At 63.6% G+C, this 111,654-nt stretch carries 117 protein-coding genes, 1 tRNA gene and 2 riboswitches (1 of these 120 only partly in view); of the genes, 68 read left to right on the forward strand and 50 right to left on the reverse strand.

The features are described 5' to 3' along the window. Nucleotides 1-293: 293 nt before the first annotated feature. On the reverse strand, nt 294-944 hold the full coding sequence (locus A8V01_RS09210; protein ID WP_103095560.1) for a hypothetical protein: 651 nt from the start codon (nt 942-944) through the stop codon (nt 294-296). An 82-nt stretch (nt 945-1,026) separates the two neighbouring features. On the opposite strand from A8V01_RS09210, the gene trmFO reads away from it, so the two are divergent. After that, on the forward strand, nt 1,027-2,388 hold the full coding sequence (trmFO, locus tag A8V01_RS09215; RefSeq protein WP_103095561.1) for a methylenetetrahydrofolate--tRNA-(uracil(54)-C(5))-methyltransferase (FADH(2)-oxidizing) TrmFO: 1,362 nt from the start codon (nt 1,027-1,029) through the stop codon (nt 2,386-2,388). Nucleotides 2,389-2,394: 6 nt separating this feature from the next. Here the strand turns inward: trmFO and A8V01_RS09220 are convergent, their stop codons facing one another. From A8V01_RS09220 to A8V01_RS09240, 5 genes are all read right to left on the reverse strand, one after another. Further along, the gene (locus A8V01_RS09220) at nt 2,395-2,847 is read right to left on the reverse strand and encodes an EF-hand domain-containing protein (protein ID WP_103095562.1); all 453 of its coding nucleotides are present in this window, start codon (nt 2,845-2,847) and stop codon (nt 2,395-2,397) included. 68 nt (nt 2,848-2,915) lie between these two features. Continuing rightward, complete coding sequence (locus A8V01_RS09225) at nt 2,916-3,605, reverse strand: hypothetical protein (protein WP_103095563.1); 690 nt, start codon at nt 3,603-3,605, stop codon at nt 2,916-2,918. Nucleotides 3,606-3,775: 170 nt separating this feature from the next. Beyond that, the gene (locus A8V01_RS09230) at nt 3,776-5,152 is read right to left on the reverse strand and encodes a pyruvate dehydrogenase complex E1 component subunit beta (RefSeq protein ID WP_103095564.1); all 1,377 of its coding nucleotides are present in this window, start codon (nt 5,150-5,152) and stop codon (nt 3,776-3,778) included. 1 nt (nt 5,153) lies between these two features. Then, nucleotides 5,154-6,221: a pyruvate dehydrogenase (acetyl-transferring) E1 component subunit alpha gene (gene pdhA / locus A8V01_RS09235; RefSeq protein ID WP_103095565.1), complete on the reverse strand. Its 1,068-nt coding sequence runs from the start codon at nt 6,219-6,221 to the stop codon at nt 5,154-5,156. 173 nt (nt 6,222-6,394) lie between these two features. Next, the gene (locus A8V01_RS09240) at nt 6,395-6,706 is read right to left on the reverse strand and encodes an FtsB family cell division protein (protein ID WP_103095566.1); all 312 of its coding nucleotides are present in this window, start codon (nt 6,704-6,706) and stop codon (nt 6,395-6,397) included. Nucleotides 6,707-6,949: 243 nt separating this feature from the next. Between A8V01_RS09240 and A8V01_RS09245 the strand changes: the two genes are divergently transcribed. Together A8V01_RS09245 and A8V01_RS09250 are read left to right on the forward strand one after the other, a co-directional pair. Further along, nucleotides 6,950-8,833, forward strand: a complete 1,884-nt coding sequence (locus A8V01_RS09245) for an ABC-F family ATP-binding cassette domain-containing protein (protein ID WP_103095567.1) — start codon at nt 6,950-6,952, stop codon at nt 8,831-8,833. A gap of 10 nt (nt 8,834-8,843) precedes the next feature. Next, nucleotides 8,844-9,305, forward strand: a complete 462-nt coding sequence (locus tag A8V01_RS09250; RefSeq protein ID WP_103095568.1) for a GreA/GreB family elongation factor — start codon at nt 8,844-8,846, stop codon at nt 9,303-9,305. A gap of 50 nt (nt 9,306-9,355) precedes the next feature. Here the strand turns inward: A8V01_RS09250 and serB are convergent, their stop codons facing one another. Continuing rightward, nucleotides 9,356-10,237, reverse strand: coding sequence for a phosphoserine phosphatase SerB (gene serB / locus A8V01_RS09255; RefSeq protein WP_103095794.1), 882 nt, complete (start codon nt 10,235-10,237; stop codon nt 9,356-9,358). Here serB and miaA point away from each other — a divergent pair. From miaA to ilvC, 4 genes are all read left to right on the forward strand, one after another. After that, nucleotides 10,230-11,210 (forward strand): tRNA (adenosine(37)-N6)-dimethylallyltransferase MiaA, encoded by a 981-nt coding sequence (miaA, locus tag A8V01_RS09260; RefSeq protein ID WP_103095795.1) that lies wholly within the window; start codon nt 10,230-10,232, stop codon nt 11,208-11,210. The two genes, serB and miaA, sit on opposite strands and share 8 nt — an antisense overlap. Before the next feature lie 191 nt (nt 11,211-11,401). Further along, nucleotides 11,402-13,144 (forward strand): biosynthetic-type acetolactate synthase large subunit, encoded by a 1,743-nt coding sequence (gene ilvB / locus A8V01_RS09265; protein WP_103095796.1) that lies wholly within the window; start codon nt 11,402-11,404, stop codon nt 13,142-13,144. A 16-nt stretch (nt 13,145-13,160) separates the two neighbouring features. Beyond that, nucleotides 13,161-13,679, forward strand: a complete 519-nt coding sequence (gene ilvN, locus A8V01_RS09270; RefSeq protein ID WP_103095569.1) for an acetolactate synthase small subunit — start codon at nt 13,161-13,163, stop codon at nt 13,677-13,679. Between the two features lie 85 nt (nt 13,680-13,764). Continuing rightward, a complete protein-coding gene (gene ilvC, locus A8V01_RS09275) occupies nt 13,765-14,784 on the forward strand; it encodes a ketol-acid reductoisomerase (protein ID WP_103095570.1) in 1,020 nt (339 codons plus the stop codon). 79 nt (nt 14,785-14,863) lie between these two features. Here the strand turns inward: ilvC and A8V01_RS09280 are convergent, their stop codons facing one another. Next, a complete protein-coding gene (locus A8V01_RS09280) occupies nt 14,864-15,142 on the reverse strand; it encodes an HNH endonuclease family protein (RefSeq protein ID WP_103095571.1) in 279 nt (92 codons plus the stop codon). A gap of 111 nt (nt 15,143-15,253) precedes the next feature. Between A8V01_RS09280 and A8V01_RS09285 the strand changes: the two genes are divergently transcribed. Beyond that, nucleotides 15,254-16,768, forward strand: coding sequence for a TadA family conjugal transfer-associated ATPase (locus A8V01_RS09285; RefSeq protein WP_170065882.1), 1,515 nt, complete (start codon nt 15,254-15,256; stop codon nt 16,766-16,768). Nucleotides 16,769-16,837: 69 nt separating this feature from the next. Here A8V01_RS09285 and A8V01_RS09290 read toward each other — a convergent pair whose 3' ends face one another. The 3 genes from A8V01_RS09290 to A8V01_RS09300 form a co-directional block, all read right to left on the reverse strand. After that, a complete protein-coding gene (locus A8V01_RS09290) occupies nt 16,838-17,275 on the reverse strand; it encodes a hypothetical protein (protein WP_103095572.1) in 438 nt (145 codons plus the stop codon). Nucleotides 17,276-17,362: 87 nt separating this feature from the next. Beyond that, nucleotides 17,363-17,971 (reverse strand): YceI family protein, encoded by a 609-nt coding sequence (locus tag A8V01_RS09295; protein ID WP_103095573.1) that lies wholly within the window; start codon nt 17,969-17,971, stop codon nt 17,363-17,365. Nucleotides 17,972-18,097: 126 nt separating this feature from the next. Then, nucleotides 18,098-18,304 carry a hypothetical protein gene (locus tag A8V01_RS09300; protein WP_103095574.1) on the reverse strand — a complete coding sequence of 69 codons (207 nt, stop codon included), beginning with the start codon at nt 18,302-18,304 and terminating at the stop codon, nt 18,098-18,100. A gap of 95 nt (nt 18,305-18,399) precedes the next feature. Here A8V01_RS09300 and A8V01_RS09305 point away from each other — a divergent pair, with 95 nt between their 5' ends. From A8V01_RS09305 to A8V01_RS09315, 3 genes are all read left to right on the forward strand, one after another. Continuing rightward, on the forward strand, nt 18,400-19,308 hold the full coding sequence (locus A8V01_RS09305) for a DMT family transporter (protein ID WP_103095798.1): 909 nt from the start codon (nt 18,400-18,402) through the stop codon (nt 19,306-19,308). A gap of 73 nt (nt 19,309-19,381) precedes the next feature. Continuing rightward, nucleotides 19,382-19,513: an entericidin A/B family lipoprotein gene (locus tag A8V01_RS09310; protein ID WP_103095575.1), complete on the forward strand. Its 132-nt coding sequence runs from the start codon at nt 19,382-19,384 to the stop codon at nt 19,511-19,513. 132 nt (nt 19,514-19,645) lie between these two features. Then, nucleotides 19,646-19,777: an entericidin A/B family lipoprotein gene (locus A8V01_RS09315; protein WP_103095576.1), complete on the forward strand. Its 132-nt coding sequence runs from the start codon at nt 19,646-19,648 to the stop codon at nt 19,775-19,777. A gap of 5 nt (nt 19,778-19,782) precedes the next feature. Here A8V01_RS09315 and A8V01_RS09320 read toward each other — a convergent pair whose 3' ends face one another. The 13 genes from A8V01_RS09320 to A8V01_RS09375 form a co-directional block, all read right to left on the reverse strand. Beyond that, nucleotides 19,783-20,301, reverse strand: a complete 519-nt coding sequence (locus A8V01_RS09320; protein ID WP_103095577.1) for a CcdC protein domain-containing protein — start codon at nt 20,299-20,301, stop codon at nt 19,783-19,785. A 5-nt stretch (nt 20,302-20,306) separates the two neighbouring features. After that, the gene (gcvPB, locus tag A8V01_RS09325; protein WP_103095578.1) at nt 20,307-21,905 is read right to left on the reverse strand and encodes an aminomethyl-transferring glycine dehydrogenase subunit GcvPB; all 1,599 of its coding nucleotides are present in this window, start codon (nt 21,903-21,905) and stop codon (nt 20,307-20,309) included. Continuing rightward, nucleotides 21,902-23,272: an aminomethyl-transferring glycine dehydrogenase subunit GcvPA gene (gcvPA, locus tag A8V01_RS09330; protein WP_103095579.1), complete on the reverse strand. Its 1,371-nt coding sequence runs from the start codon at nt 23,270-23,272 to the stop codon at nt 21,902-21,904. Before gcvPA ends, gcvPB begins: the two co-directional genes overlap by 4 nt. A 126-nt stretch (nt 23,273-23,398) precedes the next feature. Further along, nucleotides 23,399-23,770, reverse strand: a complete 372-nt coding sequence (gene gcvH / locus A8V01_RS09335) for a glycine cleavage system protein GcvH (protein WP_103095580.1) — start codon at nt 23,768-23,770, stop codon at nt 23,399-23,401. A gap of 11 nt (nt 23,771-23,781) precedes the next feature. Next, nucleotides 23,782-24,936: a glycine cleavage system aminomethyltransferase GcvT gene (gene gcvT / locus A8V01_RS09340; protein WP_103095581.1), complete on the reverse strand. Its 1,155-nt coding sequence runs from the start codon at nt 24,934-24,936 to the stop codon at nt 23,782-23,784. 33 nt (nt 24,937-24,969) lie between these two features. Next, a riboswitch (glycine riboswitch) is annotated at nt 24,970-25,105 on the reverse strand. Nucleotide 25,106: 1 nt separating this feature from the next. Then, nucleotides 25,107-25,206, reverse strand: a riboswitch (glycine riboswitch). A 97-nt stretch (nt 25,207-25,303) separates the two neighbouring features. Then, nucleotides 25,304-25,963, reverse strand: coding sequence for an NAD(P)H-binding protein (locus tag A8V01_RS09345; protein ID WP_281256485.1), 660 nt, complete (start codon nt 25,961-25,963; stop codon nt 25,304-25,306). A 33-nt stretch (nt 25,964-25,996) separates the two neighbouring features. Next, entirely contained in the window at nt 25,997-27,169 is a 1,173-nt protein-coding gene (locus A8V01_RS09350; RefSeq protein ID WP_103095583.1) for a deoxyguanosinetriphosphate triphosphohydrolase, read from the reverse strand. Between the two features lie 48 nt (nt 27,170-27,217). Beyond that, nucleotides 27,218-27,535 (reverse strand): hypothetical protein, encoded by a 318-nt coding sequence (locus tag A8V01_RS09355; RefSeq protein WP_103095584.1) that lies wholly within the window; start codon nt 27,533-27,535, stop codon nt 27,218-27,220. A 259-nt stretch (nt 27,536-27,794) separates the two neighbouring features. After that, the gene (locus tag A8V01_RS28135) at nt 27,795-28,226 is read right to left on the reverse strand and encodes a hypothetical protein (protein ID WP_146037228.1); all 432 of its coding nucleotides are present in this window, start codon (nt 28,224-28,226) and stop codon (nt 27,795-27,797) included. After that, nucleotides 28,223-29,653 carry an NAD(P)(+) transhydrogenase (Re/Si-specific) subunit beta gene (locus A8V01_RS09360; protein ID WP_103095585.1) on the reverse strand — a complete coding sequence of 477 codons (1,431 nt, stop codon included), beginning with the start codon at nt 29,651-29,653 and terminating at the stop codon, nt 28,223-28,225. Before A8V01_RS09360 ends, A8V01_RS28135 begins: the two co-directional genes overlap by 4 nt. Further along, a complete protein-coding gene (locus A8V01_RS09365) occupies nt 29,653-29,937 on the reverse strand; it encodes an NAD(P) transhydrogenase subunit alpha part 2 (RefSeq protein ID WP_008829440.1) in 285 nt (94 codons plus the stop codon). The genes A8V01_RS09360 and A8V01_RS09365 overlap by 1 nt, the downstream gene beginning before the upstream one ends. Before the next feature lie 11 nt (nt 29,938-29,948). After that, nucleotides 29,949-31,094 (reverse strand): NAD(P) transhydrogenase subunit alpha, encoded by a 1,146-nt coding sequence (locus A8V01_RS09370; RefSeq protein WP_103095586.1) that lies wholly within the window; start codon nt 31,092-31,094, stop codon nt 29,949-29,951. 13 nt (nt 31,095-31,107) lie between these two features. After that, nucleotides 31,108-31,233, reverse strand: coding sequence for an aa3-type cytochrome c oxidase subunit IV (locus A8V01_RS09375; RefSeq protein WP_103095587.1), 126 nt, complete (start codon nt 31,231-31,233; stop codon nt 31,108-31,110). Between the two features lie 212 nt (nt 31,234-31,445). Here A8V01_RS09375 and A8V01_RS09380 point away from each other — a divergent pair, with 212 nt between their 5' ends. Both A8V01_RS09380 and A8V01_RS09385 read left to right on the forward strand, forming a co-directional pair. Beyond that, nucleotides 31,446-32,864, forward strand: a complete 1,419-nt coding sequence (locus A8V01_RS09380) for a sigma-54-dependent transcriptional regulator (RefSeq protein ID WP_103095588.1) — start codon at nt 31,446-31,448, stop codon at nt 32,862-32,864. A gap of 91 nt (nt 32,865-32,955) precedes the next feature. Continuing rightward, nucleotides 32,956-33,699 (forward strand): SDR family NAD(P)-dependent oxidoreductase, encoded by a 744-nt coding sequence (locus A8V01_RS09385; RefSeq protein WP_103095589.1) that lies wholly within the window; start codon nt 32,956-32,958, stop codon nt 33,697-33,699. A gap of 61 nt (nt 33,700-33,760) precedes the next feature. Here the strand turns inward: A8V01_RS09385 and A8V01_RS09390 are convergent, their stop codons facing one another. The 3 genes from A8V01_RS09390 to A8V01_RS09400 form a co-directional block, all read right to left on the reverse strand. Continuing rightward, nucleotides 33,761-34,117: a hypothetical protein gene (locus tag A8V01_RS09390; protein ID WP_103095590.1), complete on the reverse strand. Its 357-nt coding sequence runs from the start codon at nt 34,115-34,117 to the stop codon at nt 33,761-33,763. A gap of 224 nt (nt 34,118-34,341) precedes the next feature. Beyond that, the gene (folP, locus tag A8V01_RS09395) at nt 34,342-35,454 is read right to left on the reverse strand and encodes a dihydropteroate synthase (RefSeq protein WP_103095591.1); all 1,113 of its coding nucleotides are present in this window, start codon (nt 35,452-35,454) and stop codon (nt 34,342-34,344) included. A gap of 84 nt (nt 35,455-35,538) precedes the next feature. Then, a complete protein-coding gene (locus A8V01_RS09400) occupies nt 35,539-36,672 on the reverse strand; it encodes a site-specific DNA-methyltransferase (protein WP_103095592.1) in 1,134 nt (377 codons plus the stop codon). Nucleotides 36,673-36,974: 302 nt separating this feature from the next. Here A8V01_RS09400 and A8V01_RS09405 point away from each other — a divergent pair, with 302 nt between their 5' ends. Next, complete coding sequence (locus tag A8V01_RS09405; protein ID WP_103095593.1) at nt 36,975-37,178, forward strand: hypothetical protein; 204 nt, start codon at nt 36,975-36,977, stop codon at nt 37,176-37,178. Here the strand turns inward: A8V01_RS09405 and A8V01_RS09410 are convergent. Continuing rightward, nucleotides 37,175-37,807, reverse strand: a complete 633-nt coding sequence (locus A8V01_RS09410; RefSeq protein WP_103095594.1) for a ribonuclease HII — start codon at nt 37,805-37,807, stop codon at nt 37,175-37,177. The genes A8V01_RS09405 and A8V01_RS09410 overlap by 4 nt on opposite strands. Nucleotides 37,808-37,817: 10 nt before the next feature. Between A8V01_RS09410 and A8V01_RS09415 the strand changes: the two genes are divergently transcribed. From A8V01_RS09415 to A8V01_RS09445, 7 genes are all read left to right on the forward strand, one after another. Then, complete coding sequence (locus A8V01_RS09415; RefSeq protein ID WP_103095595.1) at nt 37,818-38,984, forward strand: PQQ-dependent sugar dehydrogenase; 1,167 nt, start codon at nt 37,818-37,820, stop codon at nt 38,982-38,984. Between the two features lie 74 nt (nt 38,985-39,058). Continuing rightward, nucleotides 39,059-39,589, forward strand: coding sequence for a GNAT family N-acetyltransferase (locus tag A8V01_RS09420; protein WP_103095596.1), 531 nt, complete (start codon nt 39,059-39,061; stop codon nt 39,587-39,589). Between the two features lie 67 nt (nt 39,590-39,656). Beyond that, a complete protein-coding gene (locus A8V01_RS09425; protein WP_103095597.1) occupies nt 39,657-40,217 on the forward strand; it encodes a DUF1285 domain-containing protein in 561 nt (186 codons plus the stop codon). Further along, the gene (locus tag A8V01_RS09430; RefSeq protein WP_103095598.1) at nt 40,214-40,834 is read left to right on the forward strand and encodes a CoA pyrophosphatase; all 621 of its coding nucleotides are present in this window, start codon (nt 40,214-40,216) and stop codon (nt 40,832-40,834) included. The genes A8V01_RS09425 and A8V01_RS09430 overlap by 4 nt, the downstream gene beginning before the upstream one ends. Next, complete coding sequence (locus A8V01_RS09435; protein WP_103095599.1) at nt 40,827-42,011, forward strand: CCA tRNA nucleotidyltransferase; 1,185 nt, start codon at nt 40,827-40,829, stop codon at nt 42,009-42,011. Before A8V01_RS09430 ends, A8V01_RS09435 begins: the two co-directional genes overlap by 8 nt. Continuing rightward, entirely contained in the window at nt 42,008-42,640 is a 633-nt protein-coding gene (locus A8V01_RS09440) for a retropepsin-like aspartic protease family protein (protein WP_103095600.1), read from the forward strand. Before A8V01_RS09435 ends, A8V01_RS09440 begins: the two co-directional genes overlap by 4 nt. A 43-nt stretch (nt 42,641-42,683) precedes the next feature. After that, nucleotides 42,684-43,328, forward strand: a complete 645-nt coding sequence (locus A8V01_RS09445) for a retropepsin-like aspartic protease family protein (protein ID WP_103095601.1) — start codon at nt 42,684-42,686, stop codon at nt 43,326-43,328. A 30-nt stretch (nt 43,329-43,358) separates the two neighbouring features. On the opposite strand, the gene parC is transcribed toward A8V01_RS09445, so the two are convergent. Beyond that, nucleotides 43,359-45,653, reverse strand: coding sequence for a DNA topoisomerase IV subunit A (parC, locus tag A8V01_RS09450; protein ID WP_103095602.1), 2,295 nt, complete (start codon nt 45,651-45,653; stop codon nt 43,359-43,361). Between the two features lie 110 nt (nt 45,654-45,763). On the opposite strand from parC, the gene A8V01_RS09455 reads away from it, so the two are divergent. Continuing rightward, a complete protein-coding gene (locus A8V01_RS09455; protein ID WP_103095603.1) occupies nt 45,764-46,621 on the forward strand; it encodes a DUF4349 domain-containing protein in 858 nt (285 codons plus the stop codon). Between the two features lie 10 nt (nt 46,622-46,631). Here the strand turns inward: A8V01_RS09455 and A8V01_RS09460 are convergent, their stop codons facing one another. Genes A8V01_RS09460 through A8V01_RS09470 form a run of 3 tightly spaced genes read right to left on the reverse strand, consistent with a single transcriptional unit; the run spans nt 46,632 to nt 49,106 of the window. Continuing rightward, complete coding sequence (locus A8V01_RS09460) at nt 46,632-46,964, reverse strand: 2Fe-2S iron-sulfur cluster-binding protein (RefSeq protein ID WP_103095604.1); 333 nt, start codon at nt 46,962-46,964, stop codon at nt 46,632-46,634. 1 nt (nt 46,965) lies between these two features. Beyond that, a complete protein-coding gene (locus A8V01_RS09465; RefSeq protein ID WP_103095605.1) occupies nt 46,966-48,054 on the reverse strand; it encodes a cysteine desulfurase family protein in 1,089 nt (362 codons plus the stop codon). Further along, nucleotides 48,051-49,106, reverse strand: a complete 1,056-nt coding sequence (locus A8V01_RS09470) for a cysteine desulfurase family protein (RefSeq protein ID WP_103095606.1) — start codon at nt 49,104-49,106, stop codon at nt 48,051-48,053. The genes A8V01_RS09465 and A8V01_RS09470 overlap by 4 nt, the downstream gene beginning before the upstream one ends. A 136-nt stretch (nt 49,107-49,242) precedes the next feature. Here A8V01_RS09470 and A8V01_RS09475 point away from each other — a divergent pair, with 136 nt between their 5' ends. Beyond that, nucleotides 49,243-49,899: an alpha/beta hydrolase gene (locus tag A8V01_RS09475; RefSeq protein WP_103095607.1), complete on the forward strand. Its 657-nt coding sequence runs from the start codon at nt 49,243-49,245 to the stop codon at nt 49,897-49,899. 39 nt (nt 49,900-49,938) lie between these two features. Here A8V01_RS09475 and A8V01_RS09480 read toward each other — a convergent pair whose 3' ends face one another. Further along, a complete protein-coding gene (locus A8V01_RS09480) occupies nt 49,939-50,151 on the reverse strand; it encodes a hypothetical protein (RefSeq protein WP_103095608.1) in 213 nt (70 codons plus the stop codon). Between the two features lie 103 nt (nt 50,152-50,254). Here A8V01_RS09480 and A8V01_RS09485 point away from each other — a divergent pair, with 103 nt between their 5' ends. Beyond that, complete coding sequence (locus A8V01_RS09485) at nt 50,255-52,051, forward strand: DUF885 domain-containing protein (protein WP_425437301.1); 1,797 nt, start codon at nt 50,255-50,257, stop codon at nt 52,049-52,051. 42 nt (nt 52,052-52,093) lie between these two features. Here the strand turns inward: A8V01_RS09485 and A8V01_RS09490 are convergent, their stop codons facing one another. Further along, nucleotides 52,094-52,447, reverse strand: a complete 354-nt coding sequence (locus A8V01_RS09490; protein ID WP_103095610.1) for a hypothetical protein — start codon at nt 52,445-52,447, stop codon at nt 52,094-52,096. A 259-nt stretch (nt 52,448-52,706) separates the two neighbouring features. On the opposite strand from A8V01_RS09490, the gene A8V01_RS09495 reads away from it, so the two are divergent. Then, nucleotides 52,707-53,828 (forward strand): MlaA family lipoprotein, encoded by a 1,122-nt coding sequence (locus tag A8V01_RS09495; RefSeq protein ID WP_103095611.1) that lies wholly within the window; start codon nt 52,707-52,709, stop codon nt 53,826-53,828. An 83-nt stretch (nt 53,829-53,911) separates the two neighbouring features. On the opposite strand, the gene A8V01_RS09500 is transcribed toward A8V01_RS09495, so the two are convergent. Continuing rightward, nucleotides 53,912-55,516, reverse strand: a complete 1,605-nt coding sequence (locus A8V01_RS09500; RefSeq protein ID WP_103095612.1) for a phosphoenolpyruvate carboxykinase — start codon at nt 55,514-55,516, stop codon at nt 53,912-53,914. Nucleotides 55,517-55,721: 205 nt separating this feature from the next. Here A8V01_RS09500 and A8V01_RS09505 point away from each other — a divergent pair, with 205 nt between their 5' ends. From A8V01_RS09505 to A8V01_RS09540, 8 genes are all read left to right on the forward strand, one after another. After that, the gene (locus tag A8V01_RS09505) at nt 55,722-56,528 is read left to right on the forward strand and encodes a response regulator transcription factor (protein ID WP_245892400.1); all 807 of its coding nucleotides are present in this window, start codon (nt 55,722-55,724) and stop codon (nt 56,526-56,528) included. Continuing rightward, on the forward strand, nt 56,521-58,095 hold the full coding sequence (locus A8V01_RS09510; RefSeq protein WP_103095613.1) for a sensor histidine kinase: 1,575 nt from the start codon (nt 56,521-56,523) through the stop codon (nt 58,093-58,095). Before A8V01_RS09505 ends, A8V01_RS09510 begins: the two co-directional genes overlap by 8 nt. Next, entirely contained in the window at nt 58,092-58,523 is a 432-nt protein-coding gene (locus A8V01_RS09515) for an HPr kinase/phosphorylase (RefSeq protein WP_103095614.1), read from the forward strand. The genes A8V01_RS09510 and A8V01_RS09515 overlap by 4 nt, the downstream gene beginning before the upstream one ends. Nucleotides 58,524-58,593: 70 nt before the next feature. Next, complete coding sequence (rapZ, locus tag A8V01_RS09520) at nt 58,594-59,511, forward strand: RNase adapter RapZ (RefSeq protein WP_103095615.1); 918 nt, start codon at nt 58,594-58,596, stop codon at nt 59,509-59,511. A 48-nt stretch (nt 59,512-59,559) separates the two neighbouring features. Further along, nucleotides 59,560-59,964, forward strand: a complete 405-nt coding sequence (locus A8V01_RS09525) for a PTS sugar transporter subunit IIA (protein ID WP_103095616.1) — start codon at nt 59,560-59,562, stop codon at nt 59,962-59,964. Then, the gene (locus tag A8V01_RS09530) at nt 59,961-60,239 is read left to right on the forward strand and encodes an HPr family phosphocarrier protein (protein WP_103095617.1); all 279 of its coding nucleotides are present in this window, start codon (nt 59,961-59,963) and stop codon (nt 60,237-60,239) included. The genes A8V01_RS09525 and A8V01_RS09530 overlap by 4 nt, the downstream gene beginning before the upstream one ends. Then, the gene (locus A8V01_RS09535) at nt 60,236-61,069 is read left to right on the forward strand and encodes a TrmH family RNA methyltransferase (RefSeq protein WP_245892401.1); all 834 of its coding nucleotides are present in this window, start codon (nt 60,236-60,238) and stop codon (nt 61,067-61,069) included. The genes A8V01_RS09530 and A8V01_RS09535 overlap by 4 nt, the downstream gene beginning before the upstream one ends. A 51-nt stretch (nt 61,070-61,120) precedes the next feature. Beyond that, nucleotides 61,121-61,546 carry an META domain-containing protein gene (locus A8V01_RS09540; protein WP_103095618.1) on the forward strand — a complete coding sequence of 142 codons (426 nt, stop codon included), beginning with the start codon at nt 61,121-61,123 and terminating at the stop codon, nt 61,544-61,546. Between the two features lie 22 nt (nt 61,547-61,568). Here A8V01_RS09540 and A8V01_RS09545 read toward each other — a convergent pair whose 3' ends face one another. From A8V01_RS09545 to recR, 3 genes are all read right to left on the reverse strand, one after another. After that, nucleotides 61,569-63,119 (reverse strand): DNA recombination protein RmuC, encoded by a 1,551-nt coding sequence (locus A8V01_RS09545; protein WP_103095619.1) that lies wholly within the window; start codon nt 63,117-63,119, stop codon nt 61,569-61,571. An 82-nt stretch (nt 63,120-63,201) separates the two neighbouring features. Then, nucleotides 63,202-63,771 (reverse strand): peptide deformylase, encoded by a 570-nt coding sequence (gene def, locus A8V01_RS09550; RefSeq protein ID WP_103095620.1) that lies wholly within the window; start codon nt 63,769-63,771, stop codon nt 63,202-63,204. Nucleotides 63,772-63,834: 63 nt separating this feature from the next. Next, entirely contained in the window at nt 63,835-64,431 is a 597-nt protein-coding gene (recR, locus tag A8V01_RS09555; protein WP_103095621.1) for a recombination mediator RecR, read from the reverse strand. A gap of 61 nt (nt 64,432-64,492) precedes the next feature. On the opposite strand from recR, the gene fmt reads away from it, so the two are divergent. After that, a complete protein-coding gene (gene fmt, locus A8V01_RS09560) occupies nt 64,493-65,401 on the forward strand; it encodes a methionyl-tRNA formyltransferase (RefSeq protein WP_103095622.1) in 909 nt (302 codons plus the stop codon). 2 nt (nt 65,402-65,403) lie between these two features. Here the strand turns inward: fmt and A8V01_RS09565 are convergent, their stop codons facing one another. Then, complete coding sequence (locus A8V01_RS09565) at nt 65,404-65,928, reverse strand: cupin domain-containing protein (RefSeq protein ID WP_103095801.1); 525 nt, start codon at nt 65,926-65,928, stop codon at nt 65,404-65,406. 96 nt (nt 65,929-66,024) lie between these two features. Here A8V01_RS09565 and truA point away from each other — a divergent pair, with 96 nt between their 5' ends. Continuing rightward, the gene (gene truA, locus A8V01_RS09570) at nt 66,025-66,771 is read left to right on the forward strand and encodes a tRNA pseudouridine(38-40) synthase TruA (RefSeq protein WP_103095623.1); all 747 of its coding nucleotides are present in this window, start codon (nt 66,025-66,027) and stop codon (nt 66,769-66,771) included. Nucleotides 66,772-66,828: 57 nt separating this feature from the next. On the opposite strand, the gene cobS is transcribed toward truA, so the two are convergent. Together cobS and A8V01_RS09580 are read right to left on the reverse strand one after the other, a co-directional pair. Further along, nucleotides 66,829-67,818, reverse strand: a complete 990-nt coding sequence (gene cobS, locus A8V01_RS09575; protein WP_103095624.1) for a cobaltochelatase subunit CobS — start codon at nt 67,816-67,818, stop codon at nt 66,829-66,831. A 63-nt stretch (nt 67,819-67,881) separates the two neighbouring features. Beyond that, complete coding sequence (locus tag A8V01_RS09580) at nt 67,882-68,580, reverse strand: winged helix-turn-helix transcriptional regulator (protein WP_103095802.1); 699 nt, start codon at nt 68,578-68,580, stop codon at nt 67,882-67,884. A gap of 102 nt (nt 68,581-68,682) precedes the next feature. Here A8V01_RS09580 and A8V01_RS09585 point away from each other — a divergent pair, with 102 nt between their 5' ends. The 8 genes from A8V01_RS09585 (at nt 68,683) to A8V01_RS09620 (ending at nt 73,329) form a co-directional block, all read left to right on the forward strand. Then, nucleotides 68,683-69,111, forward strand: a complete 429-nt coding sequence (locus tag A8V01_RS09585; protein WP_103095625.1) for a VOC family protein — start codon at nt 68,683-68,685, stop codon at nt 69,109-69,111. 26 nt (nt 69,112-69,137) lie between these two features. Further along, entirely contained in the window at nt 69,138-69,818 is a 681-nt protein-coding gene (locus A8V01_RS09590; RefSeq protein ID WP_103095626.1) for a glutathione S-transferase family protein, read from the forward strand. A 1-nt stretch (nt 69,819) separates the two neighbouring features. Then, nucleotides 69,820-70,191 carry a DUF1428 domain-containing protein gene (locus A8V01_RS09595; protein WP_103095627.1) on the forward strand — a complete coding sequence of 124 codons (372 nt, stop codon included), beginning with the start codon at nt 69,820-69,822 and terminating at the stop codon, nt 70,189-70,191. Nucleotides 70,192-70,194: 3 nt separating this feature from the next. Next, entirely contained in the window at nt 70,195-71,007 is an 813-nt protein-coding gene (locus A8V01_RS09600) for a VOC family protein (RefSeq protein ID WP_103095628.1), read from the forward strand. Nucleotides 71,008-71,091: 84 nt separating this feature from the next. Continuing rightward, entirely contained in the window at nt 71,092-71,718 is a 627-nt protein-coding gene (locus A8V01_RS09605; RefSeq protein ID WP_103095629.1) for a glutathione S-transferase family protein, read from the forward strand. Beyond that, nucleotides 71,715-72,218, forward strand: coding sequence for a VOC family protein (locus A8V01_RS09610; protein ID WP_103095630.1), 504 nt, complete (start codon nt 71,715-71,717; stop codon nt 72,216-72,218). Before A8V01_RS09605 ends, A8V01_RS09610 begins: the two co-directional genes overlap by 4 nt. Next, on the forward strand, nt 72,218-72,868 hold the full coding sequence (locus A8V01_RS09615; RefSeq protein ID WP_211294993.1) for a glutathione S-transferase family protein: 651 nt from the start codon (nt 72,218-72,220) through the stop codon (nt 72,866-72,868). Before A8V01_RS09610 ends, A8V01_RS09615 begins: the two co-directional genes overlap by 1 nt. 14 nt (nt 72,869-72,882) lie before the next feature. After that, entirely contained in the window at nt 72,883-73,329 is a 447-nt protein-coding gene (locus A8V01_RS09620; RefSeq protein ID WP_103095632.1) for an SRPBCC family protein, read from the forward strand. Nucleotides 73,330-73,344: 15 nt separating this feature from the next. On the opposite strand, the gene A8V01_RS09625 is transcribed toward A8V01_RS09620, so the two are convergent. Beyond that, complete coding sequence (locus A8V01_RS09625) at nt 73,345-73,935, reverse strand: J domain-containing protein (RefSeq protein WP_170065884.1); 591 nt, start codon at nt 73,933-73,935, stop codon at nt 73,345-73,347. Between the two features lie 40 nt (nt 73,936-73,975). Between A8V01_RS09625 and A8V01_RS09630 the strand changes: the two genes are divergently transcribed. The 9 genes from A8V01_RS09630 to A8V01_RS09670 all read left to right on the forward strand — a co-directional run bounded on the left by A8V01_RS09630 (nt 73,976) and on the right by A8V01_RS09670 (nt 82,445). Beyond that, on the forward strand, nt 73,976-74,248 hold the full coding sequence (locus A8V01_RS09630) for a BolA family protein (protein ID WP_103095633.1): 273 nt from the start codon (nt 73,976-73,978) through the stop codon (nt 74,246-74,248). A gap of 106 nt (nt 74,249-74,354) precedes the next feature. After that, complete coding sequence (gene hisG / locus A8V01_RS09635; RefSeq protein WP_103095634.1) at nt 74,355-75,008, forward strand: ATP phosphoribosyltransferase; 654 nt, start codon at nt 74,355-74,357, stop codon at nt 75,006-75,008. Then, entirely contained in the window at nt 75,008-76,297 is a 1,290-nt protein-coding gene (hisD, locus tag A8V01_RS09640) for a histidinol dehydrogenase (protein ID WP_103095635.1), read from the forward strand. The genes hisG and hisD overlap by 1 nt, the downstream gene beginning before the upstream one ends. Continuing rightward, nucleotides 76,294-76,737 (forward strand): transcription antitermination factor NusB, encoded by a 444-nt coding sequence (gene nusB / locus A8V01_RS09645; RefSeq protein WP_103095636.1) that lies wholly within the window; start codon nt 76,294-76,296, stop codon nt 76,735-76,737. Before hisD ends, nusB begins: the two co-directional genes overlap by 4 nt. 15 nt (nt 76,738-76,752) lie before the next feature. After that, the gene (gene thiL, locus A8V01_RS09650; protein WP_103095637.1) at nt 76,753-77,712 is read left to right on the forward strand and encodes a thiamine-phosphate kinase; all 960 of its coding nucleotides are present in this window, start codon (nt 76,753-76,755) and stop codon (nt 77,710-77,712) included. A 143-nt stretch (nt 77,713-77,855) separates the two neighbouring features. Then, nucleotides 77,856-79,949: a sodium-translocating pyrophosphatase gene (locus A8V01_RS09655; protein WP_103095638.1), complete on the forward strand. Its 2,094-nt coding sequence runs from the start codon at nt 77,856-77,858 to the stop codon at nt 79,947-79,949. A gap of 231 nt (nt 79,950-80,180) precedes the next feature. Next, nucleotides 80,181-81,272 carry a GNAT family N-acetyltransferase gene (locus A8V01_RS09660; protein WP_425437307.1) on the forward strand — a complete coding sequence of 364 codons (1,092 nt, stop codon included), beginning with the start codon at nt 80,181-80,183 and terminating at the stop codon, nt 81,270-81,272. Further along, nucleotides 81,269-82,129 carry a cupin domain-containing protein gene (locus A8V01_RS09665; RefSeq protein ID WP_103095640.1) on the forward strand — a complete coding sequence of 287 codons (861 nt, stop codon included), beginning with the start codon at nt 81,269-81,271 and terminating at the stop codon, nt 82,127-82,129. Before A8V01_RS09660 ends, A8V01_RS09665 begins: the two co-directional genes overlap by 4 nt. 97 nt (nt 82,130-82,226) lie before the next feature. Next, on the forward strand, nt 82,227-82,445 hold the full coding sequence (locus A8V01_RS09670) for a DUF2061 domain-containing protein (RefSeq protein ID WP_103095641.1): 219 nt from the start codon (nt 82,227-82,229) through the stop codon (nt 82,443-82,445). A 24-nt stretch (nt 82,446-82,469) separates the two neighbouring features. Here A8V01_RS09670 and uvrC read toward each other — a convergent pair whose 3' ends face one another. Further along, nucleotides 82,470-84,413, reverse strand: coding sequence for an excinuclease ABC subunit UvrC (uvrC, locus tag A8V01_RS09675; protein WP_103095642.1), 1,944 nt, complete (start codon nt 84,411-84,413; stop codon nt 82,470-82,472). A gap of 62 nt (nt 84,414-84,475) precedes the next feature. Then, complete coding sequence (locus A8V01_RS28560) at nt 84,476-87,601, reverse strand: TonB-dependent receptor domain-containing protein (protein WP_170065885.1); 3,126 nt, start codon at nt 87,599-87,601, stop codon at nt 84,476-84,478. Nucleotides 87,602-87,916: 315 nt separating this feature from the next. Between A8V01_RS28560 and infA the strand changes: the two genes are divergently transcribed. The 8 genes from infA to A8V01_RS09720 all read left to right on the forward strand — a co-directional run bounded on the left by infA (nt 87,917) and on the right by A8V01_RS09720 (nt 96,154). Continuing rightward, on the forward strand, nt 87,917-88,168 hold the full coding sequence (gene infA / locus A8V01_RS09685; protein WP_008832182.1) for a translation initiation factor IF-1: 252 nt from the start codon (nt 87,917-87,919) through the stop codon (nt 88,166-88,168). Nucleotides 88,169-88,181: 13 nt separating this feature from the next. Continuing rightward, on the forward strand, nt 88,182-88,784 hold the full coding sequence (locus A8V01_RS09690; protein ID WP_245892402.1) for a Maf family protein: 603 nt from the start codon (nt 88,182-88,184) through the stop codon (nt 88,782-88,784). Then, nucleotides 88,777-89,751, forward strand: a complete 975-nt coding sequence (locus A8V01_RS09695; RefSeq protein ID WP_103095643.1) for a ribonuclease E/G — start codon at nt 88,777-88,779, stop codon at nt 89,749-89,751. Before A8V01_RS09690 ends, A8V01_RS09695 begins: the two co-directional genes overlap by 8 nt. Continuing rightward, nucleotides 89,748-89,939 carry a DNA gyrase inhibitor YacG gene (locus A8V01_RS09700; RefSeq protein ID WP_103095644.1) on the forward strand — a complete coding sequence of 64 codons (192 nt, stop codon included), beginning with the start codon at nt 89,748-89,750 and terminating at the stop codon, nt 89,937-89,939. The genes A8V01_RS09695 and A8V01_RS09700 overlap by 4 nt, the downstream gene beginning before the upstream one ends. 99 nt (nt 89,940-90,038) lie before the next feature. Then, nucleotides 90,039-90,114: transfer RNA gene (locus A8V01_RS09705), tRNA-Phe, on the forward strand. 185 nt (nt 90,115-90,299) lie between these two features. Continuing rightward, nucleotides 90,300-91,526 (forward strand): efflux RND transporter periplasmic adaptor subunit, encoded by a 1,227-nt coding sequence (locus tag A8V01_RS09710; protein ID WP_103095645.1) that lies wholly within the window; start codon nt 90,300-90,302, stop codon nt 91,524-91,526. Nucleotides 91,527-91,532: 6 nt separating this feature from the next. Next, nucleotides 91,533-94,739 carry an efflux RND transporter permease subunit gene (locus A8V01_RS09715; protein WP_103095646.1) on the forward strand — a complete coding sequence of 1,069 codons (3,207 nt, stop codon included), beginning with the start codon at nt 91,533-91,535 and terminating at the stop codon, nt 94,737-94,739. Then, the gene (locus A8V01_RS09720) at nt 94,736-96,154 is read left to right on the forward strand and encodes an efflux transporter outer membrane subunit (protein ID WP_103095647.1); all 1,419 of its coding nucleotides are present in this window, start codon (nt 94,736-94,738) and stop codon (nt 96,152-96,154) included. Before A8V01_RS09715 ends, A8V01_RS09720 begins: the two co-directional genes overlap by 4 nt. On the opposite strand, the gene A8V01_RS09725 is transcribed toward A8V01_RS09720, so the two are convergent. The 3 genes from A8V01_RS09725 to A8V01_RS09735 all read right to left on the reverse strand — a co-directional run bounded on the left by A8V01_RS09725 (nt 96,145) and on the right by A8V01_RS09735 (nt 101,295). Beyond that, nucleotides 96,145-97,200, reverse strand: a complete 1,056-nt coding sequence (locus tag A8V01_RS09725; protein ID WP_103095648.1) for an NAD(P)H-dependent amine dehydrogenase family protein — start codon at nt 97,198-97,200, stop codon at nt 96,145-96,147. The genes A8V01_RS09720 and A8V01_RS09725 overlap by 10 nt on opposite strands. Before the next feature lie 91 nt (nt 97,201-97,291). Next, the gene (locus A8V01_RS09730; RefSeq protein WP_103095649.1) at nt 97,292-99,505 is read right to left on the reverse strand and encodes a TonB-dependent receptor; all 2,214 of its coding nucleotides are present in this window, start codon (nt 99,503-99,505) and stop codon (nt 97,292-97,294) included. Nucleotides 99,506-99,627: 122 nt separating this feature from the next. Then, entirely contained in the window at nt 99,628-101,295 is a 1,668-nt protein-coding gene (locus A8V01_RS09735; RefSeq protein WP_103095650.1) for an MFS transporter, read from the reverse strand. Nucleotides 101,296-101,534: 239 nt separating this feature from the next. On the opposite strand from A8V01_RS09735, the gene A8V01_RS09740 reads away from it, so the two are divergent. Continuing rightward, on the forward strand, nt 101,535-102,788 hold the full coding sequence (locus tag A8V01_RS09740) for an acetyl-CoA C-acetyltransferase (protein ID WP_103095651.1): 1,254 nt from the start codon (nt 101,535-101,537) through the stop codon (nt 102,786-102,788). 23 nt (nt 102,789-102,811) lie between these two features. Continuing rightward, nucleotides 102,812-103,300 (forward strand): MarR family winged helix-turn-helix transcriptional regulator, encoded by a 489-nt coding sequence (locus tag A8V01_RS09745; protein WP_103095652.1) that lies wholly within the window; start codon nt 102,812-102,814, stop codon nt 103,298-103,300. A gap of 107 nt (nt 103,301-103,407) precedes the next feature. Here A8V01_RS09745 and A8V01_RS09750 read toward each other — a convergent pair whose 3' ends face one another. Next, on the reverse strand, nt 103,408-103,719 hold the full coding sequence (locus A8V01_RS09750) for a hypothetical protein (RefSeq protein ID WP_103095653.1): 312 nt from the start codon (nt 103,717-103,719) through the stop codon (nt 103,408-103,410). Between the two features lie 59 nt (nt 103,720-103,778). Beyond that, nucleotides 103,779-104,039 carry a hypothetical protein gene (locus A8V01_RS28140; protein ID WP_146037229.1) on the reverse strand — a complete coding sequence of 87 codons (261 nt, stop codon included), beginning with the start codon at nt 104,037-104,039 and terminating at the stop codon, nt 103,779-103,781. Between the two features lie 15 nt (nt 104,040-104,054). Between A8V01_RS28140 and A8V01_RS09755 the strand changes: the two genes are divergently transcribed. The 5 genes from A8V01_RS09755 (at nt 104,055) to A8V01_RS09775 (ending at nt 109,889) form a co-directional block, all read left to right on the forward strand. Beyond that, the gene (locus tag A8V01_RS09755) at nt 104,055-105,284 is read left to right on the forward strand and encodes a CaiB/BaiF CoA transferase family protein (RefSeq protein WP_245892403.1); all 1,230 of its coding nucleotides are present in this window, start codon (nt 104,055-104,057) and stop codon (nt 105,282-105,284) included. Nucleotides 105,285-105,440: 156 nt separating this feature from the next. After that, nucleotides 105,441-105,731: a hypothetical protein gene (locus tag A8V01_RS09760; protein ID WP_103095654.1), complete on the forward strand. Its 291-nt coding sequence runs from the start codon at nt 105,441-105,443 to the stop codon at nt 105,729-105,731. A 21-nt stretch (nt 105,732-105,752) separates the two neighbouring features. Further along, on the forward strand, nt 105,753-107,252 hold the full coding sequence (locus A8V01_RS09765; protein WP_103095655.1) for a class I adenylate-forming enzyme family protein: 1,500 nt from the start codon (nt 105,753-105,755) through the stop codon (nt 107,250-107,252). Then, entirely contained in the window at nt 107,236-108,456 is a 1,221-nt protein-coding gene (locus tag A8V01_RS09770; protein ID WP_103095656.1) for a CoA transferase, read from the forward strand. The genes A8V01_RS09765 and A8V01_RS09770 overlap by 17 nt, the downstream gene beginning before the upstream one ends. After that, nucleotides 108,450-109,889 (forward strand): amidohydrolase family protein, encoded by a 1,440-nt coding sequence (locus A8V01_RS09775; RefSeq protein WP_103095657.1) that lies wholly within the window; start codon nt 108,450-108,452, stop codon nt 109,887-109,889. Before A8V01_RS09770 ends, A8V01_RS09775 begins: the two co-directional genes overlap by 7 nt. On the opposite strand, the gene A8V01_RS09780 is transcribed toward A8V01_RS09775, so the two are convergent. Next, entirely contained in the window at nt 109,824-110,969 is a 1,146-nt protein-coding gene (locus tag A8V01_RS09780) for an enoyl-CoA hydratase/isomerase family protein (RefSeq protein ID WP_245892404.1), read from the reverse strand. The two genes, A8V01_RS09775 and A8V01_RS09780, sit on opposite strands and share 66 nt — an antisense overlap. A gap of 133 nt (nt 110,970-111,102) precedes the next feature. On the opposite strand from A8V01_RS09780, the gene A8V01_RS09785 reads away from it, so the two are divergent. Beyond that, nucleotides 111,103-111,654, forward strand: partial view of a helix-turn-helix domain-containing protein gene (locus tag A8V01_RS09785; protein ID WP_103095658.1) — the 5' portion only. Its footprint extends 261 nt past the window's final position; 552 of the gene's 813 nt are visible here — the first part of the coding sequence; it begins with the start codon at nt 111,103-111,105; its stop codon lies beyond the right edge, outside the window.

A 111,654-nucleotide genomic window follows, 5' to 3' on the forward strand; every position in this document is an offset into this window, starting at 1 on the left:
TGGCATCTGCCTGATCCTGCGACATACGGCGGGACATCGGATGTCCTATCCCGGATGACCCATGGCCGCTCAAGACGCGAACCCTGACGTCGGTCATACGGGACGAGTTCGATGGAATGCTGTCGAGCCGGGCTGCCCGCTGCTACCCGGCCGCTCGCCTGAGCCTGCGGAACACAACCCCCCGCGTCCCTGCGTGGACGCTCCCGACGCCGACCCGATTTTACTTTCGGTCCTTCGCGTTATCCTCCCCCGGCGTAAAGGCCCGCACTCGCCAGCGGGCAAAGTCGTATGCGCTAGAAGCGCTCGTCGCGCATCCGCAACTCGCCGGTAACGCCCGTCGCCAGCACCAGATTGCCGAGATAGAACAAGGGCCAGGCCACCATGGCCAGCACTGCGCTGCCGCCTGCCGACGCGATCTCCAGCACCACGCCTGCAACGATCAGCGCAGCGCCGAGCCCCACGCGGGAACGAGGGAACGTGCTGATCCACGCCGATGCCGCCATGCCGCCAAGCGCAAGCCCCAGGAACAGGGGCACGCCCACGCCCGCACGGTCGGCCGCAAAGAAGCACAGCAGCGGCGTTCCAAGGGTCAGCGCCAGTGCTGCTACGCGCCTGCCGTTGTCCATCACTGACCGGCGATGCATCAGGAACATGGCAAGTCCGATCAGGAAGGCCACCAACATCGCGTTCAGCCCGATCACAGGCAGATCGTACCACAGCGCGGTTCCGACCGCCTCAAGCGCCAGCATTCCTGCCAGCGAACGGGTGTCGCTGCCCCGGTGGCGCAGCACCGCATAGACCGCCAGCAAGGCCAGCGGCGCGCCTTTCAGCACGATGAGATAGAGCCCCGGCAAAGTCCCGCCACGCAGCCAGACCCACGCAACGGCCAGTACAATGCTTGCCAGCAGCCAGGGGCGACGTTCGATCAGGGCGCGATGCGGCATGGGAACTCCTTGGGTCGAACCCGTGCCATGACAGATAGCGCAGGGGTTTTCCATCGCCGCCAGACAGTATAGTCGGCCTTCCATGACGACCCATCAGATCCACATCATTGGCGGCGGCCTCGCCGGAAGCGAAGCCGCATGGCAACTCGGCCGCCGCGGCTTCAAGGTGCGCCTTTCGGAAATGCGCGGAACCGGGCCTGACTGGGCAGGCGAACGCAGCCCGGCCCATCAGGGCGACGGCCTTGCCGAGCTGGTCTGTTCCAACTCCTTCCGCTCCGATGATCACGAAAAGAACGCGGTCGGCCTGCTTCACCACGAGATGCGTGCCTGCGATTCGCTGATCATGGGGGCCGCCGCCAAGGCGCAAGTGCCCGCCGGTACCGCGCTGGCGGTTGACCGCGAGATCTTCTCTGCCGAAGTCGAAGCGCGACTTTCCGCCCTTCCCAACGTCGAGATCGTGCGCGAACGGATTGATGCCCTGCCCACGGACGCTCCCGTCATAGTCGCCACCGGCCCGCTGACCGCAGAAGCGCTGGCAGGCTCGATCGGCAAGGCGACCGGGGCCGACAGCCTCGCCTTCTTCGACGCCATCGCCCCCATCGTCTACCGCGAAACGATCAACATGGACGTGTGCTGGATGGCTTCGCGCTGGGATAAGGGCGAGACGAAAGACTACATCAACTGCCCGATGACCAAGGAGCAGTATCTCACCTTCCACGCTGCCCTGTTGGCTGGCGAAAAAACCGCGTTCAAGGAGTGGGAGGAGAACACCCCCTATTTCGACGGCTGCATGCCGATCGAGGTCATGGCGGAGCGCGGCGTCGAAACCCTGCGCTTCGGCCCGATGAAGCCAGTGGGTCTCGACAATCCGCACTGGGCAACGCCGGAGCATCCCAACGGTCGCTGGCCCTATGCCGTCGTGCAGCTGCGGCAGGACAACAATCTCGGCACGATCTGGAACATGGTCGGCTTCCAGACCAAGCTCAAGCACGCCGAGCAGGTTCGCCTGTTCCGCACGATCCCGGGGCTTGAGAATGCGGAGTTCGCGCGCCTTGGCGGGCTGCATCGCAACACCTTCCTCAATTCGCCAGTCCTGCTGGATCGCACCCTGCGGCTCAAGACCGCGCCCAATGTGCGCTTCGCCGGGCAGATCACCGGCTGCGAAGGCTATGTTGAGAGTGCCGCGGTGGGTCTGATGGCCGGGCTCATGGCCTCGGCCGAGCTGGCCGGCCGCGAATGGCAGGCCCCGCCACGTACCACGGCGCTGGGCGCCCTGCTCTCGCACATCACCGGCGATGCAGAGGCGGAAACCTATCAGCCGATGAACGTGAACTTCGGCCTTTTCCCGCCGCTGCACGATGTTCGCAAGAAGCAGCGCAAGGAAGCCTACACCGCACGGGCGAAGGAAGAGATCACGCCCTGGCTGGACAGCGTCGCGATCTGAGGCCGGTCAACACGAACACTTCGCCCTGGGTTTGGGCGGCGGCGCGGTCTTGCGAAATTCCGCAGGCGTGAGAAAACCGTCCCGGTCGCCGTCCGAACCATCGAACTTGTCGACAGTGGCGACAGCCCATTCCTCGAACGTCAGCAGATTGTTGCCGTCCTTGTCGAGCTTGCGAAAGCCGTCGGCACGCGTGGAAAGCATTTCGGCACGCGAGATGCGGCCATCGCGGTCACGGTCGTAACGGCCGAAGCGGCGCTGTTCGCGGCTGAGTTCAGTGGCGTCGGGCAATTCGGGGCCGACCATGTCGCCCGCATCCGCGCTGGGCAAGGTCGCCGGTTCGGTTGCCATCGGCAATGGCGGCGGGGCGGCAGCCTCCACCTCGGCCCGGCCCTGCCACCAGAACAGGCTCAGCTCCATCAGTACGAGGACGGCGAAGCCGCCGAGCAGGAAACGATTCATCGCAAGGCACCCATGACCCGGCGATCCTAGAACCGACAGTGGCGGCTGCGGAAATTACAACTTTGCAATCAAAACCCCAGCAAGCCCAGGCGCATCGCCTTGAGCATGGCAGCGGGCGAAGTGGCGCCGGATTCGTCGCCCTTTTCAAGCCGACGGGCGGCAAGTCCGTGCAGCACCATGAGCGGACGCAGTGAACGTGACACGCGCGCCCCGCTGCTGGCGGCGGCCATTTCTCGCACCGTTTCGCGCTCGCTGGCGTGGCCAAGCCTCATCGCCAGATCGTTGAGCGCCCAGGCGCGGCCAAGCTTCAGCGCGGCTTGGCGCTCCTCACCTCGCCCAAGTGCGTCGGCTAGTGCGGCGAAGGCTTCGCCACGCCCGCGCGCCATCGTGTCCAGCGCGGTTTTAGGCAGCGGTGCGGCCCCCGTCATGGCTTCCCAGCCATCCACCAGCGCCACAAGGCCGCCGTGATGCCCCTTCCAGCTTTTCAGGAGCGCCAGCAGCGGCTCGCCATCGGGCCACTGATCAGCGGACTGGCCCAGGGATTCACGCCACCATGCCAGACGCAGCTGCGCCATCATCGGCTCACGCGAATGCCGCAGCAGATGGGCAAGGCGGGCATCGAGAGCCAGCAGCGCCAGCGTCTGTTCACGCGCGGCCTTGGGCGCATAGACCAGCGCCAGTCGCGAGATCGTAGGCAGCGACTGGACGAGGATATCCTCGTTCGATGCGGAAACGGGGGGAGTTTGGGAGTCGGTCACGCGGCTCTCCCTAGAGCATTTTCCAATCAGGTGTAATCACCTGACGGTTCGGAAAATGCGGCTCTCCCTAAAGGCGGTGGCAGGACGAGCTGGAACCCCAAACGCGACACGGGCGACAGTGCCAAAACACTGCCGCCCGCGCATCATCTCCAGGCGATCGGCCTTCGAGATTACTTGTAGGTGACCTTCTTTACCGCCGCGATGATGCGGTCAGCGTCGATGATCGCCAGCTTTTCGAGGTTCGCAGCATAAGGTAGCGGCACGTCTTCATTGCACACGCGCACGACCGGGGCATCGAGGTTGTCGAAGCCTTCCTCCATGCAGATGGCGATGATTTCCGACGCGATCGAGCAGACCGGGAAGCCTTCTTCGGCAACGACCATGCGGTTGGTCTTGGCAAGGCTGGCGAGCACCGTTTCTTTGTCAAGCGGACGCAGGGTACGAAGATCGATGACTTCGGCGTCGATACCCTCTTCAGCCAGCTTTTCAGCGGCTTCGAGGGCAAGGCCGACGCCGATCGAGTACGACACGATCGTCACGTCCTTGCCTTCGCGCATGATGCGGGCCTTGCCGATCGGCAGGACATGGTCGTCCAGTTCCGGCAGCTCGAACGACCGACCGTAGACCAGTTCGTTCTCAAGGAACACGACCGGATCTTCCGAACGGATTGCTGCCTTGAGCAGCCCCTTCGCGTCCGAAGCGTCGTAAGGCGCGATGACGACGAGGCCGGGGACGTTGGCGTACCACGGACCGTAGTTCTGCGAGTGCTGCGCGCCGACGCGCGAAGCCGCACCGTTGGGGCCACGGAACACGACCGGGCAGCGCATCTGGCCGCCGGACATGTAGTTGGTCTTGGCAGCCGAGTTGATGATGTGGTCGATCGCCTGCATGGCGAAGTTGAACGTCATGAACTCGATGACCGGACGCAAGCCGCCCATGGCGGCGCCGGTGCCGATGCCGGCGAAACCGTACTCGGTGATCGGCGTATCGATGACGCGGGTAGGACCGAACTCTTCGAGCAGCCCCTGGGTCACCTTGTAGGCGCCCTGATACTCGGCCACTTCCTCGCCCATCACGAAGACGCGGTCGTCGCGGCGCATTTCCTCGGCCATCGCATCGCGCAGGGCTTCGCGAACGGTCGAGGTCTTCATGTTGGTGCCACGGGGCAGTTCGGGGTCGCGCGCGGTCTTGAGGTCGCTGGCGAGGTTGGCCGTGCCGCTTTCGGCAGGCTTCTTCTCGTCCGACTTCGGAGCTTCTTCGGTCGTCTCGGCAGCCTTGGGTGCCTCGACGGCGGAGACGTCTTCGCCCTCGCCCGCCAGCATTGCAATCACGGTGCCGACCTTCACGCCTTCGGTGCCTTCGGCCACGAGAATCTTGCCGACGGTGCCTTCATCGATGGATTCGAATTCCATCGTAGCCTTGTCGGTTTCGATTTCAGCGAGGATGGTGCCCGAGGAAACCTCGTCGCCTTCCTTCACCAGCCACTTGGCCAGCTTACCCTCTTCCATGGTCGGCGAGAGAGCGGGCATCTTCAGTTCGATAGCCATCTCAGTAGCTCTCCACCAGGACGTCGGTATACAGTTCGGGCGCGCTCGGCTCCGGCGAGTTTTCGGCGAAGTCTGCGGACTCGGCGACTTGCGCGCGGATGCGCTTGTCGACTTCCTTGAGCGCTTCCTCGGTTACGCCCATGGCCAGCAATTCTGCCTTGGCGTGATCGATCGGATCGCGCTTTTCCCGCACGCCCTGCACTTCCTCACGGCTACGGTACTTCGCGGGGTCAGACATCGAGTGACCACGATAACGGTACGTGTTCAGTTCCATGAGGACCGGGCCATTGCCGGCGCGCACGTATTCCAGCGCCAGTTCGGCCGACTTGCGGACTTCGAGCACGTCCATGCCGTCCACCGACATACCGGGAATGCGGAACGCGGTGCCGCGGCGGTGGAAATGCGTTTCAGCCGAACCGCGCTTCACAGCGGTACCCATGGCGTAGCCGTTGTTCTCGATCACGAAGATGATCGGCAGCTTCCACAGAGCCGCCATGTTGAAGCTCTCGTAGACCTGGCCCTGGTTGGCCGCACCGTCACCGAAATAAGCCATCGCGACGCCGCCGTCTTCACGATACTTGTGCGCGAAGGCAAGACCCGCACCCAGCGAGACCTGCGCTCCGACGATGCCATGACCGCCGTAGAAGCGATGCTCCACGGAGAACATGTGCATCGAGCCGCCCTTGCCCTTCGAGATGCCGGCTTCACGACCGGTCAGCTCGGCCATGATGACCTTGGGGTCGATGCCGTAGGCAAGCATGTGGCCATGATCGCGGTAGCCGGTGATGACCGAGTCCTTGCTCCCATCGAGAGCAGACTGCAGACCCACTGCGACAGCTTCCTGACCGATATAGAGATGGCAGAAGCCACCGATCAGGCCAAGACCGTACAGCTGGCCCGCCTTTTCCTCGAAACGGCGGATGAGCAGCATCTGCTCATAGAAATGCAGAAGCTCTTCCTTGGAAGGCTTGTAGCGCTTGTCCGCGTCCAGGGCTTCCTGGAGGCTGTGCAGCGCGAAATCCTCTTCTACGGCAGCTGCTTCGGCTACCGGTGTCTTTGCTTTGGGCAACGGGTGCTCCCCATCGTTGGTGCGATCGTTTCAGTCAGGGCGGTATAGAAAGGACGCAGCCAAAGCGAAAGCGCCGAGGCTCGAAAACGGCCCTCGAACGTGGACTTTTTTGCAACGAGATTTGCAAAATATGGCACAGTGCACCTCTCCAAACGGAGAGAACGCGCAAATCCTCAGGGGAGTTGCATCACCATCTCGTCGGGACGTGCTACGTTGAGGTGACTGCGAACCAGTTCGCCGGCAAGATCGGGGTCCATATGCTTGGGATCGATCAGCGCGACGCGATTCTTGAGGCGGTCGCGGTCGCCCTTCAAGTCGACAAGCTGCTTTTCGCGCAGTTCGAGCAGTCGCTGGTTTTCACCCCAGGCCAGAACGCCGCTGGGTCCGGCAACACACCACAATGCCATCAGTACGAGCAGCGCAAGGGCAAGCCCCCGCACAAGACGTTCCTTGGCTATGTTAGTGTCCTGTCGCACGGTCCGCATGGGTTGCTTGAATCACAAGTGAATCGGGGTTGCAAGCGCAATCTCTAAAGGATTCCTGCGGTTTGCGACAGGTGGAGGAGAATTGCTCGAAACACTTCGGCAAAGTTTGATGTTGATAAGTTTTGCGGACGGTAAAACGCAACCTTTATGGCCTTGGGCAGTTCGCGCGCTGCAGCGTTCGACCAAGATTCCTTTCCTTACTCCATGTTCCGCTTTGCCTCCGAGCCTGCTAGGCGCCCTCCCATGTTGAGCATTCGCGATATCACCGTGCGCCTCGGCGGCCGCACCATCCTCGACGGCGCTTCAGCCACGCTGCCGCAAAACGGCAAGATTGGCCTGATCGGGCGTAACGGCGCGGGCAAGTCCACCCTGGTCAAGACGATCATCGGCGAGCTCGATCCCGACGGCGGCTCCGTCGAGATGCCACGTCGCGCGCGCCTGGGCTATATTGCGCAGGAAGCACCCAGCGGTCGGCGCACGCCGTTCGAGGCCGTGGTCGAGGCGGATACGGAGCGGACAGCCCTTCTCGCCGAAGCAGAGACCTGCACCGACCCTGATCGCCTCGGGGACGTGCATGAGCGGCTGATCGCGATCGATGCCTACACTGCCCCCGCCCGCGCTGCCCGCATCCTGGTCGGGCTCGGCTTCGACGAGGAAATGCAGAGCCGGCCGCTCGACAGCTTCTCCGGCGGCTGGAAGATGCGCGTGGCCCTGGCCGCGCTGCTGTTCTCCGAGCCTGACGTGATGCTGCTCGACGAACCGTCGAACCACCTCGACCTTGAAGCGACGCTGTGGCTTGAGAATTTCCTCAAGAGTTATCCGCGCACCCTGCTGGTGATCAGCCACGAACGTGATCTGCTGAACACTGTGGTCGACCACATCCTGCATCTGCAGCAGGGTAAGCTGACGCTTTATCCGGGCGACTACGACAGCTTCGAGCGCATCCGCGCCGAACGTGCAGCGCAGGCAGCAGCGGCAAGGGCCAATCAGGAAGCGCAGAAGAAGAAGCTGGCAGATTACGTTGCCCGCAACTCTGCCCGCGCATCGACGGCGAAGCAGGCGCAGTCACGCGCCAAGATGCTGGCCAAGATGCAACCGATCGCGGCCATGGCCGAAGACAGCTCGCTCAGCTTTGCGTTCCCCAGTCCTGACGAATTGCGCCCGCCGCTGATCACGCTGGACCTTGCCGCCGTGGGATACGAACCCGACAAGCCGATTCTCAAGCGGCTGAACCTGCGTATCGATCCGGAAGACCGCATCGCCCTGCTGGGCCGCAATGGCAACGGCAAGACCACGCTCGCCCGCCTGTTGGCACGGCAGCTGGAGCCCATGGAAGGCGCGATCAACTTCTCGCCCAAGATCCGGATCGGCTACTTCACGCAGTATCAGGTGGAGGAACTGCCCGCGGATTCGACCCCGCTCGAACTGATGACGCGGGCGATGGAGGGCAAGCCGCCCCTTGCAGTACGCGGACAGCTCGGTCGCTTCGGCTTCTCGGGTGATCGCGCCACGGCCGAAACACGCACCCTTTCGGGAGGTGAGCGCGCCCGCCTTGCCCTGGCACTGGTGACGCGCGACGCGCCGCACATGCTCATCCTCGACGAGCCGACCAACCACCTGGACGTCGATGCGCGCGAAGCACTTGTGCAGGCGCTGAATGACTTCGAGGGTGCGGTGATCCTCGTCAGTCATGACCGCCACATGGTCGAACTGGCGGCGGACCGACTGGTACTGGTCGATGGCGGCACGGCGGCCAACTACGATGGATCGATGGAAGATTACATCGACTTCGTGCTCGGCCGTAACCAGCCCAAGGCAGAAGTCGCCACCAAGGCTGGCGATGCCCCAGCCAAGAAGTCCGGTGCCATCGCGCGCGAAGAACTCAAGGCGCTGCGCAAACGGGTGACCGTTGCCGAAACGCGTATGAAACGGGCACAAGCCGAAGTGGATGCGCTCATCGATGCGCTGGCGGACCCCTCTGCCGCGAAGGGCGACCTCAAGGGGCTGGCGATCGGCGCGCTGGGCAAGCGCCACGGCACCGCCGCCGAAGCGCTCGAACAGGCCGAGATGGAATGGCTGGAAGTCCATGAAGAACTTGAAGCCCTGATGGGTCGGGGCGCTTCGTGAGGATCGGGGCATGAGCGTCGCGTTCCGTCGCGACGGGGACGAAGAGCACCTTGAGCCCAAGTTCGAGGTGCCGATCCCGCCGGGCCCGAACCTCGTCACCGTGCGAGGTCGCGAACTGATCCTCGAAAAAGTCTCGCAGCTGGAAGCGCAGGTCGCCGCGTTGACCGAAGAGACCGCGCTTACCGGGGCCAAACGCGATCTGCGCTATTGGCAGGCACGGCTCGACACCGCGCAAGTGCAGCCGATCCCCGAAGACAGCACTGTCCGCTTCGGCAGTCGCGTACGCTTCATGCTGGGCAACAAGTTGCGCGAAATCGTGATCGTCGGCCACGACGAAGCGGATCCGGCCCAAGACCGGCTGGCTTTCGTCGCTCCGCTGGCAAAAGCGCTGCTAGGTGCAGAGGTTGGCGATTTCGTGGATTTCAACGGACGTGAAGAGGCGATCGAAGTGCTGGAAATCGGCGCGCCCTGATTTCGGTTCGGAAACGAGCGGCGTACGCCGCTCTCCCGGCCAGAAGGAAATTATCGCACCCAGTCTTTCTCGGGAATGCCAAGCAAGCGCAGCACGCTGGTCAGATCACCGCGATCGATCCAGCCATTGGACGCTGCTCGTGCCTTGGGCTTGGCATGGTAGGCGATACCGTAAGTCGCCGTTTCCAGCATCGGGATATCATTCGCGCCGTCGCCGGTGGCCAAGCTCGCCACGCCCTCGCCCGCAGCCTCAAGTTCGGCCAGCAGCGTCGCTTTCTTCACTGACGAATCGACGATGCCGCCGACCAGTCCGCCCGTCAGCTTGCCGTCTGCCACTTCAAGACGGTTGCCTACGACATGCTCGAAACCCAACTGCGCCGCCACGGGATCGGCGAAGTGATGGAAGCCCCCGGTGACCAGAACCGTTCGGCAGCCCAGCTTCTTGAGCGTTTCCACCAGTACCTTGGCGCCGGGCATCGGCCGGATGCGGGTGGCGAGGCATTCGTCGATCGCGGTGGTAGACAACCCCTTGAGCAGCCCCACGCGTTCGCGAAGAGCTTGCTCGAAATCGAGTTCACCCTGCATGGCGCGTTCAGTAATTTCGGCGATCCGCTCTTTCAGGCCCGCGAAATCGCCCAGTTCATCGATGCACTCCTGCCCGATCATGGTCGAATCCATGTCGGAAATAAACACCCGCGGCACCACCGGCTCATCAGCGGTAACGAGGCCGTCCGTCTTACCGAAATGCGAATCCAGCGCCGAACGCAGGACCTGAACATCATCGTCGGGCGAATCGATCTGCATCGTTGCTCCGCAAAATTCGAGCATCGTGGCATCTGCGATCCGCACACCGCCAGCGGCCATTTGCTCTTTCGCGGCTTCGAGACTGGTCGAAAGATGGTCCGGTTCTGCTATCAGGCGAGCTATGAGCACTGCGAATTTCCTTGATGCACCATATGATATCTCAGCCGGAGACCGGCCGCCGCTGGCGCTCATCGCAGGGCCGACCGCCAGCGGCAAGAGCGATTGTGCCGTGGCGCTGGCGCAAGAGCTTGAACGTCGGGGGCGCCGGGCGGTGGTGGTCAATGCCGACAGTTCCCAAGTCTACGCCGACCTGACGATCCTCAGCGCCCGCCCTACCGAAGAAGATATGGGAGGCATCGAGCATCGGCTGTTCGGGGCCTGGGACGGTGCCCAGAGCTGCTCCGCCGCCGACTGGGCGCGCGCTGCAGCAAGCACGATTGCGGACATACATAATCATGACGCGGTGCCGATCCTCGTCGGTGGAACCGGGCTTTACATCCGCACCTTGCTTGACGGGATAGCCCCCGTCCCGCCCATCGATCCCACGGTCCGCGAGGGGGTCCGCACCCTGCCCGTCGCCGAGGCTTACGCAGCGCTCCAGCAAGAAGATCCCGAACGGGCATCGCGCTTGGCGCCTGCAGACACCACTCGCATCGCCAGAGCATTGGAAGTCATCCGATCCACCGGCCATGGACTTGCGTACTGGCAGCAGAAGACGAGCGGCGGGATCGGGGACGCAGTAGCCCTACACCCCGCGATCCTCCTGCCGGAACGCAAGTGGCTCTATGCACGTTGCAACCTGCGTTTCGAACGCATGATCCAGCGAGGGGCACTTGCCGAAGTTGAGGCTCTTGTGACCCGCGCACTCGATCCTGACTTGCCGGTGATGCGCGCTATCGGCGTGCCTGAACTGCGCGGCGCGATCCAGGGTGAATGCGATCTGGAAGCGGCCATTACCCGAGGCGCGCAGGCTACCCGCAACTACGCCAAGCGGCAATTCACATGGCTCAGGCACCAACCCCCGGCCCATTGGCCACGGCTTGAATTTGAAAATTACAACTCAACCGCCGTGAATGATATTTTATTGCGTTTTCCGGGTTGACCTCACATATCCACATGCCTAGAGGCCGATCCTACCTGCTGATGGAAGTTATGCAGGGAGGAGAGGAGACGACCCGGTGCGCCCAGACCGACGTGCCGGGTCGGATTCATTAAGGGGGCAGCCGGGACTGCCGGTGCTCCCACCGAACCGATTTACTAAGGCCTCACGTGGTCATCTTGAAGGAATGTGTTGTGACTGAAGAGCGCAGCGGCGCGAGCATCCTGGTCGAAAGCCTGGTCAAGCAGGGAGTCGAATTCGTATTCGGCTATCCCGGCGGCGCCGTGCTCCCGATCTACGATGCCCTTTTCGGTGACGAGCGACTTCGCCACATTCTTGTACGCCACGAAGCCGGTGCAGCCCATGCCGCTGAAGGTTATGCACGTTCGACCGGTAAGCCCGGTGTCGTGCTTGTCACCTCCGGCCCCGGTGCGACCAACGCAATCACCGGCATTGCCGACGCGTTCCTCGATTCGATTCCGCTGGTCATTATCACTGGCCAGGTTCCGACCGGGCTGATCGGATCGGACGCGTTCCAGGAAGCCGATACCGTCGGAATTTCGCGCCACTGCACCAAGCACAATTATTTGGTCAAGGATCCGGCTGACCTTGCCGCCATCGTTGATGAAGCGTTCCAGATTGCGACCACCGGCCGTCCCGGCCCGGTGCTGATCGACATCCCGAAAGATGTCCAGATCGCCATGGCGACGTGGAACGACGGTCCGATCCAACGCCATCAGCGCTACAATCCCCGCACCGAGGGTACCTCTGAAGAGATTACCCGTGCGGTCGAGATGCTGGCGAATGCCAAGGCTCCGGTCTTCTACACGGGTGGCGGCGTCATCAACGCGGGCCCGCGCGCAACCGCGCTGTTGCGCGAACTGCAGGCGAAGACCGGCGCACCGGTCACTTCGACACTGATGGGCCTTGGCGCGTTCCCGGCAGACCACGCCGACTGGCTTGGCATGCTTGGCATGCACGGCACGTTCGAAGCCAATATGGCGATGAATCAAGCGGATTTGATCCTGTGCATCGGCGCGCGCTTCGACGACCGCGTGACCGGCCGGCTCGATGCCTTCGCGCCGAATTCGGAAAAGATCCATATCGATATCGACCGTGCATCGATCAACAAGACGGTGCAGGTTGACCTGCCGATCATCGGTGACTGCGCCGTCGTGCTCGACCAGATGCTCACCGAATGGGGCACCCGTAAGGGGCAGGATCTGACGGAGTGGAAAGCCCGCGTGGACGGCTGGCGTGAGCGCAAGAGCCTTGCCTATCCGTCGAATGCGCAGGCGATCATGCCGCAACTGGCGATCGAACGCCTTTACGAGCTGACCAAGTCCAAGGACCCTGTCGTCTCTACCGAGGTTGGCCAGCACCAGATGTGGGCGGCGCAATACTTCCCGTTCTTCAGCCCCAACAAGTGGCTGACTTCGGGCGGGCTCGGCACCATGGGCTACGGTCTGCCTGCCGCCATCGGCGCGCAATGCGGCAACCCGGACAGCCTCGTCATCGACATCGCGGGCGACGCCTCGATTCAGATGAACATTCAGGAACTGGGCACCGCCACGCAGTATCGCCTGCCGGTGAAGGTCTTCATCCTCAACAACGAGTGGATGGGCATGGTGCGCCAGTGGCAGGAACTGACCTACGAAAGCCGCTATTCGAACTCCTATTCGGACAGCCTGCCGGACTTCGTGAAGCTGGCCGAGGCCTATGGCTGGAAGGGTATCCGTATCGAGAACGAAAGCGAGCTCGACGCGGGCATTCAGGCGATGATCGACCATCCCGGCCCGGTCATCGTGGACTGCCTTGTCCACAAGGAAACGAACTGCTTCCCGATGATCCCCTCGGGCGCGGCGCATACCGACATGATCCTCTACGGCGATACCGTCGCCGGCACGATGGACGACGAAGCCAAAGCGCTGGTCTGAGGACAAGAGACGAACCATGATGCACATCCAGCATGAAGCCGAGGAACGGCATGTCCTGACCGTCACGGTCGACAACGAGGCGGGCATCCTCGCGAAGATCGCAGGCCTCTTTACCGCGCGCGGCTACAACATCGACAGCCTGACTGTGGCCGACATCACGGACAATCACGCGGTGAGCCGGATCACAATCGTGACCCACGGGCCGCGCAGCCAGATCGACCAGATCCATGCGCAGCTTGAGCGTCTTGTGCCCGTTCACAAGGTAGTCGACCTTACCGAAGTCGGCCCCCACGTGGCCCGCGAACTCGCGCTGGTGAAGGTCGCGGGCGTGGGTGAGAAGCGCGTCGAGGCTCTCCGTATCGCAGAGGTATTCCGTGCTCGCCCGGTGGATACCACCACCGAAAGCTTTATCTTCGAGATGACGGGCGCGCCGGACAAGATCGACAGCTTCGTGGCGCTGATGCGCGACCTCGGCCTCGTCGAAGTAGGGCGAACGGGCATCGTCGCGATGGCGCGCGGCCCCGAGGAAGCCTGAGAACGAATTCAATTCGCGTCGGCCCAATCGGGCGGCGCCTTGTCAATAACCGTCCCGCTCTGCCGGGACGACGGAAGGAAGAACGATGAAGGTCTATTACGACGCCGATTGCGACATCAACCTGATCGCCGACAAGAAGATCGCGATCCTGGGTTACGGCAGCCAGGGCCACGCCCATGCCCAAAACCTTCGCGATTCCGGCGCCAAGAACGTCGCCATCGCGCTTCGCGAAGGTTCGGCCACCGCCAAGAAGGCCGAAGCCGCGGGCTTCAGCGTGATGACCAACAAGGACGCCGCCGCGTGGGCCGACGTGCTCATGATCCTCGCACCGGACGAACATCAGGCCGCGATCTACGCCGCTGACATCCATGACAACCTGAAGCCCGGCGCGGCGCTCGCTTTCGCTCACGGCCTCAACGTCCACTTCGGCCTCATCGAGCCGCGCACCGACATCGACGTGTTCCTGATCGCCCCCAAGGGCCCCGGTCACACCGTACGCGGCGAATACGTCAAGGGTGGCGGCGTGCCATGCCTCATCGCGATCCATCAGGACGTGACCGGCAACGCACAGGACGTGGCACTGGCTTACGCTTCGGGCGTGGGCGGCGGCCGTTCGGGCATCATCGAAACCAACTTCCGCGAGGAATGCGAAACCGATCTGTTCGGTGAGCAGGCCGTGCTCTGCGGCGGCGCCACTGCGCTGGTTCAGGCCGGATTCGAAACGCTGGTGGAAGCCGGCTACGCGCCGGAAATGGCTTATTTTGAATGCCTCCACGAACTGAAGCTGATCGTCGACCTGATGTATGAAGGCGGCATCGCGAACATGCGTTACTCGATCTCGAACACTGCCGAATACGGCGACATCAAGACCGGTCCGCGCATCATCACCGAAGAAACCAAGAAGGAAATGAAGCGCGTTCTCGACGACATCCAGTCGGGTCGCTTCGTGAAGGACTTCGTGCTCGACAACCGCGCCGGTCAGCCCGAGTTGAAGGCATCGCGCAAGATCGCCCAGCGTCACCCGATCGAGGAAACCGGCACCAAGCTGCGCGCCATGATGCCCTGGATCGGCGCCAACGCTCTGGTCGACAAGACCAAGAACTAAGGTTCATCCGAACCCTTGCGACGGGCGGGTGGCTAAAAGGCCGCCCGCCCGTTTTGCGTATGACCCAAACCAGCAGATGCTATCGCTTCCGTCGCGTCGGCGCGTGGAAGTCCGGTGGCTTTCCCGCCACCCAGCGCACGAAGCGCGCGATCTCTTCCACCTCCAGCAGAGAGGCAGGCTGCGGCGCCATTCTGGCCAGTTGCGCATTGCTCAGGCTTGCATGGATGGCGCGGTGGCAGATCGGATGGAGCGGCACCGTCAACCGCCCTCCTCGGCTTTTGGGTATCGGATGATGCCATTCGACCTTGCGCCCCAGCGGTCGCCGGCAGAGCCAGCATATCGTCGCCGCGTCGTCCATATGCCTCCCTCCGATCCGCGCCATTAGGAAGTTATCAAAGTTTCAACCTTAACGATGCCTTCATCAGACAGGAATCGCGGCCTTGCGGCAGCGTTTGAGGTTCAAGTTTACATGACGGCATTCGGTCGGCGCAGCGGTATCGGTGGCCAGGGACAAGCCCTGGGTGGTCAGGGCGCGCGCCCCGCTTTCGGCGTGGCCAAGCCGCTGAAGACGGGGGCTGACGCTTCCGCCGCGCTCCCCGGTTCCAGCCCCCTGCCCGGTGACCCGTTCCCCGGTGAGACCGCAACCGCGCCGCGCGACGATGCCATGTCGCGCCTGGCAGACCGCGCCAACGCCGTCCACGAACAATCCGAACAAAGCGGTTTCGAAGCCTCGATCCACAAGATCAAGGAACAGGTGCTGCCGCGCCTGCTTGAACGCGTGGACCCCGAAGCTGCCGCCACGCTGACCAAGGATGAACTGTCGGAGGAATTCCGTCCGATCATCATGGAAGTGCTCGCCGAGCTGAAAATCACCTTCAACCGCCGCGAACAGTTTGCGCTGGAAAAGGTGCTGATCGACGAACTGCTTGGCTTCGGCCCGCTGGAGGAACTGCTCAACGACCCCGAGATTTCGGACATCATGGTCAACGGGCCAAACCAGACCTACATCGAACGCAAGGGCAAGCTGCAGCTTGCGCCCACCAAGTTCCGCGACGAACAGCACCTCTTCCAGATCGCCCAGCGCATCGTCAACCAGGTGGGCCGCCGCGTCGACCAGACCACGCCGCTGGCCGACGCCCGCCTCAAGGACGGCAGCCGCGTCAACGTCATCGTGCCGCCGCTCAGCTTGCGCGGCACCGCTATCTCGATTCGTAAGTTCTCCGAAAAGCCGATCACCATCGACATGCTGCAAGGCTTCGGATCGATGAGCGAGAAGATGGCCACCGCGCTGAAGATCGCCGGGGCCTGCCGCATGAACATCGTCATCTCCGGCGGCACCGGTTCGGGCAAGACGACGATGCTCAACGCCCTGTCGAAGATGATCGACCCCGGCGAGCGCGTGCTGACGATCGAGGACGCTGCCGAACTTCGTCTGCAGCAGCCCCACTGGCTGCCGCTGGAAACCCGCCCGCCCAACCTTGAAGGTCAGGGCGCGATCACCATCGGCGACCTTGTGAAGAACGCCCTGCGTATGCGCCCGGACCGTATCATCCTGGGCGAAATTCGCGGGGCCGAATGCTTCGACCTGCTGGCCGCCATGAACACCGGCCATGACGGATCGATGTGTACGCTCCACGCCAACAGCCCGCGCGAATGCCTTGGCCGTATGGAGAACATGATCCTGATGGGCGACATCAAGATCCCCAAGGAGGCCATCAGCCGCCAGATCGCCGAATCGGTTGATCTCATCGTGCAGGTGAAGCGCCTGCGCGACGGTTCGCGCCGCACCACCAACATCACCGAGGTGATCGGCATGGAAGGCGACGTGATCGTCACCCAGGAACTGTTCAAGTTCGAATATCTGGACGAGACGGACGAAGGCAAGATCATCGGCGAATTCCGCCCCTCGGGCCTGCGTCCCTACACACTGGAAAAGGCGCGCCAGTTCGGTTTCGATCAGGCCTACCTCGAAGCCTGCCTCTAAGCCTGCAGAGGTTTACACGGAAAGGCTGGTGAAACACGTGTCACCTTAGGTGGCCAAGCCGTCCAGACGCTATGGGCGGGCTGCCCGGTCGAGCTGCGCCAGCAACGATAAAATCGCCTGATTGTCGGGCTTTAGTTCGGTGGCAACATGCTGCCCGCGATACATCCGCACTTTCAGCAAGCCGAACTTTGCCCGCACCGCGCGTTCGTCCGGTGTGACCTTTCGCCTTGCCGCCGTCCCACCCGTAACCTTAGCTGTCACCTTACCTGTCACCTTGTCCCACGCGGCGACGAAGCTGCCTGCGCCGGGCTTGCCCCGAAGGCGGTAGGCGGTTTCGCGCGAAAGGCCGACCCGCCGAGCTGCTGCATCGACCGATCCGGTTTCGGCAAGGGCTCCAAGGAATGCGGCCTGCCGCGCCGGGGTCCAGCCATCCCTGCGGGCACGCACCGGCACGGGCGCAAAGGCGGGGACGCGGATATGGCGACGACGTGGCGGACGATTGCTCATCCACCACGTTAGACGCGATTCATGCGATGTAGGAAAGCGCTGCCCTCCCCGTCCCGGAAAGTCGGTACGAAAAGAGGGCCGGGCGCGTTACTGCTTCTCGAAAGCGGCGGTGATGGCGATCTGCGTATCGTCGCTGACCAGCGGCGCATACTTGCTGACGCCGAACTCGGTGCGCTTGATGGTGCCCACCGCGTTGAAGCCCAGGGTGTAGGCCTTGTTCATCGGATTGACGGCAGCGGCCTTGAACGTCGCCTTCAACGTCACCGGCTTCGTCACGCCATGCAGCGTCAGGTTGCCGGTTACGTCTGCGGTGCTGGCGCCGGTCTTGACCACCTTGGTCGAAACGAAGCGCATGGTCGGATACTTGGCTGCATCGAACCATTCCGCGCCGACCAGTTCCTCGTCCAGCGTCTTGTTGGTGGTCGACACCGAAGCCACCGGCACCGAAACGTCCATCTTTGCCGAAGCCAGGTTCTTCGGATCGAGCGAAAGCGTGCCCGTTGCGCCCGGCAGGGTGCCGAAGAACTCGCTGATGCCGAAATGATCGACGGTGAAGCGTACCAGCGTGTGCGAACTGTCGAGCGCGTAATTGCCCGCCTGAACGGCAGCGGCATTGGTGTCGGCCTGCTGTGCCACGATAGGCGCCGCGACGACGAGAGAGACGGCTGCAAACGCGGACGCGAGATAACGGTTCATTCGAATTCTCCGAAGGAAAGGACAGGAAGGCTCATGCTTGCGTGATGATTCCATTGTCCCGGCCTTTCGGCCAGCCTGATAAAGTCGATCCACTTGTTCAGGTTTGTCGAACGGACAGGCAGGATTTCAACCGCCCAGCCACTCCCGCGCGGACAGGCCCAGCAACAGCACCGCCACCATCAGCGAGAAGAAGAAGATCGGCGTCCACGGCATGAAGCCCACGCGCTCGATGTCCTTGCGGCGATGCCGCCGATGATCGCCCAGCAAGGCAATCGCCGCGATCAGCGCGGCCAGGCTGCCGCACACGGTCATCAAAACCAGAGAATCGTCCATGCCCCGCCTTGCCCTCCGGCGTGACGGAGTTAAAGCGCCGTTTCGTGACCGAACCTTCAGGAACTGCCCCGAAAGGCCCGCGCGCCGACCGTCCGATGCTGGCCATCGCCTTGCGACTGGCCGCGATGGTGATGCTCTCCACCATGTTCATGCTGGTGAAGCTGGCCGGTGAGGCAGGCGTATCGCTGCCCGAACTGGTGTTCTGGCGGCAGGCCATGGCCGTGCCGATCATCCTGGGCTGGCTTGCCATGACCGGCAATCTGCCACTGTTGCGTACCCGCCGGATGAGCAGCCACGCCATGCGCGCAACCAGCGGCACCGCCGGGCTGTGCTGCAACATCGGTGCGGCAACCCTGCTGCCGCTGCCGGTGGGCACGACGCTGGGTTTCACCACGCCGCTGTTCGCCGTGCTCATAACGGCGCTGGTGCTGCGCGAGAAAGTCGGTCCATGGCGGTGGACGGCGGTGGTCCTCGGCTTCATCGGGGTTCTTGTGATCGCCCAGCCTGGCGGCGATCCCGTGCCGGTCCTGGGACTTGCAGCCGGTCTTGGCGCTGGACTGATCGTTGCCGTGGTCAGCTTCCAGATCCGCGACCTTTCGCGCACCGAGGCCCCGATTGCCTGCGTGTTCTGGTTTGCCTTCTACGGTTCCCTCTTCGCCGCGATCCTGCTGCCGCTCTATGGCACTGCGCACGGGGCCTACGAATGGCTGCTGCTCGTCGCCATCGGACTGGCGGGCACGCTGGCGCAGTTCCTCATCACTTCGGCCCTGCGTTTCGGACAGGTCGCGACGGTAGTGGTGATGGATTACACCGCGCTGATCTGGGCGACGCTCTACGGCTGGACGATCTGGGGCCATGTGCCCTCGGCTGCGATGTGGCTGGGCGCGCCGATCATCGTGGCGGCAGGACTGATCATCACCTCGCGTGAGCATTTCCTGGCCCGCCGCGTCTCGCCCACCTCCGCGATCGACGAAAGCGCCACCGAAGAGGCTTCGGGAACCTGACCCGAAATTGCGTGTTCATCCCGATGCGCCGCGTGGCAGCACCCGTCGCAACGAGACAGAAGGAACACCTACCATGGTCAAGAAACTTGTCCTCGCCCTCGTCGCGGGCGGTATCGTTTTCTCCGCCGCAGCCTGCAACACCGTCAAGGGCGCAGGCCGTGACGTGGAGTCCGTCGGTCAGGCCGGTCAGGAAGCGATCAACTGACGAAGTTTGCGGGCAGGCTTCAGGCCATCAATCGGGCTACCGAGCGGGGCCTGCCTGCATTCCTCTTGCGAACGCTTTCCTCTGTCCCTGCCTTGCGCTAGTCGCGGCGGACAACGAAGGAAAAAACGTTCGATGACCACCAAGATTTTCGCCGCCATCATTCTGGGCGGCGTGCTTTTTACTGCCACCGCCTGCAACACGGTGAAGGGCCTTGGCCGCGATATCGAATCGGTGGGTCAGGCCGGATCGAACGCCATCAACTGACGGTTTCAGGCGTCGAAGACATGGTTCGCCACCATGTCCCGCGCGCGCAGCCACAACACAACGCGCAGCGCCACGATCATGCCAAGCGCGAAGCCGAGCGTGGCGTCCATCATCAGCAGGGCATTGCCTGCCGGGTGACCTGACGCCATCCCTCCGGCCGGAAGGATCATGCGCCGCGCGACGAACACTGCCACGATCAGCAGGATCGCCAGCGGTGACTGGCGCATCATCACACGCGCCCGCTCGCCGTCACCTTCGATATGCAGGTGCATGAGCCGTGCCCGCTGCGCGCCGATCGCTCCGCCCACGACCAGCCCCGCGGCAAGGCACAGCCAGCCAGGTCCGCTCGGCGGCATTCCGGCCAGTGCCAGCGATACCGCCAGCACCACGATCACCGGCATGATCCACAACAGGGGAAGGCGAAGCGGCCGGGCCTTCTTCATCCGCATCATGCGCAAGGCCATGATGCCGATGAAGATCGCCAGCGGCAGATACGTGGCAAGTCCGCGTCCACCTTCCCCCATATGCGTCAGCTTCCTCCGATTTCGCTCAGCGACGGCGTGCCGGGAACACCGGGTTCGCCCTTCCACACCAGCACAGGCTTGCGCGCCGCGAGCGTTTCGTCAAGGCGCCTGCGCGGTGCGAAGTGCGGCGCCGAATGCAGGCTCTCGTCACCCGCCTTCGCCCGTTCGGCAAGGCTGCGCAGCGAGGCGATGAAGCGGTCCAGGCCCGCCTTGCTCTCCGTCTCGGTCGGCTCGACCAGCATGGCGCCCTTGACCACCAGCGGGAAGTAGACCGTCATCGGGTGGAAGCCCTCGTCGATCAGGCCCTTGGCGATGTCGAGCGTGGAGAAGCCGTCTGCCAGACCGGCATCGCTGAACAGCGCCTCGTGCATGCACGGGCCGCTGTCGGCGAACGGTGCAGGCAGCAGGTCTTCGCACGAACGCAGCACGTAGTTGGCGTTGAGCACCGCGTCCTCGGCAACCGTGCGCAGACCGTCCGCGCCGTGGCTGAGGATGTAGGTCAGCGCGCGCGTGAACATGCCCATCTGGCCATGGAAGGCGACCATGCGGCCGAAAGCCTGCGCGTGGCCCTCGCCCATGTTCTCCTCTTCGACGAGGTGGATCGAGCCATCAGTCCCGCGCGTCACAAAAGGCAAAGGCGCGAAGGGCGCCAGCGCTTCGGACAGCACCACCGGCCCCGCACCCGGACCGCCGCCGCCGTGGGGGGTGGAGAAGGTCTTGTGCAGGTTGATGTGCATCGCATCGACGCCGAGGTCGCCGGGGCGCACCTTGCCGACGATGGCGTTGAAGTTGGCGCCGTCGCAGTAGACGTAGCCGCCCGCCGCGTGGACCGCATCGGCGATCTCGCGCATGTCGGGTTCGAACAGGCCGCAGGTGTTCGGGTTGGTGATCATCACGCCCGCAACGTTGGGGCCAAGCTTGGCCTTCAATGCCGCCACGTCCACGCGGCCTGCCGGAGTCGCGGGGATCGATTCCACCTTGAAGCCCGCGAAGGCCGCAGTGGCCGGGTTGGTGCCGTGGGCGCTTTCGGGCACCAGCACGACATCGCGCGTCTCACCGCGGGCATCCAGCGCGGCGCGGATGCACAGGAGGCCGCACAGTTCACCATGCGCACCGGCCTTGGGGCTCATCGCCACCGAGGTCATCCCCGTAAGCGTGATGAGCCAGTCGGCCAGCTGCTCGATGACTTCCAGCGCGCCCTGCACCGTGGTCTGGGGCTGCATCGGGTGAACGTCGGCAAAGCCCGGCAGACGCGCCATCTTCTCGTTCAGGCGCGGATTGTGCTTCATGGTGCACGAACCGAGCGGGAACGGGCCAAGGTCGATCGCATAGTTCTGGCGCGACAGGCGGGTGTAGTGGCGCACCGTTTCCGGCTCGGTCAGACCCGGCAGGGCGGGCGCGGACTTGCGCAGGAACTTGCCAAGACCCGCGGCCGGCGCGCGGCCCGGCTCGTCGATATCGACGCCGCACTTGTCCGGCGCGCCCAGTTCGAGGCTCAGAGCCTCTTCGAGCATCAGGGCGTAATCCCCTGACGAGGTTGCGAATTTGGCTTCTGCCGAACCGCCCATGGACGGGCGCCAGCCGGATGCGTTGGGGGCGTTCATGCGCTCGCTCCTGCAAGGACGGCTTCCAGCGCGGTGGCGAAAGCCTCGATATCTTCGTCAGTGGTGGTTTCGGTCGCGGCGACCAGCAGGCCGTTGTGAAGACCATCAGCGACCGGGAACAGGCGGCCCAGCGACACGCCGCCCAGCACCTGACGGTCAGCCAGTTCGCGAACCACTTCGCGGGCGTCGCGCGGCAGGATCACCGTCGCCTCGTTGAAGTAGGCGTTGTTCAGGATCGAAACGCCGGGCACCTGGCCCAGACGCTCGAAGGTCTGTTGCGCGCGGGCGTGGTTCACGGCAGCGAGACGGGCCAGACCTTCACCACCAAGAAGGGTCAGGTGAATACTGAAGGCCAGCGCGCAAAGCCCTGAATTGGTACAGATATTGCTCGTCGCCTTTTCGCGACGGATATGCTGTTCACGGGTGGAAAGGGTCAGCACGAAGCCGCGCTTCCCCTCCGCATCGACGGTCTGGCCGCAGAGGCGACCCGGCATCTGCCGCACGAACTTCTCGCGGCAACCGAAGAGGCCCAGGTAGGGCCCGCCGAACTGCAGGCCGACGCCCAGCGACTGGCCTTCGCCCACTACGATGTCCGCGCCCAATGCACCGGGCGCTTCGATCAGGCCCAGCGCCACCGGCTCGGTGACGACAGCGATCACCAGCGCACCCGTGGCGTGCGCCGCTTCCGAAATGGCGGCGAGGTCCGGGATGCGGCCCATGACGTCGGGATACTGAACGACCACGCATGATGTCTTGTCATCGATCGCCGCAATCACGGCGGCATCGTCGGGATCGGCAGTCAGTTCCGGCGCAAGGCTGACGATGTCGTCCTTCGTGAACTTCGCCATGGTGCGCACGACTTCACCGTAGTGCGGGTGAAGACCGCCCGACAGAACCGCACGACCCTTGCGTGTGACGCGCGCAGCCATCAGGATCGCTTCCCAGCACGCGGTCGAACCATCGTACATCGAGGCATTGGCGATATCGGTTCCGAACAGGCGCGCAACCTGGGTCTGGAACTCGAACAGCACCTGCAGCGTGCCCTGCGCGATTTCGGGCTGGTACGGCGTGTAAGCGGTCAGGAACTCGCCGCGCTGGATCAGATGATCAACGGAGGCCGGTACGTGGTGGCGATAGGCGCCTGCGCCGAGGAAGAACGGCGCGGAACCCGCGCTCAGGTTCTTCGCGGCGAGCGCGGACATGTGGCGCTCCACGGCCATTTCACTGGCGTGAGCGGGCAGGCCCTCGATCGGGCCGGCAAGCCGGGCTTCGGCGGGCACGTCGACGAACAGGTCATCGACCGATGCAGCGCCGATGGTCTCCAGCATGGAGGCGCGATCGGCCGGGGTCAGGGGAAGGTAGCGCATGAGGGCGTGTCTCTCATTCGGTGCATTGCGGGATCAAACCGCAGCTGGTCCCTCCTGCATCATCCCGGAACGCGTTCAGGGCGACGAGGTGGGCGGGGCGAGGACCAAGCCTCGCCCCTTTATCAATCACAGACTGTCGACGTAGCTCTTGTACGCGGCCTCATCCATCAGCGCGCCGAGTTCGGCAGCGTCGGACAGGGTTACGCGGAACAGCCATCCGCCGGTTTCGGCTTCGGTGTTCACCAGTTCAGGCTGATCGGCCAGCGCTTCATTGACGGCGGCGATAGTGCCCGAAACCGGGGTGTAGACGTCCGAGGCGGCCTTCACCGAGTCGACGACCGACACGGAATCGCCCTTACCCACGGTCGCGCCCTCAGCAGGGAGATCGACGAAGGTAATGTCGCCAAGCTGGCCCTGCGCATAGTCGGTGATGCCGACCGTGCCGAGATCACCTTCGACTTCGATCCACTCATGGTCTTCAGAGAAATAGCGGGTCATGGAAAAGCTCCTCAGCGGTAATAACGGTGGGGGACGAAGGGCATTGCAGCAACCTTTGCCGGCAGCTTCTTGCCCCGCATCTCGATCACAAAGTCAGCGCCCTCAGAGACGAGGGCTGCATCGACGTAAGCCATGGCGATCGGCTGCTGCAACGAGGGTGAGAAACCACCCGAAGTTACTACGCCAACCTCTTGATCATTATTGAAAACTTTTGCTCCTTCGCGCGCAGCCATACGGCCTTCCAGCACCAGGCCGATCCGCTTGCGCGGGGTGCCCTCGGCGAAGTCCTTGAGAACGCGGTCCGAACCGGGGAAGCCGCCTTCGCTGCGGCGACGCTTGTTGACGGCGAACTTGAGGTCGGCATCGACCACGCTGGTCTCGGGCGACAGGTCGTGGCCGTAAAGCGGCAGGCCCGCTTCCAGACGCAGACTGTCCCGCGCGCCAAGGCCGATCGGCCTGACCTCGGGCTCACCACAGAGCAGATCCGCCACGTGCGCGGCGGACTCGCCGGGGATGGCGATCTCGAAACCGTCTTCGCCCGTATAGCCGGAACGGCTGATCCACGCATCGACGCCGCCCAGCTTGAACGCGGCGCCCTTCATGAATTTGAGGTCGGCCAGCGGCGTATCACCTTCGACATGGCGCTCCAGCGCCGCGAAAGCCTTGGGGCCCTGGAGGGCTAGCAGCGCGCTTTCGTCAAGGTGGTTGAGGGTGACGTCATCGGGCAGCAGTTCGCGCAGGGTGCCGATATCGTCCCACTTGGTCGCGCCGTTGACCACCAGATAGAACCCCGTCGCCCAGCGCGTGACCATCAGATCGTCAAGGATGCCGCCCTCCTCGTCCAGCAGCAGCGAATAGCGCGGCGCGCCGGTCTTCAGCGTGGCAAGATCGATCGGCAGCGCGGCCTCCACCGCAGCTTCGACCGCCGGGGTGATGCCCTCTTCGCTGGAGATGAAGACCTGCCCCATGTGGCTGACATCGAACAGGCCGGCATTCTCGCGGGTCCAGAGATGCTCGGCCATGATGCCCTCATACTGGACAGGCATGTAATAGCCGGCGAATTCGACCATGCGGCCGCCCTTTTCGCGATGCCAGGCATCCAGCGGCAGGGTCAGGATTTCGATCGGCTCAAGGCCGTCTTCATCGGTAACAGGGTATTCGCTCAAGACACGACTCCGCGACGCATGGCACACCATTCAGGTGCCCCCTCTGTCACGGAAGCCTGAGAGCTTCCCCGGCGTCATCCCTTATGGGACGAATCCCAAACAGGACAGGCCGGGTTACACCTTCGGCGGCCACGACCATACGGGCGGGGCACTTTCCAGAGGCTCGCTTTAGACGCTGCGCGGTCCTTTTGCCTGAGAGATTCCGGGGCGGTTGCTCCTTCGGCGCCCCTTCCCGACGAATCGGTCCAGGGTCTCTCCCGCGCGTGTCAGCGAGTGATCGGAGCCTTGGGTGAGCGCGCCGTGCAAGTCAACGCCAGCTTTGCGCAACTGCGAAACTATTCCCCGGCGCCTTGCGCGTTCCCAAAGGTCAGCGCGCCGCGCGCATCAGCGCATCGTGATCGTGAACGAAGCGCCCCTGCCCCGTCTCCCGCACAAGGCCAAGGGTTGCGCGCGCCACGTCCCGCGCCCTGATGGAGCGAAAACGGCGCAGGCGGCCGTGCAGTGCAAGATGGTCCACCACTGGCGCCACGGCCTGCCACGCACCCTCAAGCGCGCGCTGCTCCTGCCGGGCGCCGCGCAACAGGCTGGGGCGCAGCACATCAAGCCGATCAAAGCCCAGCCGGCCCACCGCCTCTTCCATCTCGCCCTTTACCGAAAGGTAGAAATTGCCGCTGGCCCGGTCCGCCTCCACCGAGGACACCACGATCATATGCCCGATCCCGGCAGCGCGCGCAGCCTCGGCGCTGAAGCGCACCAGATCGTGATCGATCGCGCGGAACTGCTCCTTGCTGCCCGCGGCCTTGATCGTGGTGCCCAGCGCGCAGACCAGAACGTGGGCCCGCGCGGCGCGGATCAGAGCGGGCCAGTCGATCGGTTCACCGACAAGCATCTCCATGCGCGCGCCCGGCGGCAGCGTCGCCTCGCGCCGACCGACGCCGATGATACGCACATCATCGCGGCCCACCGCCTGCTCCATCAGCGCAGAGCCAACCAGCCCGGTCGCCCCGACCAGGCAGATGCGCGTCACCCCCCGTGCCACCGTCAGCCCTCCGAATGCGCCTTACACATTGCTCAGCCCCTCGGGCGTGCGGCCGTATATCTCGGCATGGCGGGCGATGGCGAAACGGTCGGTCATGCCGGCGATGTAATCGGCGATGTGACGGCTGCGGTCAGGCTCGAAGCGCGGCATCGTGTCGATCCAGCTTTCGTCCATCAGCACCGTTTCCTGGGAGTAGGCGGAATAGAGTTCGGCCAGCAGCGCACGGGCACGCTTCGCCGTCTCCAGCTGTTCGGGGTGGTAGTACAGCTTTTCGTACATGAAGCGCTTGAAGGCGCGCTCCCCCTCGGCCATCTCGGGCGAGAAGGCGACGAGCGCACGGCCTGCATGGCGTACTTCATCGATGCTGCCGATGCCGACAAGGTTCTTCTGCGTCTGCGCCACCAGATCGTTGACCATGACGCCGATCTGGCTGCGGATCAGTTCGGCCAGCTGGCGATCGAGCGGCACGCCGGGATAGCGGCGCTCCACCTCGGCCCAGTGATCGACCACGAAAGGATGCGCCAGAAGCTCGTCAAGGTCGAGGAAACCGGCGCGCAGCCCATCATCGATATCGTGGTTGTCATAAGCAATGTCGTCGGACAGCGCCGCTACTTGTGCCTCCAGAGACGCATGGGTGCCAAGGTCGAGGTTGTACGCAGCGTCCAGTTCGGCCAGCGCCCAGGTCGGTTCGGTGACCGGGCCATTGTGCTTGGCCAGCCCCTCCAGCGTCTCCCACGTCAGGTTGAGGCCGTCATGCTCGCAATAAGGGCTGTCGAGCCGCATCAGCGTGCGCAGGGTATGGGCGTTGTGATCGAAGCCACCGGCCTTGTGCAGCGCGGCGTCGAGAGCATCTTCGCCGGCATGGCCGAACGGCGGGTGCCCGATATCGTGCGCCAGCGCCAGCGCCTCCGTCAGATCCTCGTCCAGCCCCAGGATGCGCGCGATGACGCGGGCGATCTGCGCCACTTCCAGGCTATGCGTCAGACGCACGCGGTAGTGATCGCCGTCCGGCGCCACGAACACCTGCGTCTTGTATCGCAGGCGGCGGAACGCGATCGAATGGATGATGCGATCGCGGTCGCGCTGATACGGACTGCGCGCGCCACGGGCGATGCCGTTCTCGATCGAGAACTCACGCCCGCGCGAACGGGACGGGTCGGAAGCATAAGGAGCGCGAGGAGCAAAGGAGGTCAAGCGGGACTCCGCAAGAGGGTGCGACGAAAGGGCTTTTCGTCCGGAGCCCTAGCGGGAGAGGCCGGTGCTGCACAAGAGCAGCGAAGACGCCGTCACCTTCACCACACGCGGATCATCGATCCTGCGCGCGGCCTTCACCATCCCCTCGGGCGTGTGCACGGCGTCCTGCAGGGCGGTAAGCTTGTGAACCTGCCGAAGCGAAAGCTTGCGCACCAGCCGCCGCCCCATGCATTCGGCCGCCCGCTCGCTCAGCCCCGCTTCGGCGAAGGCGGTGCGCACCCTATATTCGGCGTACCAGTGCGCGACAAACCACGTGGCGACGCACAAGGCCGCGATCAGGGCGATGGTCTTGATAAGGCGGATCATCCTCAAGGCATTGCATCGGGGACGGGTTGAGGCAAGCGGGGTCAGGGAAGGAAAGAGGCCGGTAGGGGTTTACCACCCGTGGCCCCCGCATCCTGCTTTCGCTGCGCGTGAAGCGGGACGTTTTGCGCGGCCCCAGTCACACACCGCTCATGCTGAGCTCGTCGCAGCATAAAGCGCCACAGCGCCCTGCCTCTGGGGCTTCGACAAGCTCAGCCTTAGCGGTGTGGGGATGTCTGTTTTGGGTGGCTAGCTGCCGTTGTCAGTTCAACTTATCAGGCATCAACGTGGGGGGGGGGGAATCATGCCCTAATTCCGGCATAAAAGACGATGACATGCCCTCTTGGGTCTGAAATCCTTTAACTTTACAAAGTCGCGGGTCTATATGTAACAACGATCCAGCGTAATCGCTATCGCCTTCGTTTCGGAAAAACACTGAAACAAAGCGGTCTTCTCTAAATTTTTCGTCTTTAACTACTTTTATCTTTTCGACATCAATTGAGTAAAGTTGGCTAGTTTTATCAAGAGCTAAGCCTCTTACGTCACAAGATGCTCCATTTTTCGTGCAACTGACTGTGAACCCAATGGCGACAGCTGATATTACTGCGACGTAAAAGTTGGATTGCTTACGGTGCGGCATAGCTAAAGAATAAACGGAGATCCAACGTGCGCAATGGGGTGCAAGCCCCCTCACTCCGCCAGCGCCTTGTTGATATCCTCCACCATCTTCTTCGCATCGGCGAGGAGCATCATCGTCTGGTCCATGTAGAACACGTCGTTGTCGACCCCGGCATAGCCCTGCCCGCCCATGGAGCGCTTGACGAAGAAGATGGTCTTGGCCTTCTCCACGTCGAATACCGGCATGCCGTAGATGGGGCTGGTTTTGTCGGTGCGGGCGGCGGGGTTCACCACGTCGTTGGCGCCGATGATGAAGGCAACGTCGCATTGCGCGAATTCGCCGTTGATATCCTCAAGCTCGAACACTTCGTCGTAAGGCACGTTGGCCTCGGCCAGCAGCACGTTCATGTGGCCGGGCATCCGGCCTGCAACGGGATGGATCGCGTACTTCACGCCGACGCCGTGCTTCTTGAGCTGGTCCGCCATCTCGCGCAGCACGTGCTGGGCCTGCGCCACTGCCATGCCGTAGCCGGGGATGATAATGACGCTTTCCGCTTCTTTCATGAGAAACGCCGCGTCTTCGGCGGAGCCGCGCTTCCACGGGCGCTGCTCCTTCGCCTCTCCACCGCTTGCCGCGCCTGCATCCGCGCCGAACCCTCCGGCGATGACTGAAAGGAAGCTGCGGTTCATCGCCCGGCACATGATGTAAGACAGGATCGCGCCCGAAGAACCGACCAGCGCGCCCGTAACGATCATCGCGGTGTTGTGCAGCGTGAAGCCCATCGCCGCCGCAGCCCAGCCCGAATAGCTGTTCAGCATCGATACGACGACCGGCATGTCCGCCCCGCCGATGGGTATGATCAGCAGGAAACCGATCGCGAAGGCCAGCCCCACGATCACCCAGAACAGCGGGTTCTCGCCCGGCCCCGCAGCGCCGGAATGCGCAAAGAGCGCGGTCAGCACCAGGATCGCCGCCAGCGTGCCCAGATTGATGACATGACGGCCCGGCAGCAGGATCGGCGCCCCGCTCATGTTGCCGTTAAGCTTGGCGAAGGCGATGACAGACCCCGAAAATGTGATCGCGCCGATCGCCACGCCCAGCGCCATCTCGACCCGGCTGACGGGCAGGATATTGCCGTTCGCGCCAAGAATGCCGAACGCCTCCGGGTTGAGAAACGCAGCGGCGGCCACAAGCACTGCGGCAAGCCCGACCAGCGAATGAAACGCCGCCACAAGCTGCGGCATATCGGTCATCTTGATGCGGCGGGCGATAACGAAGCCGATAGCGCCGCCGATGGCGATGGCGACGAGTATCTCTGGCAGGCTGGCGATTTGGTGCGTGACCAGCGTGGTCACCACCGCGATGCCCATGCCCAACATGCCGTAGCGGTTGCCCCTGCGGCTTGTTGCGGGTGACGATAGCCCTCTCAGCGCCAGGATGAAGCAGACCCCGGCGATCAGATATGCGACCGCGACCCAGGGACTGACGGAGTGCCCCTCCATCACTTGCGGTCCTTCTTCTTGTACATCGCCAGCATCCGTTCGGTAACGGCAAAGCCGCCGAAGATATTGACGCTCGCCAGCACGACCGCGCCCAGCCCCAGCCATTTTCCGATCGGTGATCCGGAAGCCGCGCTTGCTACCAGCGCACCCACCACGATCACGGAAGAAATGGCGTTTGTCACCGCCATCAGCGGCGTATGCAGCGCAGGCGTTACCGACCAGACAACGTAATACCCCACGAAGCAGGCCAGCACGAAGATCGAAAGGATCGAAACGAAATCCATGCCAGTCCTTCCTATGGCCTGCCCTGTTCCCGCAACCGGGGATGGACCACCTGCCCGCCCCGCGTCAGCCGCACGCCGTCCCCGATCTCCGCGTCAAGAACGGGGCCGCCCTGCTCCTTGTCCCAGAAGGCGGAGACGAAGTTGAACAGGTTGCGCGCATAGAGCGCGGATGCATCCGCCGGCAGGTGCGCAGGCGTGTTGGAATAGCCGATGATCCGAACTCCGTGCCGTTCGACAATCCGGTCCGGCACGGTGCCCTCCACATTGCCACCCTGAGGCGCGGCAAGGTCGAAGATGACGCTGCCCGGCTTCATCGAGGCGATCTGCGCATCGGTGACCAGGCGCGGCGCGGCGCGACCGGGAATAAGCGCAGTGGTGATGACGATGTCCTGCTTCGCGATATGCGCAGAAACCAGTTCGGCCTGCGCCTGCCGGTATTCCTCGCTCATCTCGGCGGCATAACCGCCCGATCCCTCTCCCTCGATCCCCGCGACGTTCTCCACGAAGATGGGTTTGGCGCCAAGCGACTGGATCTGTTCCTTCGTGGCGGAGCGCACGTCGGTTGCGGACACTTGCGCGCCCAGCCTGCGCGCGGTGGCAATCGCCTGCAGCCCGGCCACACCCACGCCCATGACGAAGCACCGGGCCGCGCTGACCGTGCCCGCCGCCGTCATCATCATCGGAAAGGCGCGGCCATAGGCGTCGGCGGCTGCCAGCACGGCCTTGTATCCGGCAAGGTTGGACTGGCTGGACAGCACATCCATCGATTGCGCACGGGTGATGCGCGGCATGAATTCCATCGCCAGCGCTTCCAGACCGGCGGCAGCATAGGCATCCACCCGCCCGCGCTGGCCGTAGGGATCAAGCATAGCGACGATCCAGGCACCCCGAGCAACGCCGCCCAGCAGCGCCGGATCAGGCCCCTGCACCGCGAAGACGATATCCGCTCCGCTCAGCACCGCATCGACAGTGCCGACTTGAGCCCCTGCCGCGCGGTAATCCTCATCGGAAATGGTGGCCTGAACCCCGGCCCCGCTTTCCACTGCCACCACGGCACCAAGGGCGGAAAGTTTGCGAACCGTTTCCGGCGTAGCGGCAACCCGCGTTTCCCCGGCCGCGCGCTCAGCGAGGACCGCGATCCGCTGGCGGAGGGTCAACCCCGCGCCCCGGTCAGGACGCGATCAGCCCGACGACCAGAGCCGTTATGGCGATGATGACCACTGTGCCCCAGGTCGCGGCCTTGATGAAGCCGTTGTACGTTTCGGTCGCGGCCTTGATGTCGTTGCCCGAAGCCATAGTCTCTTTACCCCAAAACTGTTTGCTTTGCAGGGACACTAACCGCGCCGCGCGCGCCGCTCAAGAGCGAACAAGGTCCATCGCGGCGTCACTAACCGATCCTGAACTCCCGCTTCCGCGCGTTCCAAGCGCAGGCTTAATCGCCTCTTTACCGATTGCCCCTAAGTCTTTGCTTTGCGAAAGACGAAGAGGCGATAAAAAGCGGCAATACCATGGCGGACCTTGACCAGCGCCTCCTCATGCTCATCGACGATGAGCCGGCCCAGAGCCGCCTGATTTCCGCCCTTGCCGCGCGCGAAGGTTGGCGCACCCTGATCGTGCGCGATGCCGAAACCGCGATCGCCACGCTGGGGACGCGGCAGGGCATGCAGCTTTCCGCCATCATCCTTGACCAGTGGGTGCCCGGAGACGACGCCTGCGCCCTGATTTCCGAGCTGAAAGCCCGGCGTCCGGCACTGCCGATCCTGATGCTGACGGCCAGCACATCGCCGCTTCTTGCCGTGGAGGCGATGCGGGCGGGTGCCACCGATTACCTCGTCAAGCCGGTCGCCCCCGATCGGCTGATGCATGCGCTGCGCTCTGCAACCGCCCGCGAGGCCGCCCGCGACGAGCTTGCCCCGCTGACCGAGAAGATGCCGTCCAACCCCGATTTCGAATCGATGATCGGCGCGGCCCCGAACTTTCGCAAGGCGCTTGCCGTGGCGGCCAAGGCAGCGCGCGGGCACGGCCCCGTGCTGATCGAAGGCGAAAGCGGGGCCGGCAAGGAAATGCTGATCCGCGCAATGCATGCGGCCAGCCCCCGCGCGCGATTGCCGCTGCGGATCATCAACATCGGCGGCGTGCCTGCCAACTCCATCGAATCTGTGCTGTTCGGGCATGAAAAGGGCGCCTTCCCCGGCGCCTTCGATCGCCAGGTCGGCGCGCTGCAGCACTGCGACGGTGCCACGCTTGCCCTGGACGAGATCGACCGCCTGCCCGAATCGGTGCAGGATCGGCTGCTTGAAGCGGTAAAGAAGGGTGACTGCCGCCCGATCGGCGCGCGCCATTCGTTCCGGGTGGACGTTCGGCTGATCGCGGCAAGCAACCTTCCGCTGGCGGATCTGGCCGATCAGGGCCACTTCATGCCCGAACTGCTGACGGCGCTGTCGCCCACCAAGGTGCTTCTGCCACCCCTGCGCGAGCGGACGGGCGATATTCCCGCCCTCACCCGCTTCTTCCTTGCCCGTATCGGCGAACAGCCGGGCTTGCGCGAACTCGGCATCACCGATGGCGCGCTTTCGCTTCTGGCCGCCTACGACTGGCCGGGCAACGTGCGCCAGTTGCAGGCGGTGCTGTTCCGCGCCGCGGTATTCTGCGACGGTGACGCCCTTACCTCGGAAGATTTTCCACAGCTTCTCAACATACTGGGCACAGGTCCATCCACAGCCCCGCAGGTGCCTGAAAGCGCAGGCGTGATGCTTTACACGGAGGACGGCCACCTGCGACCACTCGAAGAGATCGAGGCCGACGTGATCCGCCTTGCCATTGGTCTTTATCGCGGCCGCATGACCGAAGTAGCGCGCCGGTTGGGTATCGGGCGGTCCACGCTATACCGCAAGCTGTCGGAACTGGGCATCGACAACGCGGCGTGATCGCGCAAATCGCAATCGTATCACACTGATTTGCAAGACAACCCTTACCAGTCTCACACGTTCGTGCGGGATCTGAAGGAGCTTTCTTGCAATGAATGAACTGAACGAAAAGGTAGCGATCGTAACCGGCGCCGCCTCAGGGATCGGCGCGGCCATCGCGCGTGATCTGTCTGCTCTTGGCGCCAGTGTCGTCGTCGCCGACTTTGACGAGGATGGTGCCAGGGCGCTCAGCGACGAACTGGGCGATAGCAGCGCCGCTTTCCGCATCGACGTGGCCGATGCCGCCGCCAACGAAGCGCTCGTCGCTTTCACCTGCGAGCGTTTCGGCAAGCTGGACCTTGCGGTCAACAATGCCGGCATTGGCGGAGCGCCGCACAAGCTTGCCGACGTGCCGCTGGAGGACTGGCGCCGCGTGCTCGACGTCGATCTCAACAGCGTGTTCTACGCGATGAAATACCAGATTCCCGCGATGATCGCGAACGGCGGCGGCGCCATCGTCAACATGGCATCCATCCTTGGCGCGGTCGGCTGGTCCACGTCCGCTGCCTATGTGACTTCGAAGCACGCGCTGCTTGGCATGACCAAGGTTGCGGCGCTCGATTATGCCGACGCCGGCATTCGTGTGAACGCGGTGGGGCCGGGCTTCGTCGACACTCCTGCGGTACGCAACGGCATGGATCCGGACGTGGTGGCGCAACTGGCTTCCAAGCATGCCCTCAATCGCCTTGCCCGGCCTGAAGAGATCGCGGCCGTCACCAGCTTCCTCCTGTCGGACCGCGCCTCCTTCGTGACCGGCGCTTATTATCCGGTAGACGGCGGCTATCTGGCAGTCTGACAGGCATATAAAAGGGGCCGGACGCAAGCGCCCGGCCCTCTTTCTCGGCTGAATGATCCGATCAGAGCCCTTCGATCATCACCGAAGGAATGCGATAGCCACGCTTGGCCATGGCCTTGGTGTAATTGCCCCGTTCGTGGAGCAGTTCGCTGCCATATTCCGACCAGGCATCGCGCTGATCCTCGATGTCGCTGGCCTTGCGAAGATCGGTGGCGAGTTCCTTCTGCGTCTCGTTCACGTTGGCGCGATAATTGAACCAGTGCTTGCCCTCGATACCGCCGATCGGCGTCTGGATGATCCGGTTCTCCTCTACGCGGGCGACCCGCTCTTCGTACATCGCCGGCACGACAGCCATGGCACTGACGGGAACGATGGCGAGCGCCACGGCAGCGGCGCGAATGATGGTGGTCTGCTTCATGGGTGAATCCCCTTTGTCGCTTTCCAGTGCGAAGCGGAATTGCCTCGCTCTCGATGGGACAAACGGTCACAAATGGGATTTTCGTCAGCCAAAGGGATGAATTGAGCCTTCAACGGGACGTTTTGCAGTGCGGCATCCGGTTGTGATGACAGGGGCACACAACGGGCTGCCCTCGTTAATCCGGCAGAAATCCACCGTTCATTCGGCGTCCAGATTTGTAACGCTCAATCAGGCAGCTGCGAGAAGTCCGTCAGCGCCGCATCGCGCAATCCCCGCCATACCCGCACGGCCTGTACCGTCTCCGGCACGTCATGGACGCGCAGAATGTGCGCGCCGGCATCCATCGCCTTTACGGCCAGTGCCACCGACCCGCCAAGCCGCTGATGGGCGGGCGCCTCGTTGGAAAGCGCCCCGATCATGCGCTTGCGGCTGACGCCCACCAGCAGCGGATGCCCCAGCGCATGGAACAGCGGCAGTGCATTGAACAGGGTCAGGTTCTGCATCAGCGTCAGCCCGAAACCGAAGCCGGGATCGATGATGATCCGCTCCGCCGCGATGCCGGCGGCCACGCACGCGTCGCGGCGTGCCTCCAGCCAGTCGAACACATCAAGCACGACATCGGCGAAGTCCGCGCCCGAATGCAGGTCGTCAGCCTTGCCAGGCGCATGCATCAGCACCACCGGGGCGCCTGAAGCTGCTGCAATTTCCAGACTGCGCGGATCGTAGCGCAGCGCGGAGACGTCATTGATGATGTGCGCGCCGGCAGCCAGCGTGGCGTCCATCACGCCGGGACGGCGCGTGTCCACGCTGATCGCCGCGCCCATCGCGGCAAGGCGCTCCACCATGGGGACCACGCGCCTGATCTCGTCCCCCTCCCAGACCGCCGCCGCGCCGGGACGAGTGGACTCCCCGCCGATGTCGATGATCGCCGCGCCCGCTTCAAGCATGGCCGCAGCATGGGCTGACGCCACCGCGGCGTCGTCCATGAACTTGCCGCCATCGGAAAAGCTGTCGGGCGTGATGTTGAGAATGCCCATGACCTGCGGCTGCTCAAGCCGCAGGGTGCGGGCGCCGCACTGGATCGGTGCATGGATCTTGCGCAGGCCCGTCCACTGCGCCTCTGCCGCCGCGCCAAGATCGACGGGCAGCGCCGCAAGCGCGGCGGGCATTTGCGCTGCCGAAACCCTCTCACGCGAAAGGACGCGCCCGTTCTCGCGCACGATGATGGCGAAGCGGCTTGCCCAGACCATCGCCCCGCCAAGGCGGATGGCCTCGCCCTCCTCGCTCTGCGGGCTGTCGGCCAGGGCGATCGGGCGGATATAGAGCTTGCGGGTCATCAGCGCGCCTTAGCGCGCGATCAGGTCAAGGAGAATGCCTGAATAAGAAGCGCCCCGGAAAGTCATCCGGGGCGCTGCCGAATATCATGGCTCCGTCGCAAGGAGATAGAGCTGGCGGATGGCATCGATCGGCTTGATCTGGCCTTCGTGCTCCAGATGCCAGTACGTCCAGCCGTTGCACGAGGGGGCGCCTTGCAGATCCTTGCCGACGCCATGGATCGAACCATTGACCTCGCCCGCAACAAGCGAACCATCTGCACGCACGGTGGCGACATGGCGGCGCTTCTTGTCGAACAGCTGCGTGCCGGGCTCGATCCAGCCGGTCTCGATCAGCGTGCCGAACGCCACCTTGGGCGCGGTGCGCTTGGACTGCATGGTCTTGAGCGCAGACTCGTCCAGCGGCAGCGCCATTTCGATGCGCTCCATCGCGGCTTCGCGGTAGTCGCTCTCACGCTCGCAGCCGATCCATTCGCGGCCAAGGCGCTTGGCGACCGCACCAGTGGTGCCGGTGCCGAAGAACGGGTCGAGCACGACGTCGCCCTTGTTGGTCGTCGCCAGCATCACGCGGTAGAGCAGCGCTTCGGGCTTCTGGGTCGGGTGGACCTTGCGGCCGCCTTTCTTCAGGCGCTCGGCGCCGTTGCAGATCGGCAGAACCCAGTCCGAACGCATCTGCAGTTCGTCATTGAGCGTCTTCATCGCGCGGTAGTTGAAGGTGTACTTCGACTTCTCGCCCATGCTGGCCCAGATCAGCGTTTCGTGTGCGTTGGTGAAGCGGGTGCCCTTGAAATTGGGCATCGGATTTGCCTTGCGCCACACGATATCGTTGAGGATCCAGAACCCCATGTCCTGCATGATCGCGCCGAGGCGGAAGATGTTGTGATACGAACCGATCACCCACAGCGAACCTTCAGGCTTGAGCACGCGGCGCGCTTCGGTCAGCCAGTCACGGGTGAACTGGTCGTAAGTGGCGAAGCTGGAGAACTTGTCCCAGTCATTCGTCACGGCATCCACGTGGCTGCCGTCGGGGCGGGCAAGGTCGCCGCCAAGCTGCAGGTTGTACGGCGGATCTGCGAAGACCATGTCGACGGAAGCGTCGGGAATAGAGCGCATCGCCTCGATGCAATCGCCCGTCAGGATGCGGCCGAGCGGAAGCAGCTCCTTCGGGGTGGGCGCAGGCGCCTTTGCCCGAATGCGTTCCTTGACCAAGATCTGACCCATGACTGCTCCGCTGAGATAAACTGTGGATATGGACCCTAAGTGATTCATCCGGGACTCTGCGTCAAGCCGCGACTCGTGGTGAATCCTTGTGATTCACGTGTTCAGCGCAGGGGAACAAAACGAATCCGGCACCACATCTTGAGTCACCGCGAATCACCATGACTCAAGATGTGGTGGCTGCAGCCACTGCGACTCGTGGATAACTTTTTGTCACGCGCCGGAAATGGCGATGCAGTTTTATGCAACACCCATCCGATACGTTGCATTTGCAGCAATCACATCAAGCGCCCAAATGACCCTCGATGCTGCAGCGCAGCAAGCACATACTCCCTTACAAGGTCGCCACGATGTTTTCGCTTATCTCGCTCTATTTCTCGTACCGCCGCGATGTGCTCCTTGCTGAGCGCTATGTCGCCGGCCTGGCCGAGAAGCCCGTTGCCGCTGATGCAGCGCTGGCCCCCAAGGCCGAAGCGCCCAAGTCCGAAGGCCTGGCGCTGGCCGCCTAAAGCAGCGTAAGCTGCGCCACCGGCGCGAAGCTGCGGCGGTGGTGGGGGGTGGGTCCATGCTCTCGCAATGCAGCAAGGTGCTGCGGCGTGCCGTAACCGGCATTGCGATCCCACCCATAATGCGGATGCGCCAGCGCCAGTTCGCGCATCAGGCGATCGCGATGTTCCTTCGCGATGATCGAAGCCGCCGAGATACACGGCTCGATCGCATCCCCGCCCACGATGGCGCGGGCATTCCAGCACCATTCCTCGCGGCGGCCACGGGGCGTCATGTTGCCGTCGACAAGCACTTCTGCCGGTTCCTCGCCTATCGCGTCGCATAACGCCGCGACCGCGCGGGTCATCGCCAGCATCGTTGCGCCAAAGATGTTGAGGCGGTCGATTTCCTCCACCTCGACCACGCCGACAGCCCACCGGCAACGCCGCTTGATGGTTGCCTCCAGTTCGGCGCGACGGGCGGCGGAAAGCTTCTTGGAATCGTCCAGACCGGATGGACGCGGCTTGCACAGCACGACCGCCCCTGCAACAACAGGGCCTGCAAGCGGGCCACGACCGGCCTCGTCGACACCGATCACGTAACGTTTCGTTGCCGCAGGCGCGTTCAGGGAACTCGTGAATGGTGCAAGCATTGGGCTCGGCATGTTCGCAAGACGTCTCCTTATCGCCCTATCGCCGCTGGCGATGACGCTCGCAAGCTGCGGCAATGCCGCCACCGGGGAAAAGGCGGCCTCCACCGAAACGGGAACGCCTTTCAAGGTGGAAACGCTTGCCCAGTTCGACGAACCCTGGGCCATGGCGTTCGACGAAGGCACCGGAACACTTGTGGTCACGGAAAAGAAGGGCACGATCCGGCTGCGCACGCCCGATGGGCGCATCGGCGAAGTCAGCGGCGTACCCAAGGTCGACTATGGCGGCCAAGGCGGTCTTGGCGACTTCATCTTCGCGCCGGGACAAACCAGCAAGACCTTCGACAAGCGCGTGGTCTATCTCAGCTGGGCCGAAGCCGGATCGGGCGATACGCGCGGCGCGGCGGTCGGCAAGGCGGACCTCGTGTGCAGCGCGGTCACTGAATGCGCACTGCAGAACCTCAAGGTCATCTGGCGCCAGACCCCCAAAGTCTCAGGGCGCGGCCACTATTCGCACCGGCTGCGGTTCTCGCCGGACGGCAAGTACCTTTTCATCGCATCGGGGGAACGGCAGAAGTTCACCCCTGCACAGGATCTCGGCGCCAATCTCGGCAAAGTGGTGCGGCTGCTGCCGGACGGCACCCCTGCCCCCGGCAATCCCTTTGCCGACAAGCCGGCGCCAACCAACCAGATCTGGTCTTACGGGCACCGCAATATCCTGGGCCTCGCCTTCGACGAACAGGGGCGCTTGTGGGATCTCGAACACGGCCCCGCCGGAGGAGACGAACTGAACCTCGTGAAAGCCGGCGCCAACTATGGCTGGCCGCTGGTTTCGGACGGCGATCATTACGACGGTCGTCCGATCCCGCGCAATTCGACCCGTCCTGATCTCGCCCAGCCTGCGATCAGCTGGAACCCGGTGATCGCGCCCGGCGACTTCATCTTCTACACCGGCGATCTGTTCCCCGCATGGAAGAACCAGGCGATCATCACCGGGCTTGTCGCCACCGGGCTTGTGCGCGTCTCCATCGATGGGGAGAAAGCGAAGGAAGAAGCACGCTATCCGCTGGACAACCGCATTCGCGAAATACGGCAAGGTCCGGATGGCGCGATCTGGCTGCTCGAAGACGGCGAAGGCAGCGACAGCGGCCACCTGCTCCGACTGACTCCGGCGGGCTGACGCAAGTTCACGCGGGCTGGCGCAGCGCGAATTGAATCGACAAAACGCTGTGCCCCTCCTATCGCGCGCGCGCCATGACCCAGACCCAGTCCGAAGCCGCCACCATCATTCCGCTCGACAATGTCGACCCCGCGCTCGTCGAGGAACTGCTCGACGCCGCGTTTGAGCCTGAACGCCACAAGCGCACCGCTTACAAGGTGCGCGAAGGTACGGACTGGCTTCCCGCGCTCAGCTTCGCCGCGCTCGATGCCAGCGAAATGCTGGTGGGCACGATCCAGTGCTGGCCGGTTGCGCTCAACACGCCCGAAGGCCGCCCCTTCCCGATGATCATGGTCGGCCCGGTTGCCGTGATGCCCGGCCATCAAGGCATGGGCTATGGTCAGGCGCTGATGTCCACCAGCATGGCCAGCATCGATGACCGTGCGCCACTGCCGCAGGTCATGATCGGCGATCCCGAATATTACGGGCGGTTCTGGGGGTTTTCCAACGAAGGCACCGAAGGCTGGGATCTGCCCGGACCGTTCGAACGCCGCCGTCTGCTAGTACGCTGCGCCAACATCGCCGTGCTGCCCGAACGCGGCATGTTGGGACCGTGGCTGCGCTAAGCGCCCTCGCGCGTTACTGACCACACTGGACCTTGGCGCGCGAAGCCCTATCTGGCATCGCGAAACGATGCCTTATGAACCGCCCCCCGAACTTGCCGCGCTCAGCCTGGACGAAGTGGCCGGGCTGGTCGCCGCGCGCAAGCTGCCGCCGGTCGATCAGTGGTCGCCCGCAAAGACCGGCCACAGCGAGATGCGCATCGCCGCCGACGGCCGCTGGTTCCACCAGGAAGGCGAAATCCGCCGTCCGGCAATGGTCCGCGCCTTCGCATCGCTGCTGACCTGCGATCCTGATGGCCAGCACTGGCTGGTCACACCTACGCAGAAGCTCGCCATCGCGGTCGAGGATGCCGCGTTCATCGCCATCGACGTCAAGCAGGAGGGGGACGCGCTCATCTTCCGCCTCAACACCGACGATCTCGTCATCGCCGGGCCCGACCACCCGATCGTGGCCGCAGGTGATCCCGAAACGCCCGCTCTCTACGTCGCCGTCCGCCACGGCACCCGCGCGCGCCTCAATCGCAGCACTTACGCACAGCTGGTGGAGATAGCGCTGACCGGGATGCTGCCGGAAGGGGAAGCCCCGGCAGCGACCAGCAAGGGCGCACGCTTCTCGTTAGTCCCTGCATGAGCGCGTTGTTCGATCAGGTATCGCGTCAGTTGGAGGCCGGTCACGCCGCCGCGCCGCCGCGCCTGTGGAGCGATCCCCGGATCCAGGACATCGCGCAGTTCACACCGGCTGCGGTGCTTATCGCCATTACAGAGCGTGAACGTCCCGGCATCCTGCTCCTTCATCGCCCCTCGAACATGCGTGCGCATCCCGGCCAGATTGCATTCCCCGGCGGCCGGATCGACCCCGGCGAAAATGCCGTCGAGGCCGCGCTTCGCGAAGCCAACGAGGAGCTTGGCATCGACGCCGGCGACGTGCGCGTGATTGGCACCAGCGACATCTATCGCACCGGCAGCGGCTATGAGATCACCCCGGTCGTAGGTATCATCCCGCCCGACCTGCCGATCTACCCCAACCCTGCCGAAGTCGCACAATGGTTCGAGGCGCCGGTCGACTTCGTGCTCGACCCCGCCAATCAGGCCACCCGCAACGTCGAGTTCGAAGGCCGCCGCCACAGCTTCATCGAGATCATCTGGAACGACAGCCGCCAGGACCATGTCATCTGGGGCGTTACCGGAGCGATCCTCCATAACCTTGCCGGTCGCCTGAACTGGCTCGAAAGACCATCCGATGCCTGAGAATTCTGCCGCACTGCTGAACGCCCCGTGGATGCACCGCGAAGACCTTGCGGCACTTGTCACCGCGCTTGGCGAGGGCAACGCCCGCTATGTCGGCGGGGCGGTGCGTGACACGCTGCTGGGCCTGCCGGTCAAGGATATTGATATGGCAACCGTGCTTCGCCCTGACGCGGTGATCGAACGGCTGAATGCTGCAGGAATCCGCAACGTTCCCACGGGCATCGAACATGGCACCGTCACCGCTGTTCTCTCCATGGGCCCTGTAGAGATCACGACCCTGCGTCATGACGTCTCCACCGATGGTCGCCGTGCCACCGTGGCCTTCGCCGAAGACTGGCGCGAGGACGCAGCGCGGCGCGATTTCACGATCAACGCGCTTTATGCCGATCCGCTGACCGGATACGTCCACGACTGGTTTGGCGGCATGGCTGATCTTGCCGCCCGCCGCGTGCGCTTCATCGGCGATGCCCGCCAGCGCATCCGCGAAGATCACCTGCGCATCCTGCGCTACTTCCGTTTTCAGGCGCGCTTCGGCTCCACGCCTGCAGATGAAGAGGCGGAAAGCGCCTGTTCGGAACTGGCCGCCACGCTCAAGGGCCTTTCGCGCGAGCGGGTCGGCATGGAGACGATGAACCTGCTTGGCCTTGCCGATCCCGCGCCGACCGTTCAGCGGATGCGCGAACTCGGCGTGCTTGAGGTCATCCTGCCCGAAGCCGACCCCGCTGCGCTGGCAGCACTGGTCGCTGCCGAACAGGCGCAGGGCATAGCGCCGGATGCAATCCGCAGGCTGGCGGCCTTGCTTCCCGCGCAACCAGCGCTGGCAGAGCAGGTTGCAGCGCGTTTTCGCCTGTCAGCTGCACAGAAGAAGCGCCTCGCTCTGGCTGCCGCGCGCGACGGTGCGACAGGAGATGCCCGCGCGCTTGCCTATCGTCTTGGTCGTGATGCGGCGCTGGACCGGCTGCTGATTAGCGGAGCGGACGTGTCCTCGATCGTAGACTGGCAGCCGCCGGCGATGCCACTGAAAGGCGGGCAGATCGTGGCGCGCGGGGTCGGTGCCGGACCTGACGTGGCCCGCATCCTGCGCCGCGTCGAGGACCGCTGGATTGCAGAGGGCTTCCCCGAAGGCAGCCGCATCGATGCCCTGCTTGACGAGATCCTTGCGGAACCACGGGCGTGAACCTTGCCGACCTGACCGGCTTCCTGATCGCGCAGCCGCTGCTGTCGCTGACGATCGCCGCAATCCTGCTTGCGGTCGCCGCCGGAATGGTCACTGCGGGACATCCACGGCTTGGGCAGGTCATGCGCAATTGCGCGTACCTTGGGCTGGTCGCCGCGCTGCTGCTGACGGTGGCGGAACTGGCCGGGCACAACGGCCGATCCGAGGCTGCGCTCTGGCTCGATGCCACCCGACCTGCCGAGATCGTCGGCCGGGAAACCATCGTCGCCATGCGCGCAGACGGACATTTCTGGGTTGAGGCACAACTGAACGGCACGCCCGTCGAATTCCTGATCGATACAGGCGCCACTTATACCGGCGTGTCGCAGCGAGTGGCTCAGCGGGTCGGCATCCAGCCTGATCCCGATGATCGCGGCATGATCCTCGAAACGGCCAACGGCTCCATTGTCGCGCGGAGGGGCACGGCGGATGTTCTTCGCTTCGGCGGCATTGAGGCAAACGCGCTGACAGTCGCCATCGGCCCCGACACCGAAGTCGACACCAATGTCATCGGCATGAACCTGCTGTCGCAACTCGCCGCCTGGCGTGTCGAAGGCAATCGGCTGATCCTGACGCCGAAGCAGAAATGATAGTCAGCCGCCCGAAAGCCATCGTGTGATAGACGTGCCCACCATGGACTTTACCGAAATCCTGCGCTTTCTTGCCGGCCAGCCGCTGCTGGCACTTGCCGCTGCGGGCATCGTTGCGAGCGTCGTCGGCGGCATGTTGCGGCGCCCGTTGCCACTACTCGGCGGTCTTTTGCGCGGGGTTGGCAACCTGGGCCTGCTTGCCGCGATGCTGCTGACGATCGCGCAGGTAACCCGCCTGACTACGGGTGCAGATTTCGCCCTGCCCCAGCTTGGCATCGAACGCCAGAGCGTGGCGGGCGGGGAAACGCGCGTGCCGATGCAGCCCGACGGGCACTTCTGGATCAGCGCGTCCGTCAACGGCGTGAAGCGGGATTTCCTTGTCGATACCGGCGCCACGCTCACCGCGATTTCGCCTGCGACCGCTCAGGAAGCGGGGCTCAAGGCCAATCCGCTCAATCGTTCGGTGCTGATGCGCACCGCTAACGGCACGGTCGAGGCGCAACTGGCGGTGATCGATGAATTGCGCATGGGCAATGTCGTGGCGCGCGAGATCGACGCCGTTGTTGCGCCGGGCCTTGGCGATGCGAACGTCATCGGCATGAACCTGCTGTCACGCCTCGCCAGTTGGCGGGTGGAGGGCAAGACGCTGATACTCGTGCCCCATCACCCGCAGGATGTGCCGGGCTGACATTCGCGTGCCTGCCCCGGCAGCATCAAGCTACCCTTGGAACTTGTTATCCCGCGGGAATCCGTTGGGCGGCAAACGTCCCGCCGCCCCGCGTGCAACCTTCCACAAGGCCATGTCCTTTTCGGTCCGCGTGCGCCCGCTTTCGCCGCCCATCGTCCACGACAGGCCATCCTCCAGCTTCAGCGTAGTCACGTCGGCCATGCCGCCATCGCGATAACGCTGAAGCGTAACGCCCTGCCCCTTGGCCATGACCGGAAGTTCTTCAAGACTGAAGATCACCAGCTTGCGATTGTCACCGACCACCGCGACATGATCATGCTCGGCCGGAATTTCGCGCACGACGGTCAAGGTCACGCCGGGCTTGGTGGACATGACCGCGCGCCCCTTTCGGGTTTCGGCCAACAGTTCGTCCATCTCCGCCGCAAAGCCGCGACCGATATTCGAAGCCAGCAGCAGCTGCCCCTTCGCCCTGTATGGAATGGCCGCTACGATGTGCGCTTCGGCGTCGATATCCACCATCGTGCGGATCGGCTCACCAAAGCCTCGCGCGCCCGGCAGCTTGTCTGCGCCAAGCGTGTAGAAACGGCCGTTATCAAGTGCAATCAGCAGCTTGTCGGTCGTCTGTGCATGGAAAGCGAAGGCAGGGCCATCGCCTTCCTTGAACTTGAAATCACCGTCGAGGGCGACATGGCCCTTTGCCGCCCTGATCCAGCCACGAGCCGAGAGGACCACCGTGACCGGCTCCTTCTCGATCATCGCGTCCATGCTGAATTCGACCGTTTTCGTCGCCTGCGCGATCGTGGTGCGGCGGCGGCCCAGCGCCGTCTCTTCGGCGTAGTCCTTGCGCAGGGTTGCAAGGTCGCGCTTGATGCGGGTGCGCTGGCGGGCCGGGCTTTCGAGCAGCTTGTTAAGCTCGTCCTGCTCTTTCAGCAGGTCTTCGTGCTCCTTGCGAAGCTCCATCTCTTCCAGCTTGCGCAAGCTGCGCAGGCGCATGTTGAGGATGGCTTCGGCCTGACGGTCGGTCAGTTCGAATTCAGCCATCATCACCGGCTTGGGCTCGTCCTCGGTCCGGATGATCTCGATGATCCGGTCAAGGTTGAGGTACGCGATGATATAGCCTGCAACCAGTTCAAGGCGCGACGCGATCTTTTCCAGCCGGTGCCGGGTGCGGCGCAGCAGGATATCGATCTGGCTGTAGATCCATTCCGACAGCAGCAGCTTGAGCCCCAGCACCCCCGGCGTGCGGTGGGAATCCAGGACGTTGAGGTTCAGGCTGAACCGGCTTTCCAGCTCGGTCAGTTTATAGAGGCTTTCCTTCAGCAGCTCCGGATCGACGTTGCGGCTTTTGGGAACGAGGACGATGCGGATTTCCTCATCGCTTTCGTCGCGCACGTCTTCGAGGATCGGCAGTTTGCGATCACCGATCAGGGCTGCGATCTGCTCGATCAGCTTGCCCTTGGCCAGCATGTAGGGAATTTCACTGACGACAAGCTGCCACTGACCGGAACCCAGCTTTTCGATGCCGGTGTCTTCCCAGCCACCATCCGTATTGCGCCCGGTAGAGAAGCGGCCGCGCACGCGGAAAGCGCCCTTGCCGGTTTCGTATGCGTGGCTGATCGCTTCCGGGCTGTCGACCACCAGGCCGCCGGTTGCGAAGTCCGGCCCCTTGAACACTTCCATCAACTGGGCATGCTCGGCATGGGGATTATCGATCAGCAGCAGCGTCGCATCGATGATCTCGGCGACGTTGTGGCTGGGGATCGATGTTGCCATGCCTACTGCGATGCCGGTGGCGCCGTTCGCCAGCAGGTTCGGGAACAGGCCGGGGAAGATGTCCGGCTCGCTCTCTTCGCCGTTATATGTCGGGATGAAGTCGACAGTGCCTTCGTCCAGCCCGGCCATGAGCTGCATCGCGGTCTTGGTAAGGCGAGCCTCGGTATAACGATAGGCTGCCGCGTTATCGCCGTCGATGTTGCCGAAGTTGCCCTGCCCCTGCACCAGCGGATAGCGCAGCGAGAAATCCTGCGCGAGACGGACCATCGCATCATAGACCGAAGCGTCGCCATGCGGGTGATATTTACCGATGACGTCGCCCACCACGCGGGCAGACTTCTTGTAGGCGCTGGCAGGGTCCAGCTTGAGCTGCCGCATCGCCCAGAGCAGGCGGCGGTGGACGGGCTTCAAACCGTCCCGCAGATCAGGCAGCGAGCGCGCGGTAATAGTCGACAGCGCGTAGACGAGATAGCGTTCAGACAACGCCGCATCGAAGGGCGCGTCGACGATGGCGTCGAAGGGATCGGATTCGTCGTCTGTCGTGGTCACCATGGTGGCTGGACCCTAGCAGCGCCACGCTCCTTGCCAAAGCCGATTTCGGCCGTTTTCCAGAACTTGGACCTGGGATAGCTTCGAATGCGAATCGCGGGACTTTCAAGGGGATGATGATGCGCCGTTCGCTGCTGGTATCGATGCTGCTGACCGTCGCCGTTTCCGGCTGCGGCAGCGAACCTGCCGCCGAGCAACGGGCGACGACGGTGGACATCGCCGAGGAAAAGCCTCCACAGGCTGCTGGCGAGGGTAAGAAGTCCGATGCGATCTCGGTCAGCGCACAGAATGCCCCGCGCATCGCCTATGTCTATGAATACGGCTATCGCCTGCCTGCCGACCGCATCGCCGATGTGCAGCGCAAACAGGCCGACATGTGCGAGCGGCTGGGACCGACGCAGTGCCAGATCCTCGACATGAAGCAGGGCAGTGCCGAAGGTAATTACGCTTCCGGATCGCTCTCCCTGGCAGTCGCGGCACCGCGCGCACGCGCCTTTGGCGTGGAACTGGGCCGGGTTGCAGGAAGTGCCGGCGGCTCACAGGTATCGGGCGGCATTTCGGGCGAGGATTTGTCCAAGCAGATGGTCGATACTGAAGCACGGCTGCGCGCAAGGACCGTGCTACGCGATCGGCTGATGGAAGTGCTGGCCACCCGCAAGGGAACGGTCGCGGAACTCGTCGAAGCAGAACGCGGCGTGGCACAAGTGAACGAGGAAATCGACCAGGCGCGTAGCTGGCTGGCGGAAATGCAGAATCGCGTGAACTTCAGCCGCGTGAACCTGACGTATCGGGCCGGGTCGCCTGCCAGCGGCGGCTTCCTTGCACCGATCCGGGGCGCTCTTGGCAGCGTAAGCACGGTGCTGGGCACGATCGTGGCAATCTTGATCATGCTGGGCGCGGTAGCCATCCCGCTGGGCGCTATCGGTCTGGCTGTTCGCTGGGCCATGCTGCGCCTGCGCCCACCGGCATAAGCCGGGCGGATCAGCCGATCTGCATGTCCCTGACCACGCCGGGAATGCGCACCGCGATGCCGTCCAGCGCATCGGTCAGTTCGATCTGGCAGGACAGGCGGCTGGTGCGCGTGACCCCGGCGGCAAGATCGAGCATATCTTCCTCATCATCCGATGCAGGGATCAGCTTGTCGAACCAGTCGGGCGAGATGATCACGTGGCAGGTGGAGCAGGCCATCTGCCCTTCGCACGTTCCTTCCAGCGGCATCCCGGCATTCTGAGCCACTTCCAGCAGCCGCGATCCCGGTTCGGCCTGTGCCGAAACCCGCGACCCGTCGATGTTCACAAACAGTACGTCAACCAAGTCATACTCCCTGCGCCGCCGCAGCGGCTTCTATTCTGGCGCAGGCATCCTCAACTTCCCGTAAGCTACTATATCGCCCGAATCCCAGACGGATAGAGCTTTTGGCTTCCCTATCCGAAAGTCCCAGCGCGCGCAGCACATGACTGGGCCTGCCCGAACCGCTGGCGCAGGCAGAGCCCGCCGAAAAGGCAATGTCGCGAAGGTCCGACATAAGCCGCGCCACGTCCAGCCCGGCAAGGCGCAGATTGAGATTGCCGTGCCAGCGATCGGTCGCAGGCCCGTTGAGCGTCCAGCGGTTCAGGACAGCACGCGCGGCATGCCAAAGCGCCGCGCAGTGTTCCGCATCCTGCGTCATGCGCGCGCCGGAGACTGCAGCGGCAGCACCGAACCCCGCGCACAGCATCGGGCTGAGCGTCCCCGATCGAAGCCCCTGCTCCTGTCCGCCCCCGCGCATCAGCGGCACAAGGTCCAGCCCGTCGCGCACCCAGAGCGCACCTATTCCTTTCGGGCCGTGAAGTTTGTGCGCGCTGATCGCGATCATGTCTGCATTCGCGGGGGGCGCGATCTTTCCGGCACCCTGCACGGCGTCACACAAAAACAGCGCTCCGGCGGCGTGCGCGCAGTCGGCAAGCCGTTCGACCGGCTGGACCGCGCCGATCTCGTTGTTCACCTGCATCACAGCGACAAGCCCGGTGCCTGCCGGAATGACCGGATCGGTGACGATGCCATCCGCATCGACCGGCAGGACCGTCATCCCCGGATCGATGCTGCGCGCGGTATCCAGCACCGCTGCATGTTCGATCGCCGACACCGCCAGACGGCGCATTCCGCTGCCAAGGATCGCAAGGTTGATCGCCTCCGTCGCCCCCGAAGTAAAGATCACCTGTCCACCCTGCGGCAGCAAAGCAGCGACCTGTTCACGCGCCACTTCGATGGCAGCAGCAGCAGCGCGGCCGGGGCGATGCGGACTATGGGGATTGGCGAAGCCGCCCGCGCCGCGCTGCCACTCCGGCCCGGCCAGCCAGGGCAGCATGGCCTCGCGCGCTTCGGGTGCCAGCGGCGTGGTTGCCTGATAGTCGAGATAAATCACGCATTCACCTCTGCCCAGGCATCGGCAAAGCCGTCCAGTTCAGCAGGCGTGGTATTCCACCCCAGCGAAACACGGACCGTGCGCTTCGCCGTTTCGGGATCGATGCCAAAGCCCTGCAGCACCCGGCTCTGCTTGAGTGTGCCGGAGGAACAGGCGCTCCCCGCAGAGATCGCAAAGCCCTTGGCATCCATCCGGATAAGCATCGCCGTAGCGGAAATCTTCGGCGCGGCGACGGCAAAGATGTGCGAGCACTGCACGCCGGGCTGGATCACTTCGCCATGTAGCTGAAGGCGGTTCCTGAAATCGAACCGCTGTTCCGCGCTGGTCGCCCAGCTTTCAATGCCGCCCGCCTCCAAAGCCGCGGCGAAGCCCAGCGCGCCCGGCAGGTTCTCGGTTCCCGCACGATAGCCGCGCTCCTGCCCGCCGGTCGGCTCAATCATCGCGAAGTCGCGCACCAGCAGCGCGCCGACGCCGATCGGACCGCCCAGCTTGTGCGCAGAAAGCACAAGCATGTCCGCATCGGGCAAGGCAACCTTTCCGGCAGACTGCGAACAATCGGCAAGGAACAGCCCGCCGCTCTCACGCACCTGCTCGGCCAGCAGATTGCGCGCAAAGGGCAAAAGCACGGTGCCCGCTTCCGAGTTGATCGACTGAACCGCCACCACGGCGCGCCCGCCTTCGGAAAGTGCGGCGCCAAGCGCCTCTGCATCCACCTCGCCATCGCGCATCGGGATGACGTTTGCGTCGGGGGCGGCGCGGAACACCGCGTCATGCTCCACCGCAGAGACAAACCGCTGCTCCGCCTTGGCCCGGCCAAGGCCCAGCGCCAGAGCCTCGCTCGCGCCCGAAGTGAAGATAACTTCGCCCTGCCAGCCCAGCGCTGCCTTTACCCGCGCCCGTGCATCCTCAAGCGCAGCGCGAGCGGCGCGACCCGGTGCATGAGGGCTGGACGGATTGGCCCAGATTGCCGCGCCATCAAGCCATGCTTCGCGTGCAGAGGGCAGCATCGGCGTGGTCGCTGCGTGGTCGAGATAGATGTTCTGAAGGGCCATTGCCTGCGAGGTTGCTTGTGAAGTTGTTTTCGGGACGAATATTTCTATATAGCCAACCTTCCTCTTTTCCACTCCCGCGAAGGATCGCTGCACAGGCGACTCGCGGGAGTTTCAACAGGTCAGGCCGCAAACACCCATGCCCGCAGTCATCTTCCCCGGTCCCGAAGGTCGTCTCGAAGGTCGTTTCCAGCCCGCAACGCGCCCGCGCGCGCCGGTGGCGATGATCCTCCACCCGCACCCGCAGGCGGGCGGCACGATGAACGACCGCATCACCCAGCACCTCTACAAGACATTCGTGGCGCGCGGCTTTGCCACCCTGCGCTTCAACTTCCGCGGCGTCGGCCGCAGCCAGGGCAGCTTCGACAATGGCATTGGCGAACTGTCCGACGCGGCTGCCGCGCTTGACTGGGTGCAGTCGATCCACCCCGAAGCTTCGACCACCTGGATTGCAGGCTATTCCTTCGGTGCGCTGATCGGCATGCAGCTGCTGATGCGTCGCCCGGAAATCCGCGGCTTCATCTCGGTGGCCCCGCCCGCGAACATGTACGACTTCTCGTTCCTCGCGCCCTGCCCCGCTTCCGGGATCATCATTCAGGGCACCGGCGACACGGTGGTTACGCCCAACGCCGTGCAGAAGCTGGTAGACAAGCTGCGCACGCAGAAGCACATCACCATCCACCACGACGAGATCCCGCGCGCCAACCACTTCTTCGAGCACGAAACGCCCGAACTGATGCGCTCGGTCGACAATTATCTCGACATGCGCCTCGCGCCGGATTGTCCGATCAAGTAATCCGTCAGGGCAAGGATATTCATCGCAGGCGTCGGAGCATCACTCCGGCGCCTGTTCCTTTTTCGCCTCGCTCGATAAAGACCGGCCTTCGCGATTGGGCAGGGTCCAGATGACGATGTTGACGATCATCACCCCGGCCAGAACCAGCATAAGCGCCGCCTGCTTGCGATAACCGCCCCGGCGAAGCAGCGCGATCGCCCCCAGTACAAGGGCCACGACGGTCAGTACGAGCAGGGAAAGCGCGATATCCATGCCCTTTCCCTAACCCAGTCGAGGCGCATTTGACACCCGTGAGCGCCAGCGCCATCGTCCGGCGATGAACCAATCCCCCCGCTCATACTCCCGCCGAAGCGCCATGCACCTGCTCGCCGCCGGCACCGCCGCCGCTACCCTGCCCGCACGTGCATTGGCGACGTCGCCGGCAAGGCCGGACCCGGCAGCCCTGCTTGACACCATCGCGTGGAGCCTGCTCGAACACGTACCCGAAAGCGCTACCGGTCTGGGCGTCGATATCGGCGAGCATGCAGGGCTGCGTTCCCGCATGGAGGACCGTTCGGCAGCCGGGCGCGAAGCCTATGCCGCCACTCTGAGAAAGGGGCTTGCGCAAGTGCAGGCGCTGGGCACGGCCGGGCTCGACCATTCCACCCGCACCAGCCTGGCCGTGGTAAAGAGCGCCTTTGCCACCGCGCTCGAAGGGTTCGCCCTGCCCTACGGCGATGTCGCGGTGGGTGGCTGGCGCAATACGCCTTACGTGGTCATCCAGAATGTCGGCGCCTACCTCGATGCGCCCCGCTTCCTCGATGCCGACCATCCCGTGAAGACCGCTGCTGATGCCGACGCGTGGATCGCGCGCCTTTCGCAGTTCGACGCCCAGCTTGACGGAGAGCGCGAACGCATCGTCGATGCCACCGCGAAGGGCCTTGTCGCGCCCGACTTCCTGCTTGACCGGGCCATCGCGCAGATGACCAGCACCATCGCTGACGCGCAGAACGACGGCGGCAGCCTCGCCGCGTCTATCGCCGGGCGTACCGGGCAGATGCGCGGCACATGGGCCGTCGATGCCCGCCGCATTATCGCTGCCGAAGTTGTCCCTGCACTGCAGCGTCAGCTTGCCGAACTTCAGCGTCAGCGCGGTCTTGCCAAAAGCGATCCGGGCATGCGCGAAAGGCCGCATGGTGCCGAGTATTACGCCTGGGCCTTGCGTGCCAGCACCACCACCCGCGTTCCGCCCGAAGAAGTCCACCAGCGTGGACTCCAGGAACTTGCCGACCTGCACGCGCGCATGGACCCGATCCTCAAGTCTCTTGGCTACACAAGCGGCACTGTAGGTGCGAGGATGACCGCTCTGGGCGAGGACAAGCGCTTCATGTTCGCGCCGGGCGATCCGGGCCGCGCGGAAATCCTTGGCTTCATCCAGCAGCGTGTCGACTGGATTCGCGCACAGATGCCGCGCGCCTTCCGCGAACTCGTACCCGGTAATGTCGAGGTCCGCCGCCTGCCGCTTTCCGAAGAACCCGGCGCGCCGACCGCCTACGGCGGCGCAGGCTCGAAGGATGGCAGCGTTCCGGGCAAGATGTGGATCAACTTGCGCAGCACCGACCTTCACCGCAAGTACGATCTGCCGACGCTGGTTCATCACGAAGCCATCCCCGGCCACGTCTGGCAGGGTGAATATGGCAACAGGCTGCCGCTGATCCGCTCGATCCTGGCGTTCAACGCCTATTCCGAAGGCTGGGCCCTTTATGGCGAACAACTGGCCGACGAGCTGGGCGCTTACGATGACGATCCGGTCGGACGGCTGGGATACCTGCAGTCACTCGCTTTCCGCGCCTGCCGCATGGTCGTCGATACCGGCCTTCACGCCAAGGGCTGGACGCGTGAACAGGCGGTGCGCTTCTTCATGGAAAAGAACGGCAACAAGCGCGACGAAGTCGTCAACGAAGTGGACCGCTACTGCTCATGGCCGGGGCAGGCATGCGGTTACAAGATGGGGCATTCGCAGATCGTGGCGCAGCGAAAGCGCGCGCAGGATGCGCTGGGCTCTGCCTACGACCTTCGCGATTACGACCAGACGATCGTCGACGGCGGCAACGTCCCGCTCGACGTGCTGGCACAGAACGTCAGCGAATACATCGCCATGAAGAAGTGCTGAGGCACGGCGTCCTCCCGGAGATTATCCGGGAGGACAATCCGTTCAGGACTTGCCGAAAAGCCCCTTCGCCATGCCGGTCAGATCGTCCATGACGCTGCCGTCACCGTCCTTGTCGAAGAAGCTGGCCACCTTGCCCGGATCGGCGGCGATGGCACTGGCGAACTGGGTCAACGAACCTTCGCCACCGATCTGCGCGATCATCTGCTGGATGGTGCCCACATCAAGACCGCTGCGCTCCGCCGCAAGCTGGGCCGTATCGCCATCCTGCTGATGCGCGATGCCAAGCGCAGCTATCGCTTTTTCCGCCACTTCGGGAGCAAGCCCCAGTTTGGTCGCAAGATTGGCCACATCCGCATGCTCACTGACCTGACCGAGAATACCGTCGAAAAGTCCCATGTGCGTCACTCCAAATAATGGACCTTGCGAATATGGGGCCATGCGGTGACGAACGAAAGTCCTGAAATCATCGCGGTTCGTCGCTGGCTGATGCGCGCCCATTCGCCTTTTCGCGGGAACAAGGTGCAAGCCGTGCAATTGACGAAAAGCCAGGCGCAGCGTAGCGCACTTCGTCACACTTGCGTATGGTTTGGGGGCAACCGGACCTGCAAGGTGTTTTTCTACGCTGTGGGCGCGAGAGCCCGACAAGGACTAACGCATGAGCCTGACGGCCGCCGCTGTCGCGGTGATGATAAGTACGGTCGCCCCCGAAGCCGGTGTTCCGGCAATGACCGGCACTGCGCCCCTCTCCCAACCTGCCGGAGACGCAGTCGCCGATGCACAGGCGGCGCCCGAAAACGCTACCGTTCCGGATGCAGGGCCTGCTCCCGCTACGACTGAAGCGCCGCCAGTTCCTGCTGATGCGCCTCAGGCCGATGAAGCGGCGGCGGACGGCAATGAAATCATCGTCATGCCGCGCAAGCCGCCCCCACCGGGCGATCCGCTTGAACGCATAAACGAGAAATCGTTCGAGACGGTGCAGGCCGTCGACAAGGCGGTGCTGGAACCGGTCGCAAAGGTCTACAACAAGGGCCTGCCGCGTCCGGTGCGGCAGGGTCTGCGCAACTTCTTTTCAAACCTGACTGAACCTGTGGTGTTCGTCGCCTATCTGCTGGAACTCAAACCCGGCAAGGCGGCTGAAACGGTGGGGCGTTTTGCCATCAACAGCACCATCGGCGCGGCGGGCCTTGTCGATGTGGCGAAGCGCAAGCCCTTCAACCTGCCGTATCGACCCAATGGCCTTGCCAATGTGCTGGGCTATTACGGTGTGGGGCCCGGCCCCTACTTCTACCTCCCGATCATCGGTCCGACGACACTACGCGACATCATCGGCGATACAGTCGACAAGGCGCTGCTGCCCGCAGTGGTCGGATCGCCCTTCAACAAGCCGGCAGTGGTCATCCCCTCGACCATCCTCAGCCAGTTGGGCGAGCGCGCTGCGTTTGATGAGGAAATCCGCCGCATCCGGGAAGAGGACAATCCCTACGCGGCCTATCGCGAGCTCTACCTGCAGCAACGCAAGGCAGAGATCGAGGCGCTGCACGGCCGCGTGACGCCCGGCGTCGTGCCAGTTTACGGCCCTGGCATGAAGACGGCGGGCGGGAAGGCAAAGGCTGTGGAAGAGCCGGCACCCGAAGCGCCCACGGCGGTTGCCCCTGCGCAAGAAAGCGTCGTCGCGCCTGAAGTATCTGCTCCGTCAACGCCTTCGGGCACGGACGCCACGCCCGAAGGCACGGCACCAGTTGTTCCTCCGGTTGTGGCAGAGCCCGCACACCCCTGATCCGATGCGGCGATCACGCCCAAAAAAGGCCCCGAAACTGCGGTTCCGGGGCCTTTTTTTCATGCTATCAGCGCAAAAGCGCCTCAGGCCGCGACGGGCGCTGCCTTGCGCACACCCTCATCGACGTGCTCTTCGAACTGTTCGAAGTTGTCGATGAACTGCTTCACCAGCGTCTGCGCCGTCCTGTCGTATTCGGCTCCATCTGCCCATGCACCGCGCGGGTCGAGCAGCCGGGTATCGACACCGGGCACTTCCACGGGAACCTCGAAACCGAAGTTCGGATCCTCGCGGAAGTCGGCATCGTTCAGGCTGCCGTCGAGCGCGGCATTGAGCAGCGCACGGGTGGCCTTGATCGGCATGCGCTTGATGCCCTCCATGGTCGCCTTGCCGCCCGACCAGCCGGTGTTCACCAGCCAGCATTTCACCCCGCCCTTGGCGATGCGCTCTTTCAGCAAGTTACCGTAGACGGAGGGGTGGCGCGGCATGAACGGTGCGCCGAAGCAGGTGGAGAACGTCGCCTCCGGCTCGGTCACGCCGATCTCGGTGCCGGCGACGCGCGCGGTGTAGCCCGAAAGGAAGTGGTACATCGCCTGATCCGGGGTCAGCCGCGCGATCGGCGGCAGCACGCCATACGCGTCGGCCGTCAGGAAGATCAGGTTCTTCGGCACCGGCCCAAGGTTCTTTTCCGAACAGTTCGGAATGAAGTCGATCGGGTAGGAACCGCGGCTGTTTTCCGCCAGCGAGTTGTCGTCGAGATCGATCTTTCGGGTCACGGGATCGATCACGACGTTTTCCAGCACCGTGCCGAAACGGCGGGTGGTGGCGTAGATTTCCGGCTCTGCTTCTTCGGACAGGCGGATCATCTTGGCGTAGCAGCCACCTTCGAAGTTGAACACGGCGGTGTCCGACCAGCCATGTTCGTCATCGCCGATCAGCGTACGCGATGCGTCGGCCGACAGCGTGGTCTTGCCCGTGCCCGAAAGGCCGAAGAATACCGCCGTATCGCCTTCCGGACCGATGTTGGCCGAACAGTGCATCGGCATGACACCCTTCACCGGCAGCAGGTAGTTGAGGATGCCGAAAACCGACTTCTTCATCTCTCCGGCATAGGCAGTCCCACCGATCAGGATCAGCTTTTCGGTAAAGTTGACCGCGATCACCGTTTCGCTGCGCGAACCGTGGCGCGCAGGGTCGGCGCGGAAGCTGGGCAGATCGATGATGGTGTATTCCGGCGCGAAGCCCTCCAGCTCCGTTTCGGTCGGTCGCACCAGCAGGGTGCGGATGAACAGGTTATGCCAGGCGAATTCGTTGATCACCCGCACGTTGACGCGGTGCTCAGGCTGCGAGCCGCCGAACAGGTCGGCCACGTAGAGCGTATCCTTTCCGGCAACTGCGGCAAGGAAATCCTCCTTCAGCGCGGCGAAATGTTCCGGCGTCATCGGCACGTTGGTCTTGCCCCACCACACGGTGCTTTCCGTCTCGGCGTCCTTGACGATGAACTTGTCCTTGGCCGAGCGTCCGGTGTGCTTGCCGGTGGCGACGACGAAAGGACCGTCTGCCGAAAGCACGCCCTCCCCGTTCTTCACCGCATGCTCGACCAGAGGAGCCGTGCCGAGGTTGGCGAAGACCTGGGCCTTCGTTTCAATGCCCTGTTTCGAGAGCGGATAGCTAAGGGTGGTCAATGTCATCTCCTCCAAAAGATGGCGCCGTTACGGGTATTCCCGCTGACGCTAAGGCGATTCCTGCGCAAGAATCGTGCCGCTGTTCAAGCAACGGTCTCTTTTCCGTCAAATTGACGGCAATTGGAACCATCAAGGCTTGGTGGTTCCTACATTTCATCCCCGCGCTGCGAGAATTGCCATCGGAGTGCCGAGCCGCTAGGCAATGGCGGGCATGGCCGATACTCCGAACGCTGACCCGTCGAACACTGCGGCCGATAGCGCCATCGGCCTTTCGCCCGCCAGTGCATGCGATACGCCATGCCCGGCGCGCCAGCAGACGATCGCGCTGGTGGACGATGACCGCAACATCCTGACCACGCTGTCGATCAGCCTCCACGCGGAAGGCTTCGCAACGCGCGTCTACGCCGACGGTGAGACTGCGCTGAAGGCACTTCAGGAAAATCCCCCCGACCTTGCGATCTTCGACGTGAAGATGCCGCGCATGGATGGTCTGGAACTGCTCAAGGCTTTGCGCGCGCAATCCCGCCTGCCGGTCATCTTCCTGACCTCCAAGGACGAGGAACCCGACGAGGCACTCGGCCTCGCGATGGGCGCGGACGATTATATCACCAAACCGTTCAGCCTGCGCCTGCTCGTGGCGCGGATCAGGGCGATCCTGCGGCGCAGCGAACTGGCCAAGGCCCCGCCCGAAGAGGTGCCGGGCGCTGAACTGCCAGAACCCGTGGTGCGCGGCCGGCTTTCGCTCGACCCTGCCCGCCACCAGGTCACTTGGGACGGCAAGCCGGTTTCGCTGACCGTTACCGAATTCCTGATCCTGGAAGCGATGGCCCTGCGCCCCGGCGTGGTCAAAAGCCGCAACCAGCTGATGGACGCGGCCTACAGCGACGATGTCTACGTCGATGACCGGACCATCGACAGCCACATCAAGCGCCTGCGCCGCAAGTTCCGCGCCGTCGATCCGGAATTCGGGGCGATCGACACGCTGTACGGCGCAGGCTATTCCTTCGCCGATGGCTAGGCGATCCCGTTCCCGTCGCCGGCGACACCCGGCGCGGCTTGCATTGTCATGGCGTGTTTCGCTGACCGCGCGCATCCTCGCGGTCAACTTCATCGCGCTTGGCCTGCTTGCCGGAAGCCTGTTCTACATCGACAGCTACCGCAACGAACTGCTGGCCGAGCGTTACCGCCTCGCCAAGTCCGAAGCCGAGATCACCGCCGACGCGCTGGCCGAAGAACCCGCTTCCGGCCGCCTCGCGCTCATCACCCGCATCGGCACCGAACAGGATCTGCGCCTGCGCCTGTTCGACGGCAACGGACAACTGGTGGGGGACAGTTTCGCGTTGGCGCCACCCTCCTATCGCCTGGCCGACCCCCGCGCCGAGCCTTGGTTGCAGGATGCAGCCCGCATGCTGGATCGCGCCATGGACTTCGTGCTGGGCGCGCCTGAAATTCCCGATTACCGCGATCCTGCCGAGAACACCGCGCGCGCCTGGCCCGAAGTCGGCGCCGCGCTGGTCGGCAAGGAGACATGGATCAGCCACAAGGCCGCGCCGGACCGGACGCCCGTGATCATCGCTGCAACACCCGTCGGCACCGACGGTTCGGCGCTGCTGGTGACACGCAATGCGCGGGACATCACCGAGAACGTGCGCATGGCACGCCAGACCCTGGCCATCATCGTTGGCGGTGCGCTCGGCGTTTCCATCCTGCTGTCGCTTTTTCTTGCACGCACTATCGTCGAACCACTGCGCAAACTGGTGCGCGCTGCCGTGCGCGTGCGCCTTGGCCGCGACCGTAGCGTCGTCGTCCCACGCCTCCCCGACCGCCGCGATGAAATCGGCCTGCTTGCCCGCGCGATCTCGGACATGAGCGGAGCATTGCGCCAGCGCATCGACGCAGTGGAAAGCTTCGCGGCCGATGTCGCTCACGAACTGAAGAACCCGCTCACCTCCTTGCGCAGCGCCCTGGAAACGCTCGACCGCGTCGACAAACCCGACTTGCGCCGCCAACTCCTCGCCATTGCGCAGGATGACGTGCGCCGGATCGACTTCCTCGTCACCGAAATCGCCGATGCAAGCCGCATTGACGCCCAGTTGAGCCGCACCACGTTTGAGCCCGTCGACATGGGGCGACTAGTCGCGGCTCTCGTTGCCGAGCGCGACCAGCGCGGCGTCAATGGCGCAAGTCGCGTGACCATCACGACCGAAGATGCCGACCTTACGGTGCCCGGCGATGCCCCCCGCCTTGAACGCGTACTGCAGAACCTCATCGACAACGCGGTTTCCTTCTCCCCATCGGGCGAGCCGATAGAAATCGCGATGTTTGTTGCGGAAAGCCGGGTGAAAATCGCCGTTTCGGACCATGGTCCGGGCATCCCCAAGGCGGCAAGGGAGCGCGTTTTCGAACGCTTCCACTCGCTCCGCCCCTCGCGCGAGGAGTTCGGCACGCACAGCGGGCTTGGGCTGGCCATTGCCCGTACCATCGTGGAAGCACACTTCGGCCGCCTGATCGCGACGGATCGCACCGATGGGCAGAACGGCGCGCGATTGCTCATATCCTTGCCCCGTTGGGAGGCAGAGGCATGACGCTGCCCGTCGCGCGCCAGTCAACGTGCGTGGAGATCGACGGACGGGCGGTTCTGATCGAAGGGCCTTCGGGTGCGGGCAAGTCCAGTCTGGCGCTGGCGCTGATCGATCGCGGCGCGGTGCTGATAGGTGACGATTCCGTGATGCTTGACAGGATCGACGGGCAATTGCTGGCCAGCCCGCATCCCCGAACACGCGGACTGCTGGAAGTGCGCAATCTGGGTCTGCTGCCGTTCGCGTGCTCGACCGCGAAACCCGTCGCACTCCTCCTTCTGCTCGATCCGGCGGCGCCGCGCTACATCGAAGAGGCCGAAGCGATCATGCTCGGGGGGATGCCGATCCCGCTGATCCGGCTTCATCCTGACGGCCTAGGCCTTGCGATAAAAGCGGAACTGGCGCTGCGGCATTACGGCCTGCAATGTAGATAACGCATTGGACCGGGACGTCACCGGCTTTTGGCCCCTTCCCTTTCAGGCGCGCAGGGCGCAGATAGCGGCAATGGGGAATCTAGTGGGAAATCCGCAGCGGTTGCTGCTGGTTACGGGCATGCTGGGCGCGGGCAAAACAACAGCCCTGCGCGTTCTGGAAGACCTTGGCTGGGAAATCGTCGACAACTTTCCCGTCCGCATGCTCGAAGCCTTGATCGACGGCGCGCCCGACGGCGATCCTACACCGCTTGCCATCGGTTTCGATTCGCGCACACGCGGGTTCGATCCCGGTCGCGTCATCGCGCAGGTAAAAAGCCTCAGCGAACGTCCCGATCTTGAGATCACCACCATGTTCCTGGACTGCTCCAGCACGGAGCTGGAACGCCGCTATAACGAGACGCGGCGTCGCCATGCCCTTGCCGCAGATGCACCCGTATCAACCGGCATACGCGCCGAGCGTGAACTCCTCGCCCCGCTGCGCCGCTGGGCGGATTTGCTGATCGACACGACCGAGTTCACCTCGAACGATCTGCAACAAGTGATTCGCGAGCGCTTTGCTGACAGTACCGCAGATGAAATGACGGTCTCCGTGTCCAGCTTCGGCTTCTCCCGCGGGATGCCCCCCGTCGCCGACCTGGTCTTCGACATGCGCTTTTTGAACAACCCGCACTGGGATGCCGAATTGCGCCCGCAGACCGGGCAAGACGCGCCGGTCGGCGATTACATCCGCAAGGATCCCGCGTGGGACGAAGCATTTGCCCGTATCCGCGACCTTATCCTGATGTTGCTTCCCCGCTACCGCGCCCAGGGTAAGGCGTATGTGCATATCGCATTCGGGTGTACCGGAGGGAAACATCGTTCCGTCTTCACCGCAGAACAGATCGCAGCGGTCTTGCGTCAATCAGGATTTTCGCCCACATTGCTGCACCGCAACCTGGCCTCACGGGCGGCGGATCTTCTCGAAGGGGGTCTGCAACGTGGGAAATAGAGATACCAACCGGGTGCGATTGCAGGAATTTCGGAGCGCACTCCCGGCATGATCGGCATGATTCTGGTTACTCACGGCAATCTCGCCGAGGAGTTCGTACACGCGATGGAACACGTCGTCGGCGATCAGGCCGATGTCGAGACCGTCTGTATCGGCCCCAACGATGACATGGAACGCCGCCGCTCGGAAATCGCGGACGCCATCGTCAAGGTCGATAGCGGCGAAGGCGTGATCATCCTGACCGACCTGTTCGGCGGCACGCCTTCCAATCTTGCGATCTCTCTCATGCAGGCAGGCAAGGTAGAAGTAATCGCCGGGATAAACCTGCCCATGCTGATCCGGCTCGCCAAGGCGCGCGGATGCATGCCGGTTCGCGAGGCGGTGGCCGCCGCACGCGATGCCGGCCGCAATTATATCACCATTGCCAGCGAATATCTGGGCCAGGACGCATGATCGACTGTCGCGATTCGGTGCTGATCGTCAACAAGCGCGGCCTCCACGCCCGCGCCAGTGCAAAGTTTGTTGGCCATGTCGCCGACTTGCCGGCCGCTGTTTCTGTCACCGTCAGCAAGGATGGCATGTCCGCAGCTGGGGGATCGATCCTCGGACTCATGATGCTGGGAGCCGCGAAGGGCGACACGATCGAGATCACCTGCTCGGGCGAAGGCGCCGATACCGCCCTGGCGGTGCTGGCCGGTCTGGTTCGCGGCGGCTTCGGCGAAGAGTGAGCATCCCGTATTCGCCGGGCGGTATCGAACGCCGCACCATCACCGGCTTTTCCAACCCGCTCGTCAAGTTCCTGCGCTCGCTCCGCGACAAGAAGCACCGCAAGCGCGAGAAGCGTTTTCTGGCCGAAGGCCTGCGCCTGCTTACCGATGCCCGTGAATGCGGCGTGCTGCCCGAAATGCTGGTCATGGCCATCGGCCGCGATCCGCATCCGTTGCTGGACGCATTGGAAACAGCCGTCTCGGCTGCAGGCGGCGATATCGTCGAGATGGACGTGGAAATCCTCGCCAAAGTCACCGGCAAGGACAATCCGCAGGCCGTCGCAGGCGTTTTTGCCGAATTCGACACCCGCCTCGCCAACCTTGACCGCGCAAGTTCGCCGATCTGGCTGGTGGCACAGGCGCTGCGCGATCCGGGCAATCTTGGCACGATGCTGCGCACCGGCGATGCCGTGGGCGCGGGCGGCCTCATCCTGATCGACGATTGCGCCGATCCGTTCTCGGTAGAAGCAGTGCGCGCCAGCATGGGCGCTATCTTCACCCAGAAGCTTGCCATTGCCCGTTGGGACGAGTTTCAGGAGTGGCTGCGCGGCGGAGACGGACAACTGGTCGCCGCATCACTGCGCGACCCCACCGATTACCGGCAGGCGCCTTACGCCGCGCCTTGTTTCCTGATGGTCGGCAACGAATCACAGGGGCTGCCGGCGAACTATGAAGAGGCCTGCGACCTGCGCGTAACCATCCCGATGCTGGGCCGCGCGGACAGCCTGAATGCGGCCGTCGCGGGGGCAGTTCTTGCCTATGAGGCACTGGCCCATCTGAAAAGTTCCTGAGGGCGCGCGTTCATCCCATCCTCACCTGTCCGGTATAAGACTTGGCGGGTGATGAAACGAACCGCCCTTCTCCTGATTGCGCCAGCTTTCCTGGCAGCGTGCTCGGACACCGGAGACGGGGCCCACATCGCCCGGCGCGGCCCGATAATAGAGCACTCGGCGCAAGGCCAATGGCGTTTCACAAGCATCGACGGTGATCGCCCGCTATCCACGGACGCACAGGTTTCCTTCGCGAAAGAATGGATTAGCGTGCAGGCAGGGTGCAGCCGACTGCAAGGGCCGTGGCGCATCGATGCGGAGAGGCTGGTTGCCGGACCGTTCGACCAGAGCGAAGCAGCATGCCCCAACGCGTCATGGCAACAAGGCAACGCCGTCAATGCGCTGTTGACTGCAACTCCGCTGGTCACGGTCGATGGCAAGCGCATGGTCCTGCGTTCAAGCGGACACGTTGCAGAACTGACGCGAACCGGCGCCTGATGCGCGACCCGCGCCGTTGCGCTTACTCTGCTGCTTCGGTCGATTCTTCGCTGCGATCCTCGATCTGCACGCCCATGTCTGCGTAGCGGGGCGCAGCTTCGACTGACGGCACTTCGTCGGAAATTTCACGCTTGCCGATCTTGATATGCTTTTCGCTGAGCCGACGTGCACGGCTCATGACATTGCCCTCATAAGTACGGGCGAAGTCATTGAAACTGTTGACTGCCCTGCCCATGTGCACGCCGACCTTCGACAGATCGTCCTGCGTTTTCGCCAGACTGTCGTAAAGATCCGCACCCAGCTTGCCGATCTCGCGCGCTTCGCGGGCAAGCCCTTCCTGCTGCCACACCTGCGCAATGGTACGCGCAATGGCAACAAGGTTGGTGGGGCTGGCCAGCAATACCTTGCGGTCAAAGGCAAAGTCCCACAGCCCCGAATCGTGATCGAGTGCAGCAGCGATGAAATGCTCGCCGGGAACAAACATGATTACGTAGTCCGGCGCATTCTCAAACTGGCTCTGGTAGCTTTTGGCGCCCAGCGTCTGAATGTGATTGCGCATCGAAGTTGCGTGCTGGGTCATGAAGGCGAGGCGTCCAGCCTCATCCTCAGCCTCGAAAGCATCCTGGTAGGCATTGAGCGAGACCTTGGCGTCAATCACCAGTTGCTTGTTGCCGGGAATGCGCACGATCGCATCGGGACGCAGGCGGCCATCTTCGGTGTTGATCGACTGCTCAGTCTCGAAATCGGTGTGTTCGGTCAACCCGCACTGTTCCAGCACGTTCTTGAGCTGCTGTTCGCCCCAGCGCCCCCGCGCTTTCGGGGCATTGCGCAGCGAATTGCCAAGTCGAACTGCCTCTGCACGGACCATCTCCTGCCCGACGCGCAGCGCTTCGATCTGGCCGGTCAACTGGCCGAACGCATCGACACGCTTGGCCTCAAGCGCGGCGACCTGCTCCTCATAACTCCTCAGGCGCTGCCCCACGGGTGTGAGGATCGAATTGAGGCGTTCAGCGCTGGCCTTTTCGCTCTGCTCGAAACGCTCTCCGGCGCGGCGCAAAAAGGCTTCCTGCGCGCCTGCCAGCACTTTGGCGCCCGCATTCTCGAATTCCTTGCGCAAGGCTTCCTGCGCTTCGAGCAGAAGGCGCTTCTGTTCATCGAAATTCGCGGACTTTTCACGCAGCGTCGAAAGTTCTTCGGAGAGGCTGCGCTGTTCGCGCAGGAGGCCATCGACGCGCGCCGAGTTGTCAGCGCGAACCTTGTCCAGTGCCTGCGTCAGTTCCGAACGGATACGCTCCACTGCGGCCGCACCATCATGGCGCAGGCGCTCGGTCAGGGTATCATGGTCAGTGCGCGCCCGATCAAGCGCCTGTTCCAGTGCGTCGGCGCGGCCAGCACGTTCGCGGGCGGCTTCAAGATCGGCAAAGGTGCGCAGATACTTGGCGTCGCCTTCGCGCACCTCCCGCTCCCGCAATTCGGCTTGCGCCCGCCATTGCGCGGCCGGGCGCGAACCGAAGAACCAGCCTGCTGCAAGGCCGATGACGAGGGCGAGAATCGTGGCGACGACAAGTTCCATCAGCCCAGACTAATGGAACATTTCAGGAACTCCAGCCCTCCGCGTCGATTTTCCACCGGGGCGCCGTGCGCCCCGGTAAAAATCAGGCCGCCTTGCGCAGTTTTTCCAGCTTTTTGAGCGCCATCTGGCGCTTCAGACGCGAGAGGTGGTCGATGAAGAGAATGCCTTCGAGGTGGTCCATCTCATGCTGGAGGCAGATAGCCAGAAGGCCATCCATCTCTTCTTCATGCGCGGTGCCATCGAGATCCTGCCAGCGCGCGCGGATGCGGGAGGGGCGTTCCACGTCGGCAAAGATATCCGGCACCGAGAGACAGCCTTCCTGATAGACGATATGGTCTTCGGAAGGATCAAGGATTTCCGGATTGATGAAAATCCGGGGTTCCTTCTTCGTCGGCTGATGCGTGTGATGATGATCACCGTGCGACGTGCAGACTTCCGGTTCGGCGTCCTCATCCTCGGGCTGGAGGTCGATCACGAGCACGCGCAGCGGCACGCCAACCTGGATCGCGGCGAGGCCAATGCCGGGAGCATCGTACATCGTTTCGAACATGTCCTCGACGAGCGTTTTCAGCTCATCGTCGAACTTTTCGACGGGAACGGAGATCTGCTTGAGACGCGGATCGGGAACTTCAAGGATTTCACGGATAGCCATTTGCGCCAGATAATCGCGAAACCGCGTTTTCGCAAGGATCAGGCGGCGATCTCAGTAATCGCTTCAGGCGACCGGACGTCGCGCGCGGATGGCCTGTGCCAGAGTGCCTTCGTCCAGGTAATCAAGTTCGCCTCCTACCGGCAGGCCATGGGCAAGTTGCGTCACCCGCACCGGAAAACCTTCAAGCCGCTCGGCAATGTAATGTGCGGTAGTCTGCCCTTCGAGCGTCGCGTTCATGGCGAGGAGCACTTCGTCGATACCACCTTCTTCGATGCGGCGCAGCAGGCTGTCGATCGCGAGGTCTTCGGGCCGCACCCCGTCCAGCGCGGAAAGGCGCCCGCCGAGCACATGGTAACGGCCGGTGAACAGCCGCGCCCGATCGAGTGCCCAGAGATCGGCGACTTCCTCCACCACGCAGATCGAGCGCGCATCGCGGCGCGGATCGGCACAGATACCGCAAGGATCGGTGGTGTCGACATTGCCGCAGATGCGGCATTCGACCAGCGCCTCGCGCACTGCGTCGAGCGCTTCGAGCAGCTGAACCAGCGCGGTTTCCCGGCGTTTGATCAGCCATAGAACGCCGCGCCGGGCCGAGCGCGGGCCAAGGCCCGGCAGGCGCGACAGGGCGGTGGTCAGCGTCTCGATCTCTTGCGATGCCATGGATGGGGAGATAGGGCCTCATCCCGTTCTTGGTAAAGCCCGCTCAGGAGTTCCCCACATCATGCGCATCATCTTCATGGGAACACCCGATTTCGCCGTCCCCGCCCTGGTCGCGCTGGTGGAGGCGGGGCACGAGGTCGTGGCCGCCTATACACAGCCTCCGCGCCCCGGTGGACGGCGCGGCAAGGAACTGACGCCCTCGCCCGTTCATCGCGAAGCTGAAACGCGCGGGATCGAGGTTCGCCATCCAGTTTCCCTCAAAGGCGCGGAAGAGCAGGCCGCCTTTGCAGCGCTTGAGGCGGATGTCGCCATCGTGGCGGCCTATGGCCTGATCCTGCCGCAAGCGGTGCTGGATGCGCCGCGCCTTGGGTGCCTCAACATCCATGCCTCGATCCTCCCGCGCTGGCGCGGCGCGGCACCGATCCAGCGCGCGATCCTTGCCGGAGACCCGACGACAGGAATCACCATCATGCAGATGGAGGCGGGCCTCGACACAGGGCCGATGCTGGCGACGCTGCGAACCACGATCGATGCCAAGACGGCAGGCGAACTGACTTCCGAACTGGCCGAAAAGGGCGCGCAACTATTGATCGGCACCTTGCGCGACCTTGCAGTCCATCGCCCGGTAGCCCAGCCCGAAGACGGGGTGACTTACGCCCGCAAGATCGACAAGGCCGAGGCGCGACTCGATTTCTTCGCCCCTGCAGCCGAGGTCGAACGACAGGTGCGTGCCTTCATGCCCGCGCCCGGCGCCTTCTTTGAACTGGAGGGCGAACGCTACAAGGTGCTGGCGGCACGGATCGTCGAGGGTATGGGAGAGGCAGCAACCACGCTTGACGACGGCCTGACGATAGCCTGTGGCGACGGGGCACTTGAGGTCACGCGCATCCAGCGCGCAGGCAAGCCGGCGATGGACGTCGCGGACCTGCTGCGCGGTCGGCCCATCCCTGCGGGAACCAGACTGGGCTGAGTTCAGGCCTTTTCCGGCATCCGGCGCTGTGGCGGTGCTTCGTCAGCCCATCGCGCGTGGCCTTCGCGCAAGGTGGCCGCCGTCTTCTCCCATCCGCTGACCGACTTGTCCCGAACCCGGATGTTGAACCGGTCAGTCTTGCGGAACTCGAGGACTTCCGCGCCGTCCGGTCCGGCCGTGTAAGCATAGGGCACTTCAGCGCCAACGAAGAAACCATCGCCCGCCTCCAGCGTCTCTTTCCCCATGCGGATCGATCCGGCGACGATGTAATAAAGGCAATCGCAGTCGTGGCTGTGAAGCGGCAGCGGAAAACCGCTCTTCACCCAGAGCCGTGCCAGGCTCATATCCGCGCGGCGGAAGGGGACGTCGGCATATTCCCCCCTCACCTGCATCGCCTCCATCAGCAATGGCTGGGCGGCGACAAGGTTGGGGGTTTCCCCTTCGTATGTCATGCAGTCACACGTTTCGAGCGCAGGCGCATCAGTGCCGCGGAATATCGCAAAGCGGGGCTCAGTATTGTCGGCCATGGCAGGCTCCTTTCCCAATCCGGGGATGGTGACACCGGACGCGAATGCCGCCAAGCCCATTGCGCGCCGGCGTCAGTCCTGTATCGGCGGGGCGAAATGACCCGTTTTGCGCTCACTCTCGAATTCGACGGCGGCCCGTTCATAGGACTGCAACGCCAGGCGCATGGCCCCTCTGTACAGCAGTCGGTCGAGGATGCCGCCTTTGCCATCACCGGCGAACGCGCCATCATGCATGCAGCCGGGCGTACCGATGCAGGCGTTCACGGTCTGGGCATGCGCGCCCATCTCGATATCGCAAAGCCGTTCGAACCGTTCCGCCTGATGGAAGCGCTCAACGCAAAATTGCGGCCCGATCCGGTGGCTGTACTGTCATGCGAAGTTGTGCCCGATGACTGGCACGCCCGTTTTTCCTGCGTCGGCCGTGCCTATATCTACCGCATCGCCAACCGCCGCGCGCCGCTGACGCTGGATCGCGGCAAGGCATGGCAAGTGACGAAGCCGCTGGATGCGGATGCGATGCATCGTGCCGCGCAGGCACTGGTCGGACGGCACGATTTCACGACATTCCGCTCTGCGCATTGCCAGTCGGCATCTCCGCTCAAGACGCTGGACCGGCTGGCCGTTCGGCGCGAAGGCGAGATGGTGCTGATCGAGGCGGAGGCGCGCAGCTTCCTGCATCATCAGGTGCGCTCGATGGTCGGCTGCCTTGCGCTTGTCGGAATGGGCCGCTGGCGCGAGGAAGAGGTCGGCGAGGCTCTGGCGGCGCGGGACCGCCAGAGGCTGGGCCTCAATGCGCCGCCGGACGGGCTGTACTTCGTGCGGGCGGTCTACCCCGGCGAGTAACAAAAAGGGCGCCTCCCTTGCAGAAGGCGCCCTTTTTTTGTGTGTCTGTCGCCCGACTTACGCCTTGGCGACGACGCTTTCCGGCAGATCCTGCCCGAAGACGCGCTGGTAGTATTCGGCCACCAGCATCCGCTCCGTCTCGTCGCACTTGTTGAGGAACGAGAGGCGGAAGGCAAAGCCGACGTCGTTGAAGATCGCGGTATTCTGCGCCCAGGTGATGACCGTGCGCGGGCTCATCACCGTGGAGATATCGCCGTTCATGAAACCCTGCCGCGAAAAATCCGCGACCTTTACCATGTTGGCGATCACCGATTTATCGATCTGCGGCACCTTCTTGGCGACGATGCCGGTTTCGGTTTCGGCGGGCAGGTAGTTCAGTGCCACGACCAGGTTCCAGCGGTCCATCTGGCCCTGGTTGATCTGCTGCGTGCCGTGATAGAGACCCGAGGTGTCCCCAAGGCCGACCGTGTTGGCAGTGGCGAAGAGGCGGAAATTGCGGTCCGGGCGGATCACGCGGTTCTGGTCCAGCAGGGTCAGCTTGCCCTCAGTCTCCAGGATGCGCTGGATCACGAACATCACGTCCGGGCGACCTGCGTCGTATTCGTCGAACACCAGCGCGACCGGGTGCTGCAGCGCCCAGGGCAGCAGACCTTCGCGGAATTCGGTGACCTGCATCCCGTTGCGCAGGACGATGGCATCGCGCCCGATCAGGTCGATACGGCTGATGTGCGCATCAAGGTTGATGCGGATGCACGGCCACTTGAGACGCGCCGCCACCTGTTCGATGTGGGTAGACTTGCCGGTGCCGTGATAGCCCTGCACCATGACGCGGCGGTTATAGGCAAAGCCCGCAAGGATCGCGAGCGTGGTGTCCGGGTCGAACACATACGTCTCGTCGAGGTCGGGCACACGTTCGTCAGCCACGGAGAAGGCCGGAACCTTCATGTCGATGTCGATCCCGAAAGTCTCGCGCACGTCGAGTTCGATGTCGGGAGCGGCCAGCACGGTGGCGTCGCGATTCTCGGTCTGGATCTTGGAGTCAGTCATCGTAGGGCATCGCGTAAAGGAGGCGGCGCTGCATCGCAATAAGCTTTGGGCGACTTCCTGCGCTCAACTCGCGCATTTGGGAGGGAGGCTGAACAGGTCGACAAAACGCTGGACCAGCATCGCGTCACCTTCGATACGCAGCGCAGCCACCTCTTCACGCGGCCATTTCCCGTAGAATACCGCAAGGAACGGGAAGCCCGATTCTGCCGCGAAGACCAGATCGGGCTGCGGATCGCCATCGCGTGCGGGATGGATCACAAGTTGCCCCCCTTCCAGCCGCCCGGTGAATTTCGCCGCCGCCACATCGAACCCGACCGTCAGCGCCATATCGCCCATCCGTTCGGGATGAATCATCGTGCGCAGCGACAGCATGAGCGACACCGGCGTAATCGGCAGCGTCGGGTCATGCAGTGTTGAGCGCACTGCCCAGCGCCCCAGTTCCTGCATCACCGGTTCCAGCGCCAGCCCCCATTGCGTGAGGCGATAAACCTGGACCGACGCAGGCGGAGGCAACGTTTCGCGCCGGACGATGCCGGTGCGTTCGAGGCTTTCCAGCCGCTCCGTCAGCGTCTTGGCGCTCAGTCCCGGCAGCTCGGCGCGGATTTCCGAGAAACGGCGCGGCCCCAGCATCATCTCGCGTATGATCGGCAGCGACCAGCGTTCGCCGATAAGTTCCATCGCGAATGCCGCGCCGCATGCATCGCCATACCAGCGCCCGTGTATTCGGGATTTGACCCCGTCCGTCGCGATTTCCGAACGCATAGTTTCATTTTGCAACTTCATAGTTGCTTTTAGTTACTACCGAGGTCAGGGTCAGGCAAGAGGCGATTCGCCGGGAGCGTCGCCCTCATAAGGAGAGAGCAGATGGCACGCATGATCTTCGTGAATCTCCCCGTCGCCGATCTTGATCGGTCCAAGGCGTTCTACTCTGCACTGGGCTTTACCAACGAACCGCGTTTCACGGATGACACTGCAGCCTGCATGGTGTGGTCCGACACGATTTTCGTGATGATCCTTACTCACGATAAATGGCGCACCTTCACCGACCGCCCCATTCCCGACACCGGGTCCAGCGAAGTGGCGCTGTGCCTTTCCTGCGAAAGCAAGGAAGAGGCTGCCGACATGAAGGTCAGGGCCGGTGGCGCGGGCGGAACGCCTGATATCAATCCGCCACAGGATTACGGCTTCATGGTGAGCCATTCGTTCACCGACCTCGATGGCCACGTCTGGGAAACGATGTGGATGGATCCTGCCGCTGCAGCGGGTGAAATGGAAATCCCGACGACCGCCTGAAACAACTGACAGAGAGGGAGAAGACGATGCCTATCGATCCGACCTCCGACATAGAGATCACGGCGTTCGAATGGGTGCCGTCATTCGCGCAGGGACAAGTGCGGGACTTGCGCCCGCGCTGGGCATGCGAAGAATACGGTCTGGCCTACAAGGTGCGCCTGATCAGCGCGATCGAGCGCCCCGAATGGTACTTCGCCGACCAGCCATGGGGGCAGGTTCCTTTCATGCAAGACGGCGACGTGCGCGTCTTCGAAAGCGGCGCCACTCTTATCCATCTTGCCGAGAAATCGGGCGCCCTTCCCCCTCCCGGATCGCAGCAGCGCGCCAGCGTGATGAGCTGGCTGCTGGCGGCGTTCAACTCGATCGAGCCTTCCGTGATGGAGTTCGTCAACTGCACGTTCTTCTCGCGCAAGGAGGAGTGGGCGCCGCTGCGTCGTCCTTCGTTGACCAGCACGTTGACTGACCGCCTTGCACGTCTGGAAGTGGCGCTGGACGACAGGCAGTGGCTGGGGGGCGAATTCTCGATCGCCGACATTGCGATGATCACCGTCCTGCGCGCACTTCCCGATCCGGCGCTGCTGCCTGCGGGATTGTCCGCCTACGTCGACCGGGGCTGCGCACGGCCTGCATTCGGTCTGGCACTGGCCGCCCAGCTAGCCCCTTTCGCCGAACATGACCCCAGGAGTACCGCCAAGCAAGGAGCCTGACATGACCTACGTAGACGGTTTCGTGATCGCCGTTCCCAAAGCGAACAAGGACAAGTTCATCGCTCATGCCCGAACGGGAGATGCCGTATTCATGGAGCACGGTGCAACCCGCATCCTCGAATGCTGGCAGGACGATGTGCCCGAAGGCAAGCAGACCGACTTCTTCCGCGCCGTCGCCTGCAAGGATGACGAAGCGGTCGTGTTCTCGTGGATCGAGTGGCCCGACAAGGAAACCCGCGAAAAGGGCATGGCTGCGGTGATGGACGGAATGAACACCGACCCGCGCATGGACCCTGAGAAGAACCCGATGCCCTTCGACGGCATGCGGATGATCTACGGCGGGTTCCAGCCCATCGTCACGCTGGAGGGTTGAGCGATGGGCAATCCTGTCGGCAGCTTCATCTGGTACGAACTGATGACCAGCGATTCCGATGCCGCAGCCGCGTTCTACGGCAGCGTGGTCGGCTGGAAAATCGGCGCCAACGTCATGCCTCAGGCGGGCATGGACTATCGCATGATCGAGCGCGTGGACGGAGGCGGCGCGGGTTGCGGCTATACCGGCGGCGTGTTCGCGCTTGACGACGAGATGATCGGTCAGGGTGCGAAGCCTGCATGGATGGGCTACGTCTACGTACCCGATGTGGACGCCAAGGTGGCCGAAATCATGGCCGAGGGCGGCTCTACCCATGTGCCTGCCACGACGATGGAGGGCGTTGGCCGCTTCGCGTTGGTCGCCGATCCACAGGGGGCTGCGTTCTACGTGATGACGCCAGAGCCCCCCGCCGATGATCCCGACGCCACCAGCGATGTGTTCAGCGTGGACAAGCCGCAGACGATGCGCTGGAACGAACTCGTCACCCCTGACGATGATGCGGCAGTGGCGTTCTATACAAAGCACTTCGGCTGGACCCAGCAGGGCGCGATGCCGATGGGGCCGCTTGGCGACTATCGCTTCATCCAGCTTGAGGGCGTGCAGATCGGCGCGATCATGAAGCAGGCGGATTTCATGCCGGTGCCCGGCTGGACATACTACATCGGCGTCGATGACATCGACCGCGCGCTGGCGGCGGTAAGGGAGGGCGGCGGCAGGCCGATGGGCGAACCGCAGCAGATCCCGACCGGCGAATATACCCTCCACGCCTTCGACCCGCAGGGCGCCTACTTCGGCCTTGTCGGACCGCGTCCATAACGGGGGCAAATAAGAGCACGGGCGGCGATTGACGCCGCCCGTTCGTTCCATCCATGTTCCGCGCACAGCAATGGAGGAATCGCGATGGCCGACTACACCTTCTACACCAACCCGATGTCGCGCGGACAGATCGCCCGCTGGGCACTGCACGAAGCCGGGGCGGACTACGAACAGGTTCTCGTCGACTGGAAGGACAAGCCCGCCGCATTCCTTGATGCCAACCCGATGGCCAAGGTTCCCACGCTGATCCACCACGCCGATGACGGCGACCGGGTCATAACCGAAGCCGCCGCGATCTGCCTCTACCTGGCGGAAATGCACCCCGAAGCGCACCTGCTGCCCAATGACGGAGAGATGGCGGAATACTACCGCTGGACCTTCTTCGCCTCCGGCCCGATCGAACAGGCGATTACCTCGCGCGCGCTCAAGTTCGAGCCGACGCCGCAGCAGGAAATGATGGCCGGCTGGGGCAGCTTCGATCGCACCCTTGCCGCGATCGAGGAAAAGCTGGCCGGGGATGACTGGGTTTGCGGCACCCGCTTTACCATGGCGGACGTCTATGTCGGCAGCGCCATCGACTGGGGCATGACGTTCGGCATCATCCCGCCGCTCCCCCCGCTCGTGGCCTATGCCGAGCGCTGTCAGGAACGCCCCGCCTACCGCGAAGCCAAGGGCATCGACGGCAGACTGATCGAGGAGATGAGGAAATGACCGAAACAAATCCGGCCTCGAAACCGGCGAAGAACCGCGTCTGCCTGTGGTATGACGGCACGGCGGAGGACGCCGCGAACTTCTACGCCGCCGTGTTCCCCGACACTCGCGTTACCTCCGTGCAGCGCGCCCCGGCTGACTATCCGGACGGACAGGCCGGCAATGTCCTCGTCGTCGAATTCACGGTGATGGGGATCGAATGCATCGGCCTCAACGGCGGCCCGCAGTTCCCTCAATCAGAGGCATTTTCCTTCCAGGTGGCTACCGACACGCAAGAGGAAACCGACCGTTACTGGGATGCCATCGTGGGCAACGACGGGGCTGAAAGCGCCTGCGGCTGGTGCAAGGACAAGTGGGGCCTCAATTGGCAGATCACCCCGCGCGCCCTTACCGATGCCATGGCCAGCCCTGATCGCGCCGCTGCAAAGCGCGCGATGGAAGCGATGATGACGATGCACAAGATCGACATCGCGCAGATCGAGCAGGCGGTGAAAGGCTGATGCTGGCGCTTTATGGACACCCCTTTTCCTCCTACACCTGGAAAGCGCAGATCGCACTGCTGGGATCGGGGCTGGAACACGAATTGCGCATCGTCGACGGCGATCACCCCGATCACGGAAAGATCGTCGCCATGGCCGGGCCGCAGGGCAAGTTTCCGGTGTTGCAGGATGGCGGAAACCTGATCTTCGAGGCGACCTCGATCATCGAATACCTGCAACTGCACCATGTCGAACCCGACGTTCTGCTACCGTCCGATGCCGATGCTGCGATCGGCGTCAGGATGCTCGATCGGGTGTTCGACAACTACGTCATGAGCAACATGCAGGACGTCGTGAACGAATACATTCGCGATGCGCAAAACCCGGATATGGGCCGCATCTCCGAAGCGCGCGAGCGGCTGGAGCGCAGCTACGCCTGGCTTGAAGGGTGGCTGCAGTATTACCCGTCGCAAGGGCAGGTCACGCTGATCGAATGCGCCGCCGCGCCTTCGCTGTTCTATGCCGACTGGGTCCATCCCATCGCCGAGACCTTCCCGCGCCTGCGCGATTGGCGCGCCCATCTGCTGGCTCTGCCGCCGGTCAGCGCCTGTATCGAAGCCGCGCGCCCGTACCGCGCATTCTTCCCGCTCGGCGCACCGGACCGGGATTGAAGAGGAGATCGGAAATGAGCACCGAACTGTCCGTCACCCGCTACATCGCCGCGCCGCCCGCCAAAGTGTGGGACGTCATGGCCAACCGCCAGAATGAATGGTGGTGCCCTACGCCATGGCGCGCCGAAGTGGACGAGCAGGACCGACGCCCCGGCGGCATCTGCCGGATGACCATGTACGGCCCGGACGGCGAAGTCATGCCGCAAAACGGCATATACCTCGCCTACGACGAAGGCCGCCGCTTCGCTTCCACCGATGCGGTGGTGGACGATCTCCAGCCCAACGGCCCATTCATGATCGGCATATGGGAAATCGCTCCCGAAGGCGAAGGCACCCGCTATACCGCCACGGCCCGCCACTGGAGCGCGGAAACCTGCAAGCAGCACGAGGAAATGGGCTTCACCGACGGATGGAGCGCCTGCGCGGATCAGTTGGCAGCGATCTGCGAAGAAGAAGCATGACCCCGCCTACCCGGCCTACCCGAAAGCCGCAGCGTTCTTCAGCAGCTGGTACGCCTCCACTACGCCCTGCAAACGCTCGGCGTAGCTGTGGTCGCCGCCATTGTGATCGGGGTGATACTGGCGCAGCAGTCGCGTATAGCGAAAACGCAGGGTCTTGCGATCGATGTCGCCGTCCAGCCCCAGCGTTTCCAGCGCGCGCCTTTCGTTCGGCGTGAAGCGCGCGTTCTCGGGCTTGAGATCGGCCTTGCGGCGTTTCACATGCGCCCTTGCGCGCGCCTGTATCGCTTCCAGCGGATCGGAAAAGTTGGCCCAGTTCGGCGCATTGTCCACACCCGCATCAGGCCGGAACGCGCGCGTCTGCGTTTCCCAGCCATAGAGCGGCGACTGGGCGCGCATGATCTCTTCGGCCTCCATGCCTTCGAAGTAGTCGTACCCCGAATTGAATTCGCGCACGTGTTCCAGGCAGAACCAGCGGTAATCGCCCGGCCCGTCGAAACCCGAAGCGCGGCCACCCGGCGCGCGGAATTCGCCCGCCTCCCTGCAGCCCGGTCGGGAGCACTCGCGCCCGGCGGATTCGTAGCGTCCATGAAATCTATGCTGTCTCACCGGCTTCCAGATGGGGCATCGATCGCCTAAATGGAACCCCATGTCCGGACCACTCGAACAGGAAATGCGGCAGCTGCTGACCGCCGCCTTCGCCCCCACGTCGCTTGACGTGGTCAACGATTCCGCCACGCATCGCGGCCATACCGGCGATGACGGCAGCGGCGAATCGCACTTCACGATCTTTATCGAAAGCCCGCAGTTCGCCGGGGTTTCGCGGCTCCAGCGCCAGCGACTGGTCAATGCGGCGCTGGGCGACATTCCCGGCAACCGCGTCCACGCCGTCGCGATCAAGGCCAGCGCGCCGGGCGAATAAGCTGCAACGGGCAACCGGGAGCGCCGTTTTACCGCCGCTCATTTCATCGCGCCCGCCCTTTTCATCCCGGTTGCCCTTTGTTCCTTGCGCGACTAAGGCGCGCACCATGCCGACACCTTTGACTTTCGCCGTGCCCAAGGGCCGAATCCTCGACGAAGCGCTGCCCCTGATGGCGCGCGCCGGTGTGATTCCCGAGGCGGAATTCCATGACAAGAAGTCGCGCGCGCTCTCGTTCGCCTGCGAAAACAGCGACATGCGCCTTATCCGGGTGCGCGCTTTCGACGTTGCCACTTTTGTTGCGCACGGCGCTGCGCAAGTCGGCATCGTCGGTTCGGACGTGGTGGAGGAATTCGCCTATTCGGACCTCTACGCCCCGGTTGACCTCGACATCGGCCACTGCCGCCTGTCCGTTGCGGAAAAGGTGGGCGAAACGGGCGGCGCGCTGCCGTCGCACTTGCGCATCGCCAGCAAGTACCCGAACCTGACCCGCCGCCATTTCGAAAAGCTGGGCGTGCAGGCCGAAGTCGTGAAGCTGAACGGTGCAATGGAACTGGCGCCCTCGCTCGGCCTGTCCAGCCGGATCGTCGACCTTGTCTCCACCGGCCGCACGCTGAAGGAGAACGGTCTTGTCGAAACGAGCCGCATCCTCGACATTTCCGCGCGCCTGATCGTCAACCGCGCCGCGCTCAAGACGGACGAGCGCGTTGCCGCGCTGGTCGAGGCTTTCCGCGCGCTGGTGGCCGAGAAGGAAGCCGCCTGATGCTGCGCCTATCCGCCAAGGACGCAGGTTTCGCCGAAGCATTCGCGCGCGTCGTGTCCGACCGTCGCGAAAGCGCGGTGGACGTGGCGGCTGACGTTGCCGCGATCATCGGCGACGTGCGAAAGCGCGGTGATGCGGCGCTGGCTGACCTTACCGCGAAATTCGACGGCCATGACCTCGACCAGACCGGCTGGAGCGTCGATGCCGCGACCTGCAAGGCCGCCTTCGACGCGCTCGCCCCCGATCTGCGTTCTGCGCTGGAACTTGCAGCGGAGCGCATCCGCGCCTATCACGCCGCGCAGCTGCCGGAAAACCGCGACTATACCGACGATGCCGGGGTTCGTCTAGGCGCTACGTGGAACGCGGTGGACGCGGCCGGGCTCTACGTTCCCGGCGGGCGCGCGGCCTACCCGTCGTCGCTGCTGATGAACGCCATTCCCGCCAAGGTTGCGGGCGTGGAACGTCTTGTCGTCGTCACTCCGACGCCCAAGGGCGAAGTCAACCCACTGGTACTCGCCGCCGCGCACCTTGCCGGCGTGGATGAGATCTGGCGCGTGGGCGGTGCCCATGCCGTGGGCGCGCTCGCCTATGGCACTGACCGGATCGCGCCTGTCGATGTGGTAACCGGCCCCGGCAATGCCTGGGTGGCCGAAGCCAAGCGCCAGCTCTACGGCGTCGTCGGGATCGACATGGTGGCAGGCCCCAGCGAAATCCTCGTCATCGCGGACGCAAGGAACGAACCTCGCCGGATCGCCGCCGACCTGCTCAGCCAGGCCGAGCATGACCCGACCTCGCAGTCGATCCTCATCACCGACGATGCCGCTTATGCGGATGCGGTGGCCGAGGCGGTCGAAATCGAACTCGCCGCGCTGGCGACGGAAAAGACCGCTCGCGAAAGCTGGAGCGTCAACGGCGTCATCATCGACGTCACCAGCTTCGACGAAGCGCCCGCGCTGGCCAACGCCCTTGCCGCCGAACACGTGGAGATCGCCACCGACGATCCCGAAAGCCTGATGCGCCGCATCCGCCATGCAGGCTCGGTGTTCCTTGGCCGCATGACGCCCGAAGCGGTCGGCGATTATGTCGCCGGGCCGAACCACGTCCTGCCCACCGGGCGGCGGGCGCGGTTCTCCTCGGGTCTGTCGGTCCTTGATTTCATGAAGCGCACCAGCTTCATCCAGCTAGATTCCGCGGCGCTGGAGGCCATCGGCCCCGCCGCCGTTGCCCTTGCGCAAGCGGAAGGGCTTCCCGCGCACGCGCGCTCCATTTCCGTAAGGCTGAACTCATGAGCAATCCCAAGCAGAAGCGCGCCGCTGCGCGCCTCGCCGCCGTCCAGGCGCTGTACCAGTTCGACATGGAGGGTACGCCGATGGCCTCCCTGCTCGACGAATTCCACCGCCATCGCCTTGGCATGGAAATCGACGAGGCGCAGTTCGCCGACGCCGAAGTCGCGTTCTTCGACGATGTCGTGAAGGGCACCATCGCCCGCCGCGACGAGATCGACGAACTGCTCGCCTCCAAGCTGACCGAAGGCTGGTCGCTCGGCCGTCTGGACAAGACCATGCTGCAGATCATGCGCGCGGGCGCCTACGAACTGATGGCGCGGGCCGACATTCCCACCGGCGCTGCAATCAGCGAATATCTCGACGTGTGCCACGCCTTCTTCGACCCGCGTGAGGCGAAGTTCCTCAACGGTGTGCTCGATTCGGTGGCAAAGTCGGTCCGCTAAGGGCAAGCTGTCCGGATGACCGGCGAGCACGCCTTCATCCACGCTCTGCGCGCCATCGCCACCGACCCCGCCGCGCGGCGGCTGGCGGACGATGCCGCAGTGCTGCGCATCGGCGGCGAAGCGCTGGTGCTGACCATGGATACCGTGGTCGAAAGCGTCCACTACCTGCCTGACGACCCGCCGCAGGACGTGGCGTGGAAGCTGGTGGCGGTGAACGTCTCGGACCTTTCGGCCAAGGGCGCCACGCCTGTCGGGTGCCTCTATTCGCATGCGCTGGGCGATGCGGCATGGGACGCCGCGTTCCTTGCGGGACTGGATGTCGCCTGCCGCCGCTTCGCCATCCCTCTGCTGGGCGGAGACACCGTGCGCATGCCGGAAGGCGCGCCGCGCAGCTTTTCGCTGACCGCGCTGGGCACAGGACAGCAAGGGTGCCCGGTCCCGTCGCGGACCGCAGCGCAAGCAGGTGACCGGGTGTGGGTGAGCGGCACCATCGGCGACGCCGGGTTGGGCCTTCGCGCCGCGCTTGGCACGATAGGGGGCAATGAGGGCGACACCGCCGCGCTTGTCGCCCGATACCGGCGCCCCATACCCGAACCGCGCCTTGGCGTTGCGCTGGCGCCTTTGGTCCATGCAATGATGGACGTGTCCGACGGCCTGCTGGTCGATGCATCACGCATGGCCGAAGCCAGCGGCGTTTGCATCGCTCTGGATATCGGCACGGTGCCGCTGTCCTCCGCGCTTGTCACCCTCGTCGGCGAAGACCGCGAAGCCCGGCTTGATGCGATGACGGCGGGCGACGACTACGAACTGCTGTTCACCGCCCCGCCCGAACACACTGCCCGCATCATCGAAGCCGCCGCCACGCTTGACCGGCAAGTGACCGCGATCGGAACGGTTGAAGGCGGCTCCGGCCTTTCGCTTACCCAAGAGGCCGCCGCGGTGCCCCTGCCCGAACGGCTCGGCTACCAGCACTGACGTCAGTGCGGACCACGGGGAAGATCGCGCATCCTCTCCATACCGGCCCATATCCTTGCTTGCCACCATTCCGCCTTGTCTATAGCCCTGTTCGCCGCGAGCGGGAAAACCCGTCGCGTACATATTGGGAAGGGGACGTCTTCGTGGATTCAGTCACGATTTCCATAGTCCTGGGACTTCTGGCCATAGTCTATGGCTTTATCACCAGTCGCCAGGTGCTGAGTTCTCCCGCAGGTTCGGAAAAGATGCAGGAGATCGCCGCCGCCATTCAGGAAGGGGCGCAGGCCTACCTCAAAAGGCAATATTCCACCATCGCCGTCGTCGGCGTCGTCGTTGCGGCGATCCTGGCGTTCACGCTGGGTGCCGTTTCGGCCACCGGCTTCGTGATCGGCGCGATCCTGTCGGGCGTTGCCGGATTCATCGGGATGAACATTTCGGTGCGATCCAACGTGCGCACCGCCGCCGCCGCGCAGAAGGGGCTGCAGGACGGGCTGACGCTGGCCTTCCGCGCCGGGGCGATCACCGGCATGCTGGTGGCGGGCCTTGCCCTCCTCGCGATCGCGGTGTTCTACTGGTATCTCACCGGCCCCGGAGGGCACACGGTAGGCGGCGATGACCGCACCGTGGTGGAGGCGCTCACCGCCCTCGCCTTTGGCGCGTCGCTGATCTCGATCTTCGCGCGTCTGGGCGGCGGCATCTTCACCAAGGCGGCCGACGTCGGCGCCGACCTCGTCGGCAAGGTGGAGGCCGGCATTCCCGAGGACGATCCCCGCAACCCCGCCGTCATCGCCGACAACGTGGGCGACAACGTGGGAGACTGCGCCGGCATGGCCGCCGACCTTTTCGAAACTTACGTGGTCACCGTGGGCGCAACCATGGTGCTGACCGCGCTCCTTCTGAAAGGCGCGGACAACCTTGGCGCGATGATGGCCCTGCCGCTGCTGATCGGCGGGGTGTGCATCGTCACTTCGATCATCGGCACCTACTTCGTGCGGCTGGGCGGATCGAAGAACATCATGGGGGCCATGTACAAGGGCTTCCTGGTAACGGCCGTGCTCTCCGTCCCGGCGATCTGGTGGGCGATTTCCCACGCGCTGGGAGACATGAACACGCCCGTGGCCGATGGCGACTTCACCGGCCGCACGCTGTTCTGGTGCGCGCTCGTGGGGCTTGTCATCACCGGGCTGATCATCTGGATCACCGAATACTACACCGGCACCGGATATCGCCCGGTCCGCTCCATCGCCAAGGCATCGGTCACCGGCCACGGCACCAACGTCATCCAGGGGCTTGCCATCAGCCTTGAGGCGACCGCGCTGCCCACCATCGTGATCGTCGCCGGGATCATCGTCGCCTACCAGCTCGCAGGGCTGCTGGGCATCGCCTATGCGGCCACCGCGATGCTGGCGCTGGCGGGCATGGTCGTCGCGCTCGACGCTTATGGGCCCGTCACCGACAATGCCGGGGGCATCGCCGAAATGGCCGGGCTTGACGATGCAGTTCGCGAAAAAACCGACGCGCTCGATGCCGTGGGCAATACGACCAAGGCCGTGACGAAGGGCTACGCGATCGGTTCGGCGGGCCTTGCCGCGCTGGTGCTGTTCGCCGCTTACACCACCGACCTCAGGGAGTTCTTCCCGCTGCTGCAGGTCGATTTCAGTCTTGAAAACCCCTACGTCATCGTCGGCCTGCTGCTGGGCGCACTCTTGCCCTACCTGTTCGGCGCGATGGGCATGACGGCGGTGGGTCGCGCGGCCGGCGACGTGGTGGTCGATGTGCGCGAACAGTTCCGGGAAAAGCCCGGCATCATGACGTATGCCGACAAGCCCGACTATGCGCGCACAGTAGACCTCGTCACCAAGGCGGCGATCAAGGAGATGATCGTGCCCTCGCTGCTCCCGGTGCTTGCGCCGATCGCAGTCTATTATGTGATCGGCTGGGTCGCGGGGCCGGAAAACGGCTTTGCGGCGCTGGGCGCGCTGTTGCTGGGCGTGATTGTGGGCGGGCTCTTCGTGGCGCTGTCGATGACATCGGGCGGCGGCGCGTGGGACAATGCCAAGAAGTTCATCGAAGACGGCAACCACGGCGGCAAGGGATCGGAAGCGCACAAGGCTGCGGTCACGGGCGACACCGTGGGCGATCCCTACAAGGATACCGCAGGCCCGGCCGTGAACCCGATGATCAAGATCACCAATATCGTCGCCCTGCTGCTGCTGGCAGCGATGGCGGCAGGATAAGAGCATAGAATAGGAACTCAGGGCGCCGCGCCGGAAATGCCCGGCGCGGTGCCCGCCCGTCTCAGCGCTTGCCGTTAGCGATTCCTTGATTTCTGCGCATTAGTCGGAACAACGAACACGAAACGTTCCGGCAACAGGAAATCACTGCACGTGGCTGGCGAGGCGCATCGTGAAACCGTCCGTTCGGCGCCCCGCGTCGAAGGCGGTCTTGCGTCCGTACCTTCCAGCTGCCTGACCGCCGTACCCTGGCGGTCGCTTGAAAGCGAAATCGCAGCATGGGACCGCCTTGCCGACAGCGCGGCAGAGCCCAACCCCTTCTACGAAAGCTGGTATCTCCTCCCTTCGCTGCACCACCTGCCGCGGACCGAAGGTGTGACGATCCTTCGTTACGAACACGATGGCAAGCTGGCCGGACTGCTGCCGATCGCGCGCTCTGCCCGCTATTACCGCTGGCCGGTGCCGCAAGTGTCGAGCTGGCTGCATGAGAATTGCTTCTGCGGTGTTCCGCTCGTCGCCAAAGGAGCGGAAATCCCCTTCTGGCAGGCCGTGCTTCGCTGGGCCGATGCGCATCCGGGCTCCGCGCTTTTCATGCATTTGCGTGGTATGGTGCTGGGCGGGCCACTGCATGTCGCACTTGAACAGGTTGCCGTGCAGCAGGTTCGCCAGCTGGAAATCGTACATGGTGAGGCTCGCGCGATGCTCGCTTCGCAAGATACGCCTCAAGGTTATCTGGAAGCCGCGCTCTCGGGCAAGAAGCGCAAGGAACTGCGCCGTCAGGCCAGCCGGCTGGCCGAGGCGGGCGAAGTCAGCTTCGAACACCGCAGTGACGCGATAGGCATAGGCAGCTGGTGCGCTGACTTTCTGGCACTGGAAGCGGCAGGCTGGAAGGGCAAGGCGGGGTCGGCCCTCGCCAGTTCCGAAGGCACCGCACGCCTGTTTCGCGAAAGCATGGCCGGCGCGGCGGACAAAGGGCGACTGGAACGGCTCTCGCTGACGCTGGACGGTCGGCCGATTGCCATGCTGGCAACCTTCCTCACACCGCCGGGCGCCTATTCATACAAGACCGCGTTCGATGAGGATTGCGCGCGTTTTTCGCCGGGCGTCCTGCTTCAACGCGAAAACCTGCGTATGCTGGAACGGTCCGATATCGCCTGGACCGACAGTTGCGCTGCCACCGACCATCCGATGATCGACCATCTCTGGCGTGAACGTCGGCAGATCGGGCGTTTGTCGATCGCCATCGGCGGAGCCTTGCGGCGCGCCGCATTCCGCCAGTTCGTGCGTGCCGAAACCGCGCGCCATCCCGCCGGACCCAGCCAATGAACGCACCACCGCCTGTCATCTCCGCCCCGGTTTTCCCGCAGGACGCATGTGCGACTTTCGCTGCGAACTACCCGGAAGTTCCGCACAAGCTGACGCACGCCCTGGGCGCGCACCCGCTGATGGAACTGGAGGCGCTCGCCCGGCTGGCAGAGGGTCTGCCGCCAGGCTCGGTGGAATACAACGCCAGCGACCAGCCCATCGGCGTGGAGGGCAAGCCTGCACCCACCGGCATTCCCATCGGCGCGACTATCCGCCAGATCAAGACGGCGAAGTCCTGGGCGGTGCTCAAGAATGTTGAGCAGGACCCCGCCTATGCCGCCCTGCTCTCCGAACTGCTGGCCGAATTGCGCCCCGCCATCGAAGCGCGGACCGGGCGCATGCTGAGAACGCAGGCGTTCATCTTCGTAACCAGCGCGGGCGGCGTCACGCCCTATCACTTCGATCCAGAGCACAACATACTGATGCAGGTGCGCGGGTCGAAAGTGATGACGCAGTTCCCGGCAGGCGATCCCGCCTATGCACCAGACGAAGTGCACGAGACCTACCACACAGGCGGCGGCAGGGAGCTGAAATGGCGCGATGAACTGCTTGTCGGTGCCCGTGAGTACCCTTTGAGTGCCGCTGAGGCCCTTTATGTGCCGGTCATGGCGCCGCATTTCGTGCGCAACGGGCCGGAACCGTCCGTCTCGCTGTCGATCACATGGCGTTCGGAGTGGAGCTTTGCGGAAGCCGACGCGCGTGCCTTCAATCACCTGCTGCGGCGCTGCGGACTGGCTCCGAAACCGCCGAAACGCTGGCCTTCGCACAATCGGGCAAAGGCGATCGGCTGGCGGATCGCCCGAAAACTAGGGCTGTAACAACGCCGATGATCGACTGAACCGATTACAGAAGCGACACAGGCAAGTTTATTATTGCGAATAAATCGCATTAGAAGAGTCTCGAAAGGACCGATCAATGCCCCGTGATTTCGCAAAAACCGCCAGTTTCCTTGCTCTCCACCTGATCGTCGGCTTCACCGTCGCCTATCTCGTCACGGGCTCAGCAGCAATGGCGGGCGGCATCGCCCTGATAGAACCGATGGTGAATGCCGTGGTCTTCTTCTTCCACGAACGCGCCTGGAACGGCAGCACCTCGTTAACCGTCCTCTTCACTCACCGCCATGCGATGGGATGATAAGAAGCGCGAAATTCCGTCATTTCACCCGTTGGGATGATAGAAATCGTAGATCGTCTGCGCCACTGCCACGCTGACGCCGGGGGCCCGCCGTAAGTCCTCCAGACTGGCCGCCCTTACCTTTCCTGCCGTGCCGAAATGCAGCAACAGCGCGCGCTTGCGGGCGGGACCGATGCCCGGAATCTCATCCAGCGGGCTGGCGGTGATAGCGCGGCTGCGCTTGGCCCGGTGAGCGCCGATGACGAACCGGTGAACTTCGTCCCGCAGGCGCTGGAGGTGGAACAGTACCGGCGAATTGACCGGCAGCATCTTTTCCCGCCCGTCAGGGAAATGAAACACTTCGCGCCCTTCGCGCCCGTGATGCGGGCCCTTGGCGATAGCGATCAGGTTGACGTCCTCGATCCCGAGTTCCTCCAGCGCATCCTTCACCGCGTTCATCTGCCCCTTGCCGCCGTCGATCAGGACAAGGTCCGGCCAGGTGCCGCCGGTACGCTCGGGATCTTCTTCCTGTACCCGGCCGAAGCGGCGGGTCATGACCTCACGCATCATCGCGTAGTCATCGTCGGTCTGGGCGCTCTTGATGTTGAACTTTCGGTACTGGCTGGTCTGAAAGCCCTCCGGCCCGGCCACGACCATCGCGCCGAGCGCCTTGGTCCCCGAAATATGGCTGTTGTCGTAGATTTCCACGCGCTGCGGCAGGTCCGGAAGTTCGAGGAAATCGGCCATTTCCCGCCAGACCTTGGCCTGCGTTCCACGTTCTGCAAGCCGGCGGTCGAGCGCCTCCACCGCGTTGCGCGTGGCCTGCATCATGAGGTTGCGACGATTACCGCGCTGAGGCACGGAGATCTCCACCTTGCCGCCCGCACTTTCACGCAGGGCCTCGGCGATGAGGTCGGCCTCAGGCAGTTCGCGGTCTACAAGGATGCATCGCGCAGGCGGCACTTCCTCGTAGAACTGGGCGAGGAACGCCTGCATCACTTCCTCTTCGCTCAACCCTTCGGTGTGGGTGGGGAAGAAAGCGCGATGCCCCCAGTTCTGGCCGCCGCGGATGAAAAACGCCTGCACACCGATCTGGCCGCCCTTGCCCGCCATCGCGAAGATGTCCGCGTTGTCGAGCCCCTCGGCGTTGATCGCCTGGCTACCCTGGATGAAGGTGGCTGCGCGCAGACGATCGCGCAGCATGGCCGCTCGCTCGAAGTCGAGGTTTTCCGCAGCCTCGGCCATCTGTGCCTCGATCTTGCGCTGAACGGAGTTCGAGCGACCGCCGAGGAAATCCTTCGCCTCCTGCACCAGTTCGGCATAGCCGGCTTCGTCGATACGATCGACGCAAGGAGCCGAACACCGCTTGATCTGATAGAGCAGGCACGGCCGGTCGCGGCGGGCGAAGAAGCTGTCGGTGCAACTGCGCAGCAGGAACAACTTTTGCAGTGCATTGATCGTGGTGTTCACCGACCCGGCACTGGCGAAGGGGCCATAATAATTGCCCTTCATCCGCCGTGCACCGCGATGTTTCATTATCCGCGGAAATTCGTGATCGGTGCGCAACAGGATGAACGGAAATGACTTATCGTCCCGCAGCAGCACGTTGTACGCGGGCCGGAAGCGCTTGATCAGCTGCGCTTCCAGCAGCAGCGCCTCGGCTTCCGAATTGGTCGTCACGATCGTCATCGAGCGGGTCTGGCTGACCATGCGCTGCAGACGGCCCGGCAGGCGTTCCCACTGGGTATAGTTGGCGACACGGTTGCGCAGCACCCGCGCCTTGCCGACGTAGAGCACATCGCCGCGCGCATCCTGCATGCGGTAGACGCCGGGCTTGGCCGGAAGCGTCCGCACGGTGTCGCGGATCACTTCAACACCGGCCTGAAGGTCGGGCTGGTCGGAGCCGCGCACGATCGATGTCGCCCGTTCCTCGTTGAAACGTTCGAGACGGTTGGGCTGCTCGGGAGTGCCGGCTGGTGTTCTCGCCATGTTCGTGCAGATAGGACAGGACGGGCCGGATCGGTAGTCCCCGCCCCGCCCTATCCTCAGGATCAGAACATCTTGCGGAAATCGATCCCCAGCACACGGCCCTGCGGTTCACGGTATGCGCGCTGGTAGGCGATGGGTGTGACGCCGTTCTGATCGGTCACTTTCTGCCGTGAATCCAGCATGTTGTCGGCCACCAGCGACAAACGCGCGCCCTTAAGGAACGGCATTTTGGCTACCAGCGCTTCGTTGCGACCAAGGTCTGCGAACAGGCGCAGCGACACATCGAAAGTGCTGCCAAAGCGCAGATCCTGACTGCCCGGCGCCCCAGACCCGTCAACGCGGGCTGGCGCATTCCATTCGGCCTTGAGGCGCAGCCCGTAGCCATTCTTGAACAGGCCACCCTCCGCCTCGATGGTGTGGCGCGGCGTGCCACCTGCCGAGGTCGAATCGCCGTTCAGCTGGTCCAGCACCGGCACGCCCGGCGCGATCAGGATCGTGTCTGTGAAGCGCCATGTATGGTAGACGGACAGGTTCCAGCGACTGCCGTTGCGCCCACCCGGAGGCCCAAATCCGCCGCCGGGAGGACCACCGGGGCCACCGGGACCATCTGCCCCGCGACCACCCGCTTCGGATCGAGTGCCGCCGGCACCGCCCGCGTTTGCGGACATGGGGGGCGGACCGCCGAACGCGCCGGGCGGCGGGAACATCGACGGCTGATCGCCCTGTGCCTGGCTTCCGGCCGCAGCAGGCGCAGCCGAACTGCAGAAACGTTCGCGCAGTTCGGCGAGCCTGGAGGGATCGACCTTGCCGTCCGCGCTCATGATGCGTTCGCGCATCCGGTCAGGCAGACTGGCAATGTCCGGCGGACCGCTGCCGCCTGCGCAAAGAGCGGTTCGGATACGCTCGAAGCGTTCCGGGTCCATGGGGCCGCGCCCTTCGCCCGGCGATGCTCCGTTACCGGGGGTGCTCCCCGCACCTTCAGCCGAGCAGGCGCGCTGCCTGAACTCGGCCAGCTTGGCCGGATCGATTTTTCCGTCCTCACCCGAAAGGCGATTGCGCAGTCCATCGGGAAGCGTGGCAGGGTCCGGAGCGGCGGCACCCGGCGCGCATAGCGTCGCACGGCTCGCCGCGAAACGCGAAGGATCAAAGCCCGGACGTGCGGCTCCCGAAGACTGCCCGCCAAGGGATTGTCCACCAGCCATCGGCCCGTTGGGCCCGGTCACCGACTGTACCGGCTCTGCGCCGGCACGGACGGATGAAGGTCTTGCCGAACCACCGCCTGACGCCGGGGAAGCGCCACCAAGGCTGCCGGAAATGTTGAACCCCCAGCGCATCGAGGAAGATTTCACTTCATCGAACGTGACCGCGCGCCGGTCGATGCGCGTCAGATTGCCGTCAGCGTCGCGCGTCACCCGGTCGGGAAACGCGCTTTCGATCGCCGGTGTCAGCAGAGGGAATGACTGCGTCACGTCGCTTGACCGGTTACGGAAATATTCGACGATCAGGTTGGAGCGCTGCATGAACGGCAGTTTCCATTGCGCCGATATCTTCCAGTCGCGCTGCGTTTCCTTCTTCAGATCGGGATTGCCGCCAGTCACCGTGGTGACAAGCGCAGTACGCGAATTGGCGAAGTCGTAGACGGCAACGTTGTACGTCTCGATCATCGGCGCGGCGAGCTGCGTCAGCTTGGGCGCGGCTTCGTCCACGATATAGCTGGCCTGCAGCATCAGGTTTTCGGTGGGCGACCAGGTTATGCCTGCGCTCCAGTCCTTCAGCGTGCCGAAGTCCGAAAGGTGGTCCAGCCCGCCGCTGAAGTTCAGCGTGATGTCGCCTACCGCGCCGAGGAAATCCTCACCTTTGCTCGTCAGCGGCAGAGCAAGATTCACACCGCCAAGCACGTCGCCGCGCTTGAGGGTGATATCCCCCAGCGTGGTCCGCGTATCCTTGCTGGCCGAACGGTCGTAGTCGTAACCGCCCTTGACCGTAAGGTTCGCTTCGCCCGCAGGCATCCGGAAGGGCTTTCCGGACAGGGTCACCAGGTTCGACAAGGTAAGCTGACGGGTCGTGGCCACATCAACGCCCGCGCCCGGCACATCCGGCAACGCCCCGCTGATCGAAAGCGTGCCCGATGCCACCGCCGCCTGCAGATCGCCGTACTGATCCTCGCCCCTGCGCCTGTCGACGCGGGTGCTGGTGTCCGTATAGGTGGCGTTCGCGGTGGCGCTCAGCTGCCAGTCGCCAACCATCGTGCTGTAGCCGAACCCGCCTTCGAAGGTATCGCTGATGGAACGGTTGGTAAGCGGGTCCGGCAGCGTGCGGCGCAGCGTCTGCCCATCATAGGTCAGCGGCACCGTATCGAGCCCCGAACTCGACAGCGTGTTGGAGCGGGTATAGCCGCCGGTCACGGTGATCGCGCCGGCCAGCCCTTTTTCGCCCAGCCCCTGCGTCATCGAGCCTTCAAGCGTCAGTTCATGGTCCTGCGCGGCAAGGCTTCGGTAGCGCGCGGGATCGGGATCGCCCGCAACCTGCGATGTGCGCGATTCCTCCTGGGTGATGCCGCGTTCGGCCTCGGTCAGCATGCTTGTGTTGTCGAGCTTGCCGTTGATGTTGTAGCGGCGCGGCCCTGCGATCTTGAACAGACCGCCCTCCAGCTCGTAATTGTCGTAGCCGCCGCGCGTCGGGCGATTGTATTCGCCCGACGTCGTCACTGCCTGGAACTGATCCTTGAGGATGATATTGACGACGCGCTGGTTCGCGGAATAGCCAAACCGCAGCGCCACTTCCTCGGGCAGCACTTCCACCCGGCGGATCGCTTCGGGCGGGATGCCGCGCATTTCGCGGAAGCTGGAGATTCGCTGGCCGTTAAGCAGCATCACCGGCCGCCCGTCTCCACGCCCGCGCCCGCTGCCGGTCTGAGGGCTGATCGCTTCGAGCAGTTCCTCGATCGAACTCACGCCGTAAGAGGCGATGTCGTTCTCGTCGAAGACCTCGATCGGCTTTTGCGGCACGTCGATGGAGCCGATGATACGTGGCGCGGTGACGAGAATCTCGTCGCCGTGAACCTCCATCGGGTTATCAGGATCGGTATCGTCATCCTTGATGACCGGCGCAGTCGGCGCATCGGCCGCCCATGCCGGAACCGGCATGGCAAGGCACGCCACAAGGCTGATCAGTGGTAAGGAACGCAAGTGCAGTCTCCGCCAAGGTGCATTTGTCTGATAGTGATGTGTCCCTTCCCCTCGTCCGCTATTGCCTTGGCCTCTTGCGGACCACAAGCGGGGGCGCGGTATCATTTTGTCGCAGTCATCTTGCGGGCGGATGAACCGGCGGTCGGCACCATCATACGAGTGGTCGCGAAGGCCTTGCAGCCGGTGCCGTCCCTGCTGCATCAGCGGTATCACGGCCACACGAATGCCAAAAATACCGCAAAGGCTTCCATTTTTGCGGAGTCGTGGCTATGTCGCGCGCCGATGACACACCAGAACAACGGAAACTGATCGCCGATGGCGAAAGAAGAACTCCTCGAAATGCGCGGCCGCGTGGTCGAACTTCTCCCCAACGCGATGTTTCGCGTAGAGCTGGAGAACGGCCACGAGATCCTCGGCCACACCGCAGGCAAGATGCGCAAGAACCGCATCCGCGTGCTGGTCGGCGACGAAGTGCTCTGCGAGCTGACCCCCTACGATCTCACCAAGGGTCGTATCACCTACCGCTTCATGCCCGGCCGTGGTGGCCCCGGCCAGTTCGGATCCTGATCTGAGCGCCGACTTGAACGTTGTAGACGTGTCGGCGGGGCATGATGCCCCCCGGCTTATTCTCGCCTCCGCAAGTCCCAGACGCCGCGAACTGCTTTCCCGTATCGGGATGAGCGACTTCGCGGTGGAGGCTGCGGATATCGACGAGACACCGCACGAGCGCGAAGTTCCGCGCGAATACGCACGCCGCATGGCGCGGGAAAAGGCGCTGGCCCTTCCCGTCTGCGACGCCTTCGTACTCGCCGGAGACACTGTGGTGGCCTGCGGCCGCCGCGTGCTGCCCAAGGCCGAAGACGAGGCAACGGCCCGCGAATGCCTTGCCCTGCTGTCCGGCAGGCGCCACCGCGTTTTGTCGGCAATAGCGCTGCGCGCCCCTGACGGATCCGTTCGCGAACGCCTGAGCGAAACGATCGTGCGCTTCAAACAGCTGTCGAAAGACGAAGTCGAAGCCTACATCGGCGGCGGCGAATGGGAGGGCAAGGCCGGAGGCTACGCCATCCAGGGCAGCGCCGAAGGGTTGATTGCGTGGATTTCCGGCAGTCATTCCGGCGTCGTCGGCCTCCCCCTGTTCGAGACGCGCGCGCTCCTGAAGGGCGCCGGCTTCCCCATTGGCTGAATGGCTGATCGAGGACGGGATCGGCGAAACACGCGCGATCCTCGTCGATAGCGGCCGCATTCTCGAAGCAAGACTCGACTGGCCGGGCCACCTTTCAGCAGGCGAAATCGCAGACGCCACCCTCGTATCACGACGCGCCGGTTCGTCGCGCGGGACCGTCCGGTTCAATTCGGGCGAGGAAGCGCTGGTCGACGGACTGCCGAAATCAGCCAGCGAAGGCGCACGTCAAAGGGTGATCGTCACCCGCGCCGCCATTGCCGAGACCGGCCGTCACAAGCTGGCCCAGACCCGTGCAAGCGATATGGCGCCCCGCCCTGCTCCCACGCTTGCCGAAGCGCTGCGCCCCGATGGCTATGCGGTGAGGAAGGTCCGTCGTTTTCCCGATGACCCCTGGCCGGAAATCATCGCCGAAGCCATCGACGGCATCATCGCTTTCGACGGCGGATCACTCGTCGTGACGCCAACTCCGGCAATGACCCTGATCGACATCGACGGCGCACTTCCACCCGCCGCACTGGCGCTTGCCGCCGTGCCGGCGATTGCCGATGCGATCGGGCGGCTTGATCTGGCTGGTTCCATCGGCATCGATTTCCCCTCGCTCGAACGCAAGGAAGACCGCCGTGCAGTGGATGAGGCGTTGGCCCATGCACTGGATCACTGGCCGCACCAGCATACTGCGATGAACGGCTTCGGCTTCGTGCAACTCGTCGCAAGACTGGAGCGGCCGTCGATCCCCCAGCGTGTTCGCGCTACGCCGGCCGCCACCGCAGCGCGGCTTCTGCTGCGTAACGCCGAAGCGGTGATGGAGCCCGGCGCGCTGTTGCTCAGCGCACACCCCGCCGTGCGCGCCGCCACTGCCGAAGCATGGGTGTCGGAACTGGCGCGGCGCACGGGACGCATGATCCGCTGGCACGAAGACCGCACGCTTGCGCTTACGGCCGGATTCGCGCAGGCCGTTCCCTTATGACCCTTTCCGAACGCAAATGCCCGATCTGCCGCAAGCCGCGCGTCACCGAATTCACCCCATTCTGCTCAAAGCGCTGCCGCGACCGTGACCTGCTGCAATGGCTGGATGACGGCTACGCCCTGCCTGGTCAGCCCCACGATCCGGAAGACTTCGCAGGGCACGAAAAAAGTAATCCACAGGACGATTGAAATTTCTTCGTCATTTAGGGCTTGCCAAGGTCGGCGCGCTTCTTCATAGGCCCGCCCACACCGCTCGCCGGTCTCTTCCAGAGGCCCCGCCGAACGAGTGCCCGAGTAGCTCAGTTGGTAGAGCATGCGACTGAAAATCGCAGTGTCGGTGGTTCGAATCCGCCCTCGGGCACCACTTCCTTTCCAGTGGTGCAATCCTGACAAATTTTGCTTGATCGGCATACTTTCAGCCGTTTTTTCCTGCCGGATTGCCATGCGGCTCTGATCTTTAGTCGCAAATTGTCGCATCTGAGAAAAGGACGCTTGCGGGCGCACCGCTTTGCTGAATAGGACAAGGCACCCTCCAACAAGGCGTGCGACTTGAACAGCTTCCCCACTTATGCCCTCCGCCGGGCCTCCTCCTGGCGCTGGCCGCTACTGCTCGTTGCCGGAGCGTCGCTGGCCGCATGCTCCGGCGAATCGTCCAAGGGGCAACAGCAGCGCACTGCCGAGGTCGGCTACATCGTCGCGCAGACCAGCAGCGTCCCGCTCGCGGCGACACTCAGCGGCCGCACGGTCGCGTTCGAGACGTCCGAGGTTCGCCCGCAGGTTACCGGCGTCATCAAGCGGCGCTTCTTTACAGAAGGCAGCACGGTCAAGGCAGGGCAGCCCCTGTTCGAGATCGACCCCAGCCTTTACCGCGCCGCGGTCAATCAGGCTCAGGCCAACCTCGCCAGCGCGCGCGCCACGGCTGACGCGGCCTCGGTAAAGGCGGATCGTTATCGCCCGCTTGCCGACATGGAGGCCATCGCCAAGCAGGACTATACCGACGCCCTGGCGGAATCGCGCACGGCCAAGGCTGCAATCGCGCAGAACGCCGCCGCGCTCGATACGGCAAAGATCAATTTACGCTTCACCACCGTTCCCGCCCCCATCAGCGGCAAGATCGGTCGCCAGCTGTTCACCGTGGGCGCGCTCGTCAGCGCCACGCAGACCGATCCGCTGGCGATCATCCAGCGCATGGACCCGATCTATGTCGACATGCAGCAGTCCGCTGCCGAACTGACCTCCCTTCGCCGACGGCTGGCCGAGGGCGGCGTCACCCCCGGCAGCACCGAAGTGCATCTGATGCTGGATGGAGGCACCCGCTATCCGCTTTCGGGCACTGTGCAGTTCTCGGAAGTGACGGTTGACCAGACCACCGGCACGGTCACCCTGCGCGCGCGCTTCCCGAATCCGGATGGCCTGCTGCTGCCCGGCATGTTCGTGACCGCGATGTTCGATCAGGCTTCGGACCCCAATGCCTTCCTTGTCCCGCAGAACTCCGTGCAGCGCGACTTCGACGGCAGCGCCTTTGTCATGCTCGTCGGCGCCGACAACAAGGCGCAGCGCCGCAAGGTGACGGCCGACCGCACCTACAATGAGTTCGCGGTCATCACTGGCGGGCTCAGGAAAGGCGACAAGGTTATCGTTCAGGGCCTCAACGGGCTGCGGCAGGGGGCACCCATCAAGCCTGTGCCCAGCGCCACGTCGCAAAAGGTCGAACCGCGCAAGGAAGGCCAGGAAGCCGGCGCAGAGATGGGCCAGTCCGGCCACAAGCGCGGCTGACCTTCCATGTCCCGCATCTTCATCGACCGCCCGATCTTCGCCTGGGTTCTGGCGATCATCGTCATGCTCACCGGCCTTGGTGCGCTGAACTTCCTGCCCAACGAACAGTACCCGGATATCGCCCCGACGCAGGTGAATATCCGCGCCACTTACCAGGGCGCATCCGCACAGACGATCGAGAACTCGGTGACGCAGATCATCGAGCAGCAGCTGACCGGCATCGACGGCCTGCTCTACTTCAGCTCCGAATCGAGCAACCGCGGTCAGGCGACCATCAGCGCAACTTTCGCCAAGGGCACTGACCCCGACATCGCGCAGGTTCAGGTCCAGAACAAGGTCCAGTCGGCCATCCCGCGCCTTCCGCAGACGGTGCAGGCCCGCGGCGTGACTGTCACCAAGTCCAACGCCGATCAGTTGCTGCTGGTGGCCGTCTACGACGAGACTGACCAGCGTTCGAACCAGGACGTGTCTGACTATCTGGCCTCGAACATCCAGGACCCGCTTTCGCGCGTGCAGGGCGTAGGCGACGTCAACGTGTTCGGCGCACCGCACGCGATGCGCATCTGGCTTGATCCACGCAAGCTTGCGGCCGTGGCGCTTATGCCCAGCGACGTGACTTCTGCGATCACCGCCCAGAATACCGAAGTGGCAGCAGGCGAAATCGGCGGCACCCCTGCTGTCGATGACCAGGCCATCAACGCCGTCGTCACTGCAGGTTCGCGGTTGCAGACCGCGGAACAGTTCCGCGCCATCGTGCTCAAGACCAACCCGGACGGCTCGGTTGTCACCATCGGCGATGTTGCGCGGGTGGAAATCGGCGCGGACAGCTACACTTCGGTCAGCCGCGTCAACGGACACCCCGGCGCCGGCATCTCGATCTCGCTGGCGCCCGGCGCCGACGCCCTGCGCACCGCAGAGGCTGTCAAAGCCAAGATGCAGGGTCTGGCCGCCGAAATGCCGGACGGCCTGAAGTACATCTACGGCAGCGATTCCACGACCTTCATCAAGCTTTCGGTCGAGGAAGTCGAAAAGGCGCTTTTCGAAGCGATCGTCCTCGTCGTCATCGTGATGTTCGTGTTCCTGCAAAGCTGGCGTGCAACCCTGATCCCGGCGATCGCGGTCCCTGTCGTCCTGCTCGGCACTTTCGCGGTTTTCTATGTGATGGGCTTTTCCATCAATACGATGACGCTGTTCGGGCTGGTGCTGGCGATCGGCCTGCTGGTCGATGACGCGATCGTCGTCGTCGAGAACGTCGAGCGCCTGCTGGAAGAGAACCCCGGCATGTCACCGCGCGAAGCGACGATCAAGTCGATGGAGGAAATCCAGATCGCGCTGGTTGCCATCGCGCTGGTGCTTTCGGCGGTGTTCCTGCCGATGGCGTTCTTCGGCGGCTCCACGGGCGTGATCTACCGCCAGTTCTCGCTGACGATCGTCACCGCGATGGTGCTTTCCGTGCTCGTCGCCCTGATCCTCAGCCCCGCGCTGACCGCCACGCTGCTCAAGGCCAAGAAGCCACACGGTGAAGAAGGGCACGAACCCAACTTCATCGACCGCCATCTGCCGTGGCTGGCGCGCGGGTGGGAGAAATTCCACACCTGGTTCAACCGCAGTTTTGAACGCATCACCGATGCCTATGTGCGCAGGGTGGACGTTGTAGTTGCGCACAAGTGGCGCTGGCTGGCGCTTTTCGCGGTAACCTGTGTTGCTACGCTCATGCTGTTCCAGCGCCTGCCCACCGGCTTCCTGCCGAACGAGGATCAGGGCAATATCATGGTGCAATGGCGCCTACCCGCCGGCACCCCCCGATCGCGCACCGAAGAAGTCCAGCGCGAGATCGAGAAGTACTTCACCACATACGAAAAACGCAACGTTGCGGGCATGTTCTCGGTCGCGGGCGGCGGCCGCGGTGCCTCGGGTCAGAACAGCGGCCAGGGCTTTATCAACCTGACCGACTGGTCGGAACGCACCGATCCCAAGGATAGCGCCGATGCCATCGTCGGTCGCGCCAGCGCCGCATTCCGCAGCCTTCGCGATGCGCAAGTCTTTGTGCTGGTCCCCGGCGCCGTGCGCGGGCTTGGCGATTCCTCGGGCTTCACGATGGAATTGCAGAACGCCAGCGGCCTTTCGAGCGACAAGTTCATGGAAGCGCGTGAAAAGCTGCTGGCCGCCGCAGGTGCGAGCGACCAGCTATCCGGCGTGCGCCTCAGCAATCTGCCAGACGTGTCGACCCTGAAGATCAACACGGACATCCGTGCACTCACCGCTTACGGCCTGACGCCCGGAAACGTGAACTCCACCCTGTCCACGGCCTGGGGTGGCACTTACGTCAACGACTTCATCGACAAGGGCCGCGTCAAGCGCGTCTATGTTCAGGGCGACGCACAGTTCCGTTCGCGGCCGGAAGATCTGGCGCAGTGGTTCGTTCGCGGGTCCGACGGGCAGATGGCGCCCTTCTCCGCCTTCTCCACCATCGGATGGTCGACTGCGCCCAGTTCCACATCACGCTTCAACGGGCTGCCCGCTTACGAGTTTTCGGGTAACGCAGGGTCCGGCGTAAGTTCGGGTACGGCGATGGACGTCATGGAACAACTCGCCGCCGACATTCCCGGTGTCAGCGTCGCCTGGGCTGGTTCATCCTATCAGGAAAGGCTGTCTTCGGGACAGGGGCCCATCCTTTACGCCCTGTCGTTGCTCGTCGTTTTCCTGTGCCTGGCGGCCCTTTATGAAAGCTGGTCGATCCCGGTCGCGGTTATTCTCGTGATCCCGCTCGGCCTGCTCGGTGCGATCGCCTTCGTGACGCTGCGCGGGCTGGAAAATGACGTCTACCTGCAAATCGGCCTGCTGACGACGATGGGCCTTGCCGCAAAGAACGCGATCCTGATGATCGAATTCGCCGAACAGGCCGAGCGCCAGGGCAAACGCGTCATCGATGCCGCTCTGGAAGCCGCAAAAATCCGCCTGCGCCCAATTCTGATGACCAGCTTTGCGTTCATCTTTGGCGTATTGCCGCTTGCCATTGCGACGGGTGCGGGCGCCAACAGCCGCGTCGCGATCGGCACCGCGGTGGTCGGCGGCATGCTGACCGCAACGATCCTCGCGATCTTCTACATCCCGTTGTTCTTCGTGCTGGTGCGCCGCGGCGTGCGGGACGGCCTTGCCGCAGCGCGTGAGAAATTGCAGCAGCGCCGCGAGCGCTCGGGAGACCCCGCATGAAAAGCCCGAGCATTCGGCTGATGACGGCGGTGCTGCCGGCCATAGCACTTGGCGCCTGTTCGCTGGCGCCGAAGTACGCTCAGCCCGCCCTGCCCGTTCCCACCTCATGGCCGGTGGGCGACGCCTATCTTCAACAGAACGAGGCTTCGCTTCCCACGGTTTCCTACAAGGACATCTTCCGCGATCCGCGCCTGCAGGCGCTCATCGAAGAAGCGCTGGTCAATAACCGCGACTTGCGCGTAGCTGCGGCCAACGTCGCCGCAGCGCGGGCACAGGTGCGCGTTACCCGCGCAAGCCAGTTCCCGGCGGTGGGCATCAGCGGTTCCGCAACCGATACCGAAACCGGCGGCGGATTCGGCCTCAACGGCATGAGCTATTCGGTGCAGGGCGGCATTTCCAGCTTCGAACTGGACTTGTTCGGCAAGCTGGCCAACGCTACCCAGTCGGACCGTGATACTGCGCTGGCCACCGAAGCTGCGGCCCGCACCGTGCGCCTCGGGCTGGTATCCGATCTTGCGCAGGCGTGGGCGACTTACGCCGCCGACACCGAACTGCTCAAACTGGCGCAGGCCACAGCGTCCAACGCAAAGGACAGCGTGCGACTTTCCGCAGCACGCCTCAAGGGCGGCGTTGCGGCCCGCACGGAACTGCGCCAGGCGGAGCAGGTGCTCGAAACCGCCAACGGGGATGTTGCTTCGCAGACCGCCGCTCTGGCACAGGATATCAACGCCATCCGGCTGCTTGTCGGCGCCGAGATCGACCCGACCCTGTTGCCGACAGGGATCGATCAGGTCAACGCCAGCCTCGGTGAAGTACCTGCCGGGCTTTCGACGCAAGTGCTTCTGCGCCGTCCTGACGTGGTTCAGGCGGAATACCAGTTGCGCGCTGCCAATGCCGATATCGGCGTGGCACGTGCGCAATTGTTCCCCACGATTTCATTGAGCGCGCTTATCGGCTTCGCCAGCCAGTCGTTGTCCAGCCTGTTCGACACCGCTTCACGTACCACCACGCTGGGGGCCGACGGCAGCTGGTCAGTGTTCAACGCCGGTGGGCGCACTGCCAACGTAGCCGTGACCAGAGCGCAGCGCGATGCCGCTCTGGCGACTTATGAGAAGGCGATCCAGACCGCGTTCCAGGAGACTGCAAACGCGCTTGCCGATCAAGGCACGCTGGCCGAACGTCTGCGCGCCGCCACCGCCTTCACCAACGCTGCACAGGACACCGCGACGCTGACCGAGGCCAGTTATCGACGCGGCATCGTCGGCTCGCTCGACAACCTCGACGCCCAGCGCAGCCTGTATTCGGCGCGACAGGCAGAGATCGCTGTACGTCTGACGCTGGCCGGCAACCGTATCGCGCTTTACCGCGTGCTGGGCGGCGATCAGGCGACGGCTCCGGCTCCGGCTCAGCCGTAAATCGGAACGATCTGCGGCAACTCCACGGTCGTGCGGATGCCTGGGGCAGCCGCACAGACCGCAGGGATGGCGTTGATCGGCCGGTGCGCAGTAAGACCCGGCGTGTACGCGGCGTAATCCGCTTCCGAGACGGGAAAGGTGATGTCGATCTTTACCGGGGTGTCGCCTTCCGTGACGATCCGCCAGCCGGATTCGCGCAAATCCCAGTCGTCTTCGATATCCGCGGTGACGTACCAGTTGGCGCGGAAGCGAAGAACGGGGCGGCCGCCGTGCTTGCAGGTAATCGTCGTGCGCATCGCCCCTACCGTACCTGCAGGTACCATGCCCGCAGCGATCTGGAGATCGTGCCGGGTCGCCGACAATTCCCCCACCGCCTCGATGTCGTCGCAAGGAAGGCCCATTGCCTCGGCCACTTGTGACAGCGAACTGCCGAAATCCCCCTTGAGATGCTCTGCGCGGCGCTGATCGAACGGTGCCATCGGAGCCGCAAAGCCCATGATATGAAAGAGCATGTCTGGCGAATTGCGGCTGGAGACATCGGCATATTCGTCAATGGTCAGCAAGCCGTGTTCGCGCTGGAGCGAAAGCAGCGGGATGGCCAGCGCCTCCGTGACGAAGCCCGGACTGGAACCGGTGGAATAGATCGACGTTCCTCCGGCCGCACAGGCCGCCTCGATCCGCGCACGGCGATCGGCATCCATAAGGGGCGGAAAATGGAAATCCCCCCGCGTCGTCACAACGTTCTTGCCGGAGGCAAGCAGCGCGCAAAGCGCATCCCAGTCCGTGCCCTGCGGCATGAACAGCACGCAATCGGCATCCAGGGCGACAATCTCTTCGAGCGAACTGGTTGCCTTGATACCGGTCTCGCCAAGTCCGCAAAGCGCGCCGGCGTCTTTGCCGACTTTCTCGGGCGAGCTGACCCATAGTCCGACGAGGTCCATGCGCGGATGCTCTATGATCATGCGCAGTGCACGGCTGCCGACATTGCCGGTGGCCCACTGAACCACACGCCAGGTCTTGCCTGCGGGCGCGGCGTCTTGCGGCATCTCTTTCTCCCTTGCGCTGCTTTCAGCTGATCGCCCGCACGTCAGCGATCAGCGCGCGCCCCGGCAATTCCCATTCGGGAACGCTTGAGCATCAGAACGCCACGCCAAACTCCAGCCCATAGGTCGTCGGCTTGCTCCAGTTCGCGCCGATGCCGAAGCTCGAATACTGGGCCTGCGTTAGATAACGGCTGTTGGTGACGTTATCCCCGAAAACGGCAACGTGGAACCGGTCATCCGGCGCGCTCCACTGCGCGCGCAATGCCAGTGTCTCATACGAGCCTTGCTTGAACTGGATTCCCGACGGGCCGAAGAAGAAGCTGGACGAATAGAACAGGTTGCCCGACAGCGCGAGCTGCCCGCCACCCAGATCCGCTTCGTATCGCGCGCCGATGAAGCCGGTGAATTCAGGCGTGCGCTGCATCGTCACATCGTTCAGCGTAGTCGGTGCTACGACGAAGCTGATGCCATTGGCCGCGCAGGTTTCCGCAGCCTCTTCGCCCAGTTCCGCGCAACGCACGTAGACCGGCGCATCGTTGAACCGCTTGTAACGTGCATGAACATAGGATGCCCCGGCATTGATCTGGAAGGCCGGCGTCACCTTGTAGTGCAGCGCGCCTTCAAGGCCGTAGATTTCCGAGGTTGCCGCATTGACGATCTCGGCCGTGCCAGTGCGGAAAATAGAGACCTGCAGGTTCTTGTAGTCGTAATAGAACGCAGCAGCCTCGAACGAGATGCCACGATCCTCGTACTTGAAGCCCACTTCGTAAGCGTTGATGTCTTCCGGCTTGACGCGATTGCAGGTGTAATTCGTGTCCGGGATCTGGCACGAGCCACCCACGTCCGAAATCGCCGCCTTGTAGCCCTTGGTGAACGAGGCATAGATGCTGGTGCGGTCGGTCGGCTTGTAACGCAGCACCACGCGCGGCGTCAGCTTGTTATTGGAAATGTCAGGAACCGGCTCCTCCGTCACCACGAACTGCCTGTTCCAGTAGGCATCGACGATCTTGTCGATCGAATAGCGCGCGCCCGCAGTCAGGAAGAACTGAGGCGTGATCTCATACGTCGCGTCGAGAAATGCTGCATAGCTACGGACCGTCGTGCTCGATCCGCCAAGCCGGATACGCTGGTCAGGAGCATTGCCCGCATTGTTGACGTAAGTGATGTATGTGTCGGTGTTCTGGAAATAGAACAACCCGCCAGTCCACTGCAGCTTCGGCCCGGCCTTGGAGGTGAGCAGCAGTTCCTGGCTCCATGTCTCGTTGAGGTTGGGCAGGCCGATCTGGAACAGGTCCAACCCCGAATAGTCGAGATCTTGCGACATCAGCGAATTTTCGCTGCGGTACTGGCTATATGAAGTCAGGTCCGCAAAGCCCAGGTCCGCACGAATCGTCCCCTGCACGACGTCGGTGTTTGAACGGAACACCTCGGGCACCGATCCACTGGCAATACGGTTTTTCGCCGTCGTGTAGGTTCCCGGAACACCGCCGAAAGGCGCACCGAGCCCGAAGTCGGCCGTGTCGAGGCTGGATGCCAGCATCGTCGAGGGATCATCGACCTGACCGTGCTTGTACCGCAGCAGCACATCCACCGTGTCGGTCAGTTCGGCCTTGAGACCGATGCGGAACGACCAGTTCTCGTAATCACCAACGCGCTTGTCATTGTTGGAGATATCACGTTGCCAGCCGTCACCGCGCCGGTATTGCCCTTCAAGGCTCAGAGCCACGCGATCGGAAATCACGTAATTGGCGAAGGCTTCGGCCGTGGCCTCGTTGTAGCGGCCATACCTTACGCGCCCCTCGAACGCATTGCCCGAGGTCGATGGTTCGCGCGTGGTTACAAGGATCGCGCCGCCCGTGGTGTTGCGGCCGAACAGCGTGCCCTGCGGACCTTTCAGAACCTGGATGGAATTTACGCTGATCAGATCGAAGTCCGCCGCCAGCGGATTGGGAGAATAGAACCCATCGATATAGATGCCGACGTTTCCGCCGCCGCCCGACGTGGTCACCGCCGTGCCGATGCCGCGGATGGTCGGTTGGAAGAACCCGCCGGCAAAGTCGAAACGCAGGGCCGGGGTAACTTTCCCGATATCCGCAAGCTGCTGGACGCTGGCCGTGGCCAATGCTTCGCTTGACAGATTGGTGATCGAGATGGGCACATCGACTTGCGCTTCGGCACGGCGCTGCGCGGTCACGATGATCGCGCCGTCGTCTGCAACGGCGCCGTCCTGAGCGTCCTGCGCATGAACCGAAACCGGCGCAAGCACCGCCAGCGCAAACACGGACGCGCAAGTCCCTGCAATCTTCACGATATCCCTCCCATTTGCTTTTGCCGCGAAGCTACACGAGGTAGCCGCGCGATCCAGCAGGAGGGTCCGCGATTACACAGATATCGCGCAGGCAGATTTCGCGTCAGGACAGGCGCACCGGATCAGGTTCCCGGCGTGATGTAACCCACGGTTTCCTGCCGGGGATCATAGGATTCGGCCTTCCATCGCACCGAGCCAAATGGACGTTCCAGTCTGCGGCGCACCCGGTTGCCGTGATTGCTGCGGTTGAACGCATCGACCTGCGCCTGAACGGCAAAGTCCGCCTGCGTGTAGCGCCCACGCATGCGCAGGTAATCCCCCCAGGTTGGACAGTGATATCGTTCGGTCCATATCGCCGTATTCTCGATATCGCGCGCGATGCTCCAGTCGAAGGCACCGATGCGCTTTCGAACCTTCTGCATTTTCATCATCGCTTCGTAGAATTCGCGCGCCAGGGCCGGATCGACGTCATACTCCACCTCGACCACCAGTGGCCCGGACCGCAAGGTCAGCGGCAGCGTAGCCGCCGGTTCATGCGCGATCTCGACCGAATCCATGTCCGCCTCAGGGTCCTCTCCAATCGGCAGGACAAGACCCAGCAGAGCCGTAGCGGCGACTGCGATGCCCGAGACGACAAGGGCGAATGCAACGTCATGATGCGCGGCGACTACCCCCCAGCCCCACGCACCGATGCCGATCCCCGCCGTGATCGCCGAAGAGAACAGCGACAACGCTCTGGCCGTCACCCATCGCGGGGCCGACAACTGCACCGTGACGTTGAGCATGGCGATGGTCAGGATGTTGCACGCGCCCACCACCAGAAAGGCAAGGCATGTGGGCACCAGCGAATGGCTGAACCCGATGACCACCAGCGCAACACCGCTGCCGATCGCGAACAGCCTCACCGCCCATTCGGTAGAAATCGCCGCGCGGATATGGCTGACGAACAACGCTCCGCCAACCGCGCCCACGCCCTGCGCTCCAAGCAGGATACCGAAAGTTGCGGCGTTGCCATGCAGCAGATCTTTCGCGATCAGCGGTGCCAGCGCAGATGCCGTAGCCGTCGTCAATCCGAAGCCGAGAACCCGCAGCAATGCCGTTCGCACCGCAGGAGCATGAAGTGCATATCGCACGCCCGTCACGATAGCGCGGTCGATCCGTTCAGGCGGCAAACGCGAAGGGACATGCTGGCGGCGCCACAGGAAGAATGCTCCCAGCAGCGGCAGGTACAGCAGCGAGGTCATCCCGAAAACGACCTTCACGCCATAGATCACGACGATCACGCCGCCCAGTGCCGGTCCGAAACTGCGCGCAACGTTGTAACTGATGGTGCCGAGCGCCACCGCCGCCGGCAGGTGGCCGCGCGAAACCTGCTCGGGGATCGACGCCTGCCACGATGGCGAGAACAGCGCCACGCCCGCGCCGATCAGCACGCAGAAGGCAAGCAACAGCCAGGGTGTTGTCAGGCCCATAAAGGTGATGCCCGCCAGCACCGCCGCGCTCACCGCGCTGAACGTCAGGCCCGTCATGGCGATGCGGCGTCGGTCGAACATGTCGGCGATGGCCCCGGCGGGCAGCGTCACCAGCATGAGTGGAACCATCATGGCCGTCTGCACCAGCGCGACCATGCTGGGCGAACTGCTCAGCCGCGTCATCTCCCACTGAGCACCGACACCGAGGAAAAGCTGGCCGAAGTTCGAGAAGAGGCTGGCGATCCAGATGTTGCGGAACGTGCGTTCGCGCAGCGGTGCGAAGGCACCCCCTGACTCATCTTCCTGGGCGATCGCCATGGTTGCTCCTCCCTTCCCAGTTCTGTTTGCCGCCGATCTTGAACGCGCAGGCAGCTACGTCAACCAGCCCATCGCGAAGACGATCCCTTGATGCAAGCGAACACGATTCCCACATACTAACCATAGTCAGCAATCGCCGCAGCGATAGCGCCCGCTACCTAGATTGCCAAACCGGCGAGGCGCCCGCATCACGCAGGAAACCGCGCTTTGCTGCGCGAAGAAACGCGAGGAGACCTGTCTTGACCGAGGCCTACATCATCGACGCCGTGCGCACTCCGCGCGGGCTCGGCAAGATGGGCAAGGGCGCGCTGTCGCAGATGCATCCGGAACACCTGTCGGCAACGGTGCTCGCCGCTCTCAAAGAGCGTAACGCCCTTGATACGGCGGACGTGGATGACGTGATCTGGGGCGTCTCTGCCGCGCTCGGCTTGCAGGCGGGAGATATCGGACGCATGGCCGCGCTCGATGCCGGTTATGACGTGAAGGCTGGCGGGGTGACGCTTAACCGCTTCTGCGGCTCAAGTCTTACCGCCACCAACCTGTCTGCCGCGATGATCAAGTCAGGGATGGCCGATCTCATGGTCGCCGGCGGCATGGACATGCTTTCCTATGCCAACATGTACGGCATGAAAATGCGCGAGGCCGGCGTCGGCAGCGCCGGCATGGGCGCGGGTAATCCGCGCCTGCAGGCAAAGCACCCGCAGTCGAACCAGGGCGTCTGCGCCGATGCCATCGCCGCCATGGAAGGCATCAGTCGCGAAGAACTGGAAGCGCTTGGCGTCGAAAGCCAGCGCCGAGCTGCGGTGGCCATCGCCGAGGGCCGTTTCGACAAGTCCACCATCGTCGTGAAGGACGATGACGGCAACGTGATCCTGGACCATGAGGAATATCCTCGCCCCGAAACCACGGCGGAAAGCCTGGCGCAGCTCAAGCCCGCCTTCGAGATGTTCCTGAACATGCCCTCCGCGCCCGGCGGCAAGACTTACGGCGAACTCATCAATCAGGTCTATCCGGACGTGGAGATCAAGCCGATCCATCACGTCGGCATATCATCCGGCGTGGTCGACGGTGCCTCGGCTATCCTGCTGGCGTCCAGGGACTATGCGGATGCGCACGGATTGAAGCCCCGCGCACGCATCGTCGCCATGGCCGAAACCGGTGATTGTCCCACCCTGATGCTGAACGGCCCCGTTCCGGCAGCACGCAAGGTGCTGGCCAAGGCCGGGCTCACTACCGAGGACATCGACGTCTTCGAAGTGAACGAGGCCTTTGCCGTCGTCGTCGAGAAGTTCATCCGCGACCTTGACCTTGACCGTGCCAAGGTCAATCCCAATGGCGGGTCGATGGCGCTCGGCCATCCGATCGGCGGCACCGGCGCCATGCTGATCGGGACCGCACTCGATGAACTTGAGCGGACCGGCGGGCGTTATGGCCTCATTACGATGTGCGCGGCGGGCGGCATGGCCCCTGCCATCATCATCGAACGCGTCTGACGGCGCAGTATAAGGAGCATCCGGTGGCGACTGAAGCCGACGAAAAGCCGATGGGGACGATCAGTAACCCGTTCAACATCCGTGACGAAACCCCGACACGACAGGTCGGGTTGCGCATGACCATCGTGTCGCGGCTGCAGCGCAACAACTTCGACCGCAAGGTCGCTGCGCTCAACGTGACACGTTCCCAATGGGCGATGATTGCGATCGTTGCCCGCTATCCCGGCTCGACGCAACGCAGCATCGCCGAATATCTCGAAATGTCCGAAGCGTCCGCCGGTCGTCTGATCGACCGCCTTTGCGCAGAAGGCTTGCTCGAAAGACGAGACCGCCGAGACGACCGCCGTGCCCGCGCTGTATACCTGACCGAAGAAGCGCGCCCCCTGCTCGACCGGCTGGGAGCCATCGCGACCGAGAGCGAGCAGAAGATGTTCGCCGGGTTCACCGACGAAGAGGTGGAAACCCTGCTAGATTTCATGACGCGGATCTACGAGAACGTCAGCCGGGGGTGACCCATTCGGAGTGGCTACGGAACCCGCAGCCACTGTGCGATGCCCACAAACAAAGAGGGCGGCACCTTGGGGTGCCGCCCTCTTCTTCTTGAGAGTATCGCGAAAACTTACTTCGCGGCAGCAAGTTCCTTCTTCGACATCGAAGTGGTGACCTTGCCACCCGCGTCGCTGAGGCTCGACGCCGGAACGGTGACCAGACGGCCGTTGAGGATGACCTGCGGGTTACCTTCGGCGGTGACGCGATAGATCGGCGCGATACGATAGCCGTCGGCGGCATAGAGCATCTTGCCGGCGTTGACCGAAACGGCACCCGCAGCGGCTTCTTCGGTCGCTTCGCGGACCTGGGTGGTTTCCGCAAAGGCAACTGCGGGAACGGATGCGAGCGTTGCGACGGCAACGAGAGCGGCGAATTTCTTCATGGCGTGTCTCCGAAAACTGCGAACCCTCAGGCTCGGTTCTATTTACTTACTAAGCTGGGTTAGTATTTTTTGAACACGTGGTCAATTGCGAAATTCGCATCCATCCTCGCAATTTCGGCAAGCTTATCGCAGCGGCGGCATTTTCCGCCCATCGCAGTTACGACACGTAATGAAACCGCAGATTTCCAAGACAATTGACCATGATCGTCAGCACGATGGGGCACCCTGTTGATCCATTCCGGCTTTGCGCGCACACCGCATTTCAAGGCGGCAGTCGACTGAAAACGCAGCGTTGTCGGCAACAGATCAAAGAACATCACGGGGATTGGCAGCAGATGTCGACGAAGGTCATGCAGGGCGTGCGCGTCCTCGAAGTGGCGCAGTTCACTTTCACACCGGCAGCCGGCGCCGTGCTTGCCGACTGGGGTGCCGACGTGATCAAGATCGAGCATCCGGTACGCGGTGATACGCAACGCGGCTTTCTCAACATGGGCGGCGTCACCCTTGATCCGCTGCGCCATACGCTGTTCGAACACCCCAACCGCGGCAAGCGCAGCGTGGGCATCGATCTGTCCACTCCCGAAGGCCAGGAGGTGCTCTATGAACTGGCGAAACAGTGCGACGTGTTCCTGACCAACTACCTTCCGCAAGTGCGCCAGAAGAACAAGTTCGACGTTGAGCACATCCGGGCGGCGAACCCGGATATCATCTATGCGCGCGGCTCCGCACTGGGCAACAAGGGGCCGGAGCGCGAAGTCGGAGGGTTCGACGGCACCTGCTTCTGGTCGCGCAGCGGCATCGCCTATTCGATGACACCCGAAGAATTGCCAGGCCCGATCTCTCAGGGCATCCCGGCATTCGGAGATTCCATCGGCGGCATGTTCATCGCCGGCGGCATTTCCGCCGCGCTGTTCCACCGCGAGAAGACCGGCGAGGCTGTGGAGCTGGACGTCTCGCTGCTGAGCACTGCAGCCTGGGCATCGGGCGCAGTCATCGCGCAAGTCGCCGAAACCGGCGTCCTGACCCGCAACCCCATGCCGGGGTCCGGTGGTGCTGCGCGCAATCCCTTCATGGGCAATTACCAGACCAGCGATAATGGCACGATCAATCTGTGCACCATTTCGCCCACCGGCCACATCCGCAATCTGTTCGAGCACCTTGGCGTGCCCGAAGCAGCTGACGACCCCCGCTTTTCCGAACCGCGCGCGCTGTTCGAAAATGCCGGTGCGGCGAGCGACATTCTGGTCAAGGCTTTCGCGCAGCACCCCTTCGAATACTGGCGCCAGCACCTCAAGACCTTTTCGGGCCAGTGGGCACCGATCCAGAGCTTCCACGACCTTCTCACCGACGAACAGGCGCTTGCCAATGACATGATCGTCGAAGTCGAAGGCGCCGACGGCGGTGCCCCTCTCAAACTCGTGCGTGGTCCGGTGCAATGGAACGGCGAGGCAGTCGAAACCACACGATCGCCCCAGGCATCTGAGCACACCGAAATGGTGCTCATGGAAATGGGCGTCGAATGGGATCGGATCGAGGAATGGAAGGCCAAGGGCGCAATTGCCTGAGGCCCGTGCTGGTGCGCTCAATGCCCATACTGTGAGAGCACAAAACGCGCCGGCGGCTTGAACCGCCGCCCGCACAGGCATTAAGAATACGGCGGTGCCATCGCGCGGAAAGCGCTCGTCGGAACAAGACGCACACAAGAGGACAAGGAACCCAAGATGAAGCCTGGAACCCGCCTGAAGAGCGCCGCCTGCGACACTGAAGTCATGGTAATTCGCGCCGCCGAAGGACAGATCGAATGCGGCGGTGCGCCGATGGCAGAGACGAAGCCTGCCGATCCTGCCCCCCTCGCCGCTGATTTTTCGGCCGGGACGCTCATGGGCAAGCGTTACATCGATGCGGACGGCAAATACGAACTGCTCTGCGTAAAGCCGGGCAAGGGCTCGCTCGGCGTCGATGGGCAGGCGCTCGTCGTCAAGGATGCCAAGCCACTGCCCGCTTCCGACTGACATCAGGGTACCGGCGCCATCATGAACATCGCCCTCCTCCTCGAAATGGCGGCCGAGGCCGCGCCCGATCGCATCGCGCTTGTCTGCGACGGCAAGCGCTGGACGTATTCGGACCTGCTTGCCGCAGCGCGCGGCGCTTTCGCCATTATCCAGGACAGCGGGGCCGACTATGTCGCCCTGCTTGACGAAAGCAGCGAGGCAGCAGTCATCGCGGTCTTCGGCGCGGCGCTGGCCGGTGTGCCCTATTGTCCGCTCAACTATCGCCTGCCCGATGCCGACCTTGCGGCACTGCTGGGCCGCATTGCCCCGGCACTGGTCATCGGCGACGAGGAGCGGGTGACGCGCATCGCGCAGGATCAGGGCCACACCATCCTTTCGCGGGAGGAGTTCACCCTCCAGACCCAGGAAACCGTGCCCGCGGACGACGCGCGCGAATACGATCCCGGTGAAGGCGTTGCGATCCAGTTGTTCACCAGCGGCACCACAGCAGCGCCCAAGGCAGCGATCCTGCGCCATTCGAACCTGCTGGGGTATATCCTGGGCACGGTTGAATTCGCTGGCGCCGATGAGGCCGATGCCGCACTGGTCGTCGTGCCGCCCTATCACATTGCCGGGATATCGGCGCTGCTGTCATCCATCTACGCCCAGCGCAGGATCGTCATGCTCCCCAGCTTCTCTCCAGAAGGCTGGCTGGCTCTGGTGCAGGCGGAGGCCGTGACGAATGCGTTCGTCGTGCCAACCATGCTTTCGCGCATCATCGAAGCAATGGACAATGGCACCACTGCCGAAATCGCGTCCTTGCGCGCGATCGCTTACGGTGGAGGCAAGATGCCGCTGGAAGTGATCCACAAGGCGCTTGAGCGTTTCCCGGCAGCAGGCTTCACCAATGCTTACGGACTGACGGAAACCAGTTCCACCGTTGCCCTGCTCGGTCCGGAAGACCACCGCCAAGCGCTGGCTTCCTCCGACTCCAAAATCCGCGCACGCCTGACTTCTCTGGGCAAGCCGATACCCACCGTGGAAATGGAAATCCGTGGCGATGACGGCCGCGTAATGCCCGTTGGCGAGGCTGGAGAGATCTACGTCCGCGGCGAGCAGGTATCGGGCGAGTACAAGGAAAAGAGCGCGCTGGATGCCGACGGATGGTTCCCCACGCGCGATGCCGGCTACATGGACGAGGAAGGCTATCTGTTCCTGTCCGGCCGCGCGGACGACGTCATCGTGCGCGGGGGGGAGAACATGTCCCCCGGCGAGATCGAAGACGTGCTGCTCACGCACCCAGCCATCGCCGACGCTTGCGCCTGCGCGATCCCTTCGGTCGAATGGGGGGAGGCCGTGGGCATCGCCGTGGTCACTCGCGATGGGCATGAAGCACCGCATGAGAACGAGTTGAAAGACTTGGTCCGTCAGCGCTTGCGATCCTCACGCGTACCCGAAAAGGTCGCTTTCGTGACTGAACTCCCCTACAATGAAATGGGCAAGCTGCTGCGCCGCAAGGTCAAGGATGTCCTTGCAGGCTGACCTTTCCGTTGCTGCGCCCGCGATCCCCCTGGCGCGATGGGCAGACCGGCAACTGCGGGCGATGCACGCGACCTACGGCCTTCCAAGGATCGACGGTTCTGCCCTGATGGGAGAGCGCGGCGATCACGGAGGTTACGTAATCAACGGCACCACGTCCGCAGGCATCGGCGGCAGCCGGCTTATGCGCACAAAAGATGGCGGGTGGTTTGCGCTTACCCTTATCCGCGAGATAGATCGCGAACTGCTGCCCGCGCTTTTCGGCGATGCCGCCGTCAACTGTGATGACTGGACCGCTATTGCAGCAGCTGTGCTGCAGCACGACTGCGCCGACCTTGTCCGCGTCGGACGCGTTCTGGGCCTGCCAGTTGCCGGCATCGACGAAATCCCCGCTTCGCCAGCGATACAGTTCATGCAACGTGGACCGAACAGATACGGGCCGAACAAAGACGGGCCGATCCGGCAAAAGCCGCTGGTCATCGATCTGTCGGCGATCTGGGCCGGGCCTCTTGCCGGGCACTTGCTGTGGCAGGCCGGGATGGAGGTCATCAAGGTTGAAAGCCTTACCCGGCCCGATCTGATCCGCCGGGATGACCCTGCCACGTTCGAACGTATCAATCAGGGCAAGGCCAGCGTCCTGATCGACTTCGCGGACGAAGGACAGAAGGCTGCGCTCGTATCCCTGATACGGGGCGCGGACATAGTGATCGAATCCTCGCGCCCACGCGCCTTGCGCCAGCTTGGTATCGATGCCGATGCTCTGGTCGAGACGACGCCCGGCCTTGTCTGGCTCTCGATCACCGGTCATGGTGCAAGCGGTGAACCCGCCAACTGGGTCGGCATCGGCAACGACTGCGGGGTTGCAGCCGGCCTGACCCGCGCCATGGCCGACGCGGGAGGGGGCATCGGCTACGTCGGAGATGCGATCGCAGATCCGCTCACCGGCATCGTTGCGGCACGGGAAGGGCTTGCCGCCTATCAACGCGGCACAGCCATTCGCATCGGGCTGTCCATGAGCGGCATCACAGCCCTTGCTCTGCACGAGGAACAAAAGCACGATCGCGCCATGATCGACAGCGAACTCCGCGCCTGGGGGCTGGCATCCGGATGCCGGTTTCCTCCGGTGTCGAGACGCGAAATCCAGGGCACCCTGCAGCCCATCGGGGCGGATACCGAACGCTATCTCGGCGCATTCGAGCGATGCTGATCCGCAACGCGGAGATATGGTCCGGCGGTCCGAACCGGACTTGCGGCGATGTTCGGGTCACCGCTGGGCGAATTGCGGAAATCGGCGCCCTCCCCCCTTTGCCGGGCGAAGAAGTAATCCACGCTGGCGGAGGGCTGCTGCTGCCGGGGCTGCACGATCACCACATCCATCTTGCCGCACTCGCGGCACAGCAATCCTCTGTGTCCTGCGGTTCACCACAAGTCACTGACGCGCAGCAATTGGCGCTGGCCCTGAAAGTGCCGGGCACCGGATGGCTTCGCGCGGTCGACTTCCATGAAAGCATTCTCGGCGGAGCCTTGCCGGACGTCGCCGCGCTGGACCGGCTGGTGCCCGATCGGCCGCTGCGCATGCAGCATCGTACCGGCCGGATGTGGCTGCTCAATTCGCGCGCGCTGGAAACGCTGCTGGCAAACGCCGACGCGCCGCCAGGCCTTGAGCGTGACGGTGACCGCTATACCGGCCGGCTGTTCGACGAAGATCAATGGCTACGTAAGGCGCTGGGCAGCACGCTGCCTGACTTTGCCGGGACAAGCGAACGCCTTGCCCGTTTCGGCGTCACCGGGCTGACCGATATGTCGCCGCGCAACGACCCGTCCGTGGCGCAGCATTTCGCGCAGCAAATCGCGAACGGACATCTGTTGCAGTCAGTCACGCTTGCCGGGACGCTCGCGCTGGCAAAGGGCCTGCCTGCCCCCTGCACACTCGGCCCGGTCAAGCTGCACCTGCACGAGAACGCCCTGCCTGATTTCGACGAAACGCTGGCCCTGATCCGTGCCGCCCGCGCGCAACGTCGGGCAATCGCCGTTCACTGCGTCACCGAAGTCGAACTGGTGTTCACGCTGGCACTTCTCGAGACGGCAGGATGCGTCCCCGGCGATCGTATCGAGCATGTCTCTATCGCGGCGCCTGATCTTGTCGAACGAATGGCTCGGCTGGGGCTGGCGGCCTGCGCCCAACCACATTTCATCGCCGAGCATGGCACGCGCTATCTTGCCGAAGTAGAACCGCATCACCACGCCGACCTCTATCGTCTGCGTACGCTGATGAACGCCGGGATTGCCATCAGCGCCGGGACCGACGCGCCTTACGGCAACCCCGACCCTTGGCGCTCGATGGCCGCGGCGGTCAGCCGGCGTACCACGAACGGCGTAGTCATCAGCGCACAGGAAGCCGTTTCCCCCGAGAAGGCGCTTGGCTTCTATCTGGCAGATCCGGCCGATTTTTCCCGGCAGCGCAGCATTGAGCCGGGTTCCATCGCTGACCTTTGCCTTCTCGACAGGCCCTGGTCGCAAGCGCGCACCCGGCTGCGCAGCGACGACGTAAGCCTTGTCCTGGCAGCGGGCAAGCTAATCTACCAGCGCGTCGACAAGGCCCCATTCAAGCGCCTTGCCGGCGCTGATGCGCCGGCCTGACAAGACCATGAGCGCAGTACGCTGGCGCCCGATCCGACGGGTCAACGAAACGCAACCACCGGCTCCCGGAAGGATGCCCATCGCAAGTTCGGGCAACTGAAACCACGAACGGCGCGTTGCCGTGATATGCGAGGCAAAGGCTGCCAGCTCAAGCCCTGCCCCCACACAAGCGCCATCGATCACCGCCCGAAAGCGGTCTGCGCATCGCGCCGCCTCGTTTGCCGGGAGCGTGGCCCGTCTGATGGCGTGAGCAAGCGCCGGGTCGCGCGTGGTGCCGAATTCGGCAAGGTCCGCGCCAAGGCAAAAGGCACGCCCGGCCCCTTTCAGGGTAATCGACGTAATCGTCGGGTCGAGGTTCACCAGTGCGAAGGCTTCGTGCAAGGCATCCCGCATTGGCCGGTCAATAGCGTTACCTGCGTCTGCGCGATCAAGCGTGGCGATCACCGCATCCTCCTCACGAGTCAATCCAACCCGTCCCTGCGGCGCCAGTGGTGATGACCGTTCAAGGCCCGAAAGCCAGCCCTGATGCTCACTGCTGCCTTGCAACGCCGCATAGGCAAGAGATTCGGCGACAAGCCCATCCTCGACAGTCAGTGCAGGCAGAAACCGCAGCAACTGAACCAGAGTCGCGGCAGCGTGTGGGAACGCCTGCACAGAGCCTCGTACCTTAAGGACGTCAAACCCCTCCTCCACCATTGTATCCAACCTGGAGGAAAATGTATGGTTGGGATCACCGATGCCCAACACCGGCCAGGGCGGCAGCATCAGGGTATCCGGCCAGACGCACGGCCTAGCGCAATCGACAATGCAGGCAGGAGCGGTCTGCGCGAATCCGTTCAAGGCAACCTCATCAGCCGGAACAGTCAAATTCTCTTCTATTCCGGCTGACATATATACTCTGCCTGATTCTCCTTCACCCTCTGCAGGCATGGCGCAATCGCGCAATCTTGACCAGTCCCGGCGGGTGACCTCACCATCACCAAGCCCCGGAAATCCGCCGGATCCAGCCCTCTTCTCAGAGCGCCATGCCCGTCTCGTCCAAATTTCATTTCGTATACACAAACGGCGCTTGATGAACACCGATGTTGATGCTAACCAAAGTCAGCAAAAAACGAGAATGACTCAGTTATCTGGGCAACGACTCGGGGATTGAGGCAAGGCTCGACGCTAACGATCGAGTTCATCAACCACGCGAGAGGGAAGGAGAGACCTCATGGCTGGCAAGGCATCGTCATCGAACAAGGCAAAGATCGCACGCCGCGTGATCGAGGTACTGGAGTACTTCGACGACGCGCACCGCGAAGCAACCGTCATGGACATCGTGCGCCGGTACAACCGGCCGCAGTCGAGCACCTCGGAACTGCTTTCAAGCCTTGTCGAACTGGGACTGCTTCACAAGGATCCCTATTCGCGTGCCTACAGCCTGACGCCCCGCGCGGCGCTGATCGGCACGTCGGGCCAGCCGGAACTGGTACGTGATGGTCGTATCGTGCGCCTCATGGATCGCCTTGTGGCGCAGACCGGTCTGTCCGTGGCACTGCATTCGATGGTTGGCCTTGATGCGCAGATCGTGAACTGGCGTCATGGGCCGCGTGCCCCGGCTGCCACACGCGAACTGGCGGGCGGCGTCAAGGAGCCGCTGGCTCGCAGCGCGCCGGGCTGGCTGATGCTGTCCACCGTCGCTCGCCAGCGGTGCGAAGGAATGGTGCGCCGTCTTAATGCCGAAGCGGCAGAGCAGGACAAGTTCGCCTTCTCCGAAATGATG

This window comes from Novosphingobium guangzhouense, assembly GCF_002896965.1.
GTDB lineage: Bacteria > Pseudomonadota > Alphaproteobacteria > Sphingomonadales > Sphingomonadaceae > Novosphingobium > Novosphingobium guangzhouense.

Excerpts from the sequence above, each read along its gene's own strand:
- A8V01_RS09210 (WP_103095560.1), bottom strand. The coding sequence starts at position 944 with ATGCCGCATCGCGCCCTGATCGAACGTCGCCCCTGGCTGCTGGCAAGC.
- trmFO (WP_103095561.1), top strand. The coding sequence starts at position 1,027 with ATGACGACCCATCAGATCCACATCATTGGCGGCGGCCTCGCCGGAAGC.
- A8V01_RS09220 (WP_103095562.1), bottom strand. The coding sequence starts at position 2,847 with ATGAATCGTTTCCTGCTCGGCGGCTTCGCCGTCCTCGTACTGATGGAG.
- A8V01_RS09230 (WP_103095564.1), bottom strand. The coding sequence starts at position 5,152 with ATGGCTATCGAACTGAAGATGCCCGCTCTCTCGCCGACCATGGAAGAG.
- A8V01_RS09240 (WP_103095566.1), bottom strand. The coding sequence starts at position 6,706 with ATGCGGACCGTGCGACAGGACACTAACATAGCCAAGGAACGTCTTGTG.
- A8V01_RS09245 (WP_103095567.1), top strand. The coding sequence starts at position 6,950 with ATGTTGAGCATTCGCGATATCACCGTGCGCCTCGGCGGCCGCACCATC.
- A8V01_RS09250 (WP_103095568.1), top strand. The coding sequence starts at position 8,844 with ATGAGCGTCGCGTTCCGTCGCGACGGGGACGAAGAGCACCTTGAGCCC.
- miaA (WP_103095795.1), top strand. The coding sequence starts at position 10,230 with ATGAGCACTGCGAATTTCCTTGATGCACCATATGATATCTCAGCCGGA.
- ilvN (WP_103095569.1), top strand. The coding sequence starts at position 13,161 with ATGATGCACATCCAGCATGAAGCCGAGGAACGGCATGTCCTGACCGTC.
- ilvC (WP_103095570.1), top strand. The coding sequence starts at position 13,765 with ATGAAGGTCTATTACGACGCCGATTGCGACATCAACCTGATCGCCGAC.
- A8V01_RS09280 (WP_103095571.1), bottom strand. The coding sequence starts at position 15,142 with ATGGACGACGCGGCGACGATATGCTGGCTCTGCCGGCGACCGCTGGGG.
- A8V01_RS09285 (WP_170065882.1), top strand. The coding sequence starts at position 15,254 with ATGACGGCATTCGGTCGGCGCAGCGGTATCGGTGGCCAGGGACAAGCC.
- A8V01_RS09290 (WP_103095572.1), bottom strand. The coding sequence starts at position 17,275 with ATGAGCAATCGTCCGCCACGTCGTCGCCATATCCGCGTCCCCGCCTTT.
- A8V01_RS09295 (WP_103095573.1), bottom strand. The coding sequence starts at position 17,971 with ATGAACCGTTATCTCGCGTCCGCGTTTGCAGCCGTCTCTCTCGTCGTC.
- A8V01_RS09300 (WP_103095574.1), bottom strand. The coding sequence starts at position 18,304 with ATGGACGATTCTCTGGTTTTGATGACCGTGTGCGGCAGCCTGGCCGCG.
- A8V01_RS09305 (WP_103095798.1), top strand. The coding sequence starts at position 18,400 with ATGCTGGCCATCGCCTTGCGACTGGCCGCGATGGTGATGCTCTCCACC.
- A8V01_RS09310 (WP_103095575.1), top strand. The coding sequence starts at position 19,382 with ATGGTCAAGAAACTTGTCCTCGCCCTCGTCGCGGGCGGTATCGTTTTC.
- A8V01_RS09315 (WP_103095576.1), top strand. The coding sequence starts at position 19,646 with ATGACCACCAAGATTTTCGCCGCCATCATTCTGGGCGGCGTGCTTTTT.
- A8V01_RS09320 (WP_103095577.1), bottom strand. The coding sequence starts at position 20,301 with ATGGGGGAAGGTGGACGCGGACTTGCCACGTATCTGCCGCTGGCGATC.
- gcvPB (WP_103095578.1), bottom strand. The coding sequence starts at position 21,905 with ATGAACGCCCCCAACGCATCCGGCTGGCGCCCGTCCATGGGCGGTTCG.
- gcvPA (WP_103095579.1), bottom strand. The coding sequence starts at position 23,272 with ATGCGCTACCTTCCCCTGACCCCGGCCGATCGCGCCTCCATGCTGGAG.
- gcvH (WP_103095580.1), bottom strand. The coding sequence starts at position 23,770 with ATGACCCGCTATTTCTCTGAAGACCATGAGTGGATCGAAGTCGAAGGT.
- A8V01_RS09355 (WP_103095584.1), bottom strand. The coding sequence starts at position 27,535 with ATGATCCGCCTTATCAAGACCATCGCCCTGATCGCGGCCTTGTGCGTC.
- A8V01_RS09360 (WP_103095585.1), bottom strand. The coding sequence starts at position 29,653 with ATGGAGGGGCACTCCGTCAGTCCCTGGGTCGCGGTCGCATATCTGATC.
- A8V01_RS09365 (WP_008829440.1), bottom strand. The coding sequence starts at position 29,937 with ATGGATTTCGTTTCGATCCTTTCGATCTTCGTGCTGGCCTGCTTCGTG.
- A8V01_RS09375 (WP_103095587.1), bottom strand. The coding sequence starts at position 31,233 with ATGGCTTCGGGCAACGACATCAAGGCCGCGACCGAAACGTACAACGGC.
- A8V01_RS09380 (WP_103095588.1), top strand. The coding sequence starts at position 31,446 with ATGGCGGACCTTGACCAGCGCCTCCTCATGCTCATCGACGATGAGCCG.
- A8V01_RS09385 (WP_103095589.1), top strand. The coding sequence starts at position 32,956 with ATGAATGAACTGAACGAAAAGGTAGCGATCGTAACCGGCGCCGCCTCA.
- A8V01_RS09390 (WP_103095590.1), bottom strand. The coding sequence starts at position 34,117 with ATGAAGCAGACCACCATCATTCGCGCCGCTGCCGTGGCGCTCGCCATC.
- folP (WP_103095591.1), bottom strand. The coding sequence starts at position 35,454 with ATGACCCGCAAGCTCTATATCCGCCCGATCGCCCTGGCCGACAGCCCG.
- A8V01_RS09400 (WP_103095592.1), bottom strand. The coding sequence starts at position 36,672 with ATGGGTCAGATCTTGGTCAAGGAACGCATTCGGGCAAAGGCGCCTGCG.
- A8V01_RS09405 (WP_103095593.1), top strand. The coding sequence starts at position 36,975 with ATGCTGCAGCGCAGCAAGCACATACTCCCTTACAAGGTCGCCACGATG.
- A8V01_RS09410 (WP_103095594.1), bottom strand. The coding sequence starts at position 37,807 with ATGCTTGCACCATTCACGAGTTCCCTGAACGCGCCTGCGGCAACGAAA.
- A8V01_RS09415 (WP_103095595.1), top strand. The coding sequence starts at position 37,818 with ATGTTCGCAAGACGTCTCCTTATCGCCCTATCGCCGCTGGCGATGACG.
- A8V01_RS09420 (WP_103095596.1), top strand. The coding sequence starts at position 39,059 with ATGACCCAGACCCAGTCCGAAGCCGCCACCATCATTCCGCTCGACAAT.
- A8V01_RS09425 (WP_103095597.1), top strand. The coding sequence starts at position 39,657 with ATGCCTTATGAACCGCCCCCCGAACTTGCCGCGCTCAGCCTGGACGAA.
- A8V01_RS09430 (WP_103095598.1), top strand. The coding sequence starts at position 40,214 with ATGAGCGCGTTGTTCGATCAGGTATCGCGTCAGTTGGAGGCCGGTCAC.
- A8V01_RS09435 (WP_103095599.1), top strand. The coding sequence starts at position 40,827 with ATGCCTGAGAATTCTGCCGCACTGCTGAACGCCCCGTGGATGCACCGC.
- A8V01_RS09445 (WP_103095601.1), top strand. The coding sequence starts at position 42,684 with ATGGACTTTACCGAAATCCTGCGCTTTCTTGCCGGCCAGCCGCTGCTG.
- parC (WP_103095602.1), bottom strand. The coding sequence starts at position 45,653 with ATGGTGACCACGACAGACGACGAATCCGATCCCTTCGACGCCATCGTC.
- A8V01_RS09455 (WP_103095603.1), top strand. The coding sequence starts at position 45,764 with ATGATGATGCGCCGTTCGCTGCTGGTATCGATGCTGCTGACCGTCGCC.
- A8V01_RS09470 (WP_103095606.1), bottom strand. The coding sequence starts at position 49,106 with ATGGCCCTTCAGAACATCTATCTCGACCACGCAGCGACCACGCCGATG.
- A8V01_RS09475 (WP_103095607.1), top strand. The coding sequence starts at position 49,243 with ATGCCCGCAGTCATCTTCCCCGGTCCCGAAGGTCGTCTCGAAGGTCGT.
- A8V01_RS09480 (WP_103095608.1), bottom strand. The coding sequence starts at position 50,151 with ATGGATATCGCGCTTTCCCTGCTCGTACTGACCGTCGTGGCCCTTGTA.
- A8V01_RS09485 (WP_425437301.1), top strand. The coding sequence starts at position 50,255 with ATGCACCTGCTCGCCGCCGGCACCGCCGCCGCTACCCTGCCCGCACGT.
- A8V01_RS09490 (WP_103095610.1), bottom strand. The coding sequence starts at position 52,447 with ATGGGACTTTTCGACGGTATTCTCGGTCAGGTCAGTGAGCATGCGGAT.
- A8V01_RS09495 (WP_103095611.1), top strand. The coding sequence starts at position 52,707 with ATGAGCCTGACGGCCGCCGCTGTCGCGGTGATGATAAGTACGGTCGCC.
- A8V01_RS09500 (WP_103095612.1), bottom strand. The coding sequence starts at position 55,516 with ATGACATTGACCACCCTTAGCTATCCGCTCTCGAAACAGGGCATTGAA.
- A8V01_RS09505 (WP_245892400.1), top strand. The coding sequence starts at position 55,722 with ATGGCCGATACTCCGAACGCTGACCCGTCGAACACTGCGGCCGATAGC.
- A8V01_RS09510 (WP_103095613.1), top strand. The coding sequence starts at position 56,521 with ATGGCTAGGCGATCCCGTTCCCGTCGCCGGCGACACCCGGCGCGGCTT.
- A8V01_RS09515 (WP_103095614.1), top strand. The coding sequence starts at position 58,092 with ATGACGCTGCCCGTCGCGCGCCAGTCAACGTGCGTGGAGATCGACGGA.
- rapZ (WP_103095615.1), top strand. The coding sequence starts at position 58,594 with ATGGGGAATCTAGTGGGAAATCCGCAGCGGTTGCTGCTGGTTACGGGC.
- A8V01_RS09525 (WP_103095616.1), top strand. The coding sequence starts at position 59,560 with ATGATCGGCATGATTCTGGTTACTCACGGCAATCTCGCCGAGGAGTTC.
- A8V01_RS09530 (WP_103095617.1), top strand. The coding sequence starts at position 59,961 with ATGATCGACTGTCGCGATTCGGTGCTGATCGTCAACAAGCGCGGCCTC.
- A8V01_RS09540 (WP_103095618.1), top strand. The coding sequence starts at position 61,121 with ATGAAACGAACCGCCCTTCTCCTGATTGCGCCAGCTTTCCTGGCAGCG.
- A8V01_RS09545 (WP_103095619.1), bottom strand. The coding sequence starts at position 63,119 with ATGGAACTTGTCGTCGCCACGATTCTCGCCCTCGTCATCGGCCTTGCA.
- def (WP_103095620.1), bottom strand. The coding sequence starts at position 63,771 with ATGGCTATCCGTGAAATCCTTGAAGTTCCCGATCCGCGTCTCAAGCAG.
- recR (WP_103095621.1), bottom strand. The coding sequence starts at position 64,431 with ATGGCATCGCAAGAGATCGAGACGCTGACCACCGCCCTGTCGCGCCTG.
- fmt (WP_103095622.1), top strand. The coding sequence starts at position 64,493 with ATGCGCATCATCTTCATGGGAACACCCGATTTCGCCGTCCCCGCCCTG.
- A8V01_RS09565 (WP_103095801.1), bottom strand. The coding sequence starts at position 65,928 with ATGGCCGACAATACTGAGCCCCGCTTTGCGATATTCCGCGGCACTGAT.
- truA (WP_103095623.1), top strand. The coding sequence starts at position 66,025 with ATGACCCGTTTTGCGCTCACTCTCGAATTCGACGGCGGCCCGTTCATA.
- cobS (WP_103095624.1), bottom strand. The coding sequence starts at position 67,818 with ATGACTGACTCCAAGATCCAGACCGAGAATCGCGACGCCACCGTGCTG.
- A8V01_RS09580 (WP_103095802.1), bottom strand. The coding sequence starts at position 68,580 with ATGCGTTCGGAAATCGCGACGGACGGGGTCAAATCCCGAATACACGGG.
- A8V01_RS09585 (WP_103095625.1), top strand. The coding sequence starts at position 68,683 with ATGGCACGCATGATCTTCGTGAATCTCCCCGTCGCCGATCTTGATCGG.
- A8V01_RS09590 (WP_103095626.1), top strand. The coding sequence starts at position 69,138 with ATGCCTATCGATCCGACCTCCGACATAGAGATCACGGCGTTCGAATGG.
- A8V01_RS09595 (WP_103095627.1), top strand. The coding sequence starts at position 69,820 with ATGACCTACGTAGACGGTTTCGTGATCGCCGTTCCCAAAGCGAACAAG.
- A8V01_RS09600 (WP_103095628.1), top strand. The coding sequence starts at position 70,195 with ATGGGCAATCCTGTCGGCAGCTTCATCTGGTACGAACTGATGACCAGC.
- A8V01_RS09605 (WP_103095629.1), top strand. The coding sequence starts at position 71,092 with ATGGCCGACTACACCTTCTACACCAACCCGATGTCGCGCGGACAGATC.
- A8V01_RS09610 (WP_103095630.1), top strand. The coding sequence starts at position 71,715 with ATGACCGAAACAAATCCGGCCTCGAAACCGGCGAAGAACCGCGTCTGC.
- A8V01_RS09615 (WP_211294993.1), top strand. The coding sequence starts at position 72,218 with ATGCTGGCGCTTTATGGACACCCCTTTTCCTCCTACACCTGGAAAGCG.
- A8V01_RS09620 (WP_103095632.1), top strand. The coding sequence starts at position 72,883 with ATGAGCACCGAACTGTCCGTCACCCGCTACATCGCCGCGCCGCCCGCC.
- A8V01_RS09630 (WP_103095633.1), top strand. The coding sequence starts at position 73,976 with ATGTCCGGACCACTCGAACAGGAAATGCGGCAGCTGCTGACCGCCGCC.
- hisG (WP_103095634.1), top strand. The coding sequence starts at position 74,355 with ATGCCGACACCTTTGACTTTCGCCGTGCCCAAGGGCCGAATCCTCGAC.
- hisD (WP_103095635.1), top strand. The coding sequence starts at position 75,008 with ATGCTGCGCCTATCCGCCAAGGACGCAGGTTTCGCCGAAGCATTCGCG.
- nusB (WP_103095636.1), top strand. The coding sequence starts at position 76,294 with ATGAGCAATCCCAAGCAGAAGCGCGCCGCTGCGCGCCTCGCCGCCGTC.
- thiL (WP_103095637.1), top strand. The coding sequence starts at position 76,753 with ATGACCGGCGAGCACGCCTTCATCCACGCTCTGCGCGCCATCGCCACC.
- A8V01_RS09665 (WP_103095640.1), top strand. The coding sequence starts at position 81,269 with ATGAACGCACCACCGCCTGTCATCTCCGCCCCGGTTTTCCCGCAGGAC.
- A8V01_RS09670 (WP_103095641.1), top strand. The coding sequence starts at position 82,227 with ATGCCCCGTGATTTCGCAAAAACCGCCAGTTTCCTTGCTCTCCACCTG.
- uvrC (WP_103095642.1), bottom strand. The coding sequence starts at position 84,413 with ATGGCGAGAACACCAGCCGGCACTCCCGAGCAGCCCAACCGTCTCGAA.
- infA (WP_008832182.1), top strand. The coding sequence starts at position 87,917 with ATGGCGAAAGAAGAACTCCTCGAAATGCGCGGCCGCGTGGTCGAACTT.
- A8V01_RS09700 (WP_103095644.1), top strand. The coding sequence starts at position 89,748 with ATGACCCTTTCCGAACGCAAATGCCCGATCTGCCGCAAGCCGCGCGTC.
- A8V01_RS09715 (WP_103095646.1), top strand. The coding sequence starts at position 91,533 with ATGTCCCGCATCTTCATCGACCGCCCGATCTTCGCCTGGGTTCTGGCG.
- A8V01_RS09720 (WP_103095647.1), top strand. The coding sequence starts at position 94,736 with ATGAAAAGCCCGAGCATTCGGCTGATGACGGCGGTGCTGCCGGCCATA.
- A8V01_RS09725 (WP_103095648.1), bottom strand. The coding sequence starts at position 97,200 with ATGCCGCAAGACGCCGCGCCCGCAGGCAAGACCTGGCGTGTGGTTCAG.
- A8V01_RS09735 (WP_103095650.1), bottom strand. The coding sequence starts at position 101,295 with ATGGCGATCGCCCAGGAAGATGAGTCAGGGGGTGCCTTCGCACCGCTG.
- A8V01_RS09750 (WP_103095653.1), bottom strand. The coding sequence starts at position 103,719 with ATGAAGAAATTCGCCGCTCTCGTTGCCGTCGCAACGCTCGCATCCGTT.
- A8V01_RS09755 (WP_245892403.1), top strand. The coding sequence starts at position 104,055 with ATGTCGACGAAGGTCATGCAGGGCGTGCGCGTCCTCGAAGTGGCGCAG.
- A8V01_RS09760 (WP_103095654.1), top strand. The coding sequence starts at position 105,441 with ATGAAGCCTGGAACCCGCCTGAAGAGCGCCGCCTGCGACACTGAAGTC.
- A8V01_RS09765 (WP_103095655.1), top strand. The coding sequence starts at position 105,753 with ATGAACATCGCCCTCCTCCTCGAAATGGCGGCCGAGGCCGCGCCCGAT.
- A8V01_RS09770 (WP_103095656.1), top strand. The coding sequence starts at position 107,236 with ATGTCCTTGCAGGCTGACCTTTCCGTTGCTGCGCCCGCGATCCCCCTG.
- A8V01_RS09775 (WP_103095657.1), top strand. The coding sequence starts at position 108,450 with ATGCTGATCCGCAACGCGGAGATATGGTCCGGCGGTCCGAACCGGACT.